The sequence below is a fragment of the Streptomyces barkulensis genome (assembly GCF_002843305.1).
GTDB lineage: Bacteria > Actinomycetota > Actinomycetes > Streptomycetales > Streptomycetaceae > Streptomyces > Streptomyces barkulensis.
In genome coordinates this window covers 55856-171198 of sequence record NZ_PGSG01000009.1, presented here as the reverse complement: position 1 = coordinate 171198, position 115343 = coordinate 55856, and the positions used below count along the sequence as shown (strand labels likewise).

Below are 115343 nucleotides of genomic sequence, written 5' to 3'. Positions count from 1 at the left end.
CAGGTCGCCGACCGGGTCGCGCGGGAGGCCGGAGGCTGGACCCTGGCGGGGACGGGGGCGGTCCGGGTGGAGGAGAACCTGGAGCTGGACGACGTGTGGGACGGCGCGGACTCGCTGGGCCGCGGCTACGAGGGGGCGTGCGTCCATCTGCCGGACGTACTGGTCCAGGGTCTCGACGGCACGGCGGTGCCGGAAGGCGTCGAGCCGACCCGGCTGAGCGCCGAGATCAGGATCTCCAGGCTCGGCAACCACTACATCCGCTTCGAGGCGGAGTGCGAGGACCTCTCCCCGGCCGGTCTGCACGCGCTGATGTTCCGGGCCGCTCCCGAGCACGGGGCCGGGCGGGTGGTCTTCGAGGAGGAGCCGGAGGCCTCCTCGGAGCAGTGGCCGCGCCTGTCCGACCTGGCGGTGCAGCTCGCGCTGGACACCGCCGCCCGGCTGAGCCCGGACGACGGCTCCGCGGAGGTGCGGTCCGCCGCGCGGCCCGGCATGTTCCACGTGGTGGTCACGGTCGAGCGGGCTTCCGCGACCGCCGGCCCCTGGGCGCCGCCGTCCACCGTGCGGCGGGAGCTGACCGGCGCCGGGGAGGTCATGTCGACGGCCGGGGCGCAGGTACTCGCCAACCCGGTCCCCAACGCGCTGGGCGCGGTGGCCGAGTGGAGCCGGTACGCGGTGGACGGTCCCTACTCGTCCCTCTCGTCGGCCGTCGCGGACATCACCGGCAACCCGGCGCTGTGCACCTGCAACACCACCGTGCTGGTGCGGCTCGGGACGGCCGACTTCGTCGTCCAGGGAGACAAGGCCGTGGCCGAGTTCGCCGCCTCCGTCGAAGGGCTCTTCGCGGGATGGTTCGACGAACTGGCCGACCACTACAGGAGGGTGGAGAGGCTGCGGGAGGAGGTGGTCGGGGCCGGGGACGGCCGGTCCCCGGGCAGCGCCGACGTCCTGCAGGAACTGTCGCGGAGGATGGACGAGGAGAAGATCCTCCTGGACGAGTTCACCGTCCAGGTCAGGTCCACCCTGTCCCTCATACGGTCCCCGTCCCTGCTCTCCTCTCCGGTCATCGCCCGCTTCCTGGCCCTGCTCCTGAGGAGTTCGGGCTACCCGGAGCGGGTGGAGGAGCTCATGAACCGCATCCAGGAGGTCGCGCACGAGCAGCTGGACGTGGTGGTGGATAAGATCACCGCACAGCGCAGAGCCCAGGAGGACCGGGACGAGGCCCGGCAGGAACGCCGCCGCAGGGCCAGGATGGACACCATGCTGGCGGTCGTCGCCGCGATCGGTGTCTCGGGGCTCGGTCAGATCGCCCAGTCCGGCTACGGAGTGGAGGGGCTGTGGTCGCTGCTGATCATCGCGGTGGTCGTGGCGGTGTCGGCCCTCTTCGGATGGGGGTTCCGCCGGACCGGAGGAGAGGCCTAGGCCTGGACGGCCCGGGCGTGGACGGACGGAGGCAGTGATGCGGGTGGTCGACGTGGCGGACGGCGATCCGCTGCTGGAGACGCTCTACGACGACCTGCTCGTCCCGTCCTTCCCCCCGGACGAGCTGGAGACCCTGGAATGGGTCCGCGGCGGCCTGGCCGGCGGCGGCGTCGCGGTCAGCGCCGTCCTGGACGACGCCGGCGTTCCCGAGGCTGTGGCCGTCGGCGAGTGGGACGCGGCCGGCCGGGTGCTGCTGCTGTCCTACCTGACCGTACGGCCCCGGTCCCGCTCCGGCGGGCTCGGCGGTCTGCTGATGGGCGTGGTCGCGGGAGCCTGGCAGGAGCGCTTCCGGCCGCTGCTGACGCTCGCCGAGGTGGAGCATCCGCTGGCGCACGAGGCGGACGGCGAGCGCGGCGACCCGGCCGCCCGGCTGCGCTTCTACGCCCGGCACGGCGCCCGGGCCCTGGACATCCCCTACTTCCAGCCCGCGCTGCGCCCCGGCGCGGAGCGGGTCCACGGAATGCTGTTGCTGGTGCTCGCCCGGGCCTCCGGCACGGAAGGAGAGCGGCCGGACACGGTCGACCCCGGACCGGTCCGCTCCTTCCTGGAGGACTACCTGCTCTCGGGCGAGGAACACCGGGCCGACGGTCCGGTGCTGCGGATGCGCGACGCCCTGGCCCGTCCCGGCGGTGTCCGGCTGCTGCCGCTGGACGACGTCCGCGCGCTGCCGCTGTCCGTCCCGGACGGGGACGCCCGCCCGTAGGCGGGCGGGGCCTTCAGGAGGCCGGTTCCGGGGCCGGCTCCAGGGCCAGGTCCGCCACGACGGCGGCGTGGTCGGACGGCCAGACGCCGCCGACCGGGCCGTCGCCCGCCCGCCGCACGTCCGTGACGCGGCCGATCCCGCCCGGGCCGGGCGGTCCGACGCGGATGTAGTCGACGCGGGCGCTGGGCCGGAAGGTGGCCGCGACATGGGGGTTGGCCGCGTCCCGGGTCGCGGCCGGGGCGGACGGATCGGCGTACTCCCAGACGTCCGGCAGCACCTGGCCCTCGACGGCGGGGGCCGTACGCGAGCCGCCCAGCAGCCGGATCTCGTCGGAGTCGGGCGGTGCGTTGAAGTCCCCGGTGACCACGGGCGGGAAGTCGGTTCCGCCGCGGCGCGCCGCGACGAACTCCGCCAGGGCCGCGACCTGCCGGCAGCGCAGGGCCGAGGCGTGGGCGGCGGAGGTCAGGTGCGTGGTGAAGAACGGCACCGGGCGGCCGGGGGCGTCCAGCAGCGCGTACAGCGCCACCCGCTCGTCGCCGCCCCCGGCCGGGGGCAGGACGGCCCGGGCCCGGTCCGTTATGGGCCAGCGGCTGAGCACGGCGTTGCCGACGCCGACCTCCGGGTCGTCCAGCCGCTCGCGCCACTGCCCGGGGACGTCCCAGGCGGCCCAGGCCCAGTGCATGCCCAGTTCGCGGGCGAGCCGTCCGGCGAGGTTCTCCCCGCCGCGGGACCACACCTCCTGCAGGCCGACCGCGTCGGGCCGCAGTCCGCGCAACGTGGAGAGGATCGCCCCGTACCGCTCCCGCCACGGTCCGAACCGCCACCACACGTTCCACGTCATCACGCGCATCCGCCGCCCCGCTCCCTGCGTCGCCCCCGGTGGGCCATGGGTGTACCCCGTCCACAGCCCCGCTACCCGCCCGATGTGACGCGCAGCGGTCCGCGGGGCGAACGGTTCGGGTACGGCCCGGTGCGCCGCGGGCGCCCCGGCCGGTCCGCGCCCCCCCGGCGCCCCCGGCGCCCCCCGGCGTCAGCCGGCGGACTCCAGGAAGTCCGCTATCGCCGGGGCGAAGGACGGGTCGCGCACGGCCGTCAGATGGTCGCCGCGCAGGGTCCGGAGCCGGGCGCGGGGGAGCGCGTCGGCGAGCACCCCGGGGCGTGCGGCCAGCGGATCGTCCGCGCCGGCGAGCACCAGGGTCGGCACGGTGACGTCCGCCAGCGCGGTCGGACCCTGGTGCATGGACCTGCCCTGCGCGGCCAGGGCGCGGCGGTCGGCGCCCACCTCGTCCGCCCAGATCCGCAGGCCCGCCATCCGCAGCGGCACGTCGGCCGGGTCCTCCGCCAGCAGCGCCGCCACCACCAGTTCGGGGGGCAGTTCGCGGGTGTCCACCCCGCCCAGCTCGACCACCCCGGCCCCCACCCCGCCGACGACCAGCCGGGTGACGCGCTCGTCCCGGGCGGCGGCCAGCAGCGCGGTGACCGCGCCCATCGAGTAGCCCACCAGATGCGCCCGCTCCTCGCCGAGGACGTCCAGCAGGGCCAGCAGATCGCGTGCCATGGCCCTCTCGCCGTAGTGGCGGGCGTCGTGCGGCTTGTCGGAGCGGCCGTGGCCGCGCGCGTCGATGCCGACCACCCGTCGTCCCCGCCGGGTCAGCACCTCGACGACGCCGGGCCGGACCCAGTTGGTGTGGGTGTCGGCGATGAAGCCGTGGTGCAGCACCACGACCGGCATTCCGCTGTCCTTGCCGGGCGCCGGGTCCCAGCGGTGGTAGCGGATGGTCACGCCGTCGAAGGAGGTGAACTCTCGTGTCATGGGCCGACCGTAGGACGGCCGGTCGCGCCCCGGCGGTCGCCGGGAGAGCCGTTGTGCGAGCGCACACGCCGCCGGGCCGGCCACTGGGCGGTGGTCGCGACCTGGCCTTATTGTCATGGACACTGTGTGGTCTCGGTGCTGTCGTGGGAGGACACCCGGGCCACCTGGGAGTCCCTTCCGAGGAGGGATGTGCGGATGCACGGTGCGAACACCGCACGGAAGGCCGTGGCGGAACTGATCGGCGGCGCACGCGCGGGACGGGGCGGCGCGCTGCTGGTGCGGGCCGAACCGGGACTCGGCGCCGGCGCCCTGCTGGACCACGCGGCGGCCTCCTTCGAGCGGGCCGGCCCGGGTGGCACCGTACTGCGCGCGCGGGGCGTGGCCGCCGAGACCGCCGTCCCCTACAGCGGACTGCACGCCCTGCTGCGGCCGGTGGCCGACCGGGCGGCACCGGACGACCCGCGCACCGCCGCCCTCGCCCGCGCCCTGGCGCTGGGCGCCGCGCCCGCCGACGAGGGGCCGGTACTGGCCGGTCTGCCGGCGCTGCTGCACGACCTGGCCGCCGAGGGGCCGCTGCTGCTGTGCGTCGACGACGCGCACCACCTCGACGCGCCCAGCCGCCGGGCCCTGGGCTTCGCGGCCCGGCGGCTGGGCCCGCCGCTGCCCGTCGCGATGCTGGTCGCGGCGCACCGCGACGGCGCCGAGGACCCGCTGCTGGCCGGGCTGCCCGTACTCGCGCTGGAGCCGCTGGGCGCCGCGGCCGCCGGCGCGTTCCTGGACGAGCTGCTGCCGGCCGACGCCGACCCGGCCGTACGCGAGGCCCTGCTGCACAGCGGCGACGGCAACCCCGGCCTCCTCACCGACCTGGCCGCCTCCCTCACCCCCGCCCAGCTCACCGGCGCCGAACCACTGCCCCACCCGCTTCCCGCCACCGGGCCCCGGCTGCGCTCGGCCGCCGCCGAACTGGCGGAACTGCCCGAACGGATCCGCACCCTGCTGCTGCTGGCCGCGGCCGCGTACGAGCTGGGCGGCACGGCGGACTGCTCCACCCTGGCGCGCGCCGCGGCCCTGGCCGGACTCGGCCCGGACGGGGCGGACCCGGCCCGAAGCCGCGGCGTCCTGCGGTGTGAGGGCGACCGGCTGCGCTTCGCCAACTCGCTGCTGCGCCACGCCGCCTACTGGGGCGAGCCGCCCGAGCGGCGGCGCACCGCCCACCGGCTGCTCGCCCGCGCCCTGGAAGGCGCCCGCGCGGAGGACGGCCGGAGCGGTGAGGACGGCCGGAGCGGTGAGGGCGGCCGGAGCGGTGAGGGCGGCCGGAGCGGTGAGGGCGGCCGGAGCGGTGAGGGCGTGAACGCGGGGGCATCGCACCGGCTGCTCGCCCTGCGCCACCGCGCCGCGGCCGCCCTGCCGCAGGAGGGCGCGGATCCGGAGCTGGCCGACGCGCTGGCCGCCGTCGCCTCCGACACCACGGCGACCGACGAGCACACCCACGCCGAACTGGCCGACGCCCTGTGGCGTTCCGCCGAACTCACCGGAGCAGACGGCGGGTTCGGAGAAGCCCAGGGCACCGGCGTGCGCGCGGCCCGGCTGACCGCCGCGGCCGAGCACGCCTGGTCGGCCGGACGCCCGTACCGGGCCCTGACCCTGCTGGACCGGGCCCGTACGCTTCCCGTCCACGACACCGTGCGCGGCCGGACCGAACTCGTGCGCGGAGTACTGGAGCTGCGCAACGGCGTGGTCACCGACGCCCATGAGCTGCTGTCCTACGCCGCCGGGCTGCTGGGCCCCTACGACCCGCACACCGCCCGCCGGGCGCTGCTGCACGCGACCGAGGCGGCCTGGGCGATCGGCGACATCGCCGGTTTCCGCGCCGACCTCGCCCGTATCGCCGAGCTGAGGACCCCCGCGGAGGACCCGCTGCTCGACGACTACCGCGCGGGTCTGGACGCGGTGCTCCGCGGCGACATCGACCGCGGCGGCCCGATGCTGCTGCGCGTCCTGGAGCACGCCGCGGGCGAGCGGCAGCCCTGGAGGCTGCTGCGGGCCGGGATCGTGGCCCTGGTCGTCGGCGACGTCGCGGCGGCCCACGACCTCAACACCCGCGCCCTGGCCGCGGCCAGGGCGTGCGGGCCGGCCGCCGTCGTGCCCCAGGCGCTGGAGCATCTGGCCTACAGCGAGCTGCGGGCCGGGCGGCACAGCCGGGCCCGCGCCCATGCCGAGGACGGGCTGCGCCGCGCCCGCCGCAGCGGCCAGCGCAACTGCGCCGCCCACCACCACGCGGTGCTGGCGATGGCCGCGGCCGTGGAGGGGGACGCGGCCGCCTGCGCCGGGCACGCCCGCGCGGCGGGCGAGGACGCCGGCCCGCACGGCCTGGGAGTGGCCGCCACCCTGGCTCAGTGGGCGCTGGCCCGCTGCGACATGGGGCACGGCAGACCGCACGAGGCGGCGGCCCGGCTGGAACCGCTGGTGGGCACCGGCCCGGGCGAACTGCCGGGGACCGCCTCCGGGCGCGGGCACTTCGCGCTCCAGGCACTGGCCGCGCCGTGCCTGGTGGAGGCGGCCGCCCAGGCGGGCGACCGGCGCACCGCGCACGCCGCGCTGGCGCACTTCGCCCGGTGGACCGCCGTCACCGCGGACCCGATGGCCCCCGTCCACCTCGCCCGCTGCCGGGCCCTGCTCGCCGGGCCGGAGGAGGCGCCGGAGCTGTTCGCGGAGGCGCTGGAGGCGCACGCGCGGATCGACAGCGACTTCGAGTACGGCCGCACCCAGCTGCTGCACGGCAAGGCGCTGCGCCGCGGCCGCCGGCCGGGCGCGGCCCGCGGGGTGCTGCGCGACGCGCTCCTGGCCTTCGAGCGGTGCGGCGCCCGGAGCTGGGCCGACCAGGCCCGCGCCGAGCTGCGGGCCACCGGCGAGGCGGCGGGGCAGGGCGCGCCGCGGGTGCTGGGCAGACTGACCCCGCAGCAGCTGCGCATCGCGCGCTGTGTTGCCGAGGGGGCCACCAACCGGGAGGTCGCGCTGCGGCTGTCGGTCAGCCCCCGCACGGTCGACCACCACCTGCGCAACGTCTTCGCCGCGCTGGGCATCCGCTCCCGGGTGGAGCTCACCCGGGTCCTGGCGGCGGCCGGCGACGGCCGGCACGACGGCTGAGAGCAGGACCGGCGGCGTGACCGGCGGCGTGACCGGCGGGGCCGGGTGCCGGTCGCGCCGCCGTACACCTGGGAGACTGAGCGGTCGCTAAGCGATTTCCGCACGCCTCTGGATATCCCGGTCCGGGCCTGCTGACAATGCTGCATCGAGCCGCTCCCGACACCCGCCAGGTGGAGGACCGAGATGCACCCCGTCGTACGCGCCCCCGTGAACGCCGAGGCCGTGGCCGTGCTGCACCGGGCCGCCCGCCCGCTGATGGACGAACTCCCCCGGCTCACCGACCGCGTGGTCGAGCTTCTGTGCAAGGAGGAGCCCGCCTACCGCGCCGCCTCCGTCGACCAGGACGAGCTGTGGCACGAGGTGTACCGCTCCCTGCGGCACAACGTGGGCTCCCTGCTGCGCCCCAAGGAACTGCGCGACGCCGCCCGCCGCTGCTCGTGGCGGATCGGCGCCGACCGCGCCGAGCAGGGACTGCCGCTGGACGCCCTGATGCGGGCCTTCCGGCTCGGCGGCGCGGTGGTCTGGCAGTCCCTGGTGGACCGGGTCACCCGGTACGACCCCGACGGCGCGCGGCTGCTGGTCCACGTCGCGGCCGAGGTGTGGGACTTCGTCGACGAGCACTGCGCGGTGGTCGCCGAGGCGTACCGGCAGACCGAGCGCCGGCTGGCCTGGCGCCACGGCAACCGCCAGCGGCTGATGGCCGACGCCCTGCTGGAGGGCACCATGCGCGTCGCGGACCTCGTGGAGACCTCCGAGGCGCTGGGGCTGCCCGAACGGGGCCGGTACGCGGTGGTGGCCGTCGCGGGCCCCGGCCGGGAGGCCCACCGCGGACTGATCCGCTCCCGCGTCCCCGCGGCCGTACGGATCCTGTGGCACCCCCGGTCCGACGCCGACCTGGGCATCGCCACGCTCGGCGGCGATCACGGCGATCACGGCGATCACGGCGATCACGGCGTCTCCGGTGGCGCCGACGCCCCCGACGCCTCCGGCACCGCCGACGGCCTGCTGGCGGAGCTGGCGGGAGCCCTGCCCGCGCTGCCGGGGCTGCGTACCGGCATCAGCTTCGCGGTGGAGGGCCTGGCCCGGATCGGCGAAGCCCGCCGGCTCGCCGAGACCGCGCTGCGCTCGGCCGCCCCGGGCGGGGCCCCGGTCCTGCTCCACGAGCATCTGCCCGCCGCCCTGCTGGTCTCCTCGCCCGGCCTGGCCGCGGCGCTGGCCGACCGGGTGCTGGGACCGGTGCTGAGGCTGGAGGGCGCCGACCGGGACCTGCTGCTGGACACCCTCACCGCCTGGCTGGAGTGCGACGGATCGGCGCGGCGGGCCGGGAGCAGGCTGTTCTGCCACCGCAACACCGTCCTCAACCGGCTGCGCCGCTTCGAACAGCTCACCGGCAGGTCGCTCGGCCGCCCCCACGAGATGGCCGAGCTCTCCCTCGCTCTGACCGCCCGCCGCGTCCTCCACGGCCAGGCGTGCGGTCAGGGCCCGGAGGCGGCGCGGACCGCGCCCGGCCGGGCCCGCCCCGCGGTCTGAGCGCACGGACGCGCGAAGGCGGGTGCGCGTACCCGATGGTTCCAGACATACGAGGACGCTGCGCGCGAAGAGGTATAGAGCGGCCCGGAGGATGGGGAGGATCTGTGGGAGACGTCCGCGGAACCGGCCGCGGGCCCTCCCCGGACCCCTGCCCGCACCACCGGCCCGCCGCCCCTCACGGCGGCGCGGCCGGCGGGGCACACTCCCGGGGAATCCACCGCAGGGGGGCAGCGCAACGAGGAGGAAGCACGTGGTCGACGCACATCGCACGTTCGTCATCGTCGGCGGCGGCCTGGCCGGGGCGAAGGCGGCCGAGACCCTGCGGGCGGAGGGCTTCACCGGCCGCGTCATCCTGATCGGCGACGAACGCGACCACCCCTACGAGCGGCCTCCCCTCTCCAAGGGCTACCTCGGCGGCACCGCCGAACGCGACGGCGTCTTCGTCCACGAGCCCGCCTGGTACGCCGGGGCCGCCGTCGAGCTCCACCTCGGCCAGCCCGCCGTCCGCCTCGACCGGGAGGCGATGACGGTGGAGCTCGGCGACGGCACCCGGATCCACTACGACAAGCTGCTGCTGGCCACCGGCGCCGAGCCGCGCCGCCTGAACGTCCCCGGCACCGGGCTGGCCGGGGTGCACCACCTGCGCCGTCTGGCGCACGCCGACCGACTGCGCGGCACCCTGGCCGGACTCGGCCGCGACAACGGGCACCTGGTCGTCGCGGGCGCGGGCCGGATCGGCCTGGAGGTTGCCGCGGTCGCCCGCTCCTGGGGCGCCGAGGTCACCGTGATCGAGCCGAACCCCACCCCGCTGCACCCCGTACTCGGCCCCGAGCTGGGCGCCGTCCTCGCCGACCTGCACCGCGAACACGGCGTGCGCCTGTACTTCGGCACCTCCCTCACCGAGATCGTCGGCCAGGACAGCCAGGTCCTGGCCGTGCGCACGGGGGACGGCGAGGAGCACCCGGCGCACGCCGTGCTCGCCGCCATCGGCGCCGCCCCCCGCGTCTCCCTGGCCCGGGCCGCCGGGCTGGAACTGGCCGGGGAGCCCGTGGGCGGCATCGCGGTGGACGCCTCGCTGCGCACCAGCGACCCCGACATCCACGCGGCCGGCGACGTCGCCGCCCTCCACCACCCGCTGTTCGGCACCCGGCTGCGCGTCGAGCACTGGGCCAACGCCCTGAACGGCGGACCGGCCGCAGCCCGGGCGATGCTCGGCCAGGAGGTCTGCTACGACCGGGTGCCGTACTTCTTCTCCGACCAGTACGACATGAGCATGGAGTACTCCGGCTGGGCGCCGCCCGGCTCGTACGACCAGGTGGTCGTCCGCGGCGACCTCGGCAAGCGGGAGTTCACCGCGTTCTGGCTGAGCGAGGGGCGGGTGCTGGCCGGGCTGGGCATGAACACCGAAGGCGTCACCGGGCCGGTCCAGCGGCTGGTCCGCTCCGGCCGGGAGACCGATCCGGAGAAGCTGGCCGACCCCTCGCTGCCGCTGGAGGAGCTGGCCGGAGACTGACCCGCCGGCCCCGCCCGGACCCGCCTCGATTCCGCCCCGGCCGCGGGCCGCCGCCCGCGAAACCGTAGCGTGGCGGTATGACTGCCCCCGTCATCCGTACCGCGCTGGTGCCCGCGTCCGAGATCCTCGGCCTGCGCCGGGAGGTGCTGCGCCCGGGGCTGCCGCGCGAGGCGGCGGTCTTCCCCGAGGACGGCGACCCCGCCGCGTTCCACATCGCCTCCTACGAGGACTCCTACGAGGACTCCTACGGGGACTCCTACGGGGGCTTCCGCGAGGGGGACGCCCCGGAGGTCCTCGGATGCGGCACGTTCTTCCCCGAGCCGTTCCCCGGCCCGTTCCCCGAACCCCTCTCCGGCCCGCAGCCGGACTCTGCCGCGACCGCGTACCGCTTCCGGGGCATGGCCAGCGCCCCCGCCGCCCGCGGCCGGGGCCACGGCGCCGCCGTGCTGCGCGCGGGCACCGCCGAGGCCGCCGCCCGCGGCGCCGCACTGCTGTGGTGCAACGGACGCACCACGGCCCGGGGCTTCTACGAGCGCCAGGGTTTCCGGGCGCACGGCGAGGAGTTCGTCATCGAGGGCGTCGGCCCGCACCTCGTGTTCGTCCGGGAGGTCCGGCCCCGGACCCGCCCTGCCGGGGACACCGCGGCGCGGCCGTAGACTTTCCGCCGTGGCGGGACGGATCAACGACGACGACGTGAAGGCGGTACGGGACGCGGTCCCGATCGACGCCGTCGTCTCCGAGTACCTCCAGCTGCGCCCGGCCGGCGGCGGAAACCTCAAGGGCCTGTGCCCCTTCCACGACGAGAAGTCCCCCTCCTTCCACGTCAGCCCGAGCAAGGGCCTGTACCACTGCTTCGGCTGCCAGGCCGGCGGGGACACCCTCGACTTCGTGATGAAGGTGGACCACCTCTCCTTCTCCGAGGCCGTCGAGCGGCTCGCCTCCCAGGCGGGGGTCACCCTGCGCTACGAGGAGGGCGGCTACGCCCCCGGCCGCCAGCAGGGCGAGCGCATCCGGCTGGTCCAGGCGCACAAGGCCGCCGCCGCCTTCTACACCGAGCAGCTCGACTCGCCGGAGGCCGAGACCGGCCGCCGCTTCCTGGCCGAGCGCGGCTTCGGACAGGAGGCCGCCGCGCACTTCGGCGTCGGCTACTCCCCGGCCGGCTGGGACCACCTCACCCGCTTCCTGCGCGGCAAGGGCTTCAGCGACAAGGAGCTGATCCTGGCCGGCCTCGCCCAGGAGAGCCGCAACGGCCGCCCCATCGACCGCTTCCGCGGCCGGCTGATGTGGCCCATCCGCGACATCACCGGCGAGGTCGTCGGCTTCGGCGCCCGCAAGCTGCGCGAGGACGACAACGGGCCGAAGTACCTCAACACCCCCGAGACGGCGATCTACCACAAGTCCCAGGTGCTCTACGGCATCGACCTGGCCAAGCGCGAGATCGCCAAGACCGGCCGGGCCGTGGTCGTCGAGGGCTACACGGACGTGATGGCCTGCCACCTCGCCGGGGTCACCGGCGCCATCGCCACCTGCGGCACCGCCTTCGGCGGCGAGCACATCAAGATCCTGCGGCGGCTGCTGATGGACAACTCCCGCTCGGAGGTCGTCTTCACCTTCGACGGCGACGCGGCCGGGCAGAAGGCCGCGCTGCGCGCCTTCGAGGACGACCAGAAGTTCGCCGCCCGCACCTCCATCGCCATCACCCCCGGCGGCATGGACCCGTGCGAACTGCGGCTGACCGAGGGCGACGAGGCGGTGGCGGCCCTGGTCCAGGGGCGCTCGCCACTGTTCGAATTCGCCATCCGCTCGGTCACCGGGCAGCACAACCTGGACACCGCCGAGGGCCGGGCCGCCGCCCTGGAGGAGGCCGCGCCGATCGTCGCGCGGATCAAGGACGGCTCGATCCAGCACCAGTACGCCGTACGCCTGGCCGGGCTGCTGGGCATCCTCGACACCGAGTTCGTGGTGCGGCGGGTGGGGCAGCTGGCCCGCTGGGAGCGCGAGCGGCGGGCCGGCGGCCCGGGAGGCCAGGGAGGTCCGCGGCAGCGCCGCCCCGCTTCACCGCCCGCACCGCAGGTGAGGCCCGGCCCCGCGCCCGGCGGCCCCCGGCTGGACCTGCGCAGCCCCCAGCGGCTGGCCGAGCGCGAACTGCTCAAGCTGGCACTGCAGTTCCCGGTGCTGGTCTCCCCGCTCTTCGACGCCTACGGGGCCGACGAGTTCACCGCCGAGCCCTACGCCGAGGTGCGCCGGGCCGTGGAGAGGGCCGGGGGAGTGGAGCGGGCCGACGGGGAGTACCTGACGCGGGTGCGGGACGCCGCGCCGGACGACACCGTGCGGTCGATGATCACCGAGCTGAGCGTCGAGCCGCTGCGCACCCCGCGCGAGCCCGACGAGGCCTACGCCGGGGAGTTCCTGGTCAAGGTGCGGCTGGAGGCGGTCAACCGCCGGATCGCCGAACTGAGCAGCACCCTCGCGCGCATGGCGAACAGCGGGGACGAGGCCCAGACGGCCGTCGCCGAGCAGCTGTGGACGCTGGAGCGGTACGGCCGTTCGCTGCGCGACCGCGGCGCCGCCGCGCTCTGGTCGTAGGCCGCGCGCGGAACGAGCGGGCCGGATCCCGCACCGGCCCGTTCTGTCACGTTCCGCACCCGTTCGGTCACCCGTGAGTCCAGAAACCGTGCGCACGCCCCTCGTGGCGGGAGTGTGTCGTACCCCACACTGAGGGAGGTGCCCGAGCCCCCGGAGCGCGTACCCCCTCGGCACCGTTCGTCCGCCGCGGTGCGGGCGGCGGTGCGGCCGCGCCCGTCCTCGTCTCGCGTGTCGTCCCCGAACCGGCAGCGACCAACTTGGAGGCCGCCCCCGTGCAGACCCGGACCCTCGCCGCCCCCGCCGCTTCCACCGCCCCCGCCGCTTCCACCGCCCCCGCCGCTTCCGGCACCCCGAGCGCTCCGGCCCTGGCCGCCGTACCGCCCGGGGACGGCCCGCGGGCGGTCTCCGGGCGGGAGGCCGTTCCCGGGCGGGAGGCCGTCCCCGGGTGTGAGGCGGAACCGGATGCCGAACGCCTCCGGGCGGAGCCCCCTCTCGCCCCCCGGACGGGCGGACCCGACGCGACCGGTCCCTCCGCCGACCTCTTCCGCCAGTACCTGCGCGAGATCGGCCGCGTCCCCCTGCTGACGGCCGCCGAGGAGGTCGAGCTCGCCCGGCGCGTCGAGGCGGGGCTGTTCGCCGAGGAGAAGCTCACCCGCACCCCCGGCCTCGATGAGAGCCTCGCCCTCGACCTCGACCGGCTGGTGGTCATGGGCCGGGTGGCCAAACGCCGCCTGATCGAGGCCAACCTCCGCCTGGTGGTCTCGGTGGCCAAGCGGTACGCCGGCCGCGGGCTGACCATGCTCGACCTGGTCCAGGAGGGCAACCTGGGCCTCATCCGGGCCGTGGAGAAGTTCGACTACACCCGCGGCTACAAGTTCTCCACCTACGCCACCTGGTGGATACGCCAGGCCATGTCCCGGGCGCTGGCCGACCAGGCCCGCACCATCAGGGTCCCGGTGCACGTCGTGGAACTGATCAACCGGGTCGTCCGCGTCCAGCGCCGCATCCTCCAGGAGCGCGGCTACGAGCCGACGCCCGAGGAGGTCGCGGCCCAGCTCGGCCTGACCGGAGAGCGGGTCGGCGAGGTGCTGCGGCTGGCCCGGGAACCGGTGTCGCTGCACGCCCCGGTGGGCGAGGAGGACGACGTCAGCCTCGGCGACCTCATCGAGGACGGCGACGCCCCCTCACCCGTGGAGACCGCCGCCTTCCTGCTGCTGCGCCGGCACCTGGACGCGGTGCTGTCCACCCTCGGCGAGCGGGAGCGCAGGGTCGTCCAGCTGCGCTACGGGCTCGTCGACGGCCGGCCCCGCACGCTGGAGGAGATCGGCCGCCTCTTCGGCGTCACCCGCGAACGCATCCGCCAGATCGAGTCCAGGACGCTGGCCAGGCTCCGGGACCACGCTTACGCGGACCAGCTCAGGGGCTATCTGGACTGACCTCCCGGCCCCCGACCCCCGGCCGCTCGGCCCCGTCGGCCGGCTCGGCCCGATCCCCGGCCCCCGGCCGGTGCCGCCGGTGCGGGCTCAGCCGAAAGCACCCGGATGCGTCTGCTCCCGCACCGTCGCGTACTGCTGCCGCACCGCCTGGCCCACCGCCAGCTCCTCGCCCGGTTCCAGGACCCGGCCGGCGGGGGCGGACCACATCGGGGGCTGCCGCGGCGAGAGCGTGCCCCGGGACACCCCCAGAGCCCAGGCGGCCTGGCGGGCCGCGCCCAGCGCCGTGTAGTCGGCGGGCTCGGGGACCACCACCTGCGCGCCCAGCAGGGCCGGGGCGATCGCCTGTACGGCCGGGAGACCGGCCGCTGCCCCCAGCAGGAAGACCCGGCCGACCGACACGCCCCGGCCGCGCAGCACGTCCAGGGCGTCGGCGAGACCGCACAGCATCCCCTCGAAGGCGGCGCGCGCCAGATGCTCCGGCTTCATGCTCTCGCGCCGCAGCCCGGCCAGCGTGCCGGCGGTGTGCGGCAGATCGGGGGTGCGCTCACCCTCCAGATAGGGCAGCAGCACCAGCCCGTGGGAGCCGGGCGTGGAGGCCAGCGCTAGCTCCGACAGGCCCTCCAGGGAGGTGCCGAGCAGTTCGGCGGCGCCGCGCAGCGCCCGTACGGCGTTGAGCGTGTGCACCACCGGCAGATGCATACCGGTGGCGTCGGCGAGCGAGGTGATCATGCCGGTCGGCTCGGCCAGCGCCTGGTGGTGCACGGAGAAGACCGAACCGGAGGCCCCCAGCGAGACCACCGCATCACCCGGGCCGACGCCCAGGCCGAAGGCGGCGGCCATCGTCTCGCCCGTGCCGGCCGAGATCAACAGCCCCTCGGGGGTGTGACCGGCGGGCTCGGCCGGACCCAGCACATCCGGCAGCCTCACCGGATGACCGAGCGCCAGCTCGGCCAGGTCCGCCCGCCAGGACTCGGTGGCGGCCGACCAGTAGCCGGTCCCCGAGGCGTCACCGCGGTCGGTGGTGCGGCGCTGCGGACGGCCCAGCAGCTGCCACACCAGCCAGTCGTGCGGCTGGAGGACCTCGGCCACGCGCCGGGCCGCCTCCGGCTCGTGCCGGGCCAGCCAGCGCAGCTTCGCGACCGGCTGCGCCGCCTGCGGCACGGTGCCCACCGCCTGCGCCCACGCCTCGCGTCCGCCGAGCGCGTCGACGAGGTCGGCCGCGGCGGTCTGCGCGCGCCGGTCGTTGCCGGCCAGCGCGGGCCGCACCGGGTCGCCCGCCTCGTCGAGCGCGACCAGCCCGTTCTGCTGCGCCGAGACGCCGATGGCCTGGACGCCCTCCAGCACCCCGCCGGCCGCGGCGTCGCCGAGCGAGAGCAGCCACGCCTGCGGGTCGGTCTCGGTGCGCCTGCCCGGGGCCGCTCCGGTCCCGTCCTCCCCGCCGCCGGCGCCCCCGGGCGCGGGATGCGGGGCGTATCCCTGTCTGACGACGGCACCGGTGTCGGTGTCGCAGACGACGATGCGGGTGTACTCGGACGAACTGTCCAGACCGGCGACTGTCCCCATGCAGGAGATGATGCCTCACCGGCCGCGGGCGCCTCCTTCCGGCCCTACGGCTGGGTGGGGGAGTCCGCGCGGGCCGCCGTGTCGGAGGGGATCCCGGACCCTTCCCGCATTCCGGCCGGCGGCTGCCCCGAGGAGCCGGAGGAGACCGGTACCAGCCGGGGCATCAGGGCCCTGACGGCGGGCTCCGTCCAGCGGGCGGCCAGCGGGCCGATTATCACCATCAGCAGCACGTAGGCGGTGGCCAGCGGACGGATCTCGGTGGCGACCCCGGCCGCCAGGCCGGCGATGACGATGGAGAACTCGCCGCGCGCCACCAGGGCTCCGCCCGCCCGCAGCCGGCCCCTGGGGCTGATGTCGGCGCGCTGCGCCGCGTACCAGCCGGTGGCGACCTTGGTCACCACGGTCACCACGGCCAGGATCAGCGCCGGGACGAGCACCGGCGGGATGTTGCCCGGATCGGTGGACAGGCCGAAGAAGACGAAGAACACCGCCGCGAACAGGTCCCGCAGCGGGGTGAACAGCCGCTGGGCGCTCTCGGCGACCTCGCCGGACAGGGCGATGCCGACGAGGAACGCGCCGACCGCCGCCGAGACGTGCAGCTGCTGGGCGATCCCGGCGATCAGGACGGTCAGGCCGAGCACCACCAGCAGCAGCAGCTCGGGGTTGTCGGAGGAGACGGCCTTGCTGATCAGCCGGCCGTGGCGCAGCGCGACGTAGAGGACCAGGCCGACCGTGCCCAGGGCGACGATCAGGCTGACGCTGCCGCCCATCAGGCCGACACCGGCCAGCAGGGTGGTCAGGATCGGCAGGTAGACCGCCATCGCCAGGTCCTCCATGACCAGGACGCCGAGGACGACGGGTGTCTCGCGGTTGCCGAGCCGGCCCAGGTCGGTGAGGACCTTGGCGATGACGCCGGAGGAGGAGATCCAGGTGACGCCGGCCAGTGCCACGGCGGCCACCGGCCCCCAGCCCAGGACGAGGGCGGCGACGGCTCCCGGCGTGGCGTTGAGGACGAAGTCCACCATGCCCGAGGGGTACTGCGTCCTGAGGTTGTCCACGAGCTCGGAGGCGCTGTACTCCAGGCCCAGCAGGAGCAGCAGCAGGATCACGCCGATCTCGGCGCCGATGGCGATGAACTCCTCGCTGGCGCTGAGCTCGAAGATCCCGCCGTGGCCGAAGGCGAGGCCGACCAGCAGGTAGAGGGGGATGGCGGACAGGCCGATCCGCCCGGCGAACCGCCCGATGATCCCCAGACCGAGGATGATGGCGCCCAGCTCGATGAGCAGCATGGTGGTGTCGTGCATGCTCAGCCCCCCGTGATGATCTGGGCGAGTTCCTCGACGCCCTGGCGGGTGCCCACGACCACGAGGATGTCCCCCGCCTCCAGTCTGAAGTCCGGCCCCGGGGCAGGGTGCGGCGCGGTGCGCCGCAGGACCGCGACGATGGACGCCCCGGTGCGGGTACGGGCACGGGTGTCGCCCAGCGGCCGGCCCCGGTAAGGGGACTTGGCGGTCACCGGGATCCGCTCGGTGGCCAGGTCCAGTTCCCCGACGGCCAGATCCGGCGCCTCGGGCTCGGGGGCGATCAGCGCGGCCAGGGAGGCGGCCTCGTCGGAGTCGAGCTGGAAGGACGCCTGGCAGGTGTCGGGGTCCTCGGGGTCGTAGAAGCCCAGGAAGCGGCGGCCGTCCTGGTGGACGACGACGGACAGGTGCCGCCCGGAACGGGTGGCGACGTCGTACTGGATGCCGACGCCCGGAAGCGGTGTGCGTTTCATCGGCAAGGCTCTCCCCCGCGGGACGGATCGGGCGGGCCCTGGACGTGCGGCGCCGCCGGAAGAGCCCGTTCTCGTGGAATTTCACGTGGAATGGAGCCAAGTTTCGCACAGGAGGCCGTCCGGCCGGTGTGTAACCGGTACGCCTCCTCGCTGGTCACCGACCCGCGGACCGCTCCATGGCCGCCTCCACGAGCCGGCCGAACCGTCCGGGGTCCATGGGCGGGACGCCGGCACCCCCCTCCTGGATCCGCTCGCCGTCGAGTTCGGCGGCCGGCGTGCCGGTGACGTCCTCGGCCGCGTCGAACTTCGCCGAGACCCGCAGCGCCCACGGATCGTAGACCCCGTCCAGGACCGCCCTCTCGAAGCCGTCGTGTCCCCTGAGCACGGCGACCTCCTGGGCGAGCCCGACCAGGTGCCGGTCGTCGGCGAACTCGTCCGAGGCCTCGTCGGGGTGGCGGTCGGCGGAGAAGAGCACCTCCTTGTAGGCCAGGAACGCCTCGGGGCTCACGTCCAGCGCGGCACCGAGCGCACTGAGCGCGTTGCGCGAACCGGTGCCGCCGGCGCGTTCGTCGAGGAAGGTGCCGAAGACGTACTCGGCCCGGTACCGGCCCGCCTCGGCATCCTCGCGGATCCGCCCGCCGTTGGCCTGCTCGAAGGCGGCGCAGACCGGGCAGCGCAGGTCCTCGTAGAGGGTGAGGGTGTGCCCGGCGTCCTCCCGGCCCAGGATGATGTCGGTTCCTCCCTCGCCCCGGGCGTGGGCCGGCGCTGTGTACCGCGCGTACGGGCCGGAGCCACCGCCCTCCTCGGCGACCTCGGCGGCGGCGGCCCAGTCGCTGCCGTCGCCCCGTCCGCCGCCGTCCCCGCGTGTGGCCAGGGAGCCGACCAGGGCCGAGGTGGCCAGCAAGGCCGCCACCGCGGCGCCCACGGCGAGCCGGCGGCGCAGCCTGGCTCGTGCGGCCTGCCGCGCGCGTTCGGCCCGCAGCCGTTCGCGTGCGGTCCTGCCGGGCGCGTCGGCGGAGGTTCCGGCGGCCTTCAGCGGTCCGCCTGCTCGGTTGTCGGTTCTGCTCATGGTGCTGCTCTCCGTGTGACGGACGGGGTGAACGGGGCCGTCCCGCCCGGAGAGGTCCGGGCGGGACGGCAGGAGCGAAGCGGACCGGGCCGGTCAGGACAACGCCGTGATGGCCTGCCAGCCACTGTTGCCCACGACGGTGGGACTGCCGGCCGCCTCCCGGCCACCCCGCAGGAACAGCAGCCGTCCGGAAGCGTCGGTGGTCCACAGGTCGGCGACCCCGTCGTCGTCGGCGTCGCCGGGAGCGGTGATCAGCGGCCGGTCGGTGGTCGTCCAGCCGTCTCCGTAGGCCACGCGTGCGGCGGTGTCGCCCAGTGAGGCCGGATCGGTGGCGTCCGGGTCCTCCGCGTCGGGCTGTCCGCGGTGGAGCCACAGCTCGCCGGTGGAGGTGTTCCGGACCAGCAGGTCGGGGTGGCCGTCGCCGTCCAGGTCGCCGGGGGAGACCAGGGTGGTGTCGCGCCAGCCGCTGTCTCCGATGAGGATCGGCAGGTCGAGATAGCCGTTGGTGTAGCCGGGCAGGTACCACAGCCGGTCGCCGATGACGGCCACCAGGTCGGTGGCGGCCGACTCGGTGTCGGCGTCGAGGTCGCCGACGGCGACGAGCTGGTCGAGGGAGGCCGGGTCGAGGTACTGGGTGTCCTCCTCGTCGGTGAACTGCAGGATCTCCTGCCGGGTGTCACCGGAGACGTGGCCGAGCCCGTCGTTGGGGTAGAGCCACAGTCTGCCGTCGCCGCGCCGGGTGATCAGGTCGGAGTAGCCGTCGGCGGTCCAGTCGCCGCGCTGGGTGATCAGCGAGCCGGTCCAGTCGCCGGTCGGGGAGACATCGACCCTGGGAGCGTGACCGCCGGAGCCGTTGCCGGGGTACAGCCGCAGGTTGCCGCCGCCGTCGACGGCGTAGAAGTCCGGATTCCCGTCGCCGTTGAGGTCCCCGGGCGCGTCGGTGACCCCGGCGCTCGCCGCGTAGAAGGTGTAGCGCTGGGTGTCGGAGACGTTGCCGGCCCGGTCGACGCTCTGTACGTACAGGGTGTGCGGCCCGGTACTGGCGGGAGTGAGCGAGACATCCACCGAGCCGCCCGCGCCGGCGGGGCGCACGGAGTTCGCCGGCGGGTTCCGGTCCAGGCCGTACCGGTACTCGACCACGTCGGCGACCCCGCCGCTGCCCAAGGTGAAGGTGCCCGGGGTGCGGGCCGGGGCGCCCAGGGTCCCGTCGCTGCCGTCCGGGTACTGGGCCGAGGTGACGGTGGGCAGCTGGGTGGGCCTTTGCGGGTCGAAGCCGAAGCGGCAGCCGGGGTCGCCCTTGGGGGGTGTCCAGTCGGACGCGGAGTGGGAGTCCAGCGCCCTGGCCTTCCAGGAGAAGTTCCCGCCGGCGGCGCCGGTGTGCTCGGCCAGCAGACTCTTGGAGACGGTGACGTGTGCGTAGGTGCCGCCGCTGCGCGAGGCGACCGTCACGGTCCTGTCGAAGAGCAGCCCGGGGTCCTCGTACCGCTTGCCGGTGGCCCACAGGTGGAACTGGACCCGCACGTCACCGCCGTCGGGGTCGGAGACGTAGGCCGTCAGCCGCACATCGGTGTTGCCCAGCCACACCCGCGGGGCGGTGTAGCCGCAGTCGGTGCCGTTGTGGGTACTGGGGCTGGTGTCCAGATTCCAGGGCGCCTTGGGAATCCGGTTGTAGTCGACGATGAGCTTGGGGTTGGGACTGAACCGCTTCCAGCCGTAGGTGTCGGTCTCGTTGCTCGCCCGCAGTCCGAAGGTGATGTTGCTCCACCTCTTGGAGGCGGCCTGCCGCGCGGCCTCGGTGGCGTCGAAGTCGACGCCCTTGTTGGCGCAGCCGTACGTCTCGTTGCCGTGTGCGGCGTTGAGAGTGTCCAGCTTGGTGCTCCAGGAGGGCTGCCTGTTCCAGGTGGTGGAGGAGCTGATCGCTCCGGTCAGCCACAACTCCACCGGCCGGGCGGAGCAGGACCACGAGTGGGTCATGGTGATGTTGAACTGCGCGTCCAGCACCTGCACCCCGGCCAGGTCCCTGGCGCCCATCCGGAAGAACGAGCGGGCGGTGCCGCCGGTGGCCGACTCGTACCCCACTCGCGCGTCCTTGGCGCTGCTGCCCCAGCCCGTGCCGTTCCAATAGGAATTGTTCGGACGGGGCTTGTAGGCAGTGGTCCAGGCCTCGCGGTCGCCTGTGAAGCGAGGGTCGATGTAGACGGGGAAGGTGGTGTCGGGTGAGGAGAGCAGATCCCGGTCGGGGGAGAGGACCAGGGCATGCTCCGACACCTCGACGCCCACCGCGGCGCTACGGGTGCCCGGATCGAAGTCGTCACCGGACAGGAGCGGGGCGTCCGCGGTGGTCTGCTCGGCGGCGGTCCCGTATCTCCGGGTGGCCGACTCCCCGGCGGCCGTCGTCTGCTCGGCGGAGGAGTCCCACATCCGGGCGGTGGAGGTGGCGAACACCGTCTGCCCGGCCGGGTTCTGTGCCGTCAGCGCGTTGGTCTCCCCGTCAAGGCTGATGGTGAGCCCTTCGGTCTCGAAGCCGAAGGAGATCTCCCGCAGCGCGGCGCTGTTCGCGGCCTGGGGCGTCTTGACGACGAGTACCTGGGAGAATCCGTCGACGTCGGCCGCCAGCGCCAGGTCGACGCCGGGCAGGACGTCGGGATAACGGGCGACACTGTCCTCCAGTACCGGCTCGGGGAGCGGATCGGGCCATGACAGGGCCAGGGTCCGGCCCTGGTCGGCCATCTCCACCAGCGGCCCTTCGCCCCCCGCGGAGAAGGTGACGCTGCCTGCGGCGGCCCTGGGCGCCACCCGGCCGTCCGCCTTGGCGAGGGTGGTGTCCACCGGTGTCCAGCCGCCGTCGCGCCGTACCCGTACGGGGCGCGCGTGCTGGGTCAGGCGCAGGGTGCCGTCAGGCTGGGCGTGCACCTCGCTGGATTCGGTGCGCAGCGCGGTGACCTCGACCGCCTCGCCGCTGCGGGCGGCCCGGTCCAGCGCCCGCTCCTCGGCCGTGGCCCCGGCCGGCAGGGCGCCGGACCCGTCCGCGTGGGCGGCGGGAGGGAGAAGAGCGAGCGATGCGCCGACCAGCACGGCCGTCAGGGCCGCGCCGCCGAACGGTCTGCGCCGCACCGGCCGCCGGAAACGTCCACCGGGCATAGCGGGCTTACCTCCAGTGCTTCCTTACGTGTCGTCAACTGCCGCGAACGGTACAGCCTTTGCTCTTTTTTGAGTCTGACGGGTCAGATCAAGTCAACAGTTGACCGAAACGGTTGTCAGGGGAAGTTGTGCCGTCTTAGTGTTCGGCCGATTACAAGATCTTCAGATTTTGGGGGCAGGGTGGGGACGCGGGCCGAGCAGGTCCTCTGGCAGCTCAAGTACCTCGGACACTGGCGGCGATCGGTGACCTTGGTGACGTTCGTCGCCATGTTGATCACCCTGCTGCCCCAGGCCGATGTCGCCGCGGCGGCAGCGCTGAGGAGCGAGCCGCCGGCGCCGAAGCACGAGCGCCCGGTTCCGGGCCGGGACCACAAACCCGGGAAGAGGACCGGGCCGGACGACACCGCCCGGGACTGGCGCCCCCCGCTCGGCACCTGGCGGGCCGCCTCCGGTGTGCTGCCGGTGGCAGAGACGGACGGCGACGGGAGTGAAGCCCGGCTGCACCCGGCCGACCCCGCCCGCCCCGCGGACCGCCTGCCGGCCCTGGACGCGAGCGCCGACATCCCCGTCACCCTGCGCCCGGTCGGCTCCACGGCGAAGACCGGCGGGAAGGCGCCGGAGAAGAACGGAGCCGGGAACCGGAAGCGGGCCGGTACCGGTGACCTGGCCCGCGTCGAGGTCAGGTCCCCGGCAGCCGCCCGCCGGATGGGCGTGGGCGGCGTGCTCCTGACCGTCGCACCCGCGCCGGCGCAGAACGTCCTGGCCGGCCGGAAACCCGCGTCCGGCCGGGTCGGCGTCGAGATCGACTACTCCTCCTTCGGCCAGGCCTACGGCGGCGACTGGGGCTCCCGGCTCACTCTCGTCGAGCTCCCCTCCTGCGCGCTGACCAGCCCCGCCGAGCGGGACTGCCGCGAGGCGACCGCACTGCGCAGCGTCAACGACCCCGCCGAACGGACCCTCACCGCCGAGGTCACGCTGACCGCCGCGCAGCCGACGGTGCTGGCCGCCGTCGCCTCGGCCTCCGGGGCCTCCGGCTCATACGCCGCCACCCCGCTGTCCCCCTCGGGCTCCTGGATGGCCGGCAGTTCCTCCGGCGGCTTCTCCTGGACGTACCCGATCGAGGCACCCGAGGTCCCCGGCGGGCCGCAGCCCGAGGTGGCTCTCTCCTACTCCTCCCAGTCGGTCGACGGCCGTACCGCATCCACCAACGCCCAGTCCTCGTGGGTCGCCGAGGGCTGGGACTACGAACCCGGCTTCATCGAACGCCGCTACCGCTCCTGCTCCGACGACCAGGGCGACGGCGCCAACAACACCACCAAGACCGGCGACCTGTGCTGGGGCTCCGACCAGGTGGTGATGTCACTCGGCGGCAGCTCCGGCGAACTGGTCAAGGACGACACCACCGGCACCTGGCGCCCCGCCGACGACGACGGCTCCCGGCTGGAGCGCCGGACCGGCGCGGACAACGGCACACGGGACGGCGAGTACTGGGTCCTGACCACCACCGACGGCACCCGGTACCACTTCGGCCTGAACAAGCTGCCCGGCGCCCCCGACGGCACGGTCACCAACTCCACCGCCACCGCCCCGGTGTACGGGAACCACCCCGGCGAGCCCTGCCACGCGAGTACCTTCGCGGCCTCCTCCTGCACCCAGGCCTGGCGCTGGAACCTCGACTACGTCGTCGACCCGCACGGCGACGCGATGAGCCTGTGGTGGGCGAAGGAGACCAACCGCTACGGCGCGGCAGGCAAGGACGACGGCGTCGCCTACACCCGTGCCACCCACCTCAGGCGCGTCGACTACGGCCAGCGCGCCGACACGCTCTTCACCGCGCGGCCCGCCGGGCGGATGAACTTCACCGTCGCCGAACGCTGCCTGCCCACCGACTCCTTCGACTGCGCCGAGTCCAAGCGGACCGCCACCAACGCCAAGCACTGGCCCGACGTCCCGCTGGACCGCCAGTGCAAGGCCGGCGAGAGCTGCAAGGGCAAGAACACCCCGACCTTCTGGTCCACCAAGCGCCTGGTGGAGATCGACACCCAGGTGTTGGCGGGCACCGAGCTGAAGACGGTCGACTCCTGGAAGCTGAAGCAGTCCTTCCCCGCCACCGGTGACGGCACCTCCCCGGCGCTGTGGCTGGAATCCATCACCCGCACCGGGCACGCGGCGGACGGCACCACCGCGTCGATGCCCCCGGTCTCCTTCCGCGGCATCCAGCTGGACAACCGCGTCGACGGCGTCGAGGGCCTGCCGCCCTTCTCCCGCCACCGGGTCAACGCCATCGACACCGAGACCGGCGGCACCATCGCCGTCACCTACTCGGAGAGGGACTGCCGGGCCCTGGAGCCCAAGCGGATGCCGGCCTCACCGCACACCAACACCATGCGCTGCTATCCGCAGTACTGGACACCCGAGGGCGCCTGGGAACCGGTGCGCGACTGGTTCCACAAGTACGTGGTGACACAGGTCCGCGAGGAGGACAACGTCACCGACGCCCCGCCGAAGACCACCAGCTACGAGTACCTCGGCGGCGCCGCCTGGGCCTACGACGACAGCGAGTTCGCCGAGGCCAAGCACCGCACCTGGAGCCAGTACCGCGGCTACGAGCGGGTCCGCACCCGCATCGGCGCCGGCGACGACGTCAAGCAGCTCACCGAGCACCGCTACTTCCGCGGCATGAACGGCGACCGGCTGCCCGACGGCGGCAAACGCTCCGTCACCGTCACCGACTCCGAGGGCGACACCGTCGCCGACGAGCCGCAGTACCAGGGCCAGCTCCGCGAGGAGACCACCTACGCCTTTGACGGCGGCCCGGTGGAGAACGCCACCGTCTTCACCCCCTGGTCGAAGAAGACCGCCTCCCGCGCACGCAAGGGCACCACGGCCCTGGAGGCGTACATGGTGCGCCCGGCCACCATCCGCACCCGTGAACGCGGCGACGGCGGCACCTGGCTGCGTTCCACCGAGACCACCACCTACGACGACCACGGCCTGCCCGTCACCGTCGACGAGACCACCACCGGCGGCACCAGGCGGTGCACCACCACCACCTACGCCCGCAACGCCGCCAAGCACATCGTCGACACCGAGATCCGCGAGGTCACCACGGCGGCCGGCTGCGGCACCGCAGGCGCCACCGTCCTGGACGACACCCGCACCCTCTACGACGGGCAGGCGTACGGCCGGGCGCCGACGCACGGCCTGGTCACCGAGGTCCGCGAACTCGACGCCGACGGCAGCGGCCACATCACCACCGACCGCACCGAGTACGACATCCACGGCAGGGAGACCGCCACCTGGGACGCCGAGGGCCGCAAGACCACCGTCTCCTACACCCCGGCCACCGTCGCCGTCCCGACGCAGACCGTCACCACCGACCCGCTCGGCCACACCGAGACGGTCGAGTTCGACCCGCTGCGCGGCCTGCCGCTCGCCGAGACCGACGCCAACGGCAAGCGCGCCGACATGGAGTACGACCCGCTCGGCCGCCTGCTGAAGGTCTGGGAGACAGACCGGGACAAGGCCACCCAGAGCCCCTCGGCCACCTACGACTACGACATCCGCCGCGACGCGCCCACGGTCGTCACCACCCGCACCCTGAAGGACAACGGCGACTACGCGGTCTCCCACGAGATCCTCGACGGCCTGCTGCGCACCCGGCAGACCCAGGACGAGGCCGTCGGCGAGGGCCGGATCGTCAACGACACCTTCTACGACTCCGCCGGACGCGACTTCAAGACCAACGACGGCTACCACAACACCGCCGAGCCCTCCACCGACCTGCTCGTCGTCGGCGACAACGAGGTGCCCTCGCAGACCCGCGTCACCTACAACGGCCTGGGCGAGCCGATCGCCGAGACCGTCTACTTCCGCGGCGAGGAGAAGCACCGCACCACCATCGAGCGCGACGGCGGCTCCACCACCACGGTGCCGCCCGGCGGCGACACCGTCACCACCACCTTCACCGACGACGAGGGACGCGTCTCCCGGGTGCGCGAGTACACAGAGGAGGACCGCGGCGCCTGGCGCGACACCGTCTACCACTACGACGCGCTCGACCAACTGGTGAAGATCACCGCCCCCGGCGGCGCCGAGACCACCTTCACCTACGACGCCCGCGGCCGCCAGACCTCGGTGACCGACCCCGACGGTGGTACCACCACCTACACCTACGACAACTCCGACCGCGTGGTGGCCACCACCGACGCCCGCGGCAACACCCTCCACACCGACTACGACGCCGGAGGCCGGCCCACCGCCGTGCGCGAGGACGGCCCCGACGGCCCCCTCCGCCTGGAGTGGACCTACGACACCCTCGGCAAGGGCCTGCCCGTCGCGGCCGTCCGCCACCACGGCGGCCGGGAGTACCGCGAGGAGGTCACCGGGTACGACAAGGCCTACCGGCCCACCGGCACCCGGACCGTGATCCCCGAGGACGAAGGGCTCATCGGCGGCACCTACACCTACAAGTACAGCTACACGCCCACCGGCAACCTCTCCTGGGCGGAACTGCCCGGCATGGGCGGCCTCACCCGCGAGCGTGTGGTCTTCCGCTACAACGCCGACGGCCTGCCCGTCTCCATGGGCGGCGCGGCCAACTACGTGACCGATGTCCAGTACTCTGCCTTCGGCGAGGTGCTGCGCACCGAGGCCGGCGCCACCGGGAAAAAGGTGTGGGCCTCCTACGAGTTCGACGAGTTCACCAAGCGGCTCACCCGTGCCGTCTACGACCGGTCCGTCACCCCCGGCCGCATCGACGACGTCCGCTACTCCTACGACGAGGCGGGCAACGTCACCGGCATCACCAGCACGCCGGGCCAGGCCGCCACCGCCGACCCCCGCCCCGACACCCAGTGCTTCACCTACGACCGGCTGCGCCGGATGACCTCGGCCTGGACCGAGGAGGACACCGAATGCCAGGACGGCCCCGATGCCGGGACCGTCGGCGGCACCAACCCCTACTGGCACACCTACGCCTACGACGAGGCGGGCAACCGCACCAGACTCGTCGAGCACGATCCGGACGGTGACACCGCCAAGGACGTCACCCGGACCTACCGCTACGGACAGGAGGGCGTCGGCGGCCCCAACGCGCTCGCCGAGGTCACCTCCACCGGCCCCGGCGGCGAGCGGCTGAACACCTTCGACTACGACGCGGCGGGCAACACCACCAAGCGCCGGCGCGGCGGCAACACCCAGACCCTGACCTGGGACGTGGAGGGTCAGTTGGTCAAGGTCTCCGAGCCCGTGGAGGGCGGCGGCGCCAAGGAGACCTCCTACCTGTACGGGCCCGACGGGGAACGGTTGATCCGCACCGGGCCGGACGGCGCCAAGACCCTCTACCTCGGCGAGATCGAGCTGACGGCGAACGACGCCACCGGTGAGGTCAGGGCCCAGCGCTTCTACGAGCACCCCGACGGCTCGGCCACCGTGCGCAGCACCGGAGGCGGGCGGCAGTTGATGCTCGCCGACCACCACGGTTCGACCAACCTGCTGGTCGACATGGCCGATCCCGCCATGGCCGTTACCCGCCGGCAGCTGACGCCGTTCGGCGAGCCGCGCGGCACCGCTCCGGCCGACTGGCCCGGACAGCGCGGCTTCGTCGGCGGGACCATGGACCCGGACACCGGTCTGACCAGGCTCGGAGCCCGCGACTACGACCCGGCCACCGGGCGGTTCATCTCGGTCGACCCGATGGTGGACTACACCGACCCGGCGACGATCAACCCGTACGCCTACGCCAACAACGCGCCGGCGACGTTCTCCGACCCGGAGGGCCTGTTCTTCCCGATCCTGATCGGCATCGCCGCCCGGATCGCCGTCCAGGCCGCCATCCGCGCCGCCGCCCGCTACGCCGCGCGCCGCGCCGCCCAGGCCGCCGCCCGTGCCGCCGCCCGTGCCGCCGCCCGCAGGGCGGCCGCCCGTGCCGCCGCCCGCCGTGCCGCTGCCCGTGCCGCCGCCCGCCGAGCGGCAGCCCGCCGAGCGGCCGCTGCCCGCCGAGCGGCAGCCCGCCGTGCCGCCGCTCGCGCCGCCGCCCGCAGGGCGGCCCAGCGCCGCGCCGCCGCCCAGGCCCGCCAGCGCGCGGCCCGCGCGGCGGCCCGCAGGGCACAGGCCCGCCGTGCCGCCGCGCGCAAGGCGAAGCCGAAGCCTCGCTCGGCGCCGCGGAGCCGCCCGAAGCCCAAGCCGAAGCCCTCGCAGCAGAGGAAACCGGCCCAGCAGCAGCGGCGGTCGCAGGAGGCCAGGAACGAGGCCAGGAGCGAGGCTCGGGAAGAGGCCAGGGACCAAGTTCTGGACGCTGCCTCGCAGCAGGCCCAGGACAGCTCCCCGCGATGGAGCGAGGCGCAGGACGACGAAGCTGCTGCGGCTCGTTATGCCAGGGACCTGTTGGGCAAGGAAAGGAAGAACAAGCACGCGACGTACACTGCCGGATACGACCCTGGGACAGGACGTGTCGTGGTGGGGTGCTCCTCAGACCCCAGCGGTTGCGCCGAGCAAGACGTGGAACGGCAGCTCGGCCGCGGACCAAAGGTGCCTATCTTCACCAAGGCCTTCGGCTGGCGCAAGGGGAAGTGGGTGGAAATACCCATCTGCGTCCGTTGCCAGAGCAGGTATAGCAGAAAGCAGTTCCCCCCGGACGTGATATGGGACAAGGGAGGTTCCTGGTGAGGAAGAGGTTGTGCGAGGCCGAGATTGGCCGGCATCGGTGGATCGGCCTCCACACCTTGGGGGACCGCTCCGAGCAGGTTCCGGACGCTTTGCGCCGGATGGTCTCGGGAGAGACCGAGGAAGAGGTCATGGAGGCCTACTGGGACCTGGAGAACACCGTGGTCGTCCAGGGGCAGCTCTTCGACTCGGCGCTCCCGGTGCTGTCGGTGCTCCTCGCGGCGCTGACGGAGGAGATCTCGGTCGAGGCGCGTGACGCGGTGGTGGAGTTGATCCACCAGATCGTCTCCGGCGAGTCCGATGAGGAGGAAGTCGAACGGGGAAACCCCGATCTCGGTCCGCGCTGCCGGGAGTTGGCGAGGGAAGGGTTGTGGCTGCTGTACCGGGAGTTGGGCACCCGCAGGCGGGAGAACGCCGAGGCGATCCTGGAGGCGATCGACCCCGACGGGGAACGCCTCGCGGTGCTGCGGTCCTCGGTACGGGGGAAGAGCGCACCGAGGTGAGCTCCTGGGGCCGGGCGGTGGCCTTCACGTGAACAGGCGGCCGGAAGGGGAGCCGGCGCGGTGCCAGGCGACCTGGAGGCGTGGAGGTGGTCGAGGTGATGAATGCGGCCCATGGCCGGGTTCCTGCCTGGTTTCCGGGCAACAGGGAGGCATACGGGTTTCTGGTGGAGCTGTCGGAGGGGAACGCCGAGGTACGGAGTGCCGTGACGGCGGACCGGCCCCCGTCGGAGGAGGTGGTCGAGGATCTCCTCGACCACCTCAGCGACCGGCTGACGGACGTGGGCTTCACCGGGGACTGGGAGATCACCCCGCTCGGTGAGCGGATCGAGGACCTGATCGACGTCTTCAACAATCTGCTCCCCGAGGAGTGAGCCTTCCCCGGGTGACGCCGGACCGGCCGTGCCCGCGGATGTGCGGGGTCCAGGGGCCTCCTGGGCCGGCCCGGCCCGGCCCGGTGGACGGGGCTGGAGCCCGGCGTGCCTCCGCGGCACCGCCGCGGTACGTGCGTCACCCGTGCCCGCACCCGAGCCGCCCGCCGGGCCACCGGGAGCGGCACCGGAGGGAAAGGACGCGGCGGGGTCGCTCCGGCTTCCGGAGCGACCCCGCCGATCGCCGCGAGTGGGGCGGGTGGGACTCGAACCCACGGCCGACGGATTATGAGTCCGCTGCTCTAACCGGCTGAGCTACCGCCCCGGGACGGCGCGCCACGCACATCTGTGCGCGCCGTCTGCCGCAGCATAGCCGCTCATACGATCTCCCGCCCGTGCCGGGGTGAGGCAGGGGCAGTGAGGCCCGTCACCACGGGCCGGAGGCCGGTCGCCGGAACGGAGCAGGCCTCTCCGCAGCGGCCCGGACACGTGCCGGGCACATGAAGAAGGGCCCCTCGCGGGGCCCTTCTCGTCCTGCTCCCCCGACTGGACTCGAACCAGTAACCTGCCGGTTAACAGCCGGCTGCTCTGCCAATTGAGCTACAGGGGACTGCTGATCGGAGGCGCCCGTTCCGGTTTCCCAGGGCGTTCCCCGCTGGCGAGGAATACAGTAGCGCATGCCGGGGGGTGCTCTGAAATCGGTATTCGCGGCGCGCCTCGGGGTACCCGGTGGAACGTCCGCCGCAGACCGACAGGGCGCACACCCGCGCGGCCGGGGTGCGCCGGGAAAGACCTGAGAAAGGGTGGAGCCATGCGCTACCGGCTCACGTTCGTCGTAGGAGTGGCCGTCGGGTACGTGTTCGGCACGCGGGCCGGGCGGGAGAAGTACGAGCAGCTGCGCGAGAGGGCCCGCAAGTTCGCCGAGAACCCCGCGGTGCGCAACGCCTACGAGTCCGCCGCGCACAACGGGCGGGAGATGGCCGGCAAGGCGCTGAACACGGTCTCCGACCGGATGGGCGACCGTGTGCCGGGACCGGTTTCCGACCGGGTCCGCATGCTGCGCGGCCGCCGTGTCGAGCAGCGCACGCCGTTCGACGACGGCTGGGGGACCGGCAACGCCTGAGGGGGCCGGCCCCCCGGGGCGCGTCCGGCGGCTCCGCGTCAGGAGCCGTCCGGCAGCCGCCCCGCGCGGGAGGGGTCCAGGAGGGGAGCGAGCGGATCGCCGTGCCTCTCCAGCCGGGAGGCCAGATCGCCGGCCGTGAAGACGAGGTCGCCGGGCTGTTCGCAGCCGGCGACCTCGTCCCATGTCACCGGGGTGGAGACGGTCGGCCTCGGCCGTACGCGCAGGGTGTACGGGGCGGCGGTCGTCCGCGTCCACAGGTTCTGGCCGTGGTCGATGAAGACCTTTCCCTTACGCAGCCGCCGGGGCACCTGGTCCACGACGAGGTCCGGCAGCGCCTCGGCCGCCTCACGGGCCAGCCGCCCGGCGTAGCCGGCCACGGCCTCGGAGTCCGCGGGCCGCAGCGGGGCGAGCACGTGCAGCCCCTTGGAGCCGGAGGTCTTGGCGTACGAGGGCAGGCCGTCGCGCTCCAGCAGGTCGCGCAGCCGGCGTGCGACCGCGCAGCACTGGACGATCGTCGCCGGGGCGCCCGGGTCGAGGTCGAACACCAGCCGGTCGGCCATCCCCTCGGCGGGGAGCCGCCACTGGGGCGTGTGCAGTTCCAGCGCGGAGAGGTTGGCCGCCCACAGCAGGGTCGGCAGGTCCTGGACGACGACCTGGCGGTCGGTCTTCCCGCCGACGCGGTGGACCTCGCGCACCGTCACCCACTGCGGTGTGCCGGGCGGTACGTGCTTGGCCATGAACGACTCGGCCTCCACGCCGCGGGGGGCGCGGACGAAGGACACCGGGCGGTCGCGCAGATGGGGCAGGAGCACCCCGGCGACGGAGGTGTAGTAGTCCACGACATCGCCCTTGGTGAAGCCCGAGGCGGGGTAGAGGACCCTGTCCAGACTGGTCAGCTCGATCGTGCGGCCTTCCACGACGGTGCTCGTCATGAGGGGCGGGTTCCACGGGCGGCGCCGTCCATGCGGGGTGCCGCACATCGTGGCGGGGCGGGCCGGGACCCGGCGGCGGAGAGGGTCGTTGCGGGGTGCTTCGGGCTGCGGCTAGCCTGTGTTCGTGATTCCGGTCGTTCTTCGGAATCTCGAACGACTGCGGGTGCCGGCGAGCCCGGAGCCCTCAGGGGAGAAGGGGAGGGCTGCCATGGGGCGCCTCGTGCCGGCCGTGACCAGGGCGTTCGACATCCTGGAACTCTTCCTCGACGGGGACGGGACCCTGTCGGCGCCGGAGATCACCCGGAAACTGGGCCTGCCCCGCACCACCGTCCACGAGCTGGTGACCACCCTGGCCGCGCGCTCGTATCTGGTGCCCGTGCCCGGGCAGCCCGGACGTTACCGGCTCGGGGTGCGCACCTACCAGCTCGGGAGCCGCTACGCCGAGCAGCTCGACCTGGCCGCCGAAGGCCAGCAGGTGGCCCGGAGTGTCGCCGAGACCTGCGACGAGACCGTGCACGTGGCCATCCTGGAGGGCGCGGACGTCATCTACATCGCCAAGGTGGACAGCACCCACGCGGTCCGCATGGTCTCCGCCGCCGGCCGGCGCCTGCCCGCGCACTGCACCTCGGTGGGGAAGATGCTGCTGGCCTCGCTGCCCCCGGACGAGCTGGACGCGCGCCTGCCCGGTCCCGGCGACGAGCCGCTGCGGGCCATGACGGAGAACTCCATCACCTCGCCCGGGGAACTGCGCGAGGCACTGGCCGGTATCCGCGAGCGCGGCGTCGCCGTCGAGCGGCGCGAGTCCAACCCCGATGTGAGCTGTGTGGCCGCGCCCGTCCGGGACAGCACGGGGAAGGTGGTGGCGGCGCTCAGCATCTCGGTGCCCATGATCCGCTGGAGCGAGGAGCGGCGCGCCGAGCTGGAGAACCTTGCGGTCGAGGGCGCGGCCGAGCTGTCGGCCCGGCTGGGGCACCGCGGCGCGGCGTAGCCGGGCCGGCACGGGCGGGCGGACGGTGGGCGGGAAGCCGGTGGGCGGCCCGCGAGGAGAGCCGACGAGGAGAGGGGCGGGACGGCATGGCCGGATCGGGGAAGACGGCGCGGCTCGAGGTCGCGGTGCGGCAGGGGGCGCTGCTGGGCGAGGGGCCCACCTGGGACGCGGAGCGCGAGCGCCTGGTGTGGGTGGACATCCTCGCGAGCCGGGTGCACACCTACGCCCCGGCCGACGGCCGCCGCACGGTGCTGGCGACCGAGCAGCACGTGGGCGCGGCCAAGCCGCGGGCCGGCGGCGGCCTGGTGGTCAACCTCCGCGACGGGGTGGGCCTGTACGACGGGGACGGCTCGTTCTCCTGGCTGCGCCGCGAGCCCGTCGCGGGCCGCCGGGGCAACGACGCCGCCGTCGCCCCCGACGGCGCGCTGTGGGCGGGCACGATGGCGTACGACGAGCGTCCGGGCGGGGGCACGCTCAGCCGTGTCGCCCCGGACGGCTCGGCCGTCACGGTCCTGGCGGACGTGGGCATCAGCAACGGCACGGGCTGGAGCCCGGACGGGCGGCTGATGTACTACATCGACACCCCCACCCGTCGGATCGACGTCTTCGACACCGACGGCCCCGAGATCCTGGGCCGCAGGACGCTGGCACGGATCGAGGAGGGCGCGGGCTTCCCCGACGGGCTGACGGTGGACGCGGAGGGCTGCGTCTGGGTCGCCCTGTGGGGCGGGGGCGCGGTCCGGCGCTACACCCCCGACGGCAGGCTGGACCGGACGGTCGCCGTCCCGGCCTCCAACACCACCTCGTGCGCCTTCGGCGGGCCGGGCCTGCGGGACCTCTACATCACCACGGCCCGGACGGGCGCCGATCCCGCCGCGGAACCGCTGGCCGGTTCGCTGATGGTGCTGCCGGACGCGGGGGAGGGGTCGGCGCAGCCGCCTTTCGCGGGTTGACACCGGATCTTCACAGGGAGTGTCTTCTCCTCTTCCCGTCGAGCCTCGTACCCTGCGGACTCCATGACCTACTGCGTCACATGCCGTCGGCATCTCAACGGCGCTCTCTCCTGCCCGGGTTGCGGCACACCCAGCCACGGCCTGGCGTCGGCGGACCCCTCGGCTCCGGCCTCCGCCGGTCAGTACGGACAGGGGCCCGGCCCGTACGGCCCGTACGGCGGCGGTGACGCGCACGGCGGATACGCCGCCGACTACGACGGCGGGTACGGGCCGGGCGGCGGGGACGGTCACCAGGCCGGCCACGAGGACGTCCGCGACACCTACGAGGACACCCACGGCGACACCCACGGCGACACGTACGGCGTGGAGACGTACGGCGCGGAGGCGTACGGCGAGCACGACGAGCGCGGCGAGCAGGTCGACGGCCCGGAAGGCGGCCCGGAAGGCGAGGGCCGGGCGGCGGCGCGCGCGGCCGCCCGGCGCGGCCGCCGGGCGCGGTCGCGGGCCGGGCGGCGGCGCCGTACCGCCGTCGCGGGCCTGATACTCGGCGCCGGGATCGCCACCCTCGGCGTCGCGGAGTTCACCACCGAGGGCGTGCTGAAGGAACTGCCCATACCGGGCGTCTCCCCGGCCGGCGGCGGGAACGAGCCCGGTGACGGCGCCGACGGCGAGGAGGGTGGCGGATCCGCCGACTCCGGGGGTTCGGCCGAGCGGCCGCCCGGGGCGGAGCAGCCGGGCGCCGGCCCGTCGGGCTCGCCGTCCGCCGCCACCTCCGCGTCGGGTTCCCCCTCGGCCGGACCCTCGGAGTCGGCGGACTCCTCGGCGGATCCCTCCGCCTCCGCGGAGCCCTCGACCACCGCGGTCGAGAGCGGCGGCATCACCACGGCCCCCGAACCCACCGCCGACCCCACCCAGGCCCCCGAGCCGCCACCCCAGGAGACGCCGCCCGCCGATCCGCCCCCGCCGGAGCCGGAACCCGAGCCGACGCCCACCTGCGAGCGCTTCCTGTGGTGGTGCACCTAGAGCAGGACCGCTCGGCCCTTGCCGGCGCCGCTCCCGGCCCCGCTCCCGGTGCCGCTCCGTCTCGTCCCGCCCCGTTCAGCCCGCGGAGGCGTCCGGTGACGCCCCCGGGGAGGCGTCGCCGGGGCCGCCGCCCAGTGTGCGCCTGAGGAGGTCGCGCAGGAGAGCGCGCTCCGCCGGCGTCAGATCGGCCAGGGGTTCGGCGGCGAAGTCCATCGACGCGCGCAGCCGTTCGGCCGTCTCGTGGCCCGACTCGGTGGCGGCGGCGAGCTTGACGCGGCGGTCGGCCGGGTCGGGGCGCCGCTCCACCAGGCCGCGCGACTCCAGCCGGTCGACGATGCCCGTGATGTTGGACGGCTCGCACTTCAGCCGCCGGGCTATCTCCCTCATGGGCAGGCACTGGTGGTGGAGCAGGGTGAGCAGCCGGGCCTGCGCTCCGGTCAGGGAGTGCCTGGCGGCGGCCTCGTCGTACTCCTGGTGGAAGCGGAGGACGACGGAGCCGATCAGCTCGACGACCTCGAGGGTGAGGGGGTCGACGGGGGCGGGACGGGAGGCCATGACCCCAGAGTACCGATTTACTTGACAAGGTGAAACATCGAGGGAATCGTTGTTTCACACCCTTAAGCATATGGAGGCGTTTCTCATGACGTTGCCCGCCACCGGACGTGAGTGGCACCTGACCGCCCGCCCGCAGGGATGGCCGACGCCGGAGGGGTTCGCGCTGCGCGAGGCCCCCGTACGGGCCCCGGAGGCCGGTCAGATCCTGGTGCGCAACCTCCACCTCTCGGTCGACCCCTACATGCGCGGCAGGATGGACGACGTCAGGTCCTACGTCCCGCCGTTCGAACTGGACCGGCCGATGGACGGCGGCGCGGTCGGCGTCGTCGTCGCCTCCGAGGCCGGGGGGTTCGCCCCGGGCGATCATGTGCTGCACGGCCTGGGCTGGCGCGAGTACGCCACGCTGGACGCGAGGCACGCGACGAAGGTCTCCGCCGAACTGGCCCCGCTGACGACCTATCTCGGGGTGCTCGGCATGCCCGGACTGACCGCCTACGCCGGGCTGCTGGAGGTGGCCTCCTTCAAGGAGGGCGACGCCGTCTTCGTCTCGGGTGCGGCGGGCGCGGTCGGCGGCCAGGTCGGTCAGATCGCCCGGCTCAAGGGGGCCTCCCGCGTCGTCGGCAGCGCCGGCTCGGACGAGAAGGTCGCGCTCCTCACCGGGGAGTACGGCTTCGACGCCGCCTTCAACTACAAGAACGGCCCGGTGGCACGGCAGTTGAAGGAGGCCGCGCCCGACGGCATCGACGTCTACTTCGACAACGTCGGCGGCGAGCACCTGGAAGCGGCGATCGGCTCGCTCAGGACGCACGGCCGTGTCGTGGTCTGCGGAATGATCGCCCAGTACAACGCCACCGAGCCGCCCGCGGCCCCGCGTAATCTCGCGCTGGTCATCGGCAAGCGGCTGAGGATCCAGGGCATGCTCGTGGGCGACCACTCGGAGCTGCGGCCGCGATTCGTCGAGGAGGTCTCGGCCTGGATCCGATCCGGGGAGCTGAAGTACCACGAGACGGTCGTCCAGGGCATCGAGAACGCGGTGGACGCCTTCCTCGGCATGCTCCGCGGACAGAACGTCGGAAAGATGGTCGTCAGCCTGGAGAACTGACGGCCCGTCGAAGCCGGAGGAGCCGGAGGAGCAGGAGGAGCCGGGGCGCGCCGGACACGGCGCGCCCCGCCCCGCCGCGACGCCCCCGGCGGTGCCCGGGGTGCGTGCGGCACGGGGGGCGTGGCTACTCCGGCCCCGGCTCCGCCTCCGCGGCGGAGAGATCGACGACGACGTCGTACAGGCCCCGGTTCGAGGTGATCCGCGCACTCGGGTCGTCCTGCGCGGCCTGGGCGCGCTCGCGGAACTCGGGGTCCGCCACGGCGGCCTCCCAGGCCTCCTGGCTCTCCCAGTGGGACACGTTGACGAGCTGGAACCGGGTCTCCGCGGAGCGGGCCCGGTGCAGCCGGGAGTCGATGAAGCCGGGCCTGGTGCGCATGAGCGAGGCGCGCTGTTCCCACCGGGCGACGAACGTGTCGAGGTGCTCGGCGGATATCTCGAAGACGTTGATGAAGGTGACGGTGGTGTCCGGCGCGCTGTCGGGCCGGCTTTCTGTGGTCACGGGATCTCCAGCGGTGGGTGAGGTGAACCGGTCGGCTCCGGGCGGACGGGCCGACCGGCGGCTCGGGCTCCGCCGTGCGGGGCGGCGGATCGCAGCGTAGCGAACCCCTGGGCGGCAAAAGGCTGTTGGGCGAGCCGGGCCCCGGTTTCCGGTACCGGACGGCGGCGGCCGCCCGTCAGGGCTGTCTCTGCGCGAACCATTGACGCGAACGGTGTTCGATCCTAATTTCCCGTTCGGATATCCGATCAATATCCGAGATTTCGAACATGAGGGTGGGTCGTATGCGTCGAACCTCCGTGCCGGACCGCGCCCCGAGCCGTCGGCGCGTGCTCGGCGGCGTGGCCGCTCTGGCCGCCATGACGGCCACCGGGGCCGCGGGCACCGCGGGATGCGCCGCTCCCGCCGCCGTGGGCGCGGGCCGCACCCGGCTGCGCTTCTGGCACCTCTACGGCGGCGGCGACGGCGTCAACATGCAGACGATGCTGGACGCCTACCGCGCCGCGCACCCCGAGATCGCTCTCCAGGCCTCCACGCTCCAGTGGGGCGCCCCGTACTACACCAAGCTCGGCATGGCGGGGGCCGGCGGCCGGGCCCCCGAGGTCGCCGCCCTCCACCTGGCGCGGCTGCCCGGCTTCGGCCCCGGCCGGCTGCTCGACCCCTTCGACCTCGACCTGCTGGCCGAACACGGCCTGACCGAGAGCGACTTCCCCGCCGATCTGTGGCGGCGCGGCCGGATCGACGGCGCGCAGTACGCCGTCCCGCTCGACACCCACCCGATGGTCCTCTACTACAACACCGACATCTGCCGGAAGGCCGGACTGCTCGAAGCGGACGGGAAACCGAAGCCGATCCGCGGAGCCGAGGAGTTCGCCGCCGCGCTGCGCGCCGCCGGAAAGGTCACCGGCAGGCCCGCACTGGCCGTCGAGACCCTCGGCGCCGGCACCGTCGGACCCTGGCGGCTGTTCTCCACCCTGTACTCCCAGACCGGCGGCACCCTGCTGGACGAGAGAGCCACCCGCATCACCATCGACGACGCCAAGGCCCTGACGGTGCTGCGCTTCATGCGGCGGCTCACCGAGGAGGGCCTGGCCCACAGCCGCCTCGACTACAACGGCACGGTCGGCGTCTTCGGCGGCGGGGAGACCGCCTTTCTCCTGGGCGGCGAATGGGAGGTCAGCACCTTCGCCAACCTGGACCTGCCGTTCTCCATGACCCGGGTGCCGAACCTGTTCGGGCGCCCCACCGTCCAGGCCGACTCCCACTGCTTCGTCCTCCCGCACCAGCGCGACCGCGGCGGCGAGAGCGACGAGGCGGCCCACGCCTTCGTCGCCTGGATGCTGAAGAACACCGTCGAGTGGGCCAAGGGCGGCCACGTCCCCGCCTATCTGCCCACCCTGGGCAAGCCCGGCTACCTCGAACTGGAACCCCAGTCGGAGTACCGGTCGGTGATCGACGACGTCGTCCTGGACCCGCCCGCCTGGTTCGCGGGCTCGGCGTCGTCCATGTGGATCGAACTCGGCGCGGTCCTCTCCGGGGTGCTCACCGGCTCCCGCACTCCGCAGGGCGCCCTCGACGAGGCCAGGGCCCGGCTCCAGGCGCTGCTCGACACCCCCAACCCGCTCGGAGGCGACGCATGACCGCGACCGCGCCCACCACCCCGGCGCCACCGGCCCGGGCGGCCGCCCGTACCGGGGCCGGCCCCCTGGCCGCGGGCCGGCACTGGACCGAGCACGGCCTGGTCTTCACCGGCCCCTTCCTGCTGCTGTACGCGCTCTTCCTGGTCTGGCCGGTGCTGCTGGGCCTGAAGATGAGCCTGGGCGACGACAACATCGCCGGCACCGAAAGCGAGTTCACCGGCCTGGACAACTACGCCGAGGCCCTGCGGGACCCCGAGATGTGGTCGTCGCTGTGGAACACGGTGTGGTTCACCCTGCTGTCCACCGTGCCCCTGGTCGTCACGGGCCTCGTCCTCGCCCTGCTCGCGCACCATCTGCGGGTGGTCCAGTGGCTGTGGCGGCTGAGCTGGTTCGCGCCGTTCCTCCTGCCGTCGGGCGTCGTCGGACTGCTGTGGCTGTGGATGATCTACCCGTCCGACTTCGGCCTGGCCGACCTGCTGCTGAACTCCCTCGGCCTCGACCCCGGCATCGGCTGGCTGACCGACACCCGCTACGCGATGCTCTCGATCGCCCTGACCACCGTGTGGTGGACGGTCGGCTTCAACTTCCTGCTCTACCTCGCCGCCCTCCAGGCCATCCCCCGGCATCTGTACGAGGCCGCCGAACTGGACGGCGCCGGCGCCTGGCGGCGGCTGGTCCACATCACCCTGCCGATGCTCAACCGCACCACGGCGGTGGTGGTCGTCCTCCAGCTCCTCGCCTCGCTGAAGATCTTCGACCAGGTCTACATCATGACCGGCGGCGGTCCCGACGAGAGCACCCGCCCGATCCTGCAGTACGTCTACGACGCCGGCTTCACCGGCTACCGGATCGGCTACGCCTCGGCCGTCTCCTACGTCTTCTTCGCCCTGATCGTGATCGTGTCGCTGATCCACCTGCGGATGACCCGCCGCTTTCGTGAGGAGGCCGCCAAGTGAGCGCGACCGCGAAGGCCGTGAACCCGGCCGCACCGTCCGCCGGCCCCGCCGGACCCGCCGGACCCGCCGGACCCGCCGGTGAGGCCGACCGGCGGCCGCGCTGGACCCCGGGCCGTGTCGCGCTGCTGGCCGCCGCACTCGTCCTGGCGGCACTGTGGGTGCTGCCGCTGGCCTGGGCGGTGGCCACCTCGCTCAAGCCCGAGAACGAGACGACGCGCACCTCGCTGGAGTGGATCGGCTCGCAGATCACCTTCGACGCCTACGAGAAGGTGTGGGCCTCCGGGGACCTGGCGCGGTGGATGCTCAACTCGGCCTACATCTCGGTCGTGACGACCGCGCTGACCGTCGCGACCTGCGCCATGGCCGCCTACGGCTTCTCACGCACCGCCTTCCGCGGCCGGAAGACGCTCTACGGGCTCGTGCTGGCCGGGATCATGGTGCCGCCGCAGGTGCTCATCGCCCCGCTCTTCGCCGAGATGGTCTCCCTCGGACTGGTCGACACCTACTGGGGCGTGATCCTGCCCCAGGTCGCCGTCCCCGCCATGATGTTCATCCTGGTGAAGTTCTTCGAGGGGGTGCCGCGGGAACTGGAGGAGGCCGCCCACGTCGACGGCGCCGGGCGCTGGCGGGTGTTCTGGACGGTCGTGCTGCCGCTGTCGCGGCCGGTCCTGGCCGCCGTCGCCATCTTCACCTTCATCCAGACCTGGAACAACTTCCTGTGGCCGTTCCTGGTGACCACCGACCCGAACGCGATGACGCTGCCGGTCGGCCTGGTCAACGTCCAGTCCACCTACGGCGCCCGCTACGCCCAGGTGATGGCCTCACTGGTGATCGCCGGGTTGCCGCTGCTGCTGGTCTTCGCCTTCTTCCAGCGGCAGATCGTGCGAGGCGTCGCCCACACGGGGCTGGCCGGCCAGTGACGGAAGGCCGGCCCCGGCCCGTCCCGCCCGTCCCGTTCCGCCCCGCAGGACAGGAGAGGAGGTCCCAAGAAGCCGTGAACCCCGACCGGTCACCGAGAACTTCCGAAGGAGCCCGATGAACAGTCGCACCTCCCCCCACACCTCCCCCCACGCCTCTCCCCACACCTTCCCCCACCGCGCGTCCTCCCGCAGGCCCGCCCGCCGGCGCCTGGCAGCCCTGGTCGCCGCCCTGCTGGGCACGCTGATGGCCCTCGTCCCCGGCAGCGCCTCCGCCTACCCGGGGCCCGGCCGGGTGACCGGCGACATCTCCGTGCACGACCCGTCTATGGTCCGCCTCGACGACGGCCGGTACATCCTCTACTCCACCCACAACGGGCCCCAGGCGCGCGTCTCCACCGACCGCGTCCACTTCACCCACGCCGGGGCGGCGTTCCCCAACCCGCCCTCCTGGTGGGGCCGGTACTCGCCCGAGCGCAGCCCCTGGGCGCCGGACGTCTCCAAGCGGGGCGGCCGGTACTGGCTGTACTACTCCCTGTCCACCTTCGGCTCCAGCCACTCCGCCATCGGCGTGGCCACCAGCCCCAGCGGACTGCCCGGCACCTGGACCGACCACGGCCCGGTGTACGCCACCACCACGGGCTCGGACCACAACGCCATCGACCCCAACCTGTTCGTCGACGACGACGGCAAGTGGTGGATGACCTTCGGGTCCTGGTGGACGGGGATCAAGATGATCCGGCTCGACCCCTCCACCGGCAAGCAGCACCCCGGCGACCGCACCCTGTACTCCGTGGCCGCCCGCAACCCCACCAGCAACGGCATCGAGGGACCGACCCTGGTCAAGCGGGGCGGTTACTACTACCTGTTCGCGTCCTTCGACAAGTGCTGCGCCGGCACCGACAGCACCTACAGCATCCGCGTCGGCCGCTCCACCAGTCCCACCGGACCGTTCCGCGACCGGAGCGGCAGGGACATGCGCGACAACGGCGGAACGGTCGTCCTGGAGACCCACGGCCGGGTCGTCGGCCCCGGCGGCCAGTCCGTGATGCCGGACGTCGACGGCGACCTGCTCGTCTACCACTACTACGACCGCGACAACAACGGCTCGCCCACCCTCGGCATCAACCTGATGCGCTGGGAAGGCGGCTGGCCGGTAGTTTACTGAAACCTTTCAATCCAGGGTGGGGCCCAACCGGGCCTCACCCCTTCCCCCGACGGAAGGAATCCATGAGCACCGCCCATCCGGCCCGGTTCACCCTCGACCCCGCCTTCACCGTCGGCGAGGTCGACCCCCGGCTGTTCGGCTCCTTCGTGGAGCACCTCGGCCGCTGCGTCTACACGGGGGTCTTCGAACCCGGGCACCCCCGCGCCGACGAGCAGGGCCTGCGCACCGACGTCCTGGAACTGGTCCGCGAACTGGGCGTGACCGCCATCCGCTACCCCGGCGGGAACTTCGTCTCCGGATACCGCTGGGAGGACAGCGTCGGGCCCGTCGAACAGCGCCCCCGCCGCCTGGACGCCGCCTGGCGGTCGGTGGAGTCCAACCGCTTCGGCCTGGCCGAGTACATCGACTTCGTCCGCAAGGCCGGCGGCGAGCCCATGATGGCCGTCAACCTCGGCACCCGCGGCGTGGCGGAGGCCCGCGAGCTGCTGGAGTACGCCAACCACCCCGGCGGCACCGCCCTGTCCGACCTGCGCGCCGCCCACGGCGACAAGGAGCCCTACGGTATCCGGCTGTGGTGCCTGGGCAACGAGATGGACGGCCCCTGGCAGACCGGTCACAAGACCGCCGCCGAGTACGGCCGGCTGGCCGCCGAGACCGCCCGCGCCATGCGCCGGCTCGACGACTCCCTGGAACTGGTCGCCTGCGGCAGCTCAAACCAGGCGATGGACACCTTCGCCGCCTGGGAGGCCACTGTCCTGGCCGAGACCTACGACCTGGTCGACCACATCTCCCTGCACGCCTACTACGAGGAGACCGACGGGGACCGCGACTCCTTCCTGGCCTCCGCGGTGGACATGGAGTCCTTCATCGAGAACGTGGTGGCCACCTGCGACCACGTCGGGGCCCGGCTGAAGTCGCCCAAGCGCATCAACCTCTCCTTCGACGAGTGGAACGTCTGGTACCAGCGCCGCTTCCAGGCCGAGCCGCTGCCCGACTGGGAGGAGGCGCCCCGGCTGCTGGAGGACAACTACACCGTCACCGACGCCGTCGTCTTCGGCTCCCTGCTCATCGCCCTGCTGCGCCACGCCGACCGGGTGGCCGTCGCCTGCCTGGCGCAGCTGGTCAACGTCATCGCCCCGATCATGACCGAGCCAGGAGGCCCGGCCTGGCGGCAGACCACCTTCTTCCCCTTCGCCCAGGCATCCCGCCACGGGCGCGGGCAGGTGCTGGAGGTACGGGTGCAGTCGCCCACGTACACCACCGCGAAGTACGGCGAGGTGCCGCTGCTGCACGCCACCGCGGTGCGGGACGAGGCCACCGGCGCCGTCACCGTCTTCGCCGTCAACCGCGGCCGGCACGGCGCCCTGCCTCTGGAGGTCGCCCTGCACGGGCTGGATCTGGAGCGGGTCGCCGAGCACAGTGTGCTGGCCGACGCCGACCCCGAGGCCCGCAACACCCTCGCCGAACCCGAGCGGGTCGCCCCCCGACAGGGGGAGGGCACGGGGCTGGACGGCGGGGTGCTGCGCGCCACCCTGGAGCCGATGTCGTGGAACATGATCCGGCTCGTGTGACGGGCTGACGGGCTGACGGGCTGATTGTGCTGACGTGCTGACGTGCTGATGCGCTGACGGCAAGGCGGCGGGGGCGGCCCGGTCCGGACCGCCCCCGCCCTGCGCGCACCGCCCTGCGCGCCCTGCCCGGTCTACTCGGCGCGGAAGGAGTGGACGGTGGTGGAGCGGTAGGTGCGCCCCGGCCGCAGCACGGTGGTGGGGAACGACGGCTGGTTGGGGGAGTCGGGGAAGTGCTGGGTCTCCAGGCAGAAACCGTCGCTCTGCCGGTAGACCCGCCCCGAGGTGCCCTCCAGGGTGCCGTCGAGGAAGTTGCCGCTGTAGAACTGCACGCCCGGCTCGGTGGTGGCGATCCGCATCACCCGGCCCGAGACCGGCTCGCGGACGGTGGCGAAGTGCTCGGGCTCGGCGGTGATGCCCTTGTCCAGCACCAGGTTGTGGTCGTAGCCCTGCCCGTACAGGATCTGCGGGTGCGCCTTGCGGATGTCCGTCCCGATCGGCTTGGCCCGTCGGAAGTCCAGCGGCGTGCCCGCCACCCGCTCCAGCTCGCCGGTGGGGATCAGCGTCCCGTCCACCGGCGTGTAGCGGGAGGCGGCGATCTCCAGCTCGTGCTCCAGGACGCTGCCGGAGCCCTCACCGGCGAGGTTGAAGTAGGTGTGGTTGGTGAGGTTGACGACGGTGGGCCGGTCGGTGGTGGCCTCGTAGCCGATGCGGAAGTCGCCGCGGCGGTCCAGCGCGTACTCCACCCGGACCTCCAGCCTTCCGGGGAAGCCCATCTCGCCGTCCTCGCTGGTGCGCGTCAGCACCAGCCCCACCTCGCCGCGCCGGGTGAACGGCTCCACCGCCCACATCCGCTTGTCGAAGCCGCGGTCGCCGCCGTGCAGGGTGTTGTCGCCGTCGTTGCGCGGCAGTTCGTAGGTGCTGCCGTCCAGGGTGAAGCGGCCCTGCGCGATGCGGTTGCCGTAGCGGCCGATGAGCGCGCCGAAGTAGGGGGAGCCGGCCTCGTAGGAGGCCGGGTCACCGAAGCCGAGCGAGACGTTCGCGAGCCGGCCGTGCCGGTCGGGCACCTCCAGGGACTGCACGATGCCCCCGTAGGACAGCACCCGCAGCCGGGTGCCCCCGTACGACAGCGTCCAGACGTCCACCTCCGTGCCGTCCGCCAGTTCGCCGAAGCGGGCGCGGTGCGGCGCGGACGGCCCGCCCGGCTTCGCCTGCGCGGCCCCCGCGCCCGGTCCCGCGGTCGCCGCGGCCGCCAGTCCGGCCGCGGCGGCCGCACCGATCACACTGCGTCTGCTGGTGCTCACGAGCCCACCTTCCTCTTGTTCCAGACGTCGAATCCCACCGCCGCCAGCAGGACCAGGCCCTTGATGACCTGCTGGTAGTCGGTGCCGATACCCACCAGGGACATGCCGTTGTTGAGCACGCCGAGCACCAGGCCGCCGATGATGGCTCCGAGCACGGTACCCACACCGCCGCTCATCGAGGCTCCGCCGATGAACGCGGCGGCGATCGCCTCCAGCTCGAAGTTGATGCCCGCCTGCGGGGTGCCCGCGTTCAGCCGGGCGGCGTACACGCAGCCCGCCAGCGCCGCCAGTACGCCCATGTTGACGAAGACCAGGAACGTGACCCGCCTGTCCTTCACGCCCGACAGCCTGGCCGCGGCCCGGTTGCCGCCGAGGGCGTACACATGGCGGCCGACGACGGCGTTGCGCATCACGAAGCCCAGCCCGATCAGGATGCCGCACATGATCAGCAGCACCACCGGGACGCCCCGGTAGCTGGCCAGGGTCAGGGTGAACGCCACCACCGCCGCCACGATCGCCACGCACTTGAGGACGAACAGGCTCAGAGGCAGCACCTCCAGCTCGTACTCCCGCTGCCGGCGCCGGCCGCGCCACTCCTGGAACAGCACGACCGCCACCACGACCACACCGATCAGCACCGTCAGGTCGTGGTAGTTGTCCAGCGGGCCGCCCTCGGGCAGGAAGCCCTGGCTGATGTTCTGGAAGCCGCGCGGGAAGGGCGCCAGCGACTGCCCCTCCAGCAGGATCTGGGTGCCGCCGCGGAACAGCAGCATCCCCGCCAGGGTCACGATGAACGACGGGATGCCCACATAGGCGATCCAGAAGCCCTGCCAGGCGCCGGCCACCGCGCCGATCAGCAGCGAGCAGGCCAGCGCCGCCGGCCAGGACATGTCGTGGTGGACCATCAGCACGGCCGCCGCGGCCCCGACGAAGGCGGCCAGCGAGCCGACCGACAGGTCGATGTGGCCGGCGATGATCACTATCATCATGCCCATGGCCAGGATCAGGATGTAGCTGTTCTGCTGGACGATGTTGGAGACGTTGACGGGCTTGAGCAGATTGCCGTCGGTCCAGATCTGGAACAGCACGACGATCAGCGCCAGCGCGAGGAGCATCCCGTACTGCCGCATGTCGGAGCGCACGGTCCGCAGCAGCAGCGCCACGGCGCCTCCGCCGCCACCACCGCCGCCACCACCGCCGCCGTCACCACCGGAGCCACCGGAGTCCGTACCGCCCCGGAGGTTCCCCGTCGGCCCGCCGGGCCCCTTGCGCGCAACACTCTCTTCGGTCGTCATCGGCCGCTTCGGCTCCCGTCCCTCGTCATATGACGCATCAGCACTTCCTGGGTCGCGTCCTCGCGCGCCACCTCGCCGGTCAGCCGCCCGGCCGCCATGGTGTAGATCCGGTCGCACATCCCCAGCAGCTCCGGCAGCTCGGAGGAGATCAGCAGCACCGCCCTGCCCTGGGCGGCGAGGCGGTCGACGGCGGTGTAGATCTCGTACTTCGCCCCGACGTCGATGCCGCGCGTCGGCTCGTCGAGGATCAGCACCTCCGGATCGGCGTGCACCCACCTGCCGAGCACGACCTTCTGCTGGTTGCCGCCGCTGAGCCGGCCGACTTGCTCGGAGACGGTCGGGGTCTTGATGTTCATCGAGTCGCGGTAGCCCTCGGCGACCTGCCGCTCCCGGTGCTCGTCCACCACCCCGGCCCGGGCCAGTTTCGGCAGTGAGGCCAGGGAGATGTTGCGGCTGACGGTGTCGATCAGGTTCAGCCCGTAGGTCTTGCGGTCCTCGGTGACGTACGCCAGACCGCGGGCGACCGCCCGCGGCACGGTACGGGTGTCGGCCTCCTCGCCGTCGATCCGCACGGTGCCGCCCTCGTACAGGCCGTAGGAGCGACCGAAGACGCTCATCGCCAGCTCGGTGCGGCCCGCGCCCATCAGACCGGCGAGACCGACGACCTCGCCGCGCCGCACGTTCAGCGACACGTCGTCGACGACCTTGCGCCGGTGGTCGACGGGGTGGCGGACCGTCCAGCCGGAGATCTCCAGCGCCACCCGCCCGGCGTCCGGCCCCCGGTAGCGGGTGCGCGGCGGGAAGCGGCTGTCCAGGTCGCGGCCGACCATGCCGCGGATGATCCGGTCCTCGGAGACCTCGGCGGGGGCGCCGGGGGAGGGGCGGACGGCGAGCGTCTCGACCGTCCGCCCGTCGCGCAGGACGGTGACGGTGTCCGCCACCTCGCGGATCTCGCCCAGCTTGTGGGAGATGAGGACGCAGGCGACTCCCTGGGAGCGCAGCTCCCCGATGAGGCCCAGCAGCTTGGCGCTGTCCTCGTCGTTGAGGGCGGCGGTCGGCTCGTCCAGGATCAGCAGCCGCACCCTCTTCGCCAGCGCCTTGGCGATCTCCACCAACTGCTGCTTGCCCACGCCGATGTCCGCGACGCGGGTGTGCGGGTTCTCGCGCAGCCCGACCCGCCGCATCAGCTCGGCGGCGTGACGGGCGGTCTCCCGCCGGCGGACGATGCCGCGGAAGGAGTGCTCGTTGCCCAGGAAGATGTTCTCGGCGATGGACAGGTAGGGCACCAGCGCCAGTTCCTGGTGGATGATGACGATGCCGCGCCGTTCGCTGGCCCGGATGTCGCGGAAGGCGCACGGCTCGCCCTCGAAGAGGATCTCCCCCTCGTAGCTGCCGTGCGGATGGACACCGCTGAGCACCTTCATCAGCGTCGACTTGCCGGCCCCGTTCTCCCCGCAGACCGCGTGGATCTCCTTGGGCCGGACGGTGAGATCGACCCCGGACAGCGCCCTGACCCCGGGGAAGGTCTTGGTGATCGAGCGCATCTCCAGAACGCTGCTCATGACTGCTCCTGGGGGGAGTGGGGGCCGGGTTACCTGAGCTGGTCGGCGGTGTAGTAGCCCTCGTCCACGAGCAGGTCGGTGTTGGACTCGTCGATGCTGACCGGCTCCAGCAGATAGGCCGGGACGGTCTTGACGCCGTTGTCGTAGGACTCGGTGTCGTTGACCTCGGGCTTTTCGCCCTTCAGCACGGCGTCGGTCATCCGCACGGCCTGCTCGGCGAGCTTGCGGGTGTCCTTGAAGACGGTCTGGGTCTGCTGGCCGGCGATGATCGACTTGATGGACGCCAGCTCGGCGTCCTGGCCGGTGACCACGGGGTAGGGCTTGGCCTTCGTGCCGTAACCGGCGCTCTTGAGGGCGGATATGACGCCGATGGAGATGCCGTCGTAGGGGGAGAGGACCGCGTCCACGCGCTCGCTGCCGTAGTAGCGGCTGAGCAGGTCGTCCATGCGCTTCTGCGCGGTGCCGCCGTCCCAGCGCAGGGTGGTGACCTGGTTCATCTCGGTCTGGCCGCTGCGCACGACCAGCCGCTTGTCGTCGATGTGCGGCTTGAGGACGCTCATCGCGCCCCTGAAGAAGAAGCCGGTGTTGTTGTCGTCGGGCGATCCTGCGAACAGCTCCAGGTTCGACTTGTCGTCCGCGCCCCCGCCGTCCTCCTCCAGCTTGAGGGCGTCGACGATGTAACGGGCCTGGAGTTCGCCGACCTTGAAGTTGTCGAAGGTGGCGTAGTAGTCGACGCTCGCGGTGCCGCGGATGAGGCGGTCGTAGGCGATGACGGGGATGCCGGCCTCCTCGGCCCGGCCGAGGACGTCGGTGAGCGAGGAGCCGTCGATGGCGGCGACCACCAGGGCCCGGTGCCCCTTGGAGATCATGTTCTCGATCTGCGCGACCTGGTTCTCCACCCTGTCGTCGCCGTACTGCAGATCGGTCTCGTAGCCCGCGGCCTCGAACCGCTCCACCATGTTCTCGCCGTCGGCTATCCACCGTTCGGAGGACTTGGTGGGCATGGCGATGCCGATGGTGCCCCCCTCGGAGTCACCGCCGGCGCCGCCGTTCCCGCCGCCCTCGGAGTTCTGGCCGCAGGCGGTGAGGGACAGGGCGAGGGCGGCGCAGGCGCCGACGGCGGCTCTGCGGGCGCGGTTGCGGGCACGGATGCGGTCGCGCATGGTGATCAGTTCCCTTCGGGCGTGGCGGCGTCGGCGGATGTTCCCGGTTCGGCGGATGTTCCGGTTTCGTCGGGGAAGCGGTTGAGGGGGCCGGGCAGACGGGAGCCGGGCGGGGACATCCCGTCCCCGGCTCCGAGGCGGGCCAGCAGATCCAGGGCGAGCCGGCCGCGGCGGACCCGCTCGCGGGCGGTGTCCAGGGTCGCGTCGCGCAGATGCGCGCCGTAGGGGTAGATGGCGGGGGCCTTGCTGAGCCCGAACTTGAGGTAGACCGGCGCGCCGCGCCGGATCAGTTCGGCGGCGTCGTACATCCGCACATAGCCGCCGAGGTCGTCGGGAGCCTCCAGGTAGAAGTCCATCGGGGCGCGGCTGACCCGGCGGATCTCGGTCAGGTGCTCCAGGGTCAGGTCGGAGGGCACGTTGACCGAGTCGGCGCCCAGCCGTTCGAAGACGGCGTACGAGGCCGGGTTGACCGGGCCGATCAGCGCCGACACCTTGAGGGTGGTGTCGGCCGGCAGGACGCCGCGCGTCCGCATCCGGTGCAGTGTGTACAGCACGCCCTCGTCGGCCACCAGCAGGCAGCGCACACCGAGTTCGGTGGCGCGTACGGCGTCCTCGACGCATCCGGCGAGCGCGTCGTGGCCGCGGGCGCGCAGCCCCGCGCCGCCGGAGGGAGTGCGGGTGCCGGCGCCGGCGTCCCAGGTGCCGCGCGGCCCGGTGAACAGGCACAGCTCCACGTTCCGTTCGGCGCAGGCGCCGGTCATCTCGGAGATCTCGGCGTCGGTGAGCATCCACACGCCGCTGCCCTGGCTGACGCGGTGGACGGGGACGTCCAGGGCCTCGGCCTCCTTCAGCACGGTGGCCAGCGCCTCCGGTCCCTCGACGGAGGGGATCTCGGTGCGCCAGGTGCCGCCGTCGGGGAAGGTGTGCGGGGAGGAGCCGCGGGGGTCCCGGTCGGGGCAGGGGTGGCCGAGGGAGGCGAGGGCGGCCTCGCCGGGGCGGCGGGGGCCGGAGGGTTTGATGGACGCGTCGGTCACGATGCTCCCTGGTTCGATCTGACTCGATCTGACTCGATCTCGTTCGGTATCTCGTACGTCGTTCGCGGCTGAGGGTGCGGGCCGGGCCGCGGGGGTCGGGAGGGTGGGGTCAGGGCCGCAGCAGAACCTTGCCGACCCCGGGATCGCCGCCGCCGACCAGCGCGACGGCCGCGGCGAAGTCCTCCAGCGGCAGCTCATGGGTGATCAGGGACGCGGGCGCGAGCAGCCCCGCGCCGAAGGCCCGCACCGCATGGGCCCAGGCGGCCGGCGGGGCGCCGAAGACGGAGCGGACGGTGAGCTGGCTGACGGACAGATGGACGGGGTCGATGCCCCGCGCGCCCGGCCCGGGCAGCCCGGTCAGCACCACCCGGCCGCCGCGCCGGGCCAGCAGACAGGAGTCGTGGGCGGTGGTGGGCGCGCCGGCGGTCTCCACCACCAGGTCGTAGCGGCCGCGCAGACCGGCGGCCTCCGGCGGGGCGCACACCCCGGTGGCGCCCATGGGCAGTGCCCGCCCGGCGCGCTCGGTGCGGGGATCGACGACCAGCAGCTCGGCGGGGGAGACGGCGGCCAGCAGCTGCACGGCCAGCAGGCCGAGCGTGCCCGCCCCGACCACGGCGATCCGCTCGCCCGGGCGCGGTCCGCCCGCCAGTACCGCCGCCGCCACCACGGCGGCCGGCTCCAGCAGAGCGGCCGAGCGCAGGTCGGCACGGTCGTCGAGGACGTGCAGCAGCCGGGCGGGCAGGACGAGGAAGTCGGCGAAGGCGCCGGGCCGGGTGAAGCCGGTCTCGTCGTAGCCGCCGGTGCACAGACTGGTGGCGCCCTCGCGGCAGCGGTCGCAGACCAGGCAGGCGCGGAACCCCTCGCCCACCACCTTCCGCCCCACCAGCGCCGGGTCGGCGCCGGGGCCGGCCGCCTCCACCGTGCCGGACCACTCGTGGCCGGGCACGACGGGGTAGCGGACGTAGCCCTCGGCGCGGTTGCCCGCGTACACCTCGCTGTCGCTGGCGCAGATCCCCGCCGCGTACACGGCCACCCGCACCTCGCCCGGGCCGGGTTCGGGGCGGGGCGCCTCCACCAGCCGGTGGCGGCCGGGCCGCTCCACGAGGACGGCGCGCCCGGCGGCGCGGACGTCGTCCGGCACCGGGGTGTGTGCGGGTGCGTTCACCACTGGTTCCTCCCCGCGTCGCGTGGACCTCCGGCGCCCCTGGCGCCCGCCGGAGGACGGACGGCCGCCCCCCGCGGTGGATTCTGCGCCGGATGCCCGGACGTGTCACCACCGCCCGGGAGGCCGGCCGCCGCGGGGCCGCCCCCTGCCGGACCGGATGTGACGCACCGTCCCGCGCCGCACCGTCCCGCGCCGCACCGTCCCGCGCCGCACCGTCCCGCGCCGCACAGGCGAAGCCGGTGCGCACGGGGCCGTGCGCCACCCCCGGCTTCCAAGGGCGCGCCCGCGCACCGGTGTGCGGCAGGGGCGTGCGGCCCGAACGCCGTGAGCCCCCGGTGCCCGCCCCGCCTCACGACCGGGCTCCGCGCGGATCCCGCTTCTCCCAGCCCTCGGCCCACAGGTCGAAGCGGGCCTGCTGCTGCGGGAACTCCGCGGCCGCGTCGGTGTCCAGCTCCACCCCCAGGCCGGGGGCGTCGGGGAGGGAGAAGTAGCCGTCCACGACCTCCGGCGCGCCCTTGACCACCTTCTTGATCTCGGCGTCCGCGAAGTCGTTGAAGTGCTCCAGGATCTTGAAGTTCGGCGTGCAGCCGGCCAGTTGGAGGGAGGCGGCCGTCAGTACCGAGCCGCCCACGTTGTGCGGCGCCACCAGCATGTAGTGGGTCTCGGCGGTGGCGGCGATCTTGCGGGTCTCCAGGATGCCGCCGATGTGCCCCAGATCCGGCTGGATGATGTCGGCGGCCTGGGACTCGAACAGCTCGCGGAACTCGATGCGGTCGTGGATGCGCTCGCCGGTGGCGATGGGCATGTCCACCTTCTCGGCCACCTTGGCCAGCGCCTTGAGGTTCTCCGGCGGCACCGGCTCCTCCAGCCAGCTCGGCCGGAACGGCTCGACCTCGCGGGCGATGCGGACGGCCGTGGCGGGGCTGAAACGGCCGTGCATCTCCAGCAGCAGCTCGCACTCCGGCCCGATCGCGTCCCGCACCGCCTCCACCAGCGCCACCGAGCGCAGCGTCTCGGCGTGGTCCAGCTCGAAGTGACCGGTGCCGAACGGGTCGAGCTTGAGCGCTCGGTAGCCGCGCCCGACGACCCGCAGGGCCGCCTCGTGGAACGCCTGCGGGGTGCGCTCGACGGTGTACCAGCCGTTGGCGTACGCCTTGACGCGGTCGGTCACCCTGCCGCCCAGCAGCTGCCACACGGGCACGCCCAGCGCCTTGCCCTTGATGTCCCAGCAGGCCATCTCCACGCAGGCGATGCCGGACATCACGATCTCCCCGGCCCGCCCGTAGTCGCCGTACTTCATGCGCCGCACCAGATCCTCGACCGCGAAGGGGTCGGACCCGGCGATGTGGTTGGCCTCGGCCTCGCGCAGATAGCCGACCAGGGCATCGGTGTGCCCGAGCATCCGGGTCTCGCCGACGCCGGTGAGCCCCTCGTCGGTGTGCACCTGGACATAGGTCAGGTTGCGCCACGGAGTACCGACGACATGCGTGCTGATCCCGGTGATGCGCACAGCGGCTGCCCTTCTCTGTCGTTCGATATCTCGTCACACGTTCGAAATGCTGGCGCGAATGTAATGACGGGGCTCGACCGGCGTCAATGGGCGGGCGCGGATTTCGCCGCTCAGGCGGGCGGGGAAACGGCGGTGACCTGTCGGTGCGCGATCTCGGCGAGCGCGCGCTGGCCCTCCGGGCCGGGGTGGAACCAGTCCCAGGAGCTCAGCTCACGGGCGGTGAAGCGGTAGCCGTGCACCGCCCCGCCGTCGTGCCGGCAGCGCCTGTCGCGCTCGCAGACCTCCGCCAGCGCGGCGTTGTACGCCCGCACCCGCGCCGACACCTTCGCGCGGCGCTTCGCCGCCTCGGCGTCCGAGGCCCCCGCCCCGCCCAGCATCGACGGGCAGATACCGAGCTGCCACACCTGCGCGGCCACCGGATGCGACCGGCCCAGGGACCACAGCCGCTCCAGGTCCGGCACGCCGGCCACGTACACCTGGGTCCTCGGCGAGGTCCGGCGCAGGGTGCGCAGTGCCTCGGCGAAGTCGGCGCGGAACTCCTCCACCGGCGTCATCCGCTCCACCGTCGCCCGGCAGGCGTCGTTCGCCCCGATCAGCACCGTCACCAGCTCCGGCCGGTGCGCCGCCGCCTTCCGGGCCTGGGCGGGCAGTTCGGCCATCAGGGCGCCGGAGCGCGCGTGGTTCCAGGTCGCGGCGGCGGGGACGCCCAGCCGCCGCGCCAGGCTGTCCACCTCCGGGGAGGTGCCGGTGGCCCAGGACGCCTCCGGGCAGTCGTCCAGCAGCGAGCAGGCGTCGAAGGCGCGGGTGATGGAGTCGCCCAGGGCCGCCAGTGAGCCGGGGCCGGTGTCCCATGAGGGCGAGGGCGAGGGCGAGGGCGAGGGCGAGGGTGAGGGCGAGGGTGAAGGTGAGGGCGAGGGCGAGAGGGAGGGGGAGGAGGGGCGGGCGCCGGCGGACGCGCCCCGGGAGTGCGGCGCACCACCGCCGAAGCCGCCGCACGACACGGCGAACACGGTGAGGGCCGCGGTGGCGGCGACCGCGGCCCAGACGGCGGGCAGCAGCCCTCCGCGGCGGGCGCGTCCCGCAGGTGGAGGGCCGGACGGCGTGTCGTCTCGCACGGGTGCTCCCCCCGTTCCTTCCTGTCTCCCGGTGGGGTGATGGTTCGGACGGGTGGGTTGACCGCCTCGGCCGACGGTACGTCACCCCATGGGTGCCGTGGCACGGTAGCTTTTGCCATGACGGTCCGAAAATGGCCGCCGGACACGTTTGACAGATTACATCGCGTCACTTGCTGTCCCTTTTAGGGAGAATCGGCACGGATAGTGTTTACTGTTCGTAACTTCGGGAGCCGGAAGACACGTGACCGATGGGACAGGATGTCAACCGGTGACCCGGCGCATGGCCGGCAGGGATTCGAGGCCGCCACGGAAGGTCGCACTCGAACCACACAGGAGGTCCCGGTGACGACACGTGGAGTTCTGTACGTGCACTCAGCCCCCCGCGCACTGTGCCCGCACGTCGAATGGGCCGTCGCGGGAGTGCTCGGCGCCCGCGTCAGCCTCGACTGGATCAAGCAGCCCGCTTCCCCGGGCACCTGGCGCGCGGAGCTGTCCTGGCAGGGCGAACCCGGTACCGCCTCCAAACTCGCCTCCGCGCTGCGCGGCTGGCGCATGCTCCGCTTCGAGGTGACCTCCGAGCCCTGCTCCACCGCGGAGGGCGAGCGTTACAGCTCCACCCCCGAGCTGGGCATCTTCCACGCGGTCACCGGTATGCACGGCGACATCCTCATCCCCGAGGACCGGCTGCGCGCCGCCGTGGACCGCGCCGCGCGCGGCGAGACCGAGCTGGAGGCCGAGATCTCCAAGCTCCTCGGCAAGCCCTGGGACGACGAACTGGAGCCCTTCCGCTACGCGGGCGAGGGCGCTCCGGTGCGCTGGCTGCACCAGGTGGTCTGACACCGCCGCGCCGCCGCGACGGCGGACCCGGCGGACCGGCCGGTGCGTTCCGGGGGCGGACGCCCTTCCCCGGCGCCGGTGTCACGGGCGCGGTGACGGCTCACGGACTCCCGCGCGCCGGCCCGGTCTCCGCTCCCCGCCCTTACGGAACCGCGCTCCCGTCCGGGGCCTCGGCCTCCCCGGACGCCCGAGGGGCCCGCCGGACGATGTCCGGCGGGCCCCTCGGGCGCTGCGCGCGCCTGTCGCGCCAGGCCTCAGGCTGTACCCAGGCGGCTGCCCAGGCGGCTGCTCAGGCGGTGCGGAAGGCCACGACGACGTTGTGGCCGCCGAAGCCGAAGGAGTTGTTGACCGCCACCAGCGGGCCCTCGCCCAGCGAGCGCGGTTCGCCGGTCACGATGTCGGCGTCGATCTCCTCGTCCAGGTCGTCGACGTTGATGGTCGGCGGCGCCGTGCGGTGGTGCAGCGCCAGCACCGTCGCCACCGTCTCGATACCGCCCGCGCCGCCCAGCAGATGACCGGTCATGGACTTGGTGGCGGAGATGGCGACATGGTCCAGGTCGGAGCCCAGCACCTTGCGCAGCGCCTTGATCTCGGCGACGTCGCCCTGCGGGGTGGAGGTGGCGTGCGCGTTGAGGTGCGCGATCTCGGAGGGGTCGAGGCCGGTGCTCTCCAGCAGTCCCTGCAGGGCGTCGGCGATGCCCCGGCCGGCCGGCTCGGGCTGCGCGATGTGGTGGTTGTCCGCGGACAGGCCCTGCCCCAGCACCTCGCAGTAGACCCTCGCACCGCGCCGGGCCGCGTGCTCGGCCGACTCCAGTACCACGACACCCGCGCCCTCGCCGAGCACGAAGCCGTCGCGGGCCTTGTCGTAGGGGCGCGAGACCTTCGCCGGGTCACCCTCGTTCTTCGACAGCGCCATCATGTTGGCGAACGCCGCGATGGGCAGCGGGTGGATCGCCGCCTCGGCGCCGCCCGCGACGACCACGTCGGCGCGCCCGGAGCGGATCATCTCCACGGCGTAGCCCACCGCCTCGGCGCCCGAGGCGCAGGCGCTGACCGGGGCGTGCACGCCCGCCTGGGCGCCCACCTCCAGGCCCACGTTGGCCGAGGGGCCGTTGGGCATCAGCATCGGCACGGTGTGCGGGGAGACGCGGCGTACGCCCTTCTCCTTGAGCACGTCGTACTGGTCGAGCAGGGTGGTGACACCGCCGATGCCGGAGGCGACGACGGTGCCGAGCCGGCCCGGGTCCACCTGGCCGTTCTCCCCGGCCCGGCCCTCGTAGCCGGCGTCCGCCCATGCCTCGCGGGCCGCGATCAGCGCGAACTGCGCCGAGCGGTCCAGCTTGCGGGCGAGCGGACGGGGCAGGACCTCGGACGGGTCGACCGCCGCCTGCGCGGCGATCCTCACGGGCAGTTCGGCCGCCCACTCCTGCTCCAGGGCCCTGACCCCGGAGCGGCCGGCGAGCAGGCCCTCCCACGTCGATGCGCTGTCGCCACCCAGCGGTGTGGTTGCGCCGATACCGGTGACGACCACGGTGTGGTGGGTCGCGTTCACAGGAATTTCTCCACTGGTAGGGGAAGTGCGGTCATCCGCCACCGCGGAGCGGGTGGCGACAAACGCTTCAACGGGCGTGCGGACCTGTCAGTCCTGGTGGTTGAGGATGTAGTCCACCGCGTCACCGACGGTCTTGAGGTTCTTGACGTCGTCGTCCGGGATCTTGACGCCGAAGCGCTCCTCGGCGGCGACGACGACCTCGACCATGGACAGCGAGTCGACGTCCAGGTCGTCGGTGAAGGACTTGTCCAGCTGGACGTCCTCGGTCGGGATACCGGCGATCTCGTTGACGATCTCGGCGAGACCCTCGACGATCTCTTCCTTGGTGGCGGCCATGGTGGCGCTCCTTCGTGTCGTGTTACGCGTGGTGGGTTGTGGTCCGGTGTACTGCGGTCCGGCGTACTGCGGTGCGGAACATCCGGCTATGGGAGGGTAACGACCGTCGCCGCGTAGACGAGACCCGCCCCGAAGCCGATGACGAGCGCGGTGTCGCCGCTCTTCGCCTGCCCGGTCGCCAGCAGCCGCTCCATGGCGAGCGGAATGGAGGCGGCCGAGGTGTTGCCGGTGGTCTCCACATCGCGGGCGACCGTGACGTGCTCCGGCAGTTTGAGGGTCTTCACCATCGAGTCGATGATCCGCATGTTGGCCTGGTGCGGGATGAAGACGTCCAGGTCGTCGGAGGTGATCCCGGCGGCCTCCAGCGCCTGCTGGGCGACCTTGGCCATCTCGAAGACGGCCCAGCGGAAGACCGTCTGACCCTCCTGGCGGAGCGCCGGGAACTTCTCGACCTCGCCCTCGCGGTAGTCGTCCCACGGAACCGTCTGCGAGATGACGTCCGCCTTGTCGCCCTCCGAACCCCACACCGTGGGGCCGATGGCGGGCTCCTCGGACGGGCCGACGACGGCCGCCCCGGCGCCGTCGCCGAAGAGGAAGGCGGTGGTGCGGTCCGTCAGATCCGTCAGGTCCGACAGCCGTTCGACGCCGACGACCAGCACGTACTGCGCGCTGCCCTCCACCACCAGGCCCTTGGCGATGGTCAGGCCGTAGCCGAAGCCCGCACAGGCCGCGGAGATGTCGAACGCGGCGGCCCTGCCGGTGCCCAGCCGGTGGGCGACCTCGGTGGCGATCGAGGGCGTCTGCTTGAAGTGGGAGACGGTCGAGATCACGACCGCGCCGATCTGCTCGGGGGTGATCCCCGCGTCCGCGATCGCCTTGCCCGCCGCGGCGAGCGTCATCTCGGCGACGGTCTCCTCCGGGCCGGCCCAGTGCCGGGTGGTGATGCCCGAACGGGAGCGGATCCACTCGTCGGACGAGTCGATGTGCTTGAGGATCTCCTCGTTGGGCACCACGCGGGTCGGACGGTAGCCGCCGACGCCGAGGATGCGCGCGTACGGTGCGCCCTTCGCGGGCCTGATCTTCGCGGTCATGCTCTCGCAAGCTCCTATCGACTGCTGTCCGGCCGCTGGGCCGCGGGAGAGGCGTGCTCGGCGATCAGCTCACGGGCCGCGTCGAGGTGCTCGGGGGTCTTCAGCGCCAGCGTCTTCACACCCGGCAGGGCACGCTTGGCCAGGCCGGTGAGGGTACCGCCGGGGCACACCTCGATCAGCGCGGTGACGCCCATCTCCTTGAACGTCTCCATGCACAGGTCCCAGCGCACCGGACCGGCGACCTGCCGCACCAGCCGCCGCAGGATCTCGCCGCCGTCGGCGACGGCCTGCCCGTCCCGGTTGGAGACGTAGGGCACGCGCGGGTCCTTGGGCGCCACGCCCTCGACGGCCTTCGCCAGCGCGTCGACGGCCGGGGCCATGTGGTGGGTGTGGAAGGCGCCCGCCACGGACAGCGCCTTGACCATCCGCACACCCTCCGGCTTGTCCTCGGCCAGGGCGGCGAGCTGCTCCATGGTGCCGGCGGCGACGATCTGGCCGGCGCCGTTGACGTTGGCCGGGGTCAGCCCCAGCCCCTCCAGATGCGCCGTCACCGTCTGCGGATCGCCGCCGATGACGGCGGTCATACCGGTCGGGGTGACGGCGGCGGCCTCGGCCATCGCCCGGCCGCGGGTGCGCACCAGCGCCATCACGGCCTCGGGGGCGAGGACTTCGCCGACCGCGGCGGCGGTCAGCTCGCCCACACTGTGGCCCGCGACGGCGCCGAGGGAGTCCAGCGGAACGCCCTCCAGCAGCGCCTGCGCGGAGGCCAGGCCCGCGGCCACCAGCAGCGGCTGGGCCACGGCCGTGTCGCGGATCCGCTCGGCGTCGGCCTCGGTGCCGTAGTGCACCAGGTCCAGGTCGATGGCGGCCGACCACTCACGCAGCCGGTCGGCGACGCCGGGGAGTTCGAGCCAGGGGGTCAGGAAGCCGGGCGTCTGGGCGCCCTGGCCGGGAGCGACGAGTACGAGCACTCTCACACTCTCTCTTGTCGACGGATGTCCACGCCGGTGGGGACCGGCACGAAGAACGGTCAGGGGAATTGTGGGAGGCCGACAAAACCGATGGGCACGACTATATCTGCCCGCTCCCGTCTGCCAGGCGACCCAGGATCAGCGCGACGCGCAGCGTGAACGCCGAACGGACGTCCGAGGGGGACCATCCGGTGACGTCCGTCACACGTCGCAGCCGGTAGCGAACGGTGTTGGGGTGCACGAACAGCATCCGCGCGGCCCCCTCCAGACTGCTCGCCTGCTCCAGATAAACACTCAAGGTTTCCAGGAGGGCGGCCCCGGCCTCCTGGAGCGGTCTGTAGATCTCCTCCACCAACAGCGCCCGCGCGGTGGGATCCGCGGCCATCGCGCGCTCGGGCAGCAGATCGTCCGCGAGCACCGGGCGCGGCACGTCCGGCCACGCGGCGCACGCCTTCAGCCCGGCGGCGGCCGCCTGCGCCGAACGTGTCGCCGACAGCAGGTCGCCCACCACGGGACCGGCCACCACCGGGCCCGCGGCGAACGGACCGATCAGCGACTTGGCGACGTGCAGCGGATCGTCCGAGCCGCCGGCGATGACCACCAGCCGGTCGCCCAGCACCCCGGTCAGCACCTGGAGTTTGGCGTGCCGGGAGGCACGCCGGATCGCCTCCACCGTCAGTTCGCTGTCCCCGTCGGGCGCGGTGCCCAGTACGACCGTCACATGCTCGGGGGAGTTCCAGCCCAGCGCCGCCGCGCGGGAGACGGTCCCCTCGTCGGCCTCGCCGGAGAGCACGGCGTTGACCACCAGCGACTCCAGTCGCGCGTCCCACGCGCCGCGCGCCTCGGCGGCCTGCGCGTACACCTGGGCGGTGGCGAACGCTATCTCGCGGGCGTAGACCAGCAGCGCCTCGCGCAGCACGTTCTCGTCGCCGGGTGCGGCGACCTCGTCGATCGCCGCCTCCACGACCTCGATGGTGGTGCGGACCATCTCCACGGTCTGCCGCAGCGTGATCGCCCGCGTCAGCTCGCGCGGCGCGGTGCCGAACACGTCCGTGCTGATCGCCTGGGGCGTCTCGGGATGCCGGAACCACTCGGTGAACGCCGCGATGCCCGCCTGCGCCACCAGGCCGATCCACGACCGGTTCTCCGGCGGCATCGCCCGGTACCAGGGCAGTTGCTCTCCCATACGGGTGAGGGCGGCGGCGGCCAGCTTGCCGGAGGACTGCTCCAGCCGCCGCAGCGTCGCGGGGTGCGGGTGGGGGCGCTGCTTGTCGGGTGCTGGTGTCTGAGTGGGTTCTGGCACGGGACAAGACTGCCCTATTGGTACGGCCGTATGGGTGGCGGGTGTCGGATCCGTACAACGGAGGGGGCCGGGCCGGCGCCCGCCCGGCGCCGGCGCGTACGGCCTACGATGACGGCGGAGCCGGTCGGGGAGTTCTGTTCTCAGGGGAGCGCGATGTCCGTCGACTACGAGCGTATGGCCGAGATCGCCGAGGAGCTGAGCAGGCACATCCCCGAGGAGGTCCGGGCCGTCGAGATCAGCGGCGAAGAGATCGTCATGACGATGTCCCCGAGCAACCGGCACGAACTGATCGTCCACCGGGTGGGCAAGCAACTCGACGCCCAGATCGAGCGGCAGGGGGCGGATCTCATCGCCCACGGCGGTGCCGACCTGGAGGACCCCGCCGTGGGGGTCAGACGGCGGCCGGACGTGATGGTCTTCCCCGAGAGTTGCCTGGAGACGGGCGAGGCCGTCCACCCCCGCGATGTCGAGGTCGTGGTCGAGGTCGTCTCGCGGACCAACCCGGAGAACGACTACGAGGGGAAGACCCGCGACTACCCGGCGATGGGCATCCCCTACTACCTGTTGCTCGACCCCCGGAAGGGCACCGGGGCACTCTACTCCGGCATCCACCGCACCCCGGAAGGTCCGCGCTACGGCACCTCCACGGAGTTCGCCTTCGGCGAGACGGTGCGGGTGGGCGACTGGACGGTGGACACCTCCGTCTTCCCGACGTACGGCTGAACGCCCCGGAGCGGAGGCTCAGCCGGAGGTTCGCTGCCCGCGGGCCGGGGCACCGCCGGCGGCGGGGAGGTTGAGGCGGCGCCGTGCGGTGCGCACGTGTTGCCGCGGCGACCACTCGATCGTGGGGCCGTCGCCGAACGGGGCGGAAGCGGACGAGGCCGCGGTGTTCCATGGCGTTCCACGGCAGCCGGTCGCGAGGAGGGGATGGAGCGGTGAACGGTTTCGTCAAGTAGTCGGGGAGCGGCCACCGTCGGCGTGCGGAGGAACTGGTGGGCGGGAGGAGGGTGTTCGAAGAGGGCGCGCGGCGTCTGTCGGCCGGGGCACGGGCCCGGAGGCCGGCCGGGACGGGGCGGGAGGGCGGCTTCACCCAGGCCGAGGCGGCCGAGCCGACGGAGGTGGCCCGGCCTCTCAGGGGCGCTGTGCGGGGCCGATGACCGACAGGCCGGCGCGGGAGGCCAGCCAGGACGCCTGCCTCTCCTCGTACCCGTCGAGGTTCCCGCGACGCACATGGACCAGAACGGTGTGCTCGTCGGCGCGCTCGTCCAGTTCGCGGGTACGGGTGTTGAGCAGCAGGGTGACCATGGCGTGTGTGCCCTCCCAGGCCAGAGCCGGCTCCTCGGCCCCGGGCCAGGCGAGCGAGTGCCAGCGGATCTCGCCGACGCGCGGTCCCACCAGATCCACGAAGGCGTCCTCGACGCTGCCCACGGCCTGGTCGAGCATGGAAGCCCACAGAGGCAGCAGTCCCGCCCAGCCGGCCTGGTCGGTGGGGAGCGAGCGGGCCGGGAGGCCGCTGAGCAGACCGGTCGGATCGGAGGGGAACCGCGCCCACTCCTCCGCGTTCTCCGTCCGGAACCACACGTCGGGCAGCGCGCTCCGTACGCGGAGCACATCCTCGGCGGTGGGCAGCTCGGCGTCCACGCAGACCCGCGCGTGCCGCCGGTCCCCGACCGCCAGCAGCCGCCGCGCCGTACTCAGCGCCAGTGCCGCATCGCGGGTGCGCAGGACGGGGTACGCGACATCGTTGGACATGCGGACACGGTGCCACACGCGCTCCAGGACTCCCGGCCCCTCCCGGCCGCCCTCTCCCACGGCACCCCGTGGGGGAGGAGGCCGGGAGGTGTGCGGGCGGCCGTCGTGTGGGATGTCGGCCCGTCCGCGTACCGTGGAGGAATGCTGCACATATGGCGCGATGCGGACCGTTATCGGGGCGGGGACCGGGCGGCCGGCATCGAGACACGGCACGCCTTCTCCTTCTCCGGCTTCTACGACCCGTCCAACACGCGCTTCGGGCTGCTGGTCGCCTGCAACGAGGAGCGCCTCGCGCCGGGCGCGGGCTTCGCCGAGCACCCGCACGCGGACGTGGAGATCGTCTCGTGGGTGGTCGAGGGCGAGCTGACGCACGAGGACTCGGCCGGTCGCCGCGTGACCGTGCGGCCCGGGGACGTGCAGCGGCTGAGCGCCGGCCGCGGCATCCGGCACGTGGAGCGCAACGCGGGGAGCGAGCCGCTGCGGTTCGTGCAGATGTGGCTGGTGCCGGGGGTGTTCGGGGGCGAGGCGGAGTACGAGGTCGTGCGCGGCATAGCCGACGGCACCCCCTACGCCCTGGCCCGCGCCGACGCGGTGCTGCACGTACGGCGGCTGGGCGCGGGGGAGCGCACCGCGGTACCGGACGCGCCGTGGGTGTACGTGCACGTGGTGCGCGGCGGGCTGAGCCTGGGCGGTGAGTCGCTGGAGGCGGGCGACGCGGCACGGATCGGGGGCGCGCAGGGGCTGGAGGCGTCCGGAGGCGGGGCCGGGGCCGAGGCGCTGGTCTGGGAGATGCACTCCGAGCCGTCCTACGGCTGAGACCGCCCCTCCACGACGGGCTCCGCGACGGGCTCCGCGGCGGACTCCGGGGCCGGGAGGGCGCCGGAGCAGGTGGCGCGCCCGTAGGAGCCGAAGGCGGTGGAGCGCTGGACGTGCCTGCCGCGGATGGCGAGGGCGCAGCTGGCCTCGCCGCCCTCCTCGCCGAGGAGGATGCTGACGGTGGGCTCCTCGCCCAGGGGCACCTCCACGGTCTTCTTCCACGGCAGCGTCACGTCCGAGGCGATGGTGGCCTTCCCGGCCTCGCCGCGGGCGAGGTAGGTGATGTCGGCCGTGCCCTCTCCCCGCACCTCGTAGGTGACCTCGGCGGTGGGGGCGGCCCGCTCCCCGGGCTCGTCCCCGGTGTTCAGGACGCCGTAGCCGACGAGGCCGGCGCAGGCGAGCACCAGGGCGGCGGCGACGGCCACCACGCGCCGGTCCACGCCCCGCTCGGACATCGCCTTTCCCTTTCCGGTTTCGCCGTCGGCGGAATCGGCGGAATCGGCGGATCCGGTCGAATCGACAGGGTCGGTTTTCGGGTTTCCCGGCACCGGGTCGCCCGGGCGGTCGGTCGATTCGTCCGTCTGTGCCCGTGCGCGTTCCTTTTCCTCGTCCGGTGTGTCCGGGGGCCCGGACATGTCCTTGCTCATGACGATCCCTTTCCGAGAACGCGGACATGTGAACACGGCGTTGTACACCATGTGCGCCGCTCGTGGCCAGTGAGGGAGCAAACTCCCCCAATCCGGCCCGCCGATCCGTCGTGATCTGCGGCGATGAAGCGGCGAACCGGCGAAGTGCCCGTTATTTCCGCAGGCTTGACGGGGGATCGAGAATGAGCGTAGAACCCTCCGTCGGCTGCGAGAGCCGTCGTGACCGGCGGGCGACGCATTCCTTGGCGGAATCCCTTTCCAGGGGCTCCCCCGGGGGTGCGTCGTCCATTCCCCACGTCGTAACGCCGATTTCACGGCCATGTTCCGTCCGTAGGCCGCCTTGTTTCCCGGGGCGGTTGCTTCGGCCTGCCCGCATTCCGCACGTACGTGAGCGCACGGGAGACGCGGGACCGGCCGGGAAAGGAATTCGGCAAGATGAGAAAGCGGTACCGAAGACTGCTTTCCGGACTCGTCGTGTCGGCCGTCATGGGCACCCTGCTGCCGCAGGTGGCGTACGCGGCCCCGGCGTCCGAAGGCGGCGGTGACGGCGGCAAGGGCATCGTCGACACCGTCGCGGACTGGTTCTCCGGCGACGAGGACGACGGCGAGGCAGCGCCGCCCGCCGACGGCAGGGCGGCGCTGCCCAGCCGCGAGAAGCTGCCCAGGGGGAAGAAGGCACCGGCGGCGAAGCGCGTCAAGGAGCTGACCGGCAGGCGCACCGCGCACGCCCGGTTCTGGCAGCTCTCCGACGGGCGCGTCGAGGCCGAACTGTCGGCCGTCCCCACCTCCTACCGCTCCGGGTCCGGCGAGAAGGCCCGGTGGAAGCCGATCGACACCGCGGTGCGTCCCAGCGACGCCAAGGGGTTCGAGTTCGCCAGCACCGCCAACACCGGCCGCAGCTGGTTCGGCTCCGACCCGAAGCGCCTGATGCGCTTCGCCAACGACACCGGCCAGGGCGTGACGATCGGCCTGCGGGACGCGACGGGCGCGAAGCTCAAGCCCAGGGCCGAGGGCGACACCGTCACCTATGCGGACGCCCTGCCCGGAGCCGACCTGTCCTACGAGGTGGGCCCGGGCCGGGTGAAGGAGAACATCACCCTGGCCGAACGGCCCGACGGGCCGGTGTCGTTCACCTTCACCCTGGACGTCGACAAGCTCACGCCCAAGGCGCGCAAGGACGGCTCGATCGCCTTCTACGGCGAGCACCCCGGCGTGCCCGTGATGGAGATCCCCGCCGCGTACATGACCGACGCGCGCAAGGACGCCTCCTCGCCCTACGGATACGTCCACAGCAACGACGTCACCCAGAAGCTCACCCGCCACGGCGACGACTGGCGGCTGACGGTGACACCGGACGCCGACTGGCTGGCGGCCGAGGAGCGGCGGTACCCGGTGGTCATCGACCCCACCGTCTCCATCGCCCCCACGCCGTCGCAGTCGCAGGACGTGATGGTCCTGTCCGACCAGCCGTCGGTGAACTTCAACGCCAGCTGGAAGCTGGCGGCCGGCCGGACCGACACCGGCACCGCCCGTTCGCTGATCAAGTTCCCGCTGGACGAGATCCCCGCCGGGGTGGAGGTCGACTCCGCCCGCCTGGAGATGTACTTCGACCAGACCCACACCACCGGCGGCACCGACGTGCCCGTCCGGGTGCACCGGGCCACCGGGGCGTGGGACGAGTCGACGGCGACCTGGGACAGCACCAGCTCGCTGGTCGGTGAGCTGTCGGGCACCAGCGTCCAGGTCGACGACGGCGACCCGGCCACGGCCGCCTCCGGCTCCTGGCCCGCGTCCGGCTCGACGCTGACGCAGTACGCCGTCGGCGGCGACTACCACTACAACAAGGACGGCACGGCCGGGGACACCTACGCCTGGCAGCCGAAGGTCGAGGACACCGCCACCTACCGGGTGGACGTCCACTACGTCGCGGCCACCGACCGGGCCACCAACGCCCCCTACACCGTCACCCACCGCGACGGCTCGGCCACGTACACCGTGGACCAGTCGGCCGGCACGGGCGGGCAGTGGACCTCGCTGGGCGGCGGCAAGCAGCTTCCCTTCACCAAGGGCACCACCGGCAAGGTCGTGCTCGGGGACGGGCCGGCCTCCACCTCCACCGCCGTCATCGCCGACGCGGTGCGGCTGGTGAACCCGGCCGAGATCTGGAAGAACACCGGCGAGTACAACCAGTGGCACAAGTTCCCCGTGACCGACACCGTGCAGAAGTGGGTCTCGGGCACCGCGGCCAACCACGGCTTCGTGATCAAGGCGCGGGACGAGTCCTCCTCCGGCCCGCTGGGCGGCCCCCGCTACGAGGCGGCCGACGGCTACTACGGCGGCGAGACCTCGACCTACCCGCGGCTGACGGTCACCTGGGGCAGGACCGGCACCGCGCTGGACTCCCCGACCGTGGTGCACGGCACCGGCCCGGAGCTGCACTGGAAGGCGTACAAGAACACCAGCGGCGACTCCGGTCTGGACATCGTGGAGTACCAGCTGCACCGCTCCACCCAGCAGACCTTCACCCCGTCGGCGGCCACCCTGGTCGCACCGGTGGACAAGGCGGTCACGTCCTTCACGGACACCACCGCGACCCCGACACCCGCCGACCACGCGGACGAGATCGGGCGGTCGTACTACTACCAGATCGCGGTCAAGACCAAGAGCGGTGAGCTGCTCGGCTCGCCCACCCGGGTCGTGGGCATCCCCAAGGCCGGCCGCACGATGAGGCTCATCCAGGCCGGGCAGAGCGACACCACCCTCTCCAGCGCCCAGCCGGACACCAACCAGGACACCATCGAGTCCTGGGGGGTCGGCCAGAAGTGGCTGAGCGTCGGCAACAACTCCGCCACCTACGGCACCACCCGCTCGGTGCTGAAGTTCCCGACCTCCGACATCCCCACCAGCGCCACCGTGCTGGAGTCCAGGCTGTTCCTGTGGGCCTCGCAGACGACCACCGGCAGCAACGGGGCGGTCTACGAACTGCGCCCGCTGAACCGGACCTTCGACGAGACCACCGCCACCTGGAACAAGGCGTCCTCCTCCACCGCCTGGAGCAGGCCGGGCGGTGACTACGGCTCCGCCGTCTCCGACACCACGGCGCAGTGGAGCAACGACGTCGGACGCCACTGGTGGGACGCCACCTCGATGACGCAGGGCTGGGTGAGCGATCCGGCCGCCAACAAGGGCGCGATGCTCAAGCTCGCCGACGAGTCCTCCACCGGCCCGCAGGAACGCAGCCTGTTCCTGTCGGCGGAGGCCGCCGACCCGCAGCTGCGTCCGCTGATCCGCGTCATCTACGTCGACTCCACCGCCGAGAAGACCTACCACGCGCCGCAGACGCCGTCGCGGATGATCCCCGGTGACACCGACACCGTCGAGGTGACGGTCACCAACACCACCGGCTCGGAGTGGACGGCGACCGGACACGAGCTGTCCTACCGCTGGGCGCTGCCGGACGGCACCGACGTCACCACCGGCGGCAACCAGATCGCCACCGCCCTGCCGAGGGACCTCGCCCCGGGCGAGTCGGTGACGGTGCGGGCGCAGGTCAAGGCGCCGATCAACTCCGACTCCGGCAACAAGCGCCTGGACCACGTGCTCACCTGGGACGTGCGGAACAAGACCACCGGCGCCTGGGAGTCCGACGGCGGAGGCGTCCCCGGCCTGGCCCAGCATGTGGCGGTGGAGGACCCGACATCCAACCAGCTCGGCCTGGAGAAGTTCTACTCCTACGCGGGCAAGAACACCGGCGCCGGCTCCACGGTGATGAACAACCTGTACGCCGGCAACAACGTCTGGTCCTACAACGCCTTCTCCAACCCCGGACGCGGCCTGTCCACCTTCGCCCGGTTCTCCTACAACTCCCTGGACACCTCCGACACCGTCCTCGGCCACGGCTGGTCGGCGCAGCTCGCGGCCCCGATCCGCTCGGGCGCGGCGCTGGACTTCCACCCCAACCCCGACCCGACCACGGTGACGCTGCCCGACGGTGACGGCACCGCGCACACCTTCCGCAAGCAGACGGACGGCACCTGGAAGGCCCCGGCCGGGGTGCACTACCTGCTCCAGCAGAAGGAGGGCGTGGACTGCAAGCCGTCGGCCGACGGTGACCCGCGGGCCTGGTCGATGACGCGGCCGGACCGCACGGTGTTCTCCTTCGACTGCGACGGCTACCTGTCGGCGATCACCGACAAGAACGGCAACACCCAGACCTATACCTACGAGGAGCGCCGCTCCAACAACAAGCCGGTCAAGTTCCTCAAGTACATCACCGACCCGGCCGGCCGGCAGACCCTGACGGTCGACTACTACGACAAGGGCCAGGACTACCCCTACATCGACGACGCCGGCGCCAAGCGGTCCGGCACCAAGCTGACCAGCCCGAAGATCATCGACCACATCGCGTCGATCACGGACGTCTCCGGGCGGAAGCTGACCTTCGTCTACAGCGACAAGGGCCTGCTGGGGGAGCTGACCGACGGCGCCGGCAGCGCGCAGCCGAAGGTCTTCCGCTTCACCTACGACGCCACGCAGGGCAACAAGAACGTCAAGCTGGTCAAGGTCACCGACCCGCGCGGCAACGCCACCTCGCTTGACTACTACGACCCCAGCGAGGGGGACGACCCGAAGTTCCACTGGGCGGCGCAGACCATCACCGACCGCCTCGGGTATGACACCGGCTTCGTCTACACCGACCCCGACGGCACCGCGGGCTCGTTCATCGAAGCCCGGGTGACGGACGCGGAGGGCAACGCCTCCACCTACCTCCAGGACGGCTACGGCCGCCCCACCCAGGTGACCAACGCCAAGTCCCAGACCACCAAGCTGTCCTGGGACGCGGACAACAACGTCACGCGCCTGGAGGAGAACAACGGCGCCGTCACCACCTACGCCTACGACCCCAAGACCGGCTACCCCACCGAAACCAAGGACGCCGAGGCCAACGCGGCCGGCACCCCGGGCACGACGATGGAGTACGCCACCTCGCTGGACGGCCATGTGGCCGACCTGTGGCGCAAGGTCTCCCCGGAGGGCCGGACCTGGCAGTTCGGCCACGACACCTTCGGCAACCTGGCCTCGGTCACCGACCCCAAGGGCACCGCCACCACCACCACCGACGACTACACCACCACCTACACCTACGACACCCACGGCCGGCTGAAGACGGCCACCGACGCAGGCGGCAACACCACCACCCACGGCGAGTTCGGCCCGACCGGCTACCCGGCGCTGATCACCGACGCGCTGGAGAAGACCACCTCGTTCGTCTACGACGAGCGCGGGCAGGTGCTGGAGAGCACCGACGCGCTGGGCAAGACCACCACGCAGACCTACGACGTCTTCGGGCGTCCGCTGGTCTCCACCGTGCCCAAGGACCAGGACGCCGGTGAGCTGATCACCACCCCGGCCCCGGTCTACGACGCCAACGACAACATCACCGAGTCCACCGCGCCCAACGGGGCGGTCTCCACGGCCGTCTACGACAGCGCCGACCAGCTCACCTCGGCCACCGCGCCGAAGGACACCGACACCTCAAACGAGCGCAGGACGACCTACGCCTACGACAAGGTCGGCAACCTCCTGACGACCACCGAGCCCAAGGGCAACCTGACCACCACAGCCGGCGACTACACCACCACCCACGCCTACGACGCGATCTACCAGCTCACCTCCGTGGTCAACGCGGCGGGCGACAAGATCAGCTACAGCTACGACGACGTCGGCAATCTGGTGAAGGTCACCGACCCGAAGAAGAACGCCAGCGCCGATACCGGCGACTTCACCACCGCCTACACCTACGACCTCAACCACCGCGTCACCACGGTCACGGACGCGGCCGGCCACACCACCTCGCGCGCGTACGACAAGGACTCCCTGGTCGTCTCCACCACGGACGCCGAGAACAACACCACGCTCGTCACCTACGACGAGCGCGGCATGACCACCGAGGTCAAGGTCCCGCACACCAAGGACGCCTCGGGCACGATCACCTACCGCACGACGAAGTACGAGTACGACGAGGTCGGCAACCGCACCAAGGTGATCACCCCGCGGGCCGTGGCGGCCGGGACGACGGAGGCCTTCACCGCCCGGACCGAGTACGACGCGCTGAACCGGCCGGTCAAGCAGTTCCAGCCGTACGACCCGGACGACTTCCGCTACAACGACCCCAACGTCTACACCGAGACGGTGTACGACGCGGTCGGCCGGGTGACGTCGACCTCCCTGCCGCCCTCCCAGGGGCAGTCGGTCCGCAACACCACCACCTACACCTACTACGACCACGGCCTGGTGGAGTCCTCCACCGACCCGTGGGACATCACCACCACCTACGACTACAACGACCTGGGCCTGCAGACCGCCCGCACCCTCACCTCGGCCGGAGGCTCCTCCTCCCGCACGATGGGCTGGGGCTACTACCCCGACGGCAAGCTGAAGTCCCGCACCGACGACGGCGTGCCGGTCGGCAAGCACGTGGTGCTGGTCGACAACTCCGACACCCACAACACCGACTCCACCGGCACCTGGACCACGGCGGACGCCGACGGCCAGCAGGGCTACGACCACGCCGTCCACACGGCCGGCACCGGCACGGACGCCTTCACCTGGACCCTCAACATCCCCGCCGACGGCACCTACACCGCCTACGTGAAGTACCCGCAGACGGCGGGCGCGGCCACCTCCGCGACCTACACCGTCACCCACGCCTCGGGCACCACCGAGGCGACGGTCGACCAGACCACCGGCGCCGGCACCTGGGTCTCCCTGGGCTCCCACACCTTCACCCAGGGCAACGACGCCAAGCTGGAACTGTCCGAGAACGACGGCGGCACGGTCGTCGCCGACGCGGTGAAGCTGGTGCGCGACACCAGCGGCGAGACCGACACCGAACAGCGCGACTTCTCCTACACCTACGACGCCAACGGCAACCTCACCCAGATCACCGACGGCTCCTCCGGCGCCGACATCGACACCTACCGGATCGCCTACACCGGCCTCAACCAGGTCCACCAGGTCGAGGAACTGGCCGCGGGCACGGTCAAGGAGACCACCTCCTACACCTACGACCCCAACGGCCTGGCCAAGACGCTGACCAACCCCGACCAGTACTCCGCCTACGGCTACGACATCCGCGACCTGGTCGACGAGGTCTCCGTCGCAACCAGCCCCCTCGACACCGACCCCAAGGTCACCACCTTCACCTACACCCCTCGCGGCCAGAAGCTGCGCGAGACCAAGGACAACGGCAACACCGTCGACCACACCTACTTCCTCGACGGCGCGCTGAAGACCCAGGTGGAGAAGAAGGCGGGCGGCACCCTGGTCTCCTCCCACACCTACGCCTACGACCCCAACGGCAACAAGGCGCGGGACGTGGCGAAGAAGATGAACGCCGACGACCACTCGGCGTACCTCTCCTCGACCACCGACTACACCTACGACCCGGCCGACCGGCTCGCCAAGTCGGTCAAGACCGGCAACGGCGCCGGCACCGACACCTACGTCCACGACGCCAACGCCAACGTCATCAGCCAGACCGTGGGCGGCACCACCACCACCTACGCCTACGACCGCAACCGGCTGCTGAGCGCCACCGCCGACAGCTCGACCGCCTCCTACGACTACGACCCGTTCGGCCGGCTGAGCTCGGTCACCTCCGGCGGCCAGATCATCGAGTCCAAGACCTACGACGGCTTCGACCACGTCACCGAGCACACCAAGCTCGACGACACCGGCGCGCGGAAGACCACCACCTACACCTACGACCCGCTGGAGCGCACCGCCTCCAAGACCGCCGACGGCACCACCACCGACTTCGACTACCTCGGCCTGTCCGGCGAGGTACTGGACGAGGAGGTCGCCGGCCAGGTCACCAAGTCCTACCAGTACAGCCCCTGGGGCCAGCGCCTGTCCCAGACCACACACCACGCCGACGGCACGGCCGAGGACGGGTTCTACGGCTACAACGCCCACACCGACGTCGAGACCCTCACCGACGCCACCGGCGACACCCAGGCCACCTACGGCTACACCGCCTACGGCTCCAACGACACCTCCGAGTTCACCGGCATCGACAAGCCCGACCCCACCGACCCCACCAAGGAGCCGTACAACCCCTACCGATACAACGCCAAGCGCTGGGACTCCGCCACCGGCACCTACGACATGGGCTTCCGCGACTACAGCCCCGGCCTGAACCGCTTCACCACCCGCGACATGTACACCGGCGCCCTCGCCGACATGCACCTGGGCACCGACCCCTTCACCGCCAACCGCTACGCCTTCACCGGCGGCAACCCCATCAGCCGCATCGAACTCGACGGCCACCGCCTCGCCGAATGCGACCAAGCCGGCTACAGCTGCACCATGAACAGCGCCGGCGGCTGGGACGTCAGCGTGCCGGAAAGCCTCACCAAACCAGGCAGCGACAGTCCGGACACTCCCCACGAAGGCGGTGCCTTCGACTCCAAGTCCAGCTGGATGGACTTCCTTAACCCCAGTATCTCGCATGCTCTCACTCTCTACGATGACCTCACGAAGGGCGCCTGTGCCGCTGACCTGGAGTTGTCATGTGAGCTGTGGAAGCATTACCGCGGCGCGAGTGGAGAGCAGTACCGACTCGACAGCGCGATGGTGGATGAATTGCTTGAGGACAAAGGGTTGGAAGGCAGCGTAGAGAAGCGCCTCAAGGAGTGGAGAGGAGAAGCTGCGGAGAAATGTTCGGCCGATGAAAGCTGCACCTTCTTGGCGGACAGCGGCTGGCTTCCTGCTACCTTCTCGGGGCTAGATGCGAAGAACGCCATCGGGAACGTTAAGTACCGGATTAGCGCGTCGGTAACCGTGAACAGTGATGACGTTACAGTCAACTATCAGGTGGACTTGTTCAAGGGGTGGAATTTCGACAGGGGCAAGACCGCCCCTATCCCGGTCGTAGGCATGGAACTCGACCTCGGACAATTTCTTGACCTGCATGAACATGGATATGCGAGGGAGTACGACATGGTCGGCACCAGCACGCTTCACACTTTTTAGATGGACGAAGGGAGCGAGAAAGTGACTTCATGGACCCCAGGGAAGGTGGCGGCAATTGTTTCTTTGATGGCTTTTCTCGCATTCACTACAGGATGTTCCCAGAGTGAACACGGAGGAAGCTACGAAGTTTCTGCGGAGGTTTCGGATGCCAGGATGTACGACGGGTGCATCGACGGACGAGGCCTTGAGGAGATTCAGCGAGTTTACGGATTGGTTCTGCCCGCAGAAATAAAGGAACTTCGATTTTGCGATCAAGAGAGCTGGTCTGGTTCCGCCGGAGAAATGCGCTTCGAAACATCCAAAGCGGGGCTGAAGCAGTTCATTAAGAAGTCAAGCAGGTCAACGGTCCCATTGGTTGAAGTCGACTCACTGGAGCAGAAAAGACAGTGGGAACAGGTGCCGGAAGGTCTTCCCGTCGAGTCTGGTATATACGTGAACAGAGTTGGAGGGTGTGATAACTCAATCGACATTAGCGTTGTGGACCTGGAGCGGGATGCCGTCAGAGTCTATCTAAAGCTGGTGTGCGCGTCCTAAAAAATCATAATTTAAGGAGTCGACCCGGCAGGCAGGCTGGCTGCATATCGGGTCGACTCCTGTTATTGGCTGAAGGTGGAGGGGACCTGGGAGGCCAGCACCTCCCCCAGGCCAAGCAGAACACCGGTGACACCACCGAGGACGGCCTCTACAGCTACACCGCCTACGGCGCAGACGACACCTCCGAGTTCACCGCCATCGACAAGCTCCGACATGATCAGAGTATCTTGGGTCAATGGAGAAATAGTAGACGTACAGGATTACGACGCCACAGGAGCCAAGGCGAGTCAGAGCGTCGACATGATCGCATCGACCATAAGCAACAAGATGGACCCGAACAAGAAAAAGCAGGCGAACAACGTTATTTTTGTCGCGAAGACCGAGGCTCAGGCTGAGGCGGTGGCAGAACGCTTCAAGAACGATTCCCGCGTTAGAGTGATTCACTCAGGCAGCGGGTTCGATAGTGGGAGAGTTTTCAGCTCCGTGACCGGTGGCCCTAATGTGCAACGAATGAGCCCAAGGATGCGGGGTTTCCATGCGCTGGGCGTGGTGGGCAGCCTCATGCCCCTCGCGCAAGCCAACAGCTACTTCCGCAGCTTCGGCTTCTGGGGCGGGCTTCGAGAGATGGGCGAAGATGTCATCGACCCGTGGGGAGTTCTCGACACATACGGCCCCCCTCCGAGAAGTTCGGTGTGCGATCCTACGACGAAATACTGCGCGTGAGTGAATTTGGCGTAACGAGTTAGATGCCACCGCTGGACCGTGGTCCAGCGGTGGCATCCGTCGCTATTTCAACTTTTCCAATTTCGACAAGGAGGATAAGATGGCGGGGATTAGAGTAGTGGCGTGCTTGCCTGCGGGCGCCGAAGAGAAACTTGAAGCCTTGCTAAGGGATTCCCTCGCTCCCTTTGAGATGTATTCTGGTTTTGAATGGCGAGAAATATGGGATCGATGGACGATTCGCGGTGGTAGCGACGCAACGGGATTCTTGATCGTCCCTGGATTCGAAGATGATCCTAGGCTCATTCATGATTTCCCTCGCTACGATGGAAAGATCCTTCCGAGCCTGCCGGGCAGATGTGCCGGGGGGCCTAAGGGGATGCTTCGCGTTTCGGATTCCTGGGACGAATGGAATTCGAATCTGTTGACGCTTGACGGCTGGTGGATCGAGAGAGGAAACCCTGTGCATGGCGCCTGTGTATCCCCTGAACTCTGTCCACATATGCGAGATGGATGGAGGTATGAAAGGAATCCCCTCGGCTATCTGGAAAACTTGGATTCGAACGTGATCCTAGTGAAGCTTCTGTGTCACGGCTGACCTGTGCCATAATTTTGGATATCGGAACTATGTTTGTTTTGGTCAGTCGCAGTCGCAGCCTCCGTGGCAAGGTCTTTGAGAAGTGATCTTGTGTCCGGGTTCGTCAGCAGGGCTTGATCAAGTTCCGTAAGTGTGGGGCTTGTTGGTGATGCCCAGGATCGTGAGTGCCCGTTCGGGTTCGTGGCGGATGGCGCGGGTGGTCTTGGCTACGTTGTCGGCCCCGAGGAGCTTCAGGGTGCCGATGGCGAGGTTGCGGAAGCCGGCCATGACGCGGGGCGCGTTCCCGGCGTGAACGGTTGAGGCGTCCTCGGCGAAGGTGACATCTCTGATGTGGTGGGAGGAATTTTCGATTCCCCAGTGTCCGCGGATGGCGGCGGCGAGGTCGGCGGGGGTGGCCTGGTGGGTGTCGAGGCTGGTGACGGCGTAGACACTCTCGCGACTCTCGGGCTTGCCGGTGGGCTTGCGGCGGCGGTGGACGCGGATGGCCAGGGCCGCGTGGGGGAAGGCGATCCCGCCGAGGTTGCCGGCGATGGAACAGGTCTTGATCGACCGGGACTCGCGCCGTCCGTGGGCGGTGCGGGAGGCGGTGTGCTGAATGGCGATCGATGTCCAGGGCAGGGCGTCGAGCTGGGCGTATGCGAGGGGCTGGTTGGACTTGATGACCGCGATGTAGTGGGCCTTCTCCGCCTCGACCAGCCAGGTGATGTTGGCCTTTACCGAGTGCAGGGCATCGAAGGTGACCACCGTGTCCGCGAGGTCGAGCGGCGCCAGCAGCGGCTTGAAGTGCCGCGTCTCGTTCGTCTTCCCCCCGACCTCGACCTGGGCCAGGGTGGCAACGGGTGTGTGCGTGACCGCCGAGAGGAGGTGACGGCGCGGCGCGTCCAGGCGGGCCGAGCCCTTCAGCGCTTTGCCGTCCACGGCGATGACCCGCCGGACCTGGGCCGAGGGTCTGCCGTCCGACGCGACTTCGCGGTGCCGGTCGGCGAGATAGGCGCCCACCGCCTGGTCCAGGGCATCACCGTCCAGCGCCTGAAGGATGCGTCCGATGGTGACCGGCTTCGGGCTGCGCCGCCAGCCGAGCGGGTGACGGCGGATCCCGAGGGCTGCCAGCAGCGTGGTCGTAGCCCGCTCGCCGGCCTCGGCGATCTCCTCGATGCTCTTCGCGTCACCGATGACCGCGCAGGCACACACCAGCAAGATCGCCGTCAGCGAGTACCAGCGGCTCCGGCGTGAGCGCGGATCGGGCACCGACTCGAGGTAGGGGCGCAGGTCAGCGATCCGGTCCGCGTCCAGCGGACCCAGCTTCGCGAGCACGGCGGGGATAGGGGAAGATACAACGGCAGGCACGGGACATCCTCGTGATCATCTGGCTTAGTCACCACAATGATCACGAACCCCCGTGCCTGTACTGCTACCCGCCCTCACCAGGCGCGATCGTCAACTCTACGCACCTACAGGGAACTTGACGGAGCCCTGACCCCGCAGCCGACGCCGTGCCCCGCGCCCAGGCCCGCACCGCGGGGCACCGACACCGACAGCGCCTCCTGCAACCCGCTGCCTCTGATCGACGGAGGACGGATCTACGGAGGACTGGAGGAGCACACGAACCACCAGGGCAAGAAGGGCTGCAGGGCAACCGGCGCCTTTGCGTTCCTCACCAAGAGTGACCGCAGGTCGCGCACCGGGGCGGGTGGTCTGCCGAGGTGCCCCGAATGCGAGCCGTCCGTCAAGCCGGACGGAATGGGGAAATCGCGGCAGGAGGCGGAGATCCGCAAGCCGGCCACTTGATAGGCTACCGGGGGAAGGGCACCGGCCAGGATGTCCGAAACCTGGTGGCTTTGCACGGCGGTGCAAACAGAAGGATGACCAGCAAGCTGGAACGCTTCGGGTGGAAGCACTTGACTGGGAACAACAAGCTGATCATGTCGGTCGTTCCTGTCTACGGAGATCCGCATTCTGCTGTTCCTACATCCGTCCAGGTGGGAATGACTGCATACGGACCCCAGGGAAATATCGTGGACTCTTTCTCGTGCACGGCGGTCAACTCTCCGACCGGCATCGGCTCGAAGTGCTAGAAGGAGCGTAGTGGTGGCAGCGCTTGCAGAGATACAAACCCTGCTGGGTGAACCTCGGTTCAACTGGTCGGATCCGGCGCCGTGGATCGAACTGGAGCAGGAGCTCGGTATCGAATTTCCTACGGACTTCCGTGAGATCGTGGACGCCTACGGTTCGATCGAGATCAACGGACAGTTGTATCTGGAGCATCCCGCCAGCCACCTTCTGCACAACCTGGGAAAAACGATCAGGGGTGACCTCGACTTCTGGCGTGAAGAGGACATGGCGGAATTTCTGCCGAGTCCGGTGGGGGCGAACCCCGGCGAATTGATGCCGGTGGCGACGGCCACGACGGGTGAGATGGTTTTCCTGTGCGTTCCCGACACCCCTTCGTCGCCCTGGCGCGTCGTGGTACAGGAGTTCGACAGTCCGGCCTGGACTCTCTATGAGATGACGTTCAGTGAGTGGTTGCTGGCTTATCTCAAGGGTAGGGACGTGACGTTGTGTTCCCGCAACCTCGCGCCTGACGGGCCGTTCTGGGAGTTCCTGCCCTGAGAGAGCGCGGTGGCACCCCTTCTATGAAGGGGTGCCACCGCGCTCTTGATCCGAGACTCGAAGGGTCCTGTACGAAGACGCAGCGAACGTGCGGGCCGCCGAATATCCGCGCGCGGTGTGCGGCTGGCGCCGGCGTCTGCGGAAGAGGCGGCGAGTTCGGCCTGGTTCCGGGCCCGGTGCTGCTTGGGCAGGCTGTGCTCGAGGTCAGCGTTGACCAACTCATCGGGGGCGGTCGGTGCGGCGTCGGTGAGTTGGCTCAGAGAGGCTGGGATGAGCGATGATGAGCGGGCAGGCACGGTCTTCCGTCGCGGTGATCAGGGACTCGACACCTCATGACCACCGGGAGTCGTGCCTGCCTCCGCGTCAGCCCCGGCGACCACCCCGCGCTCCTGCTCCAACTCCTGAAGCGCTGCCGGCCCGGACACACCGCCTGAACGACGCCGCCCTGGGGGATGGTCTGGGGGAGATCCTTCGGGAGAAAGAGATTCGTCCAGTCCGCCAAGGCCTCTACTCGCCTGGGAATTTCGTGTCCGGAGTGCTCTCCGCTCGCGAAGGACCATGGAACGGGAGGAGGCTGTGAAGGCGTGGCAGGTGGAGGCGGCGCGGTACGACTGAGCGTCCTGGGCTACCTGGTGGCCGGAGAGGCGCGCCGCGGTGAGGCGGAGGCCGCGCTGGACGTGCTGGAGTTCGCCGATCCGGACCAGCGGCGGTTCCACCACTTCCGCTCCGCCCTGGAGCGGCGCACGGGAAAGCCGCGCTTCTGAACCGGATCTGAACCGGGCGGGCGGGGTACGCGGGCGCGGCCGCTTGTCCGGTCCTCCGACGGTGTGACAGCGTGTGCCGACCGTGGAGCACGGGGCGGCGGATGTTCCGCCGGGCGGTGGCCGGTGATCGTACGGGGCCGCCTCGGCGGTGGATTCCCGCGTGTGTGCTCCACGGTGAACGTACAACGGGAGATGGGAAGTTCGGTGGGGAAGAGCAGAGTCCTCCTGGCGGCCGCGATGGTGGCGCCGCTGCTGGCGCTCACGGCGGCGTGCGGTGGTTCGGACGACGCCTCCGGTAAGGACGCGGAGAAGCGGCCGGGGAGCGGGAGCAGCGCGTCGCCGGAGGCGGGGGAGCAGGACGGGAAGGCCGCGGGGCCGGTCCTCGACGAGGCGGCGCTGAAGGAGGCGCTGCTCACCGACGGCGAGGTGAAGGGCTATCAGGTCGCCGCCGCCGATCAGGAGTCGCTGACGCCGAAGGCGGACCGGGACGAGTGCCGGCCGCTGGCCGACCTGACCGCCTACGGCACCGGACGTACGCCCCGGGCGCGGGCGTTCGCCGCCCAGGGGTTCGCCGGGACGGGGCAGGAGACGGCCGGGAGGATCGTGACGGTGTCGCTGCTGTCCTACGACGGCGACGGCGCGGCCCGGACGGTGGAGGGCGTGCGGTCGGCGATCGAGGCGTGCGGCGACGGTTTCACCACCTCGGGCAACAACGGCGGGGAGACGGTCCGCTACACGGCCGTGGAGGAGATCGAGGCGCCCGGGAGCGGTGACGAGGCGGTCGCGGTACGGCTGGTGGGCGAGGCGGAGGGCACCGAGGTGCCGATGCACTTCGTGGTGGTGCGCTCCGGGACGTCGCTGGCGCAGTTCATGAGCCTGAACATCAAGTCGCCGTCGGGCGCTTCGGTGCCGCGGGACATCGTCACCGCGCAGGTGGACAAGCTCGCCGGGACTGCCGCCGGCTGAGCAGGGGGTGAGTACGGGACCGGCCGCCCCGGTGTACGGGGCGGCCGGTCCTGTTTCCGGTCAGTCGTGGGAGTGGGTCAGGAGGAGGCGGCCCTGGTGCGGATGGCCGGGAGCTGGGAGTAGAGGTCCGCTCCCGGGCAAAGGGTCGCGTAGCCGTCACGGTGGCCGGAGATCCGGTACAGCGTCGCCCGCTCGCCGTTCTTCCAGACGCCGGTGTCGGCGGCCGCGGTGAGCGTCACCTTGCCGGCCGGGTCGGCGCCGTACAGGCCGAGCTTCCAGCCGGAGATCCGGGCGATGGCGTCCAGCGCGGCCTGGGTGGGTCGGCCGCCGTCCTCGTAGTTGCCGAGCAGGGAGACACCCGCGGAGTTGCCGTTGAAGCCGTAGGTGTGGGCGCCCCGGACCGCCTTGTCGACGCCTCCCGCGCGGCCTTCGAAGATCGTGCCGCACTTGTCGACGAAGAAGTTGTAGCCGACGTCGTTCCAGCCGTTGGTCTTGACGTGGTAGGTGAGGATGCCCCGGATGATGGAGGCCGACTGGGTGCAGGTGTAGCTGTTCGTGCCGGCGGTGTGGTGGACGAAGACGGCGTCCACCCGGCTCATGTAGGAGGGCGGGTCCTCCACCAGCGACTCGTCGGCGCCCCACTGGGCGCGGCTGACGATCCGCGGCGTCTGCGGCTCGGACGGCGAGGGGGCCGGGGCGGTGGTGGACGGCTCACCGGTGGGTTCGGTGCTGGGGTCGGCGGACGGTTCGCCGGTGGGTTCGGTGGAGGGCTCCGGTGTCGGCTCTCCGGTGGGCGTCGGGTCGGTGGAGGGTTCCGGGCTCGGCTCCCCGGTGGGTTCGGTGGAGGGTTCCGGTGTCGGCTCCCCGGTGGGTTCGGTGGAGGGTTCGCCGGTCGGTTCGGTGGAGGGTTCCGGGCTCGGCTCCCCGGTGGGAGCCTCCGTGGTGGGCTGCTGCGACGGCTCCTGGCTGGGCTCGGGCTCCTCCGTGGCGGAGGCGGAGGGGGACGGCTCCGTGGAGGACTCGCCCTGGCTGGGCTCCGGCGTCGGCTCCGTGGTGGGCTGCTGCGACGGCTCCTGTGAGTTCCCGCCCCCGTTCATGTCGCCGACCTTGCGCCAGCCCTTGCCGATGTCCTCGCCCAGCACGCCGGGGTCGATCATCACCAGGCGCAGTCCGCCGGGCAGTTCGGCCGACTCCCCGCCTTCCGCCAGGACCCGTGCCTCGACTCCGTCGGACTCGCCGACCCACAGGGGCTCGGAGGCTCCACGTACTCCGCTGTCCTGGCCCTCGTCGGTCTCCGGCGGCCGTATGTCGAAGTCGAGATCCTGCCACCGCGTCCACTGGCCGCTCTGCGCGCTGCGGGTGCGGATCTGGGCGGTGCCGTCGAGTTCGGCCTCCGGGTCCTCCCAGGAGACGCCGAGCATGGAGAAGGGCCGGGTGTCCTTGCGCGGCACCGAGCGCTTCCCCGGGTCGCCGCCCTGGAACGTCTCGGTGTAGGCGGCCACGGGCCGCATCCTCTCGCTGCGGGCCTGTTCGTCCGAAGTGCCCGAGGTGGTGGCGACGGCGACCGCCGTCACCACCGACCCCCCGAGCACGACGGAGCCGACCGCCAGCCAGGTCCGGCGCTTCATGTTCGCCGGCCTGCGGCCGCGGCCTCTGTTCGATCCCACGTGTTCCAAACCCCCTCTGGATGATCCCGGTGCGTCCGGTGGCCGCCGCTCTGTCTCCGCCCCTTCGGCGGTCGGCGGGCTCGGGCCCCGACGCGGACAGCGGACGGGAGCGGCCGTACGAGCGGCACGGGCCGTGTGCGACGACTCGTCGTACGCGCCGGGCGCTGTGGTCGCCGGCGGCTTCCGCCCTGACGGCCCGCGGCACGCCCTGCCGTTGCCGGGACGCGATGACGAGCCCCGGGCCAGGGCAGCGGCGGCACCGCGACCGGTACGCACGGCGGATCGGGGTGCGGCCGGCCTTCCGTCCACTGTCGGACGGGCCGGTTATACCCCAGGGCGTCACCGTGCGTCATTCGTGAAGAGAAAAGCCCGAAAAGGGGCATAGCGGTGCGCTGGGGCGGTGTGGGAGCGGGCGGCCACCGGTTCCGGTGCGGGCGGCGGCCGCCGCCCGCACCGGAACCGGCCCGCATGGGGAGGCCCGTCGCCACCAGGGGTTTCGTGGGAGTCGGCACCGGGACCGAAGTGGTGCCCGGAGGGTGGGGTGAGGTTCCGCATGGCCGCCCGCGGCGCGTGCGCCCCGATACCGCCCGGGCTCCGGCGGACGTTGTGTACGGCTGAAGTTCACGTGGAATTCCCCTGGGCGCGAAGGCGGTGCGGCTCCTCTCCCCGGCTCGGTTACGGGAGCTTCGCCGACACCGCGTAAACGTGAATACCGCCACACCGTGAGGGCGTGACCAGGCAGTATGCGGCGGCGCTGGGTGAGAGGGGGAGGGTGGATCCCTCCCCGGGCGGCGTCCGGGGTGCCGCCGCCCGCTGCCGAGCCGAACGCGAGGGGAGACGCTCATGGGCACGGAGACCACGGCGAGACCCACGGCCGGAAGGATGCGCGGGCATGTGGCGCACTTCGTCACGGACCTGACGTCGGGGAGGGCCGGGCACCGGCTGCCCCTGGACTACTCGGTGAACAGTCTGCGCATCGTGGACGCGGTGATCGAGGGCATGCGCCGCCAGGGTGCGGAGCCCGCCGGACGTGTGGCGGAGGTCCTGTTCGGTCTGGGCGGATACCTGGGGGAGGTGATGGTCCGGCAGGCCGGGGCCGTCTGGGTGGACTTCGACGCCGGGCAGTGCGAGCGGTTCGGGCAGCCGGTGGGTGTGCGGATGCCCGACGGGCGCGTGTGGAATCCGCTGGGCAGAGTGGCCAACCGCTTCGCGTACGGCTCGCGGGAGTCGGTGCGGACGTTCTACCTGATGCTGCACGGCCGGCACCGTCCCGGTGAGGCCGGTTCCGACGCCGCCTGACGGCTTCGGCCCGTCCACGGCCACCGCGCGTGCGGTCGTGGACGGGCCGGAGGCCGGCGCGGGTGGCTGGCGCGGACGGTCGGCTAGCGGAACAGGTGCCCGGGTACGGCGGCGGCCAGCCGGCCGTAGCCGGCGGGGTTCAGATGGAGCCAGTCGCCGTCGTGGAGGCCGGGGTGGAGCCGCTCGGGGTCGGCGGGGTCGCGGACGGCGCGGTCGAAGTCGATGACGGAGTCGAAGCGGCCGCTGGTGCGGATCCAGTCGTTGACCGTCTGCCGGGCGCTCTCGCGGTGCCCGGCCGGGTCGTCGTACATCTCGTTGCCGCCGAAGGGCAGTAGCGTCGCGCCGTGGACCTCGATGCCGTGGGCGTGGGCGCGGGTGACGATCTGCTCGTAGGCGGCGATCAGATCGGCCGCGACCCGCTTCTGCGCGGTCTCGGTGGCCGCCGCGGTGCCGATGTCGTTGACGCCCTCGAAGACGATCAGCGACTCCACCCCGGTCTGTGCCAGCACGTCGCGGTCCAGCCGGGCCAGGACGTTGGGGCCCAGCCCGTCGTCGAGGACGCGGTTGCCGCCGGCGGCCTGGTTGAGGACGGCGAGGCGGGCGGTGCCGCGGCGGGTCTGGAGCCGGTCGAACCACTGGTCCGTCCAGCGGTCGTTGCCGTTGGTGGTGGAGCCGCGGCCGTCGGTCAGGGAGTCGCCCAGGACGGCGACCGCCCGGGTGGACCTGGCCGACCACGTCTCGACTCCGCTGAGGAAGTACCAGTGGTCGGTCGCCGTCGCGCCCGGCAGGTCCTCGGCCTCGACGTGGTCGCCGCGCAGGAGGTGGGAGGTGGTCCGGGAGCCGGGGTGGGAGGTGATGTCGTTCGATGCCTGGCCGTCCGCCAGATAGAGGGTGACGGCGAGATTGGTTCCCGCGGCCACCCTCATGTCCACCGGGTCGGAGACCACCTGTGCTCCGACCGGGACGAGAGCCGAGGGCCTGCCGCTGAAGGTCAGCGGGCGGGAGGTGCCCGGGCGTATCGCGTCGGTCCCGGCCTTCCCTTCCTCGGGGAAGGCCACGGAGGCGGCGGTGATGGGCAGGTCCGCGCCGCCGAAGGCGTTGGAGAAGCGCAGCCGCACCTTGTCGCCGCCGACCGTGACGCGGACGGTCTGCCGCAGCGTGGTGTCCTCCATGACCAGCCCCTCCCCGGTGAAGGGGGCGGGCGGCATGTTGTGGGGCTCGGTGAGCTGCGGCATCGACGTCCAGGTGTTCACCCAGTGCCGCGCGGCCCTCTTCGACGCCGCCGGAGCGGCGGAGGAGTGGGTGCCCGCGCGGTCCCCGGCGCCGGGAGCCGCGGTGTCCAGGGCGCCGGTGGCCTGGGAGGTCACGAGCACGGTCGCCGCGAGGGCTCCCGCGGTGAGCAGGCTCGTCAGGGACGATCTCCGTCTCATGGGCACTGCGACCTCCAGGGTCCGTCGCCGTCCGGTGGGCGTGAGCGACCCTAATGGGCTCGGGCGGAAAGACAAGAGGAATTCGTGAACTCGCCTGATTAATTTGCTCGGTGAGGGCTGGAGGGGTGTTGGAGAGCCCCGGGCCGGGCCTCGCGGGCCGCCGGGGGCGCGGGTGACGGGAAGGGGGGTTTGCGACCGTGTCCGCTGCCTTGCCGAAGGGCGGTTCGCACGGGTCGGCCGCTCAGCCGTCGCGACCGCTCAGCCGTCGCGTACGAGCGAGGCGAAGCGAAGGGCGACGGTGCGCCACACCCCGGCCGAGGCGGGCTCGTCGGCCTCCGCCCGGCGTACGGTCCCGGCGGGATCGAAGCCCAGGCGCCGCAGCCGCTCCGGATCCCACGCCCGTACCTGTGCGGCCGTCACCTCGGGATGGAACTGCGTGCCCCACGCCCGGCCGCCCACGGCGAACGCCTGGTACGGGCACCGTTCGCTCCGTGCCAGCCAGCGGGCGCCGGGCGGGAGTTCGGTGATGGCGTCGACATGGTTCTCGATCGCGGTGGTGCGGTCGGGCAGCCCGTGGAAGAGCGGGTCGTCCGCAGCCTCGGGACGCAGCGCCAGCGGTGTGCTGCCGACCTCCGGCTCGCCGTGCTCCGCCGCGACCTCGCCGCCCGAGACCTGGGCCAGCAGCTGGCCACCCAGACAGATCCCGAACACCGGGACGCCGCCGTCCAGCGCCTCGGCGACCAGGGCGCGGGTGGGGGCGAGCCAGGGGGCGCGCGTGTCGTCGTCCGGCAGATAACCGCCGCCGAGGACGAGGAGGCCCCGGTGGCCGTCCGTCCGGGCGGGCAGCGGCTCGCCGTCGTAGGCGCGGACGACGTCCAGCGTCACACCGCCCTCGGCCAGCCAGGCGCCGAACCGGCCCGGCCCGCCGTTCGGGGTGTGCTGCACCGTCAGTACGCGCGGCCGCCCGCCCATGTGCCGCTCCTTCCCGCGCCTTCCCGCGCCGGCCGCTGTCGGTCGGTGTGTCTCAGTTCCCGCGCAGTTCGGCCAGCACCGCGTCGGTGAACGGCGGCCACGCCTCGATCGCCCAGGGACCGAACGCCCGGTCCGCCAGGGCCGCACAGGCGGCGCCCGCGTCCGGGTCCACCCACAGGAACGTACCGGCCTGACCGAAGTGGCCGAAAGTGCGCGGCGAGGAGGAGGCGCCCGTCCAGTGCGGGGACTTGCCGTCGCGGATCTCGAAACCCAGGCCCCAGTCGTTGGGCTTCTGGTTGCCGTAGCCGGGCAGGACGCCGGGCAGATCCGGGAAGACCACGGACGTGGCCTCCGCGACGGTGCTCGGATCCAGCAGGCGCGGGGCCTGGAGCTCGGCGGCGAAGCGGACCAGATCGGCCAGGGTGGAGACGCCGTCCTTGGCCGGGGAGCCCGGCAGATCGGTGGCGGCCATGCCCAGCGGGACGAGGACGGCCTGGCGCAGATACTCGGGGAAGGGGATGCCGGTGGCCTTGGCGATGTGGTCGCCGAGCACCTCGAAGCCGGTGTTGGAGTAGATCCGGCGGGTGCCCGCGGCGGCCATCGTGCGCTGCTCGTCGAAGGCCAGGCCGGAGGTGTGGGCGAGCAGGTGCCGCACCGTCGAGCCCTCGGGACCGGCCGGCTCGTCCAGCTCGATCGCGCCCTCCTCGACGGCGATCAGCGCCGCGTACGCCGCCAGCGGCTTGGTGACCGAGGCGAGCGCGAAGCGGCGATCGGCGGGGCCGTGCGTCCCGGCCACCGTGCCGTCGGCGGTCACGACGGCCGCCGCCGCCGTCGTGACCGGCCAGTTCTCGATCATGCGCAGGCTGTCCATGCTCCTGAGCCTAACGTGGGGCCCGATGGGCCGGTGTGGCGGGATTTCGCCCCCGTTATTCGCTTGCCTGGAGCGCACTCGAAGTCCGTAGCGTTCCCCCATGACCGTGACGCAGACGAAGGTGCAGACGGGGACGGACACGGATGCCGGTGGGGAGATCGGGGAGCCGCAGGCGGATGTGTGCGCGACGGCCGACGTGCCCCACCCGCGGCCGGACGGACGGGACCGCTACACGATCAGCGAGGTCGCCTCGATCACCGGTCTGAGCGCCCACACGCTGCGCTGGTACGAGCGGATCGGGCTGATGCCGCACATCGACCGCTCCCACACCGGACAGCGCCGCTTCACCAACCGAGACCTGGACTGGCTGGCCTTCGTCGGCAAGCTGCGCCTGACGGGAATGCCGGTGGCGGACATGGTGCGCTACGCGGAACTGGTGCGCGCGGGCGACCACACCTTCGAGGAGCGGCAGGAGCTGCTGCGCGCCACCCGCGAGGACGTCAGGCGCAGAATCGACGAGCTGCGGAGCACACTGGCGGTCCTCGACTTCAAGATCGACTTCTACGCGGACGCCCGGCGGGCGTCGGAGAGGCTCTGAGGAACCGGATGAGCTGGGAGAAGAGCGAACGGATCGCCACGGCGCGGCTCGGCGCGGACGGGCCCGAGGTGGGCGTCCAGGGACTGGGCTGCATGGGTATGAGCTTCGCCTACGGGCCGACGGACACCGCCGGCGCCCGCGCCGCCCTCGAGCGCGCCCTGGAACTGGGCGTCACGCTCTACGACACCGCCGACCTGTACGGCTTCGGTGAGAACGAGAGGTTCATCGCGCCCTTCGTGAGGGCGCACCGGGACGAGGTGGTGGTGGCCACCAAGTTCGGCATCGTCATGGATCCGGCGGATCCGGCGAAGCGCGACATCCGCAACGACGCCGCCTACATCAGACAGTGCGCCGAGGGCAGTCTGGAGCGGCTCGGCGTCGATGTCATCGACCTGTACTACATGCACCGCCGCGACACGCGCGTGCCGATCGAGGAGACCGTCGGCACCATGGCCGAGCTGGTGGCCGAGGGCAAGGTCAGGCAGCTCGGGCTGAGCGAGGTGACCGGCGGCGAACTGCGCGCGGCGCACGCGGTGCACCCGATCGCGGCGGTCCAGTCCGAGTGGTCGGTCTTCAGCCGTGACGTGGAGCGCACGGCGGTGCCCGCCGCGAAGGAGCTGGGTGTCGCCTTCGTGCCCTACTCGCCGCTGGGGAGAGGTTTTCTGACCGGCTCGTTCACCGACGCGGGCAAGGAGCTGAGCGACGACGACTTCCGGCGCACGATGCCGCGCTTCACCGGGGAGAACGCGGCGGCCAACGCCGCCCTGCGGAAGCCGCTGTACGCGATCGCGAGGACGCGCGGGATCACGCCCGGCCAGGTCGCCCTGGCCTGGGTGCAGCAGCGGGCCGCGGTGCACGGGCTGCCGGTCGTCCCGATCCCCGGCACACGCCGGCCCGAGCGGGTCGAGGAGAACGCCGCGGCCACCCGTGTCGAACTGACCGCGGACGAGCTGGCCGCGCTGGAGCCGATCGCCGGCCATGTGGCCGGCGGGCGCTACGCCGACCTGGGGTTCACCTCGGCGGGGCGGGAGTAGGGGGGCCACACCGTCTCACGGCTCGGCGCGGCCTTGGACTTGGCACGGCCCAGGACTTGGCGCGGCTCACAGTTCGGCGAGGAGTTCGGCCTTCTTCGCGCTGAACTCCTCCTCGGTGAGCAGCCCGGCCCCGTGCAGCTCGCCCAGGTGCCGGATGCGGTCTGCGATGTCGGCGGGGGCGGGCCGGACCGTGGCGACCGGGTCCGCCGCGCGGGAGACGGGAGCCGCCGCCTCCGGGACCGGGGCGGGCCCGGCCGCCCGTACCGCCTCCAGCACCGAGGCCGCCAGCGGCAGCGACTCGTGCACCAGGCCGTAGCCGAGGCCGAAGACGACGGCGGCCGGATCCTGGTCGGGCTCCGGGAGCTCCCGGTCCGCCGCCTCGCCGCGGCGGACCAGCCGCAGATGGCCGCCCACGACCTCCGGCGAACGCCATCGGACGTCCTGCAGCTCGCCGACCGGGAACGACTGGTCGCCGGCCTTCCACTTCGCCGAGGAGGCCCCGGTCCAGAACCAGCGGAAGGACACCGCCCGGCCGTCGAAGGAGACCTTGCCGTCGTACGCCTTGAACTGCAGCGGGGCGGCGGGCGCGGCGACCAGGTGGCGGTCGGCCGGTTCCTGCGCCCGGGGGCCGAGCACGGAGGACAGCTCGCTGACCCGGGCGGCGGCCAGGGGCTCGTGCTCGGCGGGAAGCACCAGGCGGTACGGGTCGCTGGTCTCCCTGAGCTGCCCGGCGGCGGCCTCCATCAGCGGATCGGCGCCCGGGCGCGGCTCGGCGCGCAGCACGACCGTGCCCCGTCTGGTGCCGGGGGTCAGCTCGACAGACCTCAGCGCCTCGTGGGGGACGCGCCGCTCACCGAGCACATGGAACAGCTTCGGAGTGCGGATGCCCCGTTCGAAGCGGATGAGCACGGAGTCGGTGTCGAACTCCCAGGAGGAGTTAATTCCGGCCAGCACGTCACCCATACGGGTCATCGTATGCGTCGATGCGTGGGTCTTCCTCCCCTGCCGCGCCGCATACGTCACACCTCGTCCACCCGGTGGCTGCCGCCCGTACCGACGGCCGTCATGCCGGCCGGGCACCGGGAGCCCGGCCCGCCTCCGGGGCGCGCGTTCACCGCAGCGGGTGGACCGCGCCGGGGCGGGCGTCCGGCCACTCGCCCGTCACCTCCTGCCGTCTCGAAAGGTGCCGGTCACCCTACCCGTGAGCCGGGCTTCAGCCGGCCGGTGCGGAGCCAGGCTGTGGACAACCGGGCGGTTGTGGAGAACTCCGTTACCCGTCCCGGTGAAACGGCCGGTCCGCTCTTGGCAGGCCGGCCGACCCGTGTCGAAGCTGATCGCACAACGACCGGCACGAAAGACCGGCACAGAAGACCAGCACGGGGGAGAGACCCACATGCGTCACGTACACCGCACTCGCCGCAACCGCACCTACCGCATCCACACGCACAGCATCCACACGCACCGCGGCCACACGCACCGCGGCCACAGGGCCCGCCGGGCCGCACTGGCCGCGCTCCTGACCGCGGCCGCCGCGGTGCTCACGGCCCTGACACCGCAGACGGCCGTGTCGGCGGCAGTGCCGGCACCGCGACTGGGGGAGTGCGCGGCCGGGGAGCTGTGCCTGTGGGAGCGTGCGGACTTCAAGGGGCCGCGCCGCACCCACGAACTGGCGGACACCGACATCGAGAGCTGTGTGCCGCTGCCGCGGGGCGCCTCCGTGGCCTCGCTCGCCAACCGCACCGGGCGGCCCGTCACGGCCTACCAGAGCGCGGAGTGCGCCGAGACCGGCGAGTTCGACACCTACCCCTCGGGCAGTTGGGCGCCGCGGACGGACTATCGGGTGCGGGCCGTCAAGATCTGGGAGAGCTGACGTGGCCCGCGGCGCCCGTCACCGCCCCGTCTCCGGGGCCACCGGAGCCCGTGAGGCCGCCCCGCAGCTCCGCGACCTCCGCCCGCAGAGCGCGTACCTCGGCCGTCAGATCCTCGATCGCCGCCGTCTGCCGTCGATCCGAGGCCTCCTCCTCGTCGAACCGGGCGATGAACCAGGCCGCGATATTGGCGGTGACCACACCGAGCAGCGCGATCCCGGAGAGCATCAGCCCGATGGCCAGCAGCCGGCCCAGGCCGGTGGTCGGCGCCAGATCGCCGTAGCCCACCGTGGTCATGGTGGTGAAGGACCACCACACCGCGTCGCCGAGTGTCGTGATGTTGCCGTTCGGGGAGTCCCTCTCCACCTCCAGGACGGCCAGCGAGCCGAACACCAGCAGTCCCAGGCACGAGCCGGCCACATAGGTGGTCACCCGTACCCGGGATGCCATCCGGGCACGCTGCCCGACCAGCAGCAGCGCGGAGACCAGACGCAGCAGTCGCAGCGGCTGGAGCAGGGGGAGCAGTACGGCCAGCAGCGCGAGCGGCTGGCTGCGCACGAAGTCCCACCGCTGCGGGGCCAGCCTGAGCCGTACCGCGTAGTCCAGCGCGAACGCCGCCCAGACCCCCTACTCCACAGCCCTGCACGCGTCCCGCACCCACGGAGCGAGATCCGTGCGCATGATCGGTACGGCATAGGCGACGGCGAAGAGGACGGACAGCAGCAGCAGCGGTCCCTGCGTCCGGTGTTCCCAGCGTTCCTTGGCCCGTATGTCCGCCATGCCCGGCATCGTACGGGGTCCCCGGGGTATCCGAAGCCACAGCCCGGTCCGACGACCCTGGGAGGGAAGATGACGGGCACGCGGTACTTCGAAGGCAAACGGCGTGGTGGCGAAGACCTCACCGGGGACGAGCGCTCGACGTTCGGCGTCATCGGTGCGGTCTGCGCGGTCGTCGGGCTCTTCGTGATGGGGTTCGTACTCGGTCCCATCGCGATGGTCTGCGGCTGGCTCGCCATGGGGCGCCGCTGGAACACCCGTTCCAAGGCGGCGGTGGTGGCCGTGGTTCTGGGCGCGCTGGACATCGTCTTCGGCCTGATATGGCTCTTCACCGCCTCCGGCTCGTGGGGGCTGTGGCTGTGACGGGCGCGGCGGCGCGCAGCATGTGACGCGCCTCGGCCCCGGCTCGGAAGCCGGGGCCGAGGCACATCAGCGGCACATCAGTGAATTCCGCGGCCGCAGCCGCGGCCGGGGATCAGGCGTCCCCGCCCGCCGGGCCGGGGTCGGCGGCGGCCACATCGAGCAGCCGGTACCGGTCGATGGCCTGCTTGAGCACCGAGCGGTCCACCTTCCCCTCCCCGGCCAGTTCGGTGAGCACGCCCAGGACGATCGACTCGGCGTCGATGTGGAAGAAACGCCGGGCCGCGCCGCGGGTGTCGGCGAAGCCGAAACCGTCCGCGCCCAGCGACTGATAGCGGTTCGGCACCCAGCGGGCGATCTGGTCGGGCACCGAGCGCATCCAGTCCGAGACGGCCACCACCGGGCCCTCGGTCCCCTGGAGCTTGCGGGTCACATACGGCACACGCTGCTCCTCCTCCGGGTGCAGCAGGTTGTGCCGCTCGACCGAGACCGCCTCACGGCGCAGCTCGTTCCACGAGGTCGCCGACCAGACGTCCGCCCGGACGTTCCAGTCCTCGGCGAGGATGCGCTGGGCCTCCACGGCCCAGGGCACCGCCACGCCGGAGGCGAGGATCTGCGCCGGGATCGACCCGGCCTCGCCCTGCCGGTACCGGTACAGCCCCTTGACGATGCCCTCGGCGTCCACGCCCTCGGGCTCGGCGGGCTGCCTGATCGGCTCGTTGTAGACGGTCAGGTAGTAGAAGACGTCCTCGGCGTTCTCGCCGTACATCCGGCGCAGACCGTCCCGCACGATGTGGGCGATCTCGAAGCCGAAGGCCGGGTCGTAGGCGACGCAGGCCGGGTTGGTCGAGGCCAGGAGCTGGGAGTGGCCGTCGGCGTGCTGCAGACCCTCGCCGGTCAGAGTGGTGCGGCCGGCGGTGGCGCCGAGCACGAAGCCGCGCGCGAGCTGGTCGGCCATCTGCCAGAACTGGTCACCGGTGCGCTGGAACCCGAACATCGAGTAGAAGACGTAGACCGGGATCAGCGGCTCGCCGTGGGTGGCGTAGGCCGAGCCCGCCGCGATCAGCGAGGCCGTGCACCCGGCCTCGGAGATGCCGTCGTGCAGCATCTGGCCGTTGGGGGACTCCTTGTACGCCAGCAGCAGCTCGCGGTCCACCGACTCGTAGGTCTGGCCCAGCGGGTTGTAGATCTTGGCCGAGGGGAAGAACGAGTCCATTCCGAAGGTGCGGTACTCGTCGGGGGCGATCAGCACGAACCGCTTGCCGATCTCCTTGTCCCGCATCAGGTCCTTCAGCAGCCGCACGAACGCCATCGTGCTGGCGACCTGCTGCTGGCCGGAGCCCTTCTTCACCGTGGCGTAGGTCTTGTCGCCCGGAAGCACCAGCGGCTTGGAGCGGTCCACGCGCTTGGGCGTGAAGCCGTCCAGCTCGCGCCGCCGGTCGTGCATGTACTGGATCTCCTCCGAGTCCCGCCCCGGGTGGTAGTAGGGGGGCAGGCCGGACTCCAGCTCCTTGTCGGCGATCGGCAGGTGCAGCCGGTCGCGGAAGCGCTTGAGGTCCTCGACCGTCAGCTTCTTCATCTGGTGGGTGGCGTTGCGGCCCTCGAAGTTCGGGCCGAGCGTCCAGCCCTTGACCGTCTGCGCCAGGATCACCGTCGGCTGGCCCTTGTGCTCCCGGGCCGCCTTGTAGGCCGCGTACACCTTGCGGTGGTCGTGACCGCCGCGTCCCAGATGCAGGATCTGCTCGTCGGTCATGTTCTCGACCATCTTCCGCAGCCGGTGGTCGCCGCCGAAGAAGTGCTCGCGGATGTACGCGCCGGTCTCGGTGGCGTACGTCTGGAACTGGCCGTCGGGGGTGGTGTTCAGCTTGTTGACCAGCACGCCGTCGCGGTCCTGCGCCAGCAGCGGGTCCCAGGAACGGTCCCAGATGACCTTGATCACGTTCCAGCCGGCGCCGCGGAAGGCCGACTCCAGCTCCTGGATGATCTTGCCGTTGCCGCGCACCGGGCCGTCGAGCCGCTGGAGGTTGCAGTTGACCACGAAGGTCAGGTTGTCCAGCCCCTCGCGGGCGGCCAGGGAGAGCTGCCCCAGGGACTCGGGCTCGTCCATCTCGCCGTCGCCGAGGAAGGCCCACACATGGCAGTTGGAGGTGTCACCGATCCCGCGCGCCTGCATGTAGCGGTTCATCCGGGCCTGGTAGATCGCCCCGATCGGGCCGAGCCCCATGGAGACGGTCGGGAACTCCCAGAAGTCCGGCATCGACCGCGGGTGCGGGTAGCTGGACAGACCGTCGGGCGCCTTCGACTTCTCCTGGCGGAATCCGTCGAGCTGCGCCTCGGTGAGCCGGTCCAGCATGAAGGCGCGGGCGTAGATGCCGGGGGAGGCGTGGCCCTGGAAGAAGATCTGGTCGCCGCCGTCGCCGCCGTCCTTGCCGCGGAAGAAGTGGTTGAAGCCCACGTCGTACAGCGAGGCCGAGGAGGCGAAGGTGGCGATGTGGCCGCCCACCCCGATGCCCGGCCGCTGAGCGCGCGAGACCATCACGGCCGCGTTCCAGCGGGTCGCGTTGAGGATCTTGCGTTCGATCTCCTCGTTGCCGGGGAAGAACGGCTCGTCCTTGGTCGCGATGGTGTTGACGTAGTCCGTGCTGCGCATCTCCGGCACGGCCACACGCTTCTCGCGGGCACGCTCGATGAGGCGGAGCATCAGGTAGCGGGCACGTTCCCGGCCCCGCTCGTCGACGGCGGCGTCGAGCGAGTCGAGCCATTCCCGGGTCTCCTCGGGATCGAAGTCCGGGACCTGGCTGGGAAGGCCACCAATGATGATCGGGTTGCGATCGGATCCGGAAGCCACGCTATTCCTTCGCTGTTCGGTCTTGCTCTGCTGGGATGTCGCGCCGTCTCCCATCGTGTACCGCTGGGGCGGATACGTCATCTCTACCGAGGGGTAACCCCACTCCGTGAGACGCCCGGGTGCCCGGGCCGGTGCGGCCGGGGCGTGAGTCGGCCGAACGGCAACCCTACGCCCAGGGGCGCCGCGGTCCGCGCACGGCCGTTCGATCCCAGTCTTATTCCCCACTCATTGGGGCAAAATAGGCGTACGGGTGTGCCGTGCGCCACAGCGGTTCAGGTGGTGTGCGGCGACACGTCAACGTTTGGGCGGGATCGGCGGCCGGGTACTTGCGCGATCGGTCCAGCCCGTGTGGACTACGCCCAATGCTCCGCGCGCCCGCGCGGGCACCACCTACTTTCGAAAGATGACAGGAGGCAATCCGTGAGCGCGACCGCGGACCACGCGGAGGAGCGGACCAACCCCGCCGCAAGGCTGGGTTTCCAGCCCGGGCAGGTGGTCCAGGAGCTCGGTTACGACGACGACGCCGAGCAGGCCCTCCGTGAGGGAATCGAGGCCATCACGGGCCAGGAACTCGTCGACGAGGACTACGACGACATGGCCGACGCCGTGGTGCTGTGGTTCCGCGAGGATGACGGCGACCTGACGGACGCGCTGGTGGACGCCATCACGTTGGTCGAGGACGGTGCCCCGGTCTGGCTGATGACGCCGAAGACCGGACGGCCCGGGTACGTCGAGCCGAGCGAGATCGGCGAGGCGGCCCAGACCGCCGGCCTGGCCCAGACCAGCACCGTCAACGCCGGCAAGGACTGGACCGGCAACCGTCTGGTCACCCCGAAGACCGCCCGCACCGGAAAGCGGTGACTCACCACTGACCCCAGGCCTCTCGAAGGCCGGGCCGAGCCCCCGGTACGGCGCCCGCCGTACCGGGGGCTCGGCGCTTCTCGAGGGGGCCGGACGAGCCCTGCGTAGGGTGGAGGCGTCACCTACACCGAAGGGAACGCGTCCATGGCGATCGAGGTGGGCACCAAGGCCCCGGAGTTCGAGCTGAGAAACCAGCACGGCGAGACCGTGCGGCTCGCGGACTTCAAGGGCGAGAAGAACGTCGTCCTGCTCTTCTACCCCTTCGCCTTCACCGGGGTGTGCACCGGCGAGCTGTGCGCCCTGCGCGACGAGCTGCCCCGCTTCGTCAACGACGACGTCCAGCTCCTGGCCGTCTCCTGTGACTCCCCCTTCACGCTGCGCGTCTTCGCGGAGCAGGAAGGGCTCGACTACCCGCTGCTGTCGGACTTCTGGCCGCACGGCGACACCGCGCGCGAGTACGGCGTCCTCGACGAGGAGAAGGGGTGCGCGGTGCGCGGGACCTTCATCATCGACAAGGAGGGCGTGGTGCGCTGGGCGGTCGTCAACGCGCTGCCCGACGCACGTGATCTGAACGAGTACGCGAAGGCCCTCGAGAGCCTGTAGGGCCGCGTACCCGCAAGGCCGTGTGAAGGCGGGGAACCGATTACTAGGATCGGCTCGTTATCGAACGGCATCCACGCAACGGGGGCACATCGTGCTCCTTACGACCAAACGGGAGGACTCGTGGGAGTCAGCCTCAGCAAGGGCGGCAACGTCTCGCTGACCAAGGAAGCCCCCAACCTGACCGCCGTGATCGTCGGTCTCGGCTGGGACGCCCGCACCACCACGGGCACGGACTTCGACCTGGACGCCAGCGCGCTGCTGACGAACGCCGAGGGGAAGGTCGTCTCCGACCAGCACTTCGTCTTCTTCAACAACCTCACCAGCCCCGACGGCTCCGTGGAGCACACCGGTGACAACCTCACCGGTGAGGGCGAGGGCGACGACGAGGTCATCAAGGTGAACCTCGCCGGGGTGCCCGCGGAGGTCGCCAAGATCGTTTTCCCGGTGTCGATCTACGAGGCCGAGACCCGCCAGCAGAGCTTCGGCCAGGTCCGCAACGCCTACATCCGCGTGGTGAACCAGGCCGACAACAAGGAGCTGGCGCGCTACGACCTGAGCGAGGACGCCTCGACCGAGACCGCCATGGTCTTCGGCGAGCTCTACCGCCACGGCGCCGAGTGGAAGTTCCGGGCCATCGGCCAGGGCTACGCCTCCGGCCTGCGCGGCATCGCGCAGGACTTCGGGGTGAACGTCTGAAAGACCCGTCGGTCACCTCCTGCCGCCGGTCGGTTCCACCCGATCCCGGCAGTCTCCGGCGCCGCAGACTTCCATGTCCGGGAGGTATGCGGCGCCGGATGTTCTGGGAACACTGGGCGCATCGCATCGGGAGAGGATCAGCAACATGGGCGTCACGCTCGCCAAGGGGGGCAATGTCTCCCTCTCCAAGGCCGCACCGAACCTGACCCAGGTCCAGATCGGGCTGGGCTGGAAGGCCCGCTCCACCACGGGCGCGGACTTCGACCTGGACGCCAGCGCGCTGCTGTGCGCGGGCGGCCGGGTGCTCGGTGACGAGTACTTCGTCTTCTACAACAACCTCACCAGCCCCGAGGGATCGGTCGAGCACACGGGCGACGAGCTGGTCGGCGGCACGGGCGGTGGCGACGACGAGACGATCCTGGTGGACCTCACCCGGGTTCCCCAGCAGGCCGACAAGGTGGTCTTCGCGGTGTCGATCCACGACGCCGAGGCCCGGCGGCAGAGCTTCGGCCAGGTCACCGACGCCTACATCCGCGTGGTGAACCAGGCCGACGGCAACGAGCTGGCGCGCTACGACCTGACCGAGGACGCCTCCTCCGAGACCGCGATGATCTTCGGAGAGCTCTACCGCTACGGGGGCGAGTGGAAGTTCCGGGCCGTCGGCCAGGGGTATGCGTCAGGGCTGCGGGGCATCGCCCTAGACTTCGGAGTAAACGTTTCGTAAAGCGGGCCGCGCGGCGGCCCCGTACCGCCCACGGCGTGGGGGGACTCCCACCAGAGAGAAGATTGGGTAATCAGTGGTTCTAAGGACATTCGGCTGGTCCTTCGGCGTCACCGTCGCCGGACTCGTCGCCGCCTTCTTGTTCGGGGGGTGGGAGGCGTTCGCCCTGGTGGGGATCCTCTCCATCCTGGAGATCTCGCTGTCCTTCGACAACGCCGTCGTCAACGCCGGCGTGTTGAAGAAGATGAACGAGTTCTGGCAGAAGATCTTCCTCACCATCGGCATCCTCATCGCCGTGTTCGGCATGCGCCTGGTGTTCCCCATCGTGATCGTCTCCATCTCGGCCCAGCTGGGGCCGATCGAGGCGGTCGACCTGGCGCTCAACGACCAGGAGCGCTACGAGCAACTGGTCACCGACGCCCACCCGTCGATCGCGGCCTTCGGCGGCATGTTCCTGCTGATGATCTTCCTCAACTTCCTCTTCGACGAGGAACGCGACATCCACTGGCTCAAGACGATCGAGCGCCCGCTGTCCCGTTTCGGCCAGGTCGAGGGACTCAGCGTGGTCGTCGCACTGATCGCCCTGCTGATCTCGGGGTCCGTCCTGGGCACCCACGCCGTGCTCTACGAGGGCCACGCGGACGAGTCCGCGGCGGTCTACCTCGCGGGCATCGCGGGCCTGCTCACCTATCTGATCGTCAACGGTCTCTCCAGCCACTTCGAGAACAAGATCGAAGAGGACGAGGAACAGCAGCACGAGGCCGAGGAGGCCGCCCGGCGCGCCGGCAAGCAGGCTCCGGTCGTCCTGCTCGCGGGCAAGGCCGCGTTCTTCATGTTCCTCTACCTGGAGGTCCTGGACGCGTCCTTCTCCTTCGACGGCGTCATCGGCGCCTTCGCCATCACCAACGACCCGGTCGTCATCGCGCTCGGCCTGGGCATCGGCGCGATGTACGTCCGGTCCATCACCGTCTACCTGGTCCGCCAGGGCACGCTGGACGAGTACCGCTACCTGGAGCACGGCGCCCACTACGCCATCGGCGCCCTGGGCATCCTGCTGCTGGTCACCATCAGGTGGCACGTCAACGAGGTCATCACCGGCCTCATCGGCGTCACGCTGATCGGCACCGCCTTCTGGACCTCGGTGCGGCACAACCGCAAGGAGGCCGTGCAGAGCGGGGACGAGGGCGGAGGCGAGGGCGGCAGCCCGGCGCGGAAGCCGGAAGTCCCCTCGGGCGTGTGACGGCGCCCCGATTGCGGAACGCTCTGTGCGGGGGCGGCCACGAGACGTCTCGTGGCCGCCCCCGCGGCATGACACCGCGGGTACGCGGACGGCACGGTCACGGCACGTTCATGGGACGTCCATGGGACGGTCCGCTCGGGAGTTGGGGGTAGGAAGTCATGGTCTCCCTGTGGGAGAACTGGCGCAGCGGCATGCGCAGAGCTCCGAAGTTCGACACGGTCGGCGGCGCGTCGACGTACGCGGTGGAGCTGACCAAGCGGCACTCGGCGGTCTCACTCACCCGGCAGGGCGCCGACAGCGGCCATCTGCAGGTCAATCTCTCCTGGCGGATGCGCTCGTCCGACTTCGACGGGCGGCCGCGGCGCGGCGGCCTGCTGCGCAACCCGCTCCAGGCGTTCAAACCCGAGCCTGTGCAGGGGCACACCCGGGGAGTGGTGACGGTCGACCTCGACCTGGCCTGCATGTACGAGCTGAAGGACGGCTCCAAGGGCGTCGTCCAGCCGCTCGGCGGGCTGCTGGGGGAGATCAACGCGCCGCCGTACGTCAAGCTCAGCGGAGACGACAGGTTCGGCGGCTCCTCGGGCGAGACCATCTACGTCAACCTCGACCACAAGGACGAGATCAAGCGGCTGCTGGTCTTCGTCTACATCTACGACGGGACTCCGGCGTTCGACCGCACCCAGGCGGTGGTCTCGCTGATCCCCAGCAACGGGCCGCGCATCGAGATCGGCCTCGACGAACGAGCCCCCGAGGCCCGCTCCTGCGCGGTGGTGCTGATCGAGAACGACGCCAAGGGGCAACTGGTGGTCCGCCGGGAGGTGCGCTACGTCTACGGCTTCCAGTCGGAACTCGACCGGCTCTACGGCTGGGGTCTGCAGTGGGGGCGCGGCTACAAGAACAAGGCGGACCGGGCGTGACTCGTGGCCGCCCGGCGTGACTCCCGCCCGGTGTCGCTCCCCGCGAGGGGAGCGACACCGGGCGCTCCGGCTAACGTCCCACGAACTGCGGGCCCTGGGGCGGCAGGGTGAAGGCCGGATCGGGTGTGCCGGGCCGGTGGGCCGGGGGCCGGGCCGGCGGCGGGGGCACATGCGGATAGCCGTACGCGGGCTGCGCCGGAGGGACCCCCGTGGCGGGCTGCGGGTATCCGTAGGCAGGTCCCGGCGGCGGCCCGGCCGGCACCGGCGCCGTCGGGTGCGACGCGGCGGCGGGCTCGGGCTCGGGCTGGGGCCCCGGCTCGGGCCCCGGTTCAGGTCCCGGCCCGGGGTGCGGCGGCTGCGGCTCCGGCTCGGGCAGCGGTTCCGGCCCGGGTGTGGGGCCGGGGACGGGGCGCGGCGACGGAGGGTTCGGCCCGGGCGGCGGCTCGGGGTGCGGCTGCGGCTCGGGGTGGGGTTCGGGCATCGGCTCCGGCTGCGGGAAGCCCGGCTCCGGAGGCGGCTGCGGGATCGTCTGCCCCGGCTCCCCGGGCGCGGCCGACCCGGCCTCCTCCACCGAGATACCGAAGTCCGTCGCCAGCCCGACGAGCCCGGTGGCGTACCCCTGCCCCAGCGCGCGGAACTTCCAGCCGTCCCCGCGCCGGTACAGCTCACCGCAGATCAGCGCCGTCTCCGAGCCCGTCTCGGGACGGATCTCGAAGCGGGCGATCGTCTCACCGCCGTCGGCGTCCACGACCAGCAGCACCAGGTCGCGCACATCGGCGAAGGTGCCGCCGTCCGCCGACGCGGACAGCATCACCCGCTCCACGGACGTCTCCAGGCGGCCGAGATCCACCTCGACCGAGTCCGTCAGCCCCTCCGGTTCGTGCCTCTTGGGCAGGTACCGCACCAGCCCGGAGGGGTGTCGCGGCTGGTTGTAGAAGACGAAGTCCTCGTCGGAGCGCACACGCCCGTCCGCGCCCAGCAGCAGCGCGGAGGCGTCGACGTCGCGGACGCCCGTGCCCGGTGTCCAGCGCAGTACGGCGCGCACGGCCGTCGCGTGGAGCTGGATGTTCGACCCCTTCAGCATCGCGTGCGTCATAGCGCCATCCTGCCTGTCGCGGCCCGCCGGTACAACGCGGGTGCCTCGGCACCCCGGGTTTATGCGTAAGTAATGCTATGTTCATGCGTTCGAGTAACTTTTGAGCCACGTGCGTGCTTACGATGATCGGCCGGTTCTCGCTCATGAAGGACATGGGGCCGGTGACGGAACGGGGGTCCTATGCGGCACTTCGGACACCTTTCGCCGCAGCTGCGGCGGGAACTGTTCCACAAGGAACCGGCCGAGTTCTCGGCACGATCCCCGGCCCGTCTGCTGTCGGTGGCCCTGGGCGCCACCCTCTACAGCCCCGCCACCCGCCCCCGGCTCGCCGACGACGTGCTCAAGCAGGCCCGACGGGGCGTGGTCTCCATGGTGCTCTGCCTGGAGGACTCCATCGACGACGCCGAAGTGCCCGGTGCCGAGGAGAATCTGATCCGGCAGTTCGCCGAACTGGCCGCTTCCGCCGCCGGCCCCTCCGCCTCAGCCGGCCCCACCGAACCCCCGCTGCTGTTCGTCCGCGTCCGCGAGCCCGCGCAGATCACCTCCCTGGTCCGGCGACTGGGGGCCGGCACCCGTCTGCTGTCCGGTTTCGTGCTGCCCAAGTTCACCGAGGAACGCGGACTGCCCTTCCTGGAGGCGCTCACCGCCGCCGAGGCCGACTGCGGACAGCGGCTGTTCGCCATGCCCGTGCTGGAGTCCCCCGACCTCCTGCACCTGGAGACGCGGGTGGAGACGCTCACCGGGATAGCCCGCACCGTCGACAAGTACCGCGACCGGGTCCTGGCGCTCCGCCTGGGCGTCACCGACTTCTGCTCCGCCTACGGACTGCGCCGCAGTCCCGACATGACCGCCTACGACGTGCAGATCGTCGCCTCGGTGATAGCCGACGTGGTCAACGTGCTCGGCCGGGCCGACGGCACCGGCTTCACCGTCACCGGACCCGTGTGGGAGTACTTCCGGCTCCAGGAGCGGATGTTCAAACCGCAGCTGCGCCAGAGCCCGTTCACCGGCCGCGCCGAGGAACTGCGCGCCGCGCTGATCGAGCACGACATGGACGGGCTGCTGCGCGAGATCGGCCTGGACCGGGCCAACGGCCTGCAGGGCAAGACGTGCATCCACCCCTCCCATGTCGCCCCCGTCCACGCCCTGTCGGTGGTCAGCCACGAGGAGTTCAGCGACGCCACCGACATACTGCGCCCCGAGCGCTGCGGCGGTGGAGTGCTGCGTTCCGCCTACACCAACAAGATGAACGAGGTGAAGCCGCACCGCGCCTGGGCCGAGCGCACCCTGCTGCGGGCCGAGGCCTTCGGCGTCGCGCACGAGGGCGTGGGGTTCGTCGAGCTGCTGGCGGCTGGGAGCATATGAGTCATACGAACGAGGACGACCACGGCCGCGACCACGACCACGGCCGCGACCACGGCGAGGGGTACGGCAGGGTGACGCAGGCGGCGGACGCGGACGGGCGCACAGACGGACGGGAGGCCGGGGCGCCGGGGGAGACCGGTGAGCCCGGTGAGCCCGGCCCCGGTCGGAGGCCCGGCGAATGGCCCGGCGAATGGGTCGCACAACGGCTGGAGGTACGGCTGGAGGCCCCGCCCGGCGAGGAGGCCGGACGCCTGCGCGAGCTGCTCGGCCTGGCCCTGCGACGCAACCCCCGCCGGGCGCACCTGCTGGTCTCCCAGGTGCTCGGCAAGCACGTACCCCAACTCCCCGGAACCGTCCACGGCACCGGACTGCGCCTGGGCGAACGCGTCCGCGAGCTGCTGGGCGCGGACGCGGGCCGCGCGGTCGTCCTCGGCTACGCCGAGACCGCCACCGGCCTCGGCCACAGCGTCGCCGACGGCCTGGGCACCGCCCCCTACCTCCACTCCACGCGCCGGGCCGTCCCCGGCGTGGAGCCGGTGGGCGGCTTCGAGGAGGAGCACTCCCACGCCACCTCCCACCTGCTGCTGCCGCAGGACCCGGAGCTGCTGGCCGGAGACGGGCCGCTGGTCCTGGTGGACGACGAGTTCTCAACCGGCACCACCGTCCTCAACACCGTCACCGCACTGCACCGCGCCTTTCCGCGCGAGCGGTACGTGATCGTGGCGCTGACCGACCTGCGCGGGCCGCAGGACCGGGCCCGGCTGGAGAAGTTCGCCGCCGACCTCGGCGCCCGCATCGACGTGGTGGCCCTGGCCACCGGCACCGTACGCCTGCCCGACGGCGTACTGGAGCGCGGCGCCGCCCTGGTCGAGGCCCACGACAGCCCGCCGCCGCGGCCCGCGCCCGGATTCGGTCCAAAGCAGGTGCGCCGCATCGACCTGGGCTGGCCGACGGGCCTGCCCGACGGCGGGCGGCACGGCTTCACCCCCGCCCACCGGGCCCGGCTGGAGGCCGCGCTGCCGGCGATGGCCGGCCGGATCGCAGCCCACCTGCCAGAGGGGGCGCGCAGGGTGCTCGTCCTGGGGTGCGAGGAACTGATGTACGCGCCGCTGCGGCTGGCCGACGCCCTTACCGGCGCCACCGGCGCCGAGGTCCGCTACTCCACCACCACCCGCTCGCCCGTCCTGGCGGTCGACGAGCCCGGCTACGCCATCCGAACCCGCCTGGTCTTCCCCGCCCACGACGACCCCGCCGACGGCGCCCCCGGCCGGCCGGGGGAGCGGTACGCCTACAACATCGCGGGCCAGGGCTTCGACGCCGTCGTCGCCGTCGTGGACTCCGCCGCCGACACCCCCGCCCTCCACGCCCACGACGGCCTGCTGGCACACCTCGCCGCCCACACCGGCCGGGTGCTGCTCGCGGTCGTCCCCTCCCACCGGCCCCTGCCCGCACCACTGCGCGGCCCGCACTTCTCCTCCTACGCCCCCGAGGACGTCGGCTGGCTGCTCCAGGACCTCTCCGACGTCACCCTGGAGGCGCCCACCGAGGAACGCGAGGAGGCCATCCAGTCCGGCGGCGCGCACTACGCCGAGTCGCTGCCGGTGGAGTACCAGCCCAGCCGGGAGTACCAGCGGCTGTTCCACCAGGCGCTGGAGACCTCCGCCGACCGGATCGCCCGCGCGGTCGGCGCGGTCACCGACACCCTGCTCGCCGAGCGGGGCGTCCGGGACGGCACGGCAGGCCGGGACGGTGGCCGGAGCGGCCGTGGGAAGGGCATCGTGCTGGCCTCCCTCGCGCGCGCCGGCACCCCCGTCGGGGTGTTGATGCGCCGCTGGGCCCGGCACGCGCACGGCCTGGACATACCCCACTACGCCGTCTCCATCGTCCGCGGCCGCGGCATCGACACCACCGCCCTGCGCTGGCTCGCCGCCCACCACGACCCGGCCGACGTGGTCTTCGTCGACGGCTGGACGGGCAAGGGCGCCATCACCCGCGAACTCGCCGACGCCCTGCGCCCCTTCCCCGGCTTCGACCCTCCCCCTGACTCCGTCGGGGGGACCCCCAACCTCGCCGTCCTGGCCGACCCCGGCGGCTGCGTGCGCACCTACGGCACCCGCGAGGACTTCCTCATCCCCTCCGCCTGCCTCAACTCCACCGTCTCCGGCCTCGTCTCGCGCACCGTGCTGCGCGCCGACCTCGTCGGGCCGGACGACTTCCACGGAGCCAAGTACTACCGGGAACTGGCCGGAGGGGACGTCTCCAACCTCTTCCTGGACACCGTCGCGAGCCGCTTCGACGCCGTACGCGCCGACGTGGCCGCGGACGTGGCGCGACTGCTCGCCGCCGACCGCGCCCCCACCTGGGCCGGCTGGAGGGCTGTGGAGCGCATCAGCGAGGAGTACGGCATCGGCGACGTCAACCTCGTCAAGCCCGGCGTCGGCGAGACCACCCGGGTGCTGCTGCGCCGCGTTCCCTGGCGCGTACTGGCCCGGCGCGGCGCGGGCGCCGACCTGGACCACATCCGGCTGCTCGCCGAGCAGCGCGGCGTACCCGTCGAGGAGACCGACGACCTGCCCTACTCCTGCGTCGGCCTCATCCACCCCCGCTACACGCGCGGCGCCACCGGCGCCGACGGAAAGGCCGCCCGATGAGCCGCCCGGCGAGCCGCCCGGCGGCCGACACCGTACGCACGGCCCCGGAGCGCCGCACGGCCTTGGTCGCCAGCGACCTGGACCGCACCCTCATCTACTCCGCCGCCGCCCTCGGCCTGACCATGCCCGACGCCGAGGCCCCGCGCCTGCTGTGCGTGGAGGTCTACCGGTCCAAGCCCCTGTCGTACCTCACCGAGACCGCCGCCGCCCTGCTGACCGAACTCGCGGACCGCTCCGTCTTCGTCCCCACCACCACCCGCACCCGCGAGCAGTACGGGCGCATCCACCTGCCGGGCCCGCCCCCGCGCTACGCGATCTGCGCCAACGGCGGCCATCTGATGGTGGACGGCGAGTCCGACCCCGCCTGGCACGCCCGGGTACGGCGCGCCCTGGACGCCGACTGCGCACCGCTGGCGCAGGTGCGCGCCCGTATGGTGGGGGCCGCCGACCCCGGCTGGCTGCTCAAGGAGCGCGTCGCCGAGGAGCTGTTCGCCTACCTCGTCGTCGACCGCGAGAAGCTGCCCGGCACCTGGGTGAAGGAACTGGCCGACTGGGCCGGGCCGCGCGGCTGGACGGTCTCCCTCCAGGGCCGCAAGCTCTACGCCGTGCCGCGCCCGCTCACCAAGAGCGCCGCCGTCGCCGAGGTCGCCCGGCGTACCGGCGCCGAGCACGTCCTGGCCGCCGGGGACTCCCTCCTCGACGCCGACCTGCTGCTGGCCGCCGACACCGGCTGGCGGCCCGGCCACGGGGAGCTGGCCGACCTGGGCTGGACCGCCCCGCACATCACCGCCCTGCCCGAGCGCGGGGTCGCGGCCGGGGAGCGCGTACTGCGGGAATTCCTCGCGCACACCGGGCGGGACTGAGCGGGGACGACGGACCTGAGCGAGGATGCGGGCATGACCACACCGGCACCCCGCGACAAGCGCCCCCTCCAGACCGCCGAGCTGTACAGGTACGTGCTCGACCACAACCCGCCGCTCGACCCCGTCCTGCGCGACCTGGTGGAGACCACGCACGCCCGCTTCCCCGACCGGGCCGGGCTGCAGTCCGCCCAGGAACAGGGCCCGATGCTGGCCTTCCTGGTACGGCTGACCGGCGCCCGCCGCGTGGTGGAGGTCGGCACCTTCACCGGCTTCTCCGCCCTCGCCATGGCCCAGGCCCTGCCCGAGGACGGCACGCTCATCGCCTGCGACATCTCGCAGGAGTGGACGGCCCTCGGGCGCGAGGCATGGGCCAGGGCGGGCGTGGCCGACCGCATCGACCTGCGCATCGCCCCGGCCCTGGACACCCTGCGGGCCCTGCCCGCCGAGCCGGAGATCGACTTCGTCTACCTCGACGCGGACAAGGACAACTACATCGCTTACTGGGAGGAACTGGTGCCGCGGATGCGGCCGGGCGGGCTGGTCGTCGCGGACAACGTGCTCTTCCACGGCGAGGTCGCCGACCCGGAGGCCACCGGCAACGCCGCCGCGATCCGGGCCTTCAACGACCATGTCCTCGCCGACGACCGGATGGAGTCGATCATGTTGACGGTCGCCGACGGCGTGACCATCGCGCGCAGGCGGTAGCCCGCACCCGCGCGGGCCGCTTCCGCCGGACGACCCCGGCTCTCCCGTTCAGCCGCAGCAGCCGCCCCCGCAACACCCTCCGCCCCCTCCGCCGCCCGCGCTCGGCGCCGGGGCGGAGGAACGGGCGGCCGCACCGCCCACCGCGACGGTGGACAGCAGCTTCACCGTGTCGCCGTGGCCCTCCGGGCAGCTGGCGGGCGCACCGGACTCGGCCATCGGTCGGTTCACTTCGAACGTGGTGCCGCAGGCGCGGCAGCGGAACTCGTATCGGGGCATGCAAGCAGGATAAGCGCCGGTCCGGCGATCGCGGGGAGCCTGTGGACAGCGGTTGGACAGCGGTTGGACAGCGGTCGCGGCACCACGGCGGGAGCGGGCCGCGTACGTACGGCCGGGCGGGGCCGGGCCACCACGCCCGGCCGCGCGGCTCAGCCGCCCGCCGCCCGCTCCTCGCGTATCCGGCGCACCACGTCCGCCACCGTCTCGCGGATGGCGTCCAGCTCCGTCACAAAGCCCCACCAGTCCGGATGCCGCCCGGACAGCCCCGCCACCGCCCGCTCCAGCCGGGCCACCGACTCGTCCAGCGGACCCGCGTGCCGGGGATCGGGATGGCTGCGCCCGGCCATCGCCAGCCGCTGGGCGTCACGGATAGCGAAGCGCGTCCGCTCCACCTCGCCGCTGTGGTCGAAGGAGACCTCGTTCAGCCGCCGCAGACGCTCACCGGCCGCCGAGACCGCCTCGTCCGCGTCGTTCAGCAGCGCCCGCACCGTCGACAGCCGGGCGGTGGCGTCCGCCCACCGCTGCTCCTGCCGGGCGGTACGCGCCTCGGCCAGCTTCTCCTCCGCCTGCCGCACCGCGTCCGCCACCTGCTCCGGCACGTTCTGCAGATCCTCCCAGCACGCGACGGTGAACCGCCGCCGCAGCTCGCTCAGCACCGGCCCGACGTTCTCCGCCCGGTGCCGCAGCGCCTCGGCGCGGGTGCGCAGGGAGGACAGCCGCCGGTCGGTCCCGGCCGCCCGCTCCGGCAGCAGCTCGACCTCCCTGCGCACCCCCTCCGCCTCCCGCAGCACACGCTCGGCCCGCTGGAGGGTGTCCCGCACGCCGTGGCGCGCGGCGCCCTCGTTGAGTCTGGTCAGCTCGGGGGAGAGGGCGGCCAGCCGGGCCGCCGCCTCGTCGGACCGCAGCCCGGCGGCGCGTACGGCGTCCAGCGCCTTCGTCGCGCCCAGCAGCGCCTGCCGGGCCCGCTCCACGGCGGGCGCCAGCCGGGCGAGCTGCGTCTCGGCCTTCTCCAGCAGCGGACCGAGCCCCTGCCCGAACCGCTCCAGGTCCGCGCGGGTGCGCTCCAGGTCCTCCCGCGCCTCGTCCAGGGCCCGGCGGGCACGGGAGGCGGTGTCGGCGTCCAGGTCGTCGCGCTCCAGGTCGTGGGCGTCCACGGTGGCGATGTACTCATGGCTGACCTGGTCGATCCGCCGTCCGAACTCGGCGAAGTCCTCCACGGCCCGGCGCGAGGCCGGGGAGTCGTCGACGGCCGCCAGGGTCTCGATGGAGATCCGCAGATCCCGCTGCGCGGTGTCCAGTTCGTAGAACGCGGTGGCCGCCGCGTCCTTCGCGGCCTGGGCCTCGGCACGCCGGCTCTCGGCACGCCCGCCGCCGCCCCAGCCCCAGCGGCGTGCGCCGCCGCCGTTCATCGCCGCCACGTGTGTCCTCTCCCCTTACGCCCTCGCCGGCCCGGCTGCCATTCTCCCACCCGGCCCGGGGGAACACACGGGAGGCGACCGGGGCGATCACCTCACGACCGGTCCCGCCGGCCCACGGGGCGCACGGTCACATCGCCGTTGGCGGCGCGGGCGGTGATGGCGGGATCGCCCGCGCCGCCCCGCGGCACCTCCACTCGGGCCCCGCCGTTCTCGGCCGCGGCGTCCACGCGGTACGCGGCGCGGGGCACCTCGACGGTGACCGAACCATTGTGGCCGCGGGCCTCCACCCGCTGAGGCACCCGGACCAGTGCCAGCTTCAGCCCGCCGTTGTCCGCCTCGGCGACCACCTCGCTGGAGCCGACCCCGGTGGCCTCGACGGAACCGTTGTCGCCGCTGAGCTCCAGCGGCCCGGTGACATCGCGCACCTGGATCCCGCCGTTGTCGACGAAGACCGCGAGCGCCTCGCCGAACCCGCGCGCGTCAACGTCCCCGTTGCGGCCCTCGACCCGCACCGCGAGCCGGCGCGGCACCTCCACCCGGTGCCGGATGTCGCAGCTCGCGAGCCCGGAGCAGGCGGGGCCCAGCGACAGCGTCCCGCCTTCCATCGACCACCGCGCCCCGGTGCTGCCGCCGTAGGCGACCCCGTCGAACCACCGGGTCACCCGTACGTCGTCCCGGTCCGCCGCCACCACCTCCACCGGCGAGTCCTCGACGTCGACCACCAGCTTCTCCACTTCCTCCCCGACCTCGAAGGTTCGGTGTTCGGGCGGCACGTCACCGGCGTCCACGCACCCGGCCACCCCGGCGGTGGCGGCCACCGCGAGAACGACGGCGACCAGGGCGCGTACGGTGCTGCGGCGGGTCTCGGTGGTCATGGGGATCTCCGTATCCGTTCGGCGGGGTGCTCGATGGGGCTGCCCGGCGGCGCCCTGCCGACGCTATGGATCCCCGCCCGCCGACGGCATCCGGCACCCCACCGGACCCGGGGTGGGGACAGCCCCCGCCTCCCGCGTTTGTGGCGCACACGGCGCGGCACGGTACGCTGTGGGCTCACCCCGGGCGCATAGCTCAGCGGTAGAGCGCTGCCCTTACAAGGCAGATGTCGGCGGTTCGAACCCGTCTGCGCCCACCGGCACAAGGACCCCCGGCCCACCAGGTCCGGGGGTCCTCCGCGTCGCCGTCCGACATCAGCGGCCGTGGTCGGGCCGCCGCACGGCTACCGGCCCTCCACATCCATCTCGTCCGCCAGGGTCCGCAGGGACGCGGACGGCTGGGGGCTCATGACCAACAGGTCGGACACGAGCTGCCTGACCACCGGCTTGGCGCGGACCAGTTCGGGGGCGAGGCGCCGGGCTTCGGTGAGGGCGACCGTCGCCTCTTCGATCTGCCGGCGCTGGGCGTGGGCCCTGGCGAGATCGATACGGAAGCGCGCCTGCCGCTCGGAGGAGAGCGCAGAAGGATCGACGGATTCGGCGGCGCGCAGTGCGGTACCGGCGTCGCCCAGATCGGCGGCGATGGCGACCTCGTGGAGGCCGACGTTGAGCGGTCCGAACTCCGTGCTGTAGTCGTTGCGGCCCTCTCCCACCTGCTCGGCCATCTCGCGTGCGTGCCGGAGGAGTTGATACGCCTCCTCACCTCGGTCCAGCCGGGCCGAGGCCACCGCGTGCTGCAATGTCAGAGCGCCGCGCAGAGCCACGGTCTCCGGTCGTCCCTCCGTGGCCAGTGGTGCCAGGGCTTCTGCGGCGCTGCGCGCGACCCGGGCCGCTTGCTCGTAGTACCCGGAGCCGAGGAAGACGATCGACAGCCGGAACTCACCGGCCGCCATCAACAGCGGATCTCCGGTGCGTTCGGCGGCGGCGATGGCGCGGTCGACCGCGACCCATGCCACGTCCGGCTCGCCCATGTTCGCCAGTGCCGCACCGTATGCGCCGTACATGGAGGCCAGCAGACGGAGCGGCTCGGCGGGGTCCTCCCCGGTACCGGATCGGGCCGCCGACTCCAGGTGCGGCACGAGCCGTTCCAGCAAGTCGGACAGTTCCGCGTACCGGCCCTCGTGCGTCAGGGTCCAGGCGCGTTCCACATCGGTGCGCAGGGCCGGCATGTCCGGGTGCTCCGGCTGCCCGAGTACGGCACTGAGCCGGTGTGAACCGCTCAGTGCCAGCCGCAGCCGGTGTGCTCCGGATGGTTTCCCCTCGGTGTTCGACGCCAGGACCGGTGATCCCGCTGCGAGTTCGGCCACCGGCAGGCCGAGAACGTCGGCGACCTTCTCCAGGACCGTCATGCGGTCGATGCGGCGCACTCCGCGTTCCACCTGCGACACCCAGGCTTCCGAGCGGTCCAGGAGCCTGGCGAGTTCCTTCTGCGACAGACCTCTGCGCCTGCGGTGGGAGGCGATCCTGCGGCCGAGGGTCTTCTCGTAGTCAGCGCTCATGACCGACACCCTTGCCGGAGACGAACTCCAGACGGTCGACCTCGACGGCGGACAGGTACCGGCCCCGTTCGTCGAGGAAGGCGCGCACGTAGTCCTGCGCCTCGTGGAAGGCGAAGGCGTCGGCGTCCCGGTACAGCTCGTAGAAGATCCGTTCCAGGGGGCGGCCGTCAACACGGTGCACGGTGTAGATCACCGTTTCGGGTTCATGGGTGCGGATCTGCTCCCCGGTCCGCGCCACCAGCGCGTCGAACGCCGCTGCCGCCGCCTCGTCCTTGCAGGTGAAGCGCACCATCAGACCGAACATCGGCTCTCCTTCTCCGTCTTGGCATTCCGGCTCTGCACCACGCCGTGGCGAGCGCTGTTCGGCAGTCGACCAGTACTAAAAGTGCGATCTAGCACCTCAAGTACTCGCACTATGGCTACGGTGCTAGTACTTATTGTACGTGCGAGCGTGGCGGTGTCTGTTGCCAGACCTCGGCACCGCTGAAAACCGCAGCTCAGAGCAAGGAGGAGCGCATGCTCATGCATCGACGGACCTTCGCGGGACGTCCTGAGGAGGTACGTAAGGCCCGCGAATGGACCCGCAAACTCCTCGCCGACACCTCCTGTGTGGACGACGCGGCACTGATCGTCACCGAGCTGGGCGCCAACGCGGTCACTCACACCACCGGACCGGCCTTCCGCGTCACCATCACCCGCACCACCGAGGCCGTGACGCTCACCGTCACCGACACCGGCGCCACCACCACCCACCCGCGCATCACCCACCCCGACGCCGAGGCCACCCATGGCCGAGGACTGGAGATCGTCGCCACGCTGGCCGACGACGTGAAGGTCCACCACACCGCTCGCGGTCACACGGTGACCGCCCGGCTCCCTCTCCCCGCAGCACTGCCGACCACGCGGGAAGCCCAGCCGTGCTGATCCGCATCTACCGGTGCCAGGCCATCGCCTCCACCCCCGACGACGGCCGCACCTTCCCCCTCGGCGCCCACACGGCCGGCTCACCGCGGCTCGCCCTGCGCTGGCTCCAGCTGCGGGCCCGCCACATCGGCGACCAGCTCGACCCGCCGGCCGCCCGCCCCGTCCTGGCCTGGCTCCACGACGACCAGGCCCACGAACACGCCTTGGCCGCCCTCGCCTCCGGCACGCCCTACACCCACACCGTCTACGACGACGCCATCCGCTACCTGCTCACCGCCCGACCGATCCCAAGGCCCTACCCGTGACCTTCGACCGTGCTGCCCAGACCGAGCAGCTGTACCGCTACGAGATCACCGCCGCCCTGAACGCCGTGATCCGCGCCTGCCAGGACATCGTCACCGAACACAGCCACCGCGGCTTCTGGACACCCCACACCAGCACCGAGCCGACGCCGACCCACCAGGACCTCATCGAGGCCGCCCGCCGCGACGTGCTCAACCGCCTCCAGATGGTCATCCACTGCGCCGAGACGGTCGCCTACACCATCGAACACGACCGTCAGCGTCAGCCCAACCGGTCCTGTCGGGTCCCAGATGATGCTTGACGCTGGGCCTAGACAACACCGGAAACCTCGTGAGGTTTGCCGGCTTTCACGTTACGGACCGGGATGTCGGTCGTGTGCCGGATGACCCGAACCTGGTCGTCCAGCTCGACGGTGACCGTGTCCGACACGGACACGCTCACCGTCTGGCCCGCATAGGGGCGGCCCAGGGAGACGGTCTGGCGGCAGGCCAGGAGCCAGCCCGATTCGCCGGCCAGCGTACGAGCCCTCGATCTCTCGCCCAAAGTCGCTCCGCCGACTTACATCGCTCCCCGGCAGCACCGAGGCCCCGCACGCCATATAGGACGCCGGGCCTCGATTTACCTCAGGCCACACACTAGGGTGCCCGAGTGGCTACCGACGGCGTCACGCATGCCGCCCCATACGACACCGTGCTATGCGACGTCGACGGCGTGCTTCGTCACTGGCCCGTCCCTGGACACGCTGATCTCGACCGTGCACACGGACTCCCCGAGGGCACTCTTTCGGCGGCGGCCTTCGCGCCTGCCCGCCTGCGTCCCGCGATCACCGGGGAGATCACTGATGAGCAGTGGCGTTCCGCCGTAGCCAAGGACATCGCCGAGGTGTGCAGGTCACGAGAACGCGCCCGCAACCTGGTCAATGCCTGGTCCAACCTCGAGCCTCGCGTCGATCACCAGGTCGCGACCCTGCTCAAGAATATCCGGAAGGTCGCCAAGGTCGCTTTGCTCTCCAACGCTACGACACGATTGGAGCGAGACCTTGCACGGCAAGGGCTCGACGCTCTCGCTGATGTCGTCGTGAACACCGCCCGGATCGGCGTCGCGAAGCCTGATGCCCGCGCCTATCTCATCGCAGCCGAACGCCTCAGGACTCCGGTCCATCGCTGCTTGTTCATCGATGACACCGCCGCCAACGTCACCGCGGCCCGTGCCCTGGGGATGACGGCTCTTCACTACCGCAAGCTTGAAGATCTCCGAGACGTCCTTTCGCCGCTCCTCAATCATCCAGAGCCACGCACTGACATCAGCGGTTGACATCAACAAGCACGGATGTCGGCGTTTCTGGGCAATCCAGAGGAGGCAGGACAAATCCCATGGTAGGCGGTCAAACGGGTCCGCCGGGGGCAACGGATCGAACTTCAAGGCAGATGTCGGCGGTTCGAACCCGTCTGCGCCCACCGGCACAAAGCCCCCCGGCCCACCAGGGCCGGGGGTCCTCCGCGTCGCCGCCCGGTACCAGTGGCCGTGTCCAGCCGTGGTCGGGCCGCCGCACGGCTGACGGCCCTCCACGTCCAGCTCGTCCGCCGGAGCCCGCACAGGAACGCGGACGGCCGAAGGCTCATGACCGTCGCCTCCATGGCGACTTCACGCCCGTTCCGTTCCCGCCTCGTCGTCGCGGGCGGAACCGGGGTCGTAGGCGCCGAGGAGCGCGCCTGCCAGGACGAATGCGACCAGGACCGGTACGGACATGAGCCCACCCGGGCGGTCGACGTCGTCGATGTACACCGAGGAGACGCCGATCCACAGCGGTGTGCCGAGGAGGATCTGGAGCCAGGTGCGCCGTTCGCCGAGGACGCGCATCCCGATCCACAGCGCCAGGGGCATGAGTGTCCACGTGGCGAGGACGGTGGCGCTGAATCCGGGTAAACCGGACCAGTCGTCCGGGTGGTCCGGTTCCTGCGCGCGGGCCCACGCGAACCCGGCGCTCATCGTGAGGTGGCCGGCCGCTGTGGCGACGGCCGTGATCACGACTGCTTTCAGGGCGCGTGCGTAATCCATGATCGCTCCAAGGCGAGAGGGCGGGCCTCCAGCATTGTCGCCGCATGGTGGAGGCCCGCTTTGAGGGTTCCACGGCCGGTCGAGTCGTGAGCGAGCGTACGGTTCGGCCGGGGAAGCGCTCCAGAGCACCGGTGTGGAGCCGGCCCCGACACCTTCGGCTGGAAGGGGGGCTGTCGACGGCCGGACGCCACCGTTGTCGCACACCGTCTTACCGCAGTGGCGTGAAGTCCCAGGAGAGCCTGTGCTCCTCGTCCACCACGGGTGTGTAGCCGTCGAGGGGCTCGCCGGTTTCGAGGGATGTGGCGATCCGCTCCATGAGTACGGGCAGGGAGGTCCACATCTCGTGTGACCCGCGCATGACGCCTTCCACGGCCTCGACTTCGTGGACGCACCCCCGGTCGGTCTCGGGACGGTGGTCCAGTACGAGGCAGCCTCCGCGGATGTCCCGTGCGATGGGGATCAACTGCGGATGCCCGTACAGGGCGCTGCTGAATCCGAGCTCCATGAAGTGGTAGACCTCTTCCTCCTCCTCCTCGTCCGTCGCGCACCTGTCGTAGAAGCCGGTGAGAAGCCGCCACTGGGCCGCCGTCTCGCGTGTGCTCAACGGTCTGTAGGAGCCCGGCAGCAGCCAGGAACGCTGGTCGAGGAGGCCGTCGTGCCGCAGCAGCGACTGCACCAGGGGTCTCAGCAGCGGTCGGCCGACGAGGCGTTCGAGCTCGGCGATGTCCGCCGGGTCCGCGGGCGGCGCCAGCGCGGCACGGGTGGCCGGGGCGTGCCCGGCCAGCCAGTTCTCGATTCGCGTCCACGACTCACTGATCGGTGCGGTCATGGCAGGGCATCCTGTCACCCGGTACTGACAGCCTCCGGGGAGCGGCCGGACGGTGGCCGTGGGCTCGGCCCGTACGGCCCGGAGACGGCCCCGGGCCGTACGGGGGAACTCGACGGCGGCAGGCGGCGCGTCACCGCCCGGCGTCAGCGGCCGCGCCCGGCCGGTTACAGATACGGCCGGGTGATCAGCTCGATCGCGTGACCGGAGGGGTCCTTGAAGTACACCCCGCGACCGCCGTGCTCGGTGTTGGTCTCGCCCGGGCGCCGCATCCGCGGATCGGCTCAGTGCTCGGCCCAGTGCTCGACACCGCACTCGCACAGCCGCCGGTACGCCCGGTCGAACAGGTCGTCGTCGACCAGGAACGCGTAGTGCTGCATCTGGATCTCCACCGGAGGCTCGGTGAACTGCAGCAGCACGCCGTCGGTGAGCTGGATGTTGGTGAACACGCCCCAGGACGGTGCCTCCGGCAGTTCCAGGAGCTCCCGGAAGAACCGGGCCGATTCCTCGCGGTCTGTGGAGGCGATGATGGTGTGGTTGAAGGTGACTGACACTTGGCTGACCTCGCTGTCGCTCGGCACGGAGAGATGGACTCGCGGTGCACAAGCGCGGGGAGGTCCGCGTGCCGAACCGTGGGGGCGCCTTCCGCGCCCCCGCAGTGCGGTCAGCCCTCCACCGGACAGCCGATCCGCGTGTGGCGTGGCGCCGGTCCGGTGTTCACGCCGGGCGACGTTACCGGGTTCCGCCGGCTACGCCAACGGAGTGTGGGAGCGGTTCGCTCCCGAATCACGACGACCGCCTTCGGCGCTCGGCCGGGGCCGTCAGGGGGCGGCCGGGGGTCACAGGCACTCGCACGAAGCCCCGTAGAGCACCAGGAGGACGAGGGCGAAGGCGGTGATGGCCACCGTGGTGAGACGTCCGCGCCGGACGGGCTTCCCGGGCCGGAAGACCTCCCACGCGCCGTAGCCGACGAGGAGCAGGAAGCCGCCGAGCGAGCCGCCGGCGGCAAGGGGGCTGATCCTCCAGCCCGCCAGGAACACGGCTGCTCCCGCTGCCAGGATGAGGCAGGCGGCCATGGCGAGCGCCGCCTCGAGCAGGATCTCGCCGATGAACTCGGCCACGTGCTCGCCTGTCTTCCGGGCCGCACGCACGACGCGTCCTCCCGCCATGTGACCTCAACCCCTCCCGCTCGGAACGAGAACCCCGTACGGGAGGGGACTGCCGGGGCGCGCCGGGAGTTCCCGCCACGGGCGGGTCAGTTCCGCAGGTGACCCAGTACGGACCGCATCGCGCGGTCCACGGCCCGGCGGGCCGGTTCGGTGTGGTCGACGGTCTCGAAGCCGTGGTGACCGCCGGGTACGTCGATCACCTCCACGGCGGCCTCGCAGTGCTCCGCCGCGGTCAGGAAATCCTGGATGGCGGCGGCGAGTTCGGGGAGTTCCAGCTCCACCCGGGTCAGCACCACCGGCAGCCGTCCCGCGGTGCGCAGGGCGGTCGCGGGGTGGAAGCGGGAGGCGTCGACCGGCCAGCCCGGCGGGGGTGCGAGCAGGGGGTAGGTGGCCGCCAGGCAGCGCAGCCACGGCGGGGGCGCGGCCAGCCAGTGGGCCGACAGCAGCCCGCCGCCGGAGAAGAACCACAGCGCGATCCGGTCCCCGTCCACACGCGGATCGGCCCGTACGAGGCGGACGGCCTCGCGGACGTCCTCGGCGGCTCGCCCGTAGTCGGCGATGCCGTGCAGCCGGTGGTCCACCGTCGCGCCGACCGCGCCCAGGCTCGCCGCGTACCGGGCGTAGCCGGTGAAGGCGGGCCAGTCCCGGGGAGTGGGGTGCGCCTCGGGCGGGACCGGGCCGCCGTGGACGAACACCACGGCGGGGCGGGGGCCGTCCGCTTCGGGCAGGTGGAGGTCGACCCGTCCCGTCCGCTCACGGCGCGCCTCGGGCACGTCCACGATGAACGGCCGTAGATGCGCGGGCCGTTCGTCCCGCGGCGGGGAGATCCGATGCCCCTCTCCCGCGGCGGCCCGCAGCAGTACGCCGGCCAGCTCATCGGGGGCGGAGAGCATCGGCCAGTGCCCGGTGGCCAGTTCGAAGAAGTCCACCCGGGGGCCGGTGAGTGCCAGGAAGCGTGGGTCGCCCAGTCCCACCATGGCCTCGACCGCGGCGATACCCGGCCCGTTGGCAGTGCACAGGACGCCGGTCGCCGGTATCCGCGACACGGCCTCGTTCAGCCGGAGCGGCCGGGTGAGGGTGCCTACGGGCTGGGGCGCGGCGAGGCGGGCCAGCCGCTCCAGCGCATCCTCGGGCACGCCCGCGGTGCTGCCCCAGCGCCGCCAGCCGTCCGGGGACGGCGGAGGCAGCAGCCCGTTCCCGTGCCCGCCGCCCCGCCCGTCCGCGCGTGAGAGCCGTTCGCGGACCGTGCCGTCGGGCACGAGGGCGAGGGCCGGGTCGCCGTCGCGGGGGATGCCGGTGTCCAGGTGGACGATCCGGGCGATCCGCTCCGGGCGCCGCCCGGCCGCGCCCAGCACCGGGTGAATGCCGTAGCAGTGGCCGACGAGCACCACCCGGGGCGCGTCCAGCCCGTCGATCAGCCGTACCAGGTCGTCGATGTGCGTCTCCAGGCCGGTGCCCGGTCCCGCCGGGTCGCCGGGGCCGCCCATGCCGGTGAGCGTCACCGGGTATGCCTCGGCTCCCGACTCCCGCAGCCGGGAGGCCGTCCCCTCCCACACCCAGCCACCGGTGTGGGCGCCCGGCACCAGTACGAAAGCCGTCATGGCGATGCTCCTCCCCGTTTCCTTCGAGCGCGGGCCGCCCGCGCTCGCCGGTACGGTAGGAACTCCCCCTGAGGGAGGTTCAAGCCTTGTCCCCTGACGGCCTGTGGAGCATCGGGGAGCTCGCCGAGCGGGCGGGCGCCACCGTCAAGACCGTCCGCTTCTACTCCGACCGCGGACTGCTGCCCGAAGCCGTCCGCAGCGCCGGGGGCCACCGCCGCTACGGCCCCGAGGCGCTCGACCGGCTCCGCACGATCCGCTCGCTGCGCGCCCTCGGTGTGCCGGTCCCCGAGGTGGGCCGGGCCCTGGAACGGGACGACGCGCTGGAGGACGTCGTCGCCGGGCGGCTGCGGGACGTCGGTACGCAACTGGCCGCCCTGCGCTGGCGGGAGGCCGCCCTCCACCTGCTGCAGGGCTGCACGGCCGAGGAGCGCGCCGACCGCCTGCGGCTGGTCGGCGCCGTGTCCGCCCCGCCCGGCACGGCGGCGCTGGCGCGTTTCTGGCGGGGCTGGCTGCCGCCACGGCTCCCGGCCCGGCTGGTCTCGGAGATCCTCGAACACGCGATTCCGCAGCCCCCGGACGACCCGACCCCGGCCCAGGTGCTGGCCTTCGCCCGGCTGCACGCCTTCGTCTCCGGCCCCTGCCCCGGCACCGCCCGGCAGCGTCAGCCCGCCGCGCACCGGCCGGAGGAGGGCTACCGCCCGGCCGTGCTCTACGGCGGCCTCGTCGAGGCGTACGGGCTGGCGGCCGAGCCGATGCGGGCGGGGCGGCCGCCGCACCGGGGCGAGGCGCTGGACTGCTTCGTCTCCGCCTACGCCCGCTCACGCGGCACGCGCGACACCCCCGGCTTCCGGCGCGGGCTCAGGAGCCAACTCGCCGCCGATCCGCGCATCGACCGCTACTGGCAGCTCGTCGCCGAGGTGACCGCGCCGTCGGCCGGTCCGCCGGAGCCGACTCCCGGCGCCGCCCACGACTGGCTGCTCGCCGCGCTGCCGGAGGAGCCGGCCGCCTGACGGGGCGCCCGGAGAAGCGGTTTCCGCCCGTTTTTATACGGAGGAGCGGGCCCGGTGGGCTGTGGCAGGCTGACGGCCCCCAGGACCCGCGGACCCGCGCCCCGCAGAGCCGCAGGCCCGCAGATTTGCCGAGAGGAACCGCCGTGCCCCGTGCCGTGACCCTCATCCGTTCCGGCTCCCTGTCCGACGCCGCCGAGTACGCCTACGCGGCCACCGCGCCCGCCGAGGCGCGGCTGGTCTTCCTCGCAGGGGCGTGCCCCCTGAACGAGGACGGGTCCACGGCGGCGAAGGGCGACTACGCCGGGCAGGCGGCGAAGGCGGTGGAGAACATGCGGACCGCGCTCGCCGACGCGGGCGCCTCGATCGAGGACGTCATCAGTACGCGGGTCCTGGTGGCGTCGAGTCGTCAGGAGGATCTGGTGACCGCCTGGGAAGTCGTCCGTGACGCCTTCGGGAACCACGACGTGCCCAGCACCCTGATGGGAGTGACGG

Annotated in this window: 95 protein-coding genes, 3 tRNA genes and 3 pseudogenes (2 of these 101 running past the window's edge); 54 read left to right on the top strand and 47 right to left on the bottom strand. The window is 72.0% G+C overall.

Annotated elements, in window-relative coordinates:
• Positions 1 to 1419, top strand: partial view of a hypothetical protein gene (locus tag CUT83_RS02525; RefSeq protein ID WP_101254215.1) — the 3' portion only. It extends 1008 nt beyond the left edge of the window; only the last 1419 of its 2427 coding nucleotides appear in the window; its start codon lies off the left edge, out of view; it ends in the stop codon at positions 1417 to 1419.
• Positions 1420 to 1456: 37 nt separating this feature from the next.
• Positions 1457 to 2182, top strand: a complete 726-nt coding sequence (locus tag CUT83_RS02520; RefSeq protein WP_240958147.1) for an N-acetyltransferase — start codon at positions 1457 to 1459, stop codon at positions 2180 to 2182.
• Between the two features lie 13 nt (positions 2183 to 2195).
• Here the strand turns inward: CUT83_RS02520 and CUT83_RS02515 are convergent, their stop codons facing one another.
• Positions 2196 to 3032 (bottom strand): endonuclease/exonuclease/phosphatase family protein, encoded by an 837-nt coding sequence (locus CUT83_RS02515; protein WP_101254214.1) that lies wholly within the window; start codon positions 3030 to 3032, stop codon positions 2196 to 2198.
• A gap of 180 nt (positions 3033 to 3212) precedes the next feature.
• Entirely contained in the window at positions 3213 to 3995 is a 783-nt protein-coding gene (locus CUT83_RS02510) for an alpha/beta fold hydrolase (RefSeq protein WP_101254213.1), read from the bottom strand.
• Positions 3996 to 4190: 195 nt separating this feature from the next.
• On the opposite strand from CUT83_RS02510, the gene CUT83_RS02505 reads away from it, so the two are divergent.
• The 6 genes from CUT83_RS02505 (at position 4191) to CUT83_RS02480 (ending at position 14207) form a co-directional block, all read left to right on the top strand.
• Positions 4191 to 7142: a helix-turn-helix transcriptional regulator gene (locus CUT83_RS02505; RefSeq protein WP_101254309.1), complete on the top strand. Its 2952-nt coding sequence runs from the start codon at positions 4191 to 4193 to the stop codon at positions 7140 to 7142.
• A gap of 183 nt (positions 7143 to 7325) precedes the next feature.
• On the top strand, positions 7326 to 8672 hold the full coding sequence (locus tag CUT83_RS02500) for a PucR family transcriptional regulator (protein WP_101254212.1): 1347 nt from the start codon (positions 7326 to 7328) through the stop codon (positions 8670 to 8672).
• Positions 8673 to 8922: 250 nt separating this feature from the next.
• Complete coding sequence (locus CUT83_RS02495; RefSeq protein ID WP_101254211.1) at positions 8923 to 10185, top strand: NAD(P)/FAD-dependent oxidoreductase; 1263 nt, start codon at positions 8923 to 8925, stop codon at positions 10183 to 10185.
• A 77-nt stretch (positions 10186 to 10262) separates the two neighbouring features.
• The gene (locus tag CUT83_RS02490; RefSeq protein WP_101254210.1) at positions 10263 to 10841 is read left to right on the top strand and encodes a GNAT family N-acetyltransferase; all 579 of its coding nucleotides are present in this window, start codon (positions 10263 to 10265) and stop codon (positions 10839 to 10841) included.
• Between the two features lie 10 nt (positions 10842 to 10851).
• Positions 10852 to 12771, top strand: a complete 1920-nt coding sequence (dnaG, locus tag CUT83_RS02485) for a DNA primase (protein ID WP_101254209.1) — start codon at positions 10852 to 10854, stop codon at positions 12769 to 12771.
• A gap of 272 nt (positions 12772 to 13043) precedes the next feature.
• Positions 13044 to 14207: an RNA polymerase sigma factor gene (locus CUT83_RS02480; protein ID WP_240958145.1), complete on the top strand. Its 1164-nt coding sequence runs from the start codon at positions 13044 to 13046 to the stop codon at positions 14205 to 14207.
• A gap of 87 nt (positions 14208 to 14294) precedes the next feature.
• On the opposite strand, the gene CUT83_RS02475 is transcribed toward CUT83_RS02480, so the two are convergent.
• From CUT83_RS02475 to CUT83_RS02455, 5 genes are all read right to left on the bottom strand, one after another.
• Positions 14295 to 15770, bottom strand: a complete 1476-nt coding sequence (locus CUT83_RS02475) for an FGGY family carbohydrate kinase (protein ID WP_101254207.1) — start codon at positions 15768 to 15770, stop codon at positions 14295 to 14297.
• A gap of 44 nt (positions 15771 to 15814) precedes the next feature.
• Complete coding sequence (locus tag CUT83_RS02470; protein ID WP_101254206.1) at positions 15815 to 17074, bottom strand: cation:proton antiporter; 1260 nt, start codon at positions 17072 to 17074, stop codon at positions 15815 to 15817.
• 2 nt (positions 17075 to 17076) lie between these two features.
• Positions 17077 to 17550 carry a cation:proton antiporter regulatory subunit gene (locus CUT83_RS02465; protein WP_101254205.1) on the bottom strand — a complete coding sequence of 158 codons (474 nt, stop codon included), beginning with the start codon at positions 17548 to 17550 and terminating at the stop codon, positions 17077 to 17079.
• A gap of 148 nt (positions 17551 to 17698) precedes the next feature.
• Positions 17699 to 18613: a thioredoxin domain-containing protein gene (locus CUT83_RS02460; protein ID WP_101254204.1), complete on the bottom strand. Its 915-nt coding sequence runs from the start codon at positions 18611 to 18613 to the stop codon at positions 17699 to 17701.
• A 93-nt stretch (positions 18614 to 18706) separates the two neighbouring features.
• Entirely contained in the window at positions 18707 to 21754 is a 3048-nt protein-coding gene (locus CUT83_RS02455) for a DNRLRE domain-containing protein (protein ID WP_143688472.1), read from the bottom strand.
• A 180-nt stretch (positions 21755 to 21934) separates the two neighbouring features.
• On the opposite strand from CUT83_RS02455, the gene CUT83_RS31325 reads away from it, so the two are divergent.
• The 3 genes from CUT83_RS31325 (at position 21935) to CUT83_RS02440 (ending at position 29294) form a co-directional block, all read left to right on the top strand.
• Positions 21935 to 28423 (top strand): RHS repeat domain-containing protein, encoded by a 6489-nt coding sequence (locus CUT83_RS31325; protein WP_277622918.1) that lies wholly within the window; start codon positions 21935 to 21937, stop codon positions 28421 to 28423.
• A 128-nt stretch (positions 28424 to 28551) separates the two neighbouring features.
• Positions 28552 to 28923, top strand: a complete 372-nt coding sequence (locus tag CUT83_RS02445; protein WP_143688471.1) for a hypothetical protein — start codon at positions 28552 to 28554, stop codon at positions 28921 to 28923.
• A 164-nt stretch (positions 28924 to 29087) separates the two neighbouring features.
• Entirely contained in the window at positions 29088 to 29294 is a 207-nt protein-coding gene (locus CUT83_RS02440) for a hypothetical protein (protein ID WP_101254202.1), read from the top strand.
• 248 nt (positions 29295 to 29542) lie between these two features.
• On the opposite strand, the gene CUT83_RS02435 is transcribed toward CUT83_RS02440, so the two are convergent.
• Positions 29543 to 29616: transfer RNA gene (locus tag CUT83_RS02435), tRNA-Ile, on the bottom strand.
• Positions 29617 to 29828: 212 nt separating this feature from the next.
• A tRNA-Asn gene (locus tag CUT83_RS02430) sits at positions 29829 to 29901 on the bottom strand.
• 201 nt (positions 29902 to 30102) lie between these two features.
• On the opposite strand from CUT83_RS02430, the gene CUT83_RS02425 reads away from it, so the two are divergent.
• Positions 30103 to 30414: a YtxH domain-containing protein gene (locus CUT83_RS02425; RefSeq protein ID WP_093849012.1), complete on the top strand. Its 312-nt coding sequence runs from the start codon at positions 30103 to 30105 to the stop codon at positions 30412 to 30414.
• Positions 30415 to 30452: 38 nt separating this feature from the next.
• On the opposite strand, the gene ligD is transcribed toward CUT83_RS02425, so the two are convergent.
• The gene (ligD, locus tag CUT83_RS02420; protein ID WP_240958143.1) at positions 30453 to 31346 is read right to left on the bottom strand and encodes a non-homologous end-joining DNA ligase; all 894 of its coding nucleotides are present in this window, start codon (positions 31344 to 31346) and stop codon (positions 30453 to 30455) included.
• A gap of 208 nt (positions 31347 to 31554) precedes the next feature.
• Between ligD and CUT83_RS02415 the strand changes: the two genes are divergently transcribed.
• The 3 genes from CUT83_RS02415 (at position 31555) to CUT83_RS02405 (ending at position 34310) form a co-directional block, all read left to right on the top strand.
• Positions 31555 to 32334, top strand: a complete 780-nt coding sequence (locus CUT83_RS02415) for an IclR family transcriptional regulator (protein ID WP_101254200.1) — start codon at positions 31555 to 31557, stop codon at positions 32332 to 32334.
• Positions 32335 to 32420: 86 nt separating this feature from the next.
• Positions 32421 to 33287, top strand: coding sequence for an SMP-30/gluconolactonase/LRE family protein (locus tag CUT83_RS02410; protein ID WP_101254199.1), 867 nt, complete (start codon positions 32421 to 32423; stop codon positions 33285 to 33287).
• A 63-nt stretch (positions 33288 to 33350) separates the two neighbouring features.
• Complete coding sequence (locus tag CUT83_RS02405; RefSeq protein WP_101254198.1) at positions 33351 to 34310, top strand: SCO2400 family protein; 960 nt, start codon at positions 33351 to 33353, stop codon at positions 34308 to 34310.
• A 75-nt stretch (positions 34311 to 34385) separates the two neighbouring features.
• Here the strand turns inward: CUT83_RS02405 and CUT83_RS02400 are convergent, their stop codons facing one another.
• Positions 34386 to 34865 carry a MarR family winged helix-turn-helix transcriptional regulator gene (locus CUT83_RS02400; RefSeq protein WP_101254197.1) on the bottom strand — a complete coding sequence of 160 codons (480 nt, stop codon included), beginning with the start codon at positions 34863 to 34865 and terminating at the stop codon, positions 34386 to 34388.
• An 85-nt stretch (positions 34866 to 34950) separates the two neighbouring features.
• Here CUT83_RS02400 and CUT83_RS02395 point away from each other — a divergent pair, with 85 nt between their 5' ends.
• Positions 34951 to 35967, top strand: a complete 1017-nt coding sequence (locus CUT83_RS02395) for an NADP-dependent oxidoreductase (protein WP_240958142.1) — start codon at positions 34951 to 34953, stop codon at positions 35965 to 35967.
• Positions 35968 to 36091: 124 nt separating this feature from the next.
• Here the strand turns inward: CUT83_RS02395 and CUT83_RS02390 are convergent, their stop codons facing one another.
• A complete protein-coding gene (locus CUT83_RS02390; protein WP_101254195.1) occupies positions 36092 to 36466 on the bottom strand; it encodes an antibiotic biosynthesis monooxygenase family protein in 375 nt (124 codons plus the stop codon).
• Between the two features lie 281 nt (positions 36467 to 36747).
• Between CUT83_RS02390 and CUT83_RS02385 the strand changes: the two genes are divergently transcribed.
• The 5 genes from CUT83_RS02385 (at position 36748) to arfA (ending at position 42715) form a co-directional block, all read left to right on the top strand.
• On the top strand, positions 36748 to 38103 hold the full coding sequence (locus tag CUT83_RS02385; RefSeq protein WP_101254194.1) for an extracellular solute-binding protein: 1356 nt from the start codon (positions 36748 to 36750) through the stop codon (positions 38101 to 38103).
• Positions 38100 to 39059 carry a carbohydrate ABC transporter permease gene (locus CUT83_RS02380; RefSeq protein ID WP_101254193.1) on the top strand — a complete coding sequence of 320 codons (960 nt, stop codon included), beginning with the start codon at positions 38100 to 38102 and terminating at the stop codon, positions 39057 to 39059. The genes CUT83_RS02385 and CUT83_RS02380 overlap by 4 nt, the downstream gene beginning before the upstream one ends.
• On the top strand, positions 39056 to 39979 hold the full coding sequence (locus tag CUT83_RS02375; protein WP_420882454.1) for a carbohydrate ABC transporter permease: 924 nt from the start codon (positions 39056 to 39058) through the stop codon (positions 39977 to 39979). Before CUT83_RS02380 ends, CUT83_RS02375 begins: the two co-directional genes overlap by 4 nt.
• Before the next feature lie 244 nt (positions 39980 to 40223).
• Positions 40224 to 41144 (top strand): arabinan endo-1,5-alpha-L-arabinosidase, encoded by a 921-nt coding sequence (locus CUT83_RS02370; RefSeq protein ID WP_240958168.1) that lies wholly within the window; start codon positions 40224 to 40226, stop codon positions 41142 to 41144.
• Positions 41145 to 41206: 62 nt separating this feature from the next.
• Entirely contained in the window at positions 41207 to 42715 is a 1509-nt protein-coding gene (gene arfA / locus CUT83_RS02365) for an arabinosylfuranosidase ArfA (protein WP_101254191.1), read from the top strand.
• A gap of 131 nt (positions 42716 to 42846) precedes the next feature.
• Here arfA and CUT83_RS02360 read toward each other — a convergent pair whose 3' ends face one another.
• The 8 genes from CUT83_RS02360 to CUT83_RS02325 all read right to left on the bottom strand — a co-directional run bounded on the left by CUT83_RS02360 (position 42847) and on the right by CUT83_RS02325 (position 52860).
• Positions 42847 to 44016, bottom strand: a complete 1170-nt coding sequence (locus CUT83_RS02360) for an aldose epimerase family protein (RefSeq protein WP_101254190.1) — start codon at positions 44014 to 44016, stop codon at positions 42847 to 42849.
• Positions 44013 to 45311 (bottom strand): multiple monosaccharide ABC transporter permease, encoded by a 1299-nt coding sequence (mmsB, locus tag CUT83_RS02355; RefSeq protein ID WP_240958140.1) that lies wholly within the window; start codon positions 45309 to 45311, stop codon positions 44013 to 44015. Before mmsB ends, CUT83_RS02360 begins: the two co-directional genes overlap by 4 nt.
• On the bottom strand, positions 45308 to 46873 hold the full coding sequence (mmsA, locus tag CUT83_RS02350) for a multiple monosaccharide ABC transporter ATP-binding protein (protein ID WP_101254189.1): 1566 nt from the start codon (positions 46871 to 46873) through the stop codon (positions 45308 to 45310). Before mmsA ends, mmsB begins: the two co-directional genes overlap by 4 nt.
• A gap of 29 nt (positions 46874 to 46902) precedes the next feature.
• A complete protein-coding gene (gene chvE, locus CUT83_RS02345; RefSeq protein WP_101254188.1) occupies positions 46903 to 48036 on the bottom strand; it encodes a multiple monosaccharide ABC transporter substrate-binding protein in 1134 nt (377 codons plus the stop codon).
• A gap of 5 nt (positions 48037 to 48041) precedes the next feature.
• The gene (locus CUT83_RS02340) at positions 48042 to 49070 is read right to left on the bottom strand and encodes a hypothetical protein (protein WP_101254187.1); all 1029 of its coding nucleotides are present in this window, start codon (positions 49068 to 49070) and stop codon (positions 48042 to 48044) included.
• Between the two features lie 109 nt (positions 49071 to 49179).
• Entirely contained in the window at positions 49180 to 50235 is a 1056-nt protein-coding gene (locus CUT83_RS02335) for a zinc-dependent alcohol dehydrogenase (RefSeq protein WP_240958138.1), read from the bottom strand.
• Positions 50236 to 50584: 349 nt separating this feature from the next.
• On the bottom strand, positions 50585 to 51745 hold the full coding sequence (locus CUT83_RS02330) for a mandelate racemase/muconate lactonizing enzyme family protein (RefSeq protein ID WP_101254186.1): 1161 nt from the start codon (positions 51743 to 51745) through the stop codon (positions 50585 to 50587).
• Positions 51746 to 51855: 110 nt separating this feature from the next.
• Positions 51856 to 52860: an SGNH/GDSL hydrolase family protein gene (locus CUT83_RS02325; RefSeq protein ID WP_240958137.1), complete on the bottom strand. Its 1005-nt coding sequence runs from the start codon at positions 52858 to 52860 to the stop codon at positions 51856 to 51858.
• Positions 52861 to 53202: 342 nt separating this feature from the next.
• Between CUT83_RS02325 and CUT83_RS02320 the strand changes: the two genes are divergently transcribed.
• Positions 53203 to 53697: a DUF3145 domain-containing protein gene (locus CUT83_RS02320; protein WP_093654684.1), complete on the top strand. Its 495-nt coding sequence runs from the start codon at positions 53203 to 53205 to the stop codon at positions 53695 to 53697.
• Positions 53698 to 53986: 289 nt separating this feature from the next.
• Here the strand turns inward: CUT83_RS02320 and CUT83_RS02315 are convergent, their stop codons facing one another.
• The 5 genes from CUT83_RS02315 to CUT83_RS02295 form a co-directional block, all read right to left on the bottom strand.
• A complete protein-coding gene (locus CUT83_RS02315) occupies positions 53987 to 55249 on the bottom strand; it encodes a beta-ketoacyl-[acyl-carrier-protein] synthase family protein (protein ID WP_101254185.1) in 1263 nt (420 codons plus the stop codon).
• An 87-nt stretch (positions 55250 to 55336) separates the two neighbouring features.
• Positions 55337 to 55585, bottom strand: coding sequence for an acyl carrier protein (locus CUT83_RS02310; protein ID WP_093848993.1), 249 nt, complete (start codon positions 55583 to 55585; stop codon positions 55337 to 55339).
• A gap of 86 nt (positions 55586 to 55671) precedes the next feature.
• The gene (locus tag CUT83_RS02305) at positions 55672 to 56676 is read right to left on the bottom strand and encodes a ketoacyl-ACP synthase III (RefSeq protein ID WP_101254184.1); all 1005 of its coding nucleotides are present in this window, start codon (positions 56674 to 56676) and stop codon (positions 55672 to 55674) included.
• Between the two features lie 14 nt (positions 56677 to 56690).
• On the bottom strand, positions 56691 to 57647 hold the full coding sequence (locus tag CUT83_RS02300) for an ACP S-malonyltransferase (RefSeq protein ID WP_101254183.1): 957 nt from the start codon (positions 57645 to 57647) through the stop codon (positions 56691 to 56693).
• Positions 57648 to 57747: 100 nt separating this feature from the next.
• Positions 57748 to 58950 carry a PucR family transcriptional regulator gene (locus CUT83_RS02295; RefSeq protein WP_101254182.1) on the bottom strand — a complete coding sequence of 401 codons (1203 nt, stop codon included), beginning with the start codon at positions 58948 to 58950 and terminating at the stop codon, positions 57748 to 57750.
• Positions 58951 to 59103: 153 nt separating this feature from the next.
• Between CUT83_RS02295 and CUT83_RS02290 the strand changes: the two genes are divergently transcribed.
• On the top strand, positions 59104 to 59673 hold the full coding sequence (locus CUT83_RS02290; RefSeq protein WP_101254181.1) for a Uma2 family endonuclease: 570 nt from the start codon (positions 59104 to 59106) through the stop codon (positions 59671 to 59673).
• A 408-nt stretch (positions 59674 to 60081) separates the two neighbouring features.
• On the opposite strand, the gene CUT83_RS02285 is transcribed toward CUT83_RS02290, so the two are convergent.
• The gene (locus CUT83_RS02285; RefSeq protein WP_101254180.1) at positions 60082 to 60702 is read right to left on the bottom strand and encodes a hypothetical protein; all 621 of its coding nucleotides are present in this window, start codon (positions 60700 to 60702) and stop codon (positions 60082 to 60084) included.
• 141 nt (positions 60703 to 60843) lie between these two features.
• On the opposite strand from CUT83_RS02285, the gene CUT83_RS02280 reads away from it, so the two are divergent.
• The gene (locus CUT83_RS02280; protein ID WP_101254302.1) at positions 60844 to 61518 is read left to right on the top strand and encodes a pirin family protein; all 675 of its coding nucleotides are present in this window, start codon (positions 60844 to 60846) and stop codon (positions 61516 to 61518) included.
• Here the strand turns inward: CUT83_RS02280 and CUT83_RS02275 are convergent.
• Positions 61509 to 61973 (bottom strand): hypothetical protein, encoded by a 465-nt coding sequence (locus tag CUT83_RS02275; RefSeq protein WP_101254301.1) that lies wholly within the window; start codon positions 61971 to 61973, stop codon positions 61509 to 61511. The two genes, CUT83_RS02280 and CUT83_RS02275, sit on opposite strands and share 10 nt — an antisense overlap.
• Positions 61974 to 62600: 627 nt before the next feature.
• Between CUT83_RS02275 and CUT83_RS02270 the strand changes: the two genes are divergently transcribed.
• The 4 genes from CUT83_RS02270 (at position 62601) to CUT83_RS29760 (ending at position 73053) form a co-directional block, all read left to right on the top strand.
• On the top strand, positions 62601 to 71201 hold the full coding sequence (locus tag CUT83_RS02270; RefSeq protein WP_240958136.1) for a golvesin C-terminal-like domain-containing protein: 8601 nt from the start codon (positions 62601 to 62603) through the stop codon (positions 71199 to 71201).
• The gene (locus CUT83_RS29770; protein WP_143688470.1) at positions 71202 to 71735 is read left to right on the top strand and encodes a hypothetical protein; all 534 of its coding nucleotides are present in this window, start codon (positions 71202 to 71204) and stop codon (positions 71733 to 71735) included.
• Between the two features lie 300 nt (positions 71736 to 72035).
• On the top strand, positions 72036 to 72458 hold the full coding sequence (locus CUT83_RS29765; RefSeq protein WP_158238957.1) for a hypothetical protein: 423 nt from the start codon (positions 72036 to 72038) through the stop codon (positions 72456 to 72458).
• A gap of 100 nt (positions 72459 to 72558) precedes the next feature.
• Positions 72559 to 73053, top strand: a complete 495-nt coding sequence (locus CUT83_RS29760; protein ID WP_143688468.1) for a hypothetical protein — start codon at positions 72559 to 72561, stop codon at positions 73051 to 73053.
• 117 nt (positions 73054 to 73170) lie between these two features.
• Here the strand turns inward: CUT83_RS29760 and CUT83_RS02260 are convergent, their stop codons facing one another.
• Positions 73171 to 74367 carry an ISAs1 family transposase gene (locus CUT83_RS02260; protein ID WP_101254178.1) on the bottom strand — a complete coding sequence of 399 codons (1197 nt, stop codon included), beginning with the start codon at positions 74365 to 74367 and terminating at the stop codon, positions 73171 to 73173.
• A gap of 398 nt (positions 74368 to 74765) precedes the next feature.
• Here CUT83_RS02260 and CUT83_RS31570 point away from each other — a divergent pair, with 398 nt between their 5' ends.
• From CUT83_RS31570 to CUT83_RS02235, 4 genes are all read left to right on the top strand, one after another.
• Positions 74766 to 75128 carry a DNA/RNA non-specific endonuclease gene (locus CUT83_RS31570; protein WP_101254177.1) on the top strand — a complete coding sequence of 121 codons (363 nt, stop codon included), beginning with the start codon at positions 74766 to 74768 and terminating at the stop codon, positions 75126 to 75128.
• 13 nt (positions 75129 to 75141) lie between these two features.
• Positions 75142 to 75663, top strand: coding sequence for an SMI1/KNR4 family protein (locus tag CUT83_RS02250; protein WP_241524762.1), 522 nt, complete (start codon positions 75142 to 75144; stop codon positions 75661 to 75663).
• A 584-nt stretch (positions 75664 to 76247) separates the two neighbouring features.
• Positions 76248 to 76427 carry a hypothetical protein gene (locus tag CUT83_RS02240; protein ID WP_101254175.1) on the top strand — a complete coding sequence of 60 codons (180 nt, stop codon included), beginning with the start codon at positions 76248 to 76250 and terminating at the stop codon, positions 76425 to 76427.
• A 204-nt stretch (positions 76428 to 76631) separates the two neighbouring features.
• A complete protein-coding gene (locus tag CUT83_RS02235) occupies positions 76632 to 77393 on the top strand; it encodes a sensor domain-containing protein (protein ID WP_101254174.1) in 762 nt (253 codons plus the stop codon).
• A gap of 77 nt (positions 77394 to 77470) precedes the next feature.
• On the opposite strand, the gene CUT83_RS02230 is transcribed toward CUT83_RS02235, so the two are convergent.
• Positions 77471 to 79021, bottom strand: a complete 1551-nt coding sequence (locus CUT83_RS02230; RefSeq protein ID WP_101254173.1) for an N-acetylmuramoyl-L-alanine amidase — start codon at positions 79019 to 79021, stop codon at positions 77471 to 77473.
• A gap of 882 nt (positions 79022 to 79903) precedes the next feature.
• Here CUT83_RS02230 and CUT83_RS02225 point away from each other — a divergent pair.
• A complete protein-coding gene (locus CUT83_RS02225) occupies positions 79904 to 80359 on the top strand; it encodes a hypothetical protein (RefSeq protein WP_420882453.1) in 456 nt (151 codons plus the stop codon).
• 83 nt (positions 80360 to 80442) lie between these two features.
• On the opposite strand, the gene CUT83_RS02220 is transcribed toward CUT83_RS02225, so the two are convergent.
• From CUT83_RS02220 to CUT83_RS02210, 3 genes are all read right to left on the bottom strand, one after another.
• Positions 80443 to 81789: an SGNH/GDSL hydrolase family protein gene (locus CUT83_RS02220; RefSeq protein ID WP_101254172.1), complete on the bottom strand. Its 1347-nt coding sequence runs from the start codon at positions 81787 to 81789 to the stop codon at positions 80443 to 80445.
• A gap of 258 nt (positions 81790 to 82047) precedes the next feature.
• Entirely contained in the window at positions 82048 to 82761 is a 714-nt protein-coding gene (locus tag CUT83_RS02215) for a type 1 glutamine amidotransferase (RefSeq protein ID WP_101254171.1), read from the bottom strand.
• Between the two features lie 52 nt (positions 82762 to 82813).
• Positions 82814 to 83632 carry a serine hydrolase domain-containing protein gene (locus CUT83_RS02210; protein WP_101254170.1) on the bottom strand — a complete coding sequence of 273 codons (819 nt, stop codon included), beginning with the start codon at positions 83630 to 83632 and terminating at the stop codon, positions 82814 to 82816.
• Positions 83633 to 83732: 100 nt separating this feature from the next.
• Here CUT83_RS02210 and CUT83_RS02205 point away from each other — a divergent pair, with 100 nt between their 5' ends.
• Both CUT83_RS02205 and CUT83_RS02200 read left to right on the top strand, forming a co-directional pair.
• On the top strand, positions 83733 to 84230 hold the full coding sequence (locus CUT83_RS02205) for a MerR family transcriptional regulator (RefSeq protein ID WP_101254169.1): 498 nt from the start codon (positions 83733 to 83735) through the stop codon (positions 84228 to 84230).
• Positions 84231 to 84238: 8 nt separating this feature from the next.
• The gene (locus tag CUT83_RS02200; protein ID WP_101254168.1) at positions 84239 to 85264 is read left to right on the top strand and encodes an aldo/keto reductase; all 1026 of its coding nucleotides are present in this window, start codon (positions 84239 to 84241) and stop codon (positions 85262 to 85264) included.
• Positions 85265 to 85330: 66 nt separating this feature from the next.
• On the opposite strand, the gene CUT83_RS02195 is transcribed toward CUT83_RS02200, so the two are convergent.
• Entirely contained in the window at positions 85331 to 86227 is an 897-nt protein-coding gene (locus CUT83_RS02195) for a DUF4429 domain-containing protein (protein ID WP_101254167.1), read from the bottom strand.
• A gap of 430 nt (positions 86228 to 86657) precedes the next feature.
• On the opposite strand from CUT83_RS02195, the gene CUT83_RS02190 reads away from it, so the two are divergent.
• A complete protein-coding gene (locus CUT83_RS02190) occupies positions 86658 to 87134 on the top strand; it encodes a peptidase inhibitor family I36 protein (protein WP_101254166.1) in 477 nt (158 codons plus the stop codon).
• Here the strand turns inward: CUT83_RS02190 and CUT83_RS02185 are convergent.
• A pseudogene (locus CUT83_RS02185) lies at positions 87115 to 87921 on the bottom strand (potassium channel family protein). The gene CUT83_RS02190 and the pseudogene CUT83_RS02185 overlap by 20 nt on opposite strands.
• Positions 87922 to 87981: 60 nt before the next feature.
• Here CUT83_RS02185 and CUT83_RS02180 point away from each other — a divergent pair.
• Entirely contained in the window at positions 87982 to 88272 is a 291-nt protein-coding gene (locus tag CUT83_RS02180; protein ID WP_101254165.1) for a hypothetical protein, read from the top strand.
• A 112-nt stretch (positions 88273 to 88384) separates the two neighbouring features.
• Here CUT83_RS02180 and aceE read toward each other — a convergent pair whose 3' ends face one another.
• The gene (gene aceE / locus CUT83_RS02175) at positions 88385 to 91117 is read right to left on the bottom strand and encodes a pyruvate dehydrogenase (acetyl-transferring), homodimeric type (RefSeq protein WP_101254164.1); all 2733 of its coding nucleotides are present in this window, start codon (positions 91115 to 91117) and stop codon (positions 88385 to 88387) included.
• 420 nt (positions 91118 to 91537) lie between these two features.
• Between aceE and CUT83_RS02170 the strand changes: the two genes are divergently transcribed.
• The 6 genes from CUT83_RS02170 (at position 91538) to CUT83_RS02145 (ending at position 96155) form a co-directional block, all read left to right on the top strand.
• Positions 91538 to 91978 carry a DUF3052 domain-containing protein gene (locus CUT83_RS02170; RefSeq protein ID WP_093654740.1) on the top strand — a complete coding sequence of 147 codons (441 nt, stop codon included), beginning with the start codon at positions 91538 to 91540 and terminating at the stop codon, positions 91976 to 91978.
• A 144-nt stretch (positions 91979 to 92122) separates the two neighbouring features.
• Entirely contained in the window at positions 92123 to 92581 is a 459-nt protein-coding gene (locus CUT83_RS02165) for a peroxiredoxin (protein ID WP_093848970.1), read from the top strand.
• Positions 92582 to 92701: 120 nt separating this feature from the next.
• On the top strand, positions 92702 to 93277 hold the full coding sequence (locus tag CUT83_RS02160; RefSeq protein WP_093654744.1) for a TerD family protein: 576 nt from the start codon (positions 92702 to 92704) through the stop codon (positions 93275 to 93277).
• Positions 93278 to 93422: 145 nt separating this feature from the next.
• Positions 93423 to 94001 (top strand): TerD family protein, encoded by a 579-nt coding sequence (locus CUT83_RS02155; protein ID WP_101254163.1) that lies wholly within the window; start codon positions 93423 to 93425, stop codon positions 93999 to 94001.
• Between the two features lie 73 nt (positions 94002 to 94074).
• Positions 94075 to 95238, top strand: coding sequence for a DUF475 domain-containing protein (locus CUT83_RS02150; protein WP_101254162.1), 1164 nt, complete (start codon positions 94075 to 94077; stop codon positions 95236 to 95238).
• Positions 95239 to 95396: 158 nt separating this feature from the next.
• Positions 95397 to 96155: a TerD family protein gene (locus tag CUT83_RS02145; RefSeq protein WP_101254161.1), complete on the top strand. Its 759-nt coding sequence runs from the start codon at positions 95397 to 95399 to the stop codon at positions 96153 to 96155.
• Positions 96156 to 96225: 70 nt separating this feature from the next.
• Here the strand turns inward: CUT83_RS02145 and CUT83_RS02140 are convergent, their stop codons facing one another.
• Entirely contained in the window at positions 96226 to 97251 is a 1026-nt protein-coding gene (locus CUT83_RS02140; protein WP_101254160.1) for a TerD family protein, read from the bottom strand.
• Positions 97252 to 97431: 180 nt separating this feature from the next.
• Between CUT83_RS02140 and CUT83_RS02135 the strand changes: the two genes are divergently transcribed.
• From CUT83_RS02135 to CUT83_RS02120, 4 genes are all read left to right on the top strand, one after another.
• Positions 97432 to 98616 carry an HpcH/HpaI aldolase/citrate lyase family protein gene (locus CUT83_RS02135; RefSeq protein ID WP_101254159.1) on the top strand — a complete coding sequence of 395 codons (1185 nt, stop codon included), beginning with the start codon at positions 97432 to 97434 and terminating at the stop codon, positions 98614 to 98616.
• A 71-nt stretch (positions 98617 to 98687) separates the two neighbouring features.
• Positions 98688 to 101267: a phosphoribosyltransferase gene (locus tag CUT83_RS02130; protein ID WP_420882459.1), complete on the top strand. Its 2580-nt coding sequence runs from the start codon at positions 98688 to 98690 to the stop codon at positions 101265 to 101267.
• Positions 101264 to 102130 (top strand): HAD family hydrolase, encoded by an 867-nt coding sequence (locus tag CUT83_RS02125; RefSeq protein WP_420882452.1) that lies wholly within the window; start codon positions 101264 to 101266, stop codon positions 102128 to 102130. The genes CUT83_RS02130 and CUT83_RS02125 overlap by 4 nt, the downstream gene beginning before the upstream one ends.
• A 33-nt stretch (positions 102131 to 102163) precedes the next feature.
• The gene (locus tag CUT83_RS02120) at positions 102164 to 102835 is read left to right on the top strand and encodes an O-methyltransferase (protein ID WP_101254157.1); all 672 of its coding nucleotides are present in this window, start codon (positions 102164 to 102166) and stop codon (positions 102833 to 102835) included.
• A gap of 48 nt (positions 102836 to 102883) precedes the next feature.
• Here the strand turns inward: CUT83_RS02120 and CUT83_RS02115 are convergent, their stop codons facing one another.
• The 3 genes from CUT83_RS02115 to CUT83_RS02105 all read right to left on the bottom strand — a co-directional run bounded on the left by CUT83_RS02115 (position 102884) and on the right by CUT83_RS02105 (position 105404).
• A complete protein-coding gene (locus tag CUT83_RS02115) occupies positions 102884 to 103111 on the bottom strand; it encodes an FmdB family zinc ribbon protein (protein WP_093848961.1) in 228 nt (75 codons plus the stop codon).
• Between the two features lie 149 nt (positions 103112 to 103260).
• Positions 103261 to 104520, bottom strand: coding sequence for a hypothetical protein (locus CUT83_RS02110; protein ID WP_101254297.1), 1260 nt, complete (start codon positions 104518 to 104520; stop codon positions 103261 to 103263).
• 101 nt (positions 104521 to 104621) lie between these two features.
• Complete coding sequence (locus CUT83_RS02105) at positions 104622 to 105404, bottom strand: DUF4097 family beta strand repeat-containing protein (protein ID WP_101254156.1); 783 nt, start codon at positions 105402 to 105404, stop codon at positions 104622 to 104624.
• Between the two features lie 182 nt (positions 105405 to 105586).
• Here CUT83_RS02105 and CUT83_RS02100 point away from each other — a divergent pair.
• Positions 105587 to 105658: transfer RNA gene (locus CUT83_RS02100), tRNA-Val, on the top strand.
• A gap of 87 nt (positions 105659 to 105745) precedes the next feature.
• Here the strand turns inward: CUT83_RS02100 and CUT83_RS02095 are convergent.
• Both CUT83_RS02095 and CUT83_RS02090 read right to left on the bottom strand, forming a co-directional pair.
• The gene (locus CUT83_RS02095) at positions 105746 to 106960 is read right to left on the bottom strand and encodes a helix-turn-helix domain-containing protein (RefSeq protein ID WP_101254155.1); all 1215 of its coding nucleotides are present in this window, start codon (positions 106958 to 106960) and stop codon (positions 105746 to 105748) included.
• Positions 106950 to 107264: a putative quinol monooxygenase gene (locus CUT83_RS02090; protein WP_101254154.1), complete on the bottom strand. Its 315-nt coding sequence runs from the start codon at positions 107262 to 107264 to the stop codon at positions 106950 to 106952. The genes CUT83_RS02095 and CUT83_RS02090 overlap by 11 nt, the downstream gene beginning before the upstream one ends.
• A gap of 212 nt (positions 107265 to 107476) precedes the next feature.
• On the opposite strand from CUT83_RS02090, the gene CUT83_RS02085 reads away from it, so the two are divergent.
• Genes CUT83_RS02085 through CUT83_RS02075 form a run of 3 tightly spaced genes read left to right on the top strand, consistent with a single transcriptional unit; the run spans position 107477 to position 108488 of the window.
• Complete coding sequence (locus CUT83_RS02085; protein WP_101254153.1) at positions 107477 to 107884, top strand: ATP-binding protein; 408 nt, start codon at positions 107477 to 107479, stop codon at positions 107882 to 107884.
• Positions 107878 to 108189, top strand: coding sequence for a hypothetical protein (locus CUT83_RS02080; protein ID WP_101254152.1), 312 nt, complete (start codon positions 107878 to 107880; stop codon positions 108187 to 108189). Before CUT83_RS02085 ends, CUT83_RS02080 begins: the two co-directional genes overlap by 7 nt.
• Entirely contained in the window at positions 108186 to 108488 is a 303-nt protein-coding gene (locus CUT83_RS02075; protein ID WP_101254151.1) for a hypothetical protein, read from the top strand. The genes CUT83_RS02080 and CUT83_RS02075 overlap by 4 nt, the downstream gene beginning before the upstream one ends.
• Positions 108489 to 108496: 8 nt before the next feature.
• Here the strand turns inward: CUT83_RS02075 and CUT83_RS31675 are convergent.
• Positions 108497 to 108679, bottom strand: a pseudogene (locus tag CUT83_RS31675) (hypothetical protein); the annotation flags it as partial.
• A gap of 156 nt (positions 108680 to 108835) precedes the next feature.
• Between CUT83_RS31675 and CUT83_RS02065 the strand changes: the two are divergent.
• Positions 108836 to 109501, top strand: a complete 666-nt coding sequence (locus CUT83_RS02065; protein ID WP_101254150.1) for an HAD-IA family hydrolase — start codon at positions 108836 to 108838, stop codon at positions 109499 to 109501.
• Positions 109502 to 109831: 330 nt separating this feature from the next.
• Here CUT83_RS02065 and CUT83_RS02060 read toward each other — a convergent pair whose 3' ends face one another.
• The 5 genes and pseudogenes from CUT83_RS02060 to CUT83_RS02040 all read right to left on the bottom strand — a co-directional run bounded on the left by CUT83_RS02060 (position 109832) and on the right by CUT83_RS02040 (position 113841).
• Positions 109832 to 110245: a hypothetical protein gene (locus CUT83_RS02060; RefSeq protein WP_143688467.1), complete on the bottom strand. Its 414-nt coding sequence runs from the start codon at positions 110243 to 110245 to the stop codon at positions 109832 to 109834.
• 208 nt (positions 110246 to 110453) lie between these two features.
• On the bottom strand, positions 110454 to 111074 hold the full coding sequence (locus CUT83_RS02055) for an SMI1/KNR4 family protein (protein ID WP_101254148.1): 621 nt from the start codon (positions 111072 to 111074) through the stop codon (positions 110454 to 110456).
• A gap of 164 nt (positions 111075 to 111238) precedes the next feature.
• Positions 111239 to 111625, bottom strand: a pseudogene (locus CUT83_RS02050) (VOC family protein).
• Between the two features lie 285 nt (positions 111626 to 111910).
• Positions 111911 to 112222 carry a hypothetical protein gene (locus CUT83_RS02045; protein ID WP_143688466.1) on the bottom strand — a complete coding sequence of 104 codons (312 nt, stop codon included), beginning with the start codon at positions 112220 to 112222 and terminating at the stop codon, positions 111911 to 111913.
• 104 nt (positions 112223 to 112326) lie between these two features.
• Entirely contained in the window at positions 112327 to 113841 is a 1515-nt protein-coding gene (locus CUT83_RS02040; RefSeq protein WP_101254146.1) for an alpha/beta hydrolase, read from the bottom strand.
• 86 nt (positions 113842 to 113927) lie between these two features.
• On the opposite strand from CUT83_RS02040, the gene CUT83_RS02035 reads away from it, so the two are divergent.
• A complete protein-coding gene (locus CUT83_RS02035) occupies positions 113928 to 114851 on the top strand; it encodes a helix-turn-helix domain-containing protein (RefSeq protein WP_240958134.1) in 924 nt (307 codons plus the stop codon).
• Between the two features lie 143 nt (positions 114852 to 114994).
• Positions 114995 to 115343, top strand: the 5' portion of a protein-coding gene (locus tag CUT83_RS02030) for a RidA family protein (RefSeq protein WP_101254145.1). It continues 62 nt past the right edge of the window; only the first 349 of its 411 coding nucleotides appear in the window; it begins with the start codon at positions 114995 to 114997; its stop codon lies beyond the right edge, outside the window.

What these genes read in the sequence shown, in the direction of transcription:
- CUT83_RS02205 (WP_101254169.1), top strand. Translation starts at nt 83,733, where the DNA reads ATGACCGTGACGCAGACGAAGGTGCAGACGGGGACGGACACGGATGCC.
- CUT83_RS02165 (WP_093848970.1), top strand. Translation starts at nt 92,123, where the DNA reads ATGGCGATCGAGGTGGGCACCAAGGCCCCGGAGTTCGAGCTGAGAAAC.
- CUT83_RS02135 (WP_101254159.1), top strand. Translation starts at nt 97,432, where the DNA reads ATGCGGCACTTCGGACACCTTTCGCCGCAGCTGCGGCGGGAACTGTTC.
- CUT83_RS29770 (WP_143688470.1), top strand. Translation starts at nt 71,202, where the DNA reads ATGGACGAAGGGAGCGAGAAAGTGACTTCATGGACCCCAGGGAAGGTG.
- CUT83_RS02370 (WP_240958168.1), top strand. Translation starts at nt 40,224, where the DNA reads ATGGCCCTCGTCCCCGGCAGCGCCTCCGCCTACCCGGGGCCCGGCCGG.
- CUT83_RS02475 (WP_101254207.1), bottom strand. Translation starts at nt 15,770, where the DNA reads ATGGGGACAGTCGCCGGTCTGGACAGTTCGTCCGAGTACACCCGCATC.
- CUT83_RS02190 (WP_101254166.1), top strand. Translation starts at nt 86,658, where the DNA reads ATGCGTCACGTACACCGCACTCGCCGCAACCGCACCTACCGCATCCAC.
- CUT83_RS02110 (WP_101254297.1), bottom strand. Translation starts at nt 104,520, where the DNA reads ATGAACGGCGGCGGCGCACGCCGCTGGGGCTGGGGCGGCGGCGGGCGT.
- CUT83_RS02140 (WP_101254160.1), bottom strand. Translation starts at nt 97,251, where the DNA reads ATGACGCACGCGATGCTGAAGGGGTCGAACATCCAGCTCCACGCGACG.
- CUT83_RS02510 (WP_101254213.1), bottom strand. Translation starts at nt 3,995, where the DNA reads ATGACACGAGAGTTCACCTCCTTCGACGGCGTGACCATCCGCTACCAC.
- CUT83_RS02200 (WP_101254168.1), top strand. Translation starts at nt 84,239, where the DNA reads ATGAGCTGGGAGAAGAGCGAACGGATCGCCACGGCGCGGCTCGGCGCG.
- arfA (WP_101254191.1), top strand. Translation starts at nt 41,207, where the DNA reads ATGAGCACCGCCCATCCGGCCCGGTTCACCCTCGACCCCGCCTTCACC.
- CUT83_RS02415 (WP_101254200.1), top strand. Translation starts at nt 31,555, where the DNA reads ATGGGGCGCCTCGTGCCGGCCGTGACCAGGGCGTTCGACATCCTGGAA.
- CUT83_RS02145 (WP_101254161.1), top strand. Translation starts at nt 95,397, where the DNA reads ATGGTCTCCCTGTGGGAGAACTGGCGCAGCGGCATGCGCAGAGCTCCG.
- CUT83_RS02400 (WP_101254197.1), bottom strand. Translation starts at nt 34,865, where the DNA reads ATGGCCTCCCGTCCCGCCCCCGTCGACCCCCTCACCCTCGAGGTCGTC.
- CUT83_RS02095 (WP_101254155.1), bottom strand. Translation starts at nt 106,960, where the DNA reads ATGAGCGCTGACTACGAGAAGACCCTCGGCCGCAGGATCGCCTCCCAC.
- CUT83_RS02055 (WP_101254148.1), bottom strand. Translation starts at nt 111,074, where the DNA reads ATGACCGCACCGATCAGTGAGTCGTGGACGCGAATCGAGAACTGGCTG.
- CUT83_RS02280 (WP_101254302.1), top strand. Translation starts at nt 60,844, where the DNA reads ATGCTGCACATATGGCGCGATGCGGACCGTTATCGGGGCGGGGACCGG.
- CUT83_RS02310 (WP_093848993.1), bottom strand. Translation starts at nt 55,585, where the DNA reads ATGGCCGCCACCAAGGAAGAGATCGTCGAGGGTCTCGCCGAGATCGTC.
- CUT83_RS02210 (WP_101254170.1), bottom strand. Translation starts at nt 83,632, where the DNA reads ATGGACAGCCTGCGCATGATCGAGAACTGGCCGGTCACGACGGCGGCG.
- CUT83_RS02505 (WP_101254309.1), top strand. Translation starts at nt 4,191, where the DNA reads ATGCACGGTGCGAACACCGCACGGAAGGCCGTGGCGGAACTGATCGGC.
- CUT83_RS02105 (WP_101254156.1), bottom strand. Translation starts at nt 105,404, where the DNA reads ATGACCACCGAGACCCGCCGCAGCACCGTACGCGCCCTGGTCGCCGTC.
- CUT83_RS02410 (WP_101254199.1), top strand. Translation starts at nt 32,421, where the DNA reads ATGGCCGGATCGGGGAAGACGGCGCGGCTCGAGGTCGCGGTGCGGCAG.
- CUT83_RS02275 (WP_101254301.1), bottom strand. Translation starts at nt 61,973, where the DNA reads ATGTCCGAGCGGGGCGTGGACCGGCGCGTGGTGGCCGTCGCCGCCGCC.
- CUT83_RS02290 (WP_101254181.1), top strand. Translation starts at nt 59,104, where the DNA reads ATGTCCGTCGACTACGAGCGTATGGCCGAGATCGCCGAGGAGCTGAGC.
- CUT83_RS02120 (WP_101254157.1), top strand. Translation starts at nt 102,164, where the DNA reads ATGACCACACCGGCACCCCGCGACAAGCGCCCCCTCCAGACCGCCGAG.
- CUT83_RS02225 (WP_420882453.1), top strand. Translation starts at nt 79,904, where the DNA reads ATGGGCACGGAGACCACGGCGAGACCCACGGCCGGAAGGATGCGCGGG.
- CUT83_RS02155 (WP_101254163.1), top strand. Translation starts at nt 93,423, where the DNA reads ATGGGCGTCACGCTCGCCAAGGGGGGCAATGTCTCCCTCTCCAAGGCC.
- CUT83_RS02515 (WP_101254214.1), bottom strand. Translation starts at nt 3,032, where the DNA reads ATGCGCGTGATGACGTGGAACGTGTGGTGGCGGTTCGGACCGTGGCGG.
- CUT83_RS02040 (WP_101254146.1), bottom strand. Translation starts at nt 113,841, where the DNA reads ATGACGGCTTTCGTACTGGTGCCGGGCGCCCACACCGGTGGCTGGGTG.
- CUT83_RS29760 (WP_143688468.1), top strand. Translation starts at nt 72,559, where the DNA reads ATGGCGGGGATTAGAGTAGTGGCGTGCTTGCCTGCGGGCGCCGAAGAG.
- CUT83_RS02460 (WP_101254204.1), bottom strand. Translation starts at nt 18,613, where the DNA reads ATGAGCAGAACCGACAACCGAGCAGGCGGACCGCTGAAGGCCGCCGGA.
- CUT83_RS02215 (WP_101254171.1), bottom strand. Translation starts at nt 82,761, where the DNA reads ATGGGCGGGCGGCCGCGCGTACTGACGGTGCAGCACACCCCGAACGGC.
- CUT83_RS02060 (WP_143688467.1), bottom strand. Translation starts at nt 110,245, where the DNA reads ATGGATTACGCACGCGCCCTGAAAGCAGTCGTGATCACGGCCGTCGCC.
- CUT83_RS02395 (WP_240958142.1), top strand. Translation starts at nt 34,951, where the DNA reads ATGACGTTGCCCGCCACCGGACGTGAGTGGCACCTGACCGCCCGCCCG.
- CUT83_RS02405 (WP_101254198.1), top strand. Translation starts at nt 33,351, where the DNA reads ATGACCTACTGCGTCACATGCCGTCGGCATCTCAACGGCGCTCTCTCC.
- ligD (WP_240958143.1), bottom strand. Translation starts at nt 31,346, where the DNA reads ATGACGAGCACCGTCGTGGAAGGCCGCACGATCGAGCTGACCAGTCTG.
- CUT83_RS02125 (WP_420882452.1), top strand. Translation starts at nt 101,264, where the DNA reads ATGAGCCGCCCGGCGAGCCGCCCGGCGGCCGACACCGTACGCACGGCC.
- mmsB (WP_240958140.1), bottom strand. Translation starts at nt 45,311, where the DNA reads ATGACGACCGAAGAGAGTGTTGCGCGCAAGGGGCCCGGCGGGCCGACG.
- CUT83_RS02085 (WP_101254153.1), top strand. Translation starts at nt 107,477, where the DNA reads ATGCTCATGCATCGACGGACCTTCGCGGGACGTCCTGAGGAGGTACGT.
- CUT83_RS02445 (WP_143688471.1), top strand. Translation starts at nt 28,552, where the DNA reads ATGGAGGCCTACTGGGACCTGGAGAACACCGTGGTCGTCCAGGGGCAG.
- CUT83_RS02220 (WP_101254172.1), bottom strand. Translation starts at nt 81,789, where the DNA reads ATGAGACGGAGATCGTCCCTGACGAGCCTGCTCACCGCGGGAGCCCTC.
- CUT83_RS02230 (WP_101254173.1), bottom strand. Translation starts at nt 79,021, where the DNA reads ATGAAGCGCCGGACCTGGCTGGCGGTCGGCTCCGTCGTGCTCGGGGGG.
- CUT83_RS02090 (WP_101254154.1), bottom strand. Translation starts at nt 107,264, where the DNA reads ATGTTCGGTCTGATGGTGCGCTTCACCTGCAAGGACGAGGCGGCGGCA.
- CUT83_RS02490 (WP_101254210.1), top strand. Translation starts at nt 10,263, where the DNA reads ATGACTGCCCCCGTCATCCGTACCGCGCTGGTGCCCGCGTCCGAGATC.
- CUT83_RS02470 (WP_101254206.1), bottom strand. Translation starts at nt 17,074, where the DNA reads ATGCACGACACCACCATGCTGCTCATCGAGCTGGGCGCCATCATCCTC.
- CUT83_RS02180 (WP_101254165.1), top strand. Translation starts at nt 87,982, where the DNA reads ATGACGGGCACGCGGTACTTCGAAGGCAAACGGCGTGGTGGCGAAGAC.
- CUT83_RS02195 (WP_101254167.1), bottom strand. Translation starts at nt 86,227, where the DNA reads ATGGGTGACGTGCTGGCCGGAATTAACTCCTCCTGGGAGTTCGACACC.
- CUT83_RS02305 (WP_101254184.1), bottom strand. Translation starts at nt 56,676, where the DNA reads ATGACCGCGAAGATCAGGCCCGCGAAGGGCGCACCGTACGCGCGCATC.
- mmsA (WP_101254189.1), bottom strand. Translation starts at nt 46,873, where the DNA reads ATGAGCAGCGTTCTGGAGATGCGCTCGATCACCAAGACCTTCCCCGGG.
- CUT83_RS29765 (WP_158238957.1), top strand. Translation starts at nt 72,036, where the DNA reads ATGATCGCATCGACCATAAGCAACAAGATGGACCCGAACAAGAAAAAG.
- CUT83_RS02270 (WP_240958136.1), top strand. Translation starts at nt 62,601, where the DNA reads ATGAGAAAGCGGTACCGAAGACTGCTTTCCGGACTCGTCGTGTCGGCC.
- chvE (WP_101254188.1), bottom strand. Translation starts at nt 48,036, where the DNA reads ATGCGCGACCGCATCCGTGCCCGCAACCGCGCCCGCAGAGCCGCCGTC.
- CUT83_RS02385 (WP_101254194.1), top strand. Translation starts at nt 36,748, where the DNA reads ATGCGTCGAACCTCCGTGCCGGACCGCGCCCCGAGCCGTCGGCGCGTG.
- CUT83_RS02425 (WP_093849012.1), top strand. Translation starts at nt 30,103, where the DNA reads ATGCGCTACCGGCTCACGTTCGTCGTAGGAGTGGCCGTCGGGTACGTG.
- CUT83_RS02285 (WP_101254180.1), bottom strand. Translation starts at nt 60,702, where the DNA reads ATGTCCAACGATGTCGCGTACCCCGTCCTGCGCACCCGCGATGCGGCA.
- CUT83_RS02520 (WP_240958147.1), top strand. Translation starts at nt 1,457, where the DNA reads ATGCGGGTGGTCGACGTGGCGGACGGCGATCCGCTGCTGGAGACGCTC.
- CUT83_RS02500 (WP_101254212.1), top strand. Translation starts at nt 7,326, where the DNA reads ATGCACCCCGTCGTACGCGCCCCCGTGAACGCCGAGGCCGTGGCCGTG.
- CUT83_RS02380 (WP_101254193.1), top strand. Translation starts at nt 38,100, where the DNA reads ATGACCGCGACCGCGCCCACCACCCCGGCGCCACCGGCCCGGGCGGCC.
- CUT83_RS02455 (WP_143688472.1), bottom strand. Translation starts at nt 21,754, where the DNA reads ATGCCCGGTGGACGTTTCCGGCGGCCGGTGCGGCGCAGACCGTTCGGC.
- CUT83_RS02115 (WP_093848961.1), bottom strand. Translation starts at nt 103,111, where the DNA reads ATGCCCCGATACGAGTTCCGCTGCCGCGCCTGCGGCACCACGTTCGAA.
- CUT83_RS31570 (WP_101254177.1), top strand. Translation starts at nt 74,766, where the DNA reads ATGCGAGCCGTCCGTCAAGCCGGACGGAATGGGGAAATCGCGGCAGGA.